The sequence below is a fragment of the uncultured Fluviicola sp. genome (genome assembly GCF_902168135.1).
Lineage (GTDB): Bacteria > Bacteroidota > Bacteroidia > Flavobacteriales_D > Crocinitomicaceae > Fluviicola.
The window spans coordinates 1-111531 of record NZ_CABHOL010000049.1; the positions used below are offsets into that span (position 1 = coordinate 1).

A 111531-nucleotide genomic window follows, 5' to 3' on the forward strand; every position below is an offset into this window, starting at 1 on the left:
CAATTGGTGATAAACCTGGCCGTACTCTTCGTTTAACTGCTTTGTGGCAGCATAAGGTGAAAGCACTTTTCCTTCCTGGCCTTCGTGTTTCGGAGAAGCAATAGAATCTCCGTAAACCGATGAAGAACTTGCATACACAAAACGTTTTACACCTGCCAGCTTTGCTTCGTGCAGAATGGTCAGAAAACCGGTTGCATTTACACGGTGCGTATTCAGAGGAAATTCTATGGATCTCGGCACAGACCCCAAAGCAGCCTGGTTGGAGATTGCATCCACTTCTTTCAGCAAATCGCGGTAATCATCCGGGTTGCAAATATCTCCTTTAACAAAGCGGTAATTTTCGTAGTGGGACAGGCGGTCAATATTGGATTGAAGTCCTGTTTCCAGGTTATCCAAAACAATAACAGAGGCTCCTATTTTCAATAGGGCCTCTGTTAAATTTGAACCGATGAAGCCGGCACCGCCGGTCACCAAAATGGTTTTATGCTTTAATTGATCAGATATCAACTGAATTTGATCCATACTACTTCGCGTAATTCACGGAACGTTTTTCACGGATCACAGTTACTTTAACTTGTCCCGGATAAGTCATTTCAGTTTGAATTTTCTGAGAAATTGCAAACGACAATTCATCTGCGCGTAAATCGGTTACTTTTTCACTTTCAACCAATACACGCAGTTCGCGACCCGCCTGGATAGCATAAGCTGAATTCACTCCGTCATAAGACAACGCCAGATTCTCCAGGTCCTTAATTCGTTTGATGTATGATTCAACAACCTCGCGGCGTGCTCCCGGACGTGCTCCGGAAATGGAGTCACAAATCTGCACGATCGGTGAGATCAAAGAGGTCATTTCAATTTCGTCGTGGTGCGCTCCGATTGCATTCAATACATCCGGTTTTTCACCGAATTTCTCAGCAATCTTCATACCCAGGATGGCATGCGGCAATTCCGGTTCTTCGTCCGGAACCTTACCTATATCGTGTAATAATCCGGCGCGTTTCGCCACTTTCACATTCAATCCGAGCTCAGCAGCCATGATCGCACACAAATTTGCTACTTCACGGCTGTGCTGCAATAAGTTTTGTCCGTAAGAAGAACGGTACTTCATACGTCCCACCATGCGGATCAATTCAGGGTGTAACCCGTGAATTCCAAGGTCGATACAAGTTCTTCGTCCTGTTTCGGCAATTTCTTCTTCCAGGGATTTTTTCGTTTTGGCAACCACTTCTTCAATACGCGCCGGGTGGATACGTCCGTCGGAAACCAATTGGTGTAAAGCCAAACGTGCAATCTCTCTTCGAACCGGGTCGAAGCAGGAAAGGATAATCGCTTCCGGAGTATCATCTACAATGATCTCAACTCCTGTAGCAGCTTCCAGGGCGCGGATATTCCGACCTTCACGACCGATAATACGTCCTTTCACCTCATCCGAATCGATATTGAAAACAGAAACTGCATTCTCAACAGCCTGCTCGGAAGCTACACGCTGAATGGTTTGGATCACGATGCGTTTTGCTTCGCGGTTCGCATTCAATTTTGCTTCTTCGGTAATTTCCTTGATGTGTGCCATTGCAGAAGTACGAGCTTCATCTTTTAATGATTCCATCAATAAGTTCTTCGCCTCATCAATAGACATTCCTGTAATCTTGGTTAGCTCGGCAACACGTTTTTGGTGCATTTTGTCCAATTCCTGGTGTCGGATCTCATTCGCTTCGAGTTTGCTGGCCAATTCTGCCTGGATACGCTCTGTATCTTTCTCTTTACGGGAAACCTCTTCGATTTTCTGAGTAAGCGATTTTTCTTTGCTTTTCACTCTGTCCTCAGTAGACTGCATGCGTCTTTCACGTTCTTTCACGTTTTCTTCATGCTCTTCTTTCAACTTCAGGAAGCGTTCTTTTGCCTGAAGTATCTTTTCTTTTTTCATGGCTTCACCTTCCAGATCAGCCTCCTTCAAGATTTGCTCTTTTCGTTTCTTGAGCATTGTATTCTGGATAATGAAAGTAGCTACACCACCTCCTATCAATCCGATCAATGCTCCAATAATTACATTTACCATAGTTCTTAAATAAAAAAATCCCACTGCTTACGGTGATGTTACGTAAACAAGTGAGAAAAAGACTGCAAATTCCGAACTAGCGGAACGTAATTAATTCAATGCATCCAAATCATCGGAAAGTGCTTTCAATGCAGCAGTTGCTTCAGAGAAATCAGCTTGAGGAGCACTGCCTGCGGCAGCCGGTGCTTTCGATCCTCTTGTAGACAATTGTAAGGCGGTCATCGCCAATAAGTCTTGCATATCGCGCACGGCAAAGTTATCCTGTAGTTGTTTGATCGCTTTATTGATATCATCAGCGGCACGCTGTACCTTTTCCACTTCCGTTTCCTGGACAGTTAAAGGGTACGTGCGACCGGCAACCACTACTTTCAAAGACACCTTACTCATTCGCTATTTTTAATTGTTGAATGCAGAAATCAATCTCTTTCACAAGCACATCAATCTCAACTCCATTGGTTGAAACAGGTTGTGCCTGAACTTGTTCACGCGCTTGGTCCAATTCTGATCTCAAGCTTTGGAGCTCATCCTCCATGGCCTTTTTCTGGTTTTGATACCCTGAAATTTCCGAATTAAGACGATTAATTTCATCTGTCATAGAACGAACGCGCTCTCTTTCAGTCACCAACGATTGGTGTAACTGACGAGATTTCGCGCCAATTTGTTCAATTAAAGATTTCAACTCAGACGTCATCCAATAAGCGTTTGTACAAAAATAGCAGGTAAAACCAATTCTACAACATTTTTAAGATAAGATGTGTACAGAAAATATTATTTACAACTGATTATGTGCTCTTTATAGCTTGTTTTTGTTGCACCAGCAAAATACCGATACAAATACTCAAAATGTAAAAAACAATCCCGCTTTGCTGCTGAAGCATGGATTCAAAAAAACTATTGAAAACAAAATTCAGCCCGATCCAGATGAGCAGTTCGTTTTTGTAACGGATCCCCATTCGAAAAAGCATTACCAGTATTGCTAACAAAGCAAGCAATCCAAAAACCCCGACTTCTACTGCCAGTTGCAGGAACTGGTTGTGTGAATTGTATTCGATTTTGGCAATTTCGTCTAATCCTCTTCCGCGCAGACGCGCCCCCATTACTTCGTCAAAATTCCCTGTTCCTGTTCCCATGGGATGTTCGGAAAACTGCTGAAAAGAGGTGGTCCACATTAAAATGCGGATGTTATTCCCGTGAGGAGCTGCTTTGGCTTGCTCGTAAATATGGTCCGGATTGGATAAATAGATTTTCAAATCTGTCAAAGTATTATTCACTTCATCATTTACACGGGTTACTCCGAAATAAGCTGCAAACGGAAGTGATACAGTGATTCCTAAAACTATCAAAAACACTATTCCCGGCAGCTTTTTCTTTAAATAACTCAGCGTGAGATAGGCCAAAACAGCGAAATGGAACAATACTCCTGCAAATGAAAAAATAATGAATTGGATAACGCAGACAAATGCGATCCAAATAAGCAACATCCAGGTATTGAATCCTTTCCACCCTGCCTTCACCCCTATCCGGAAAAAGAAAATGGACATGGTCAGCAGAACCGCCAGGTAGGTCGGGTGGTGAATGTAGGAAAACACAGAACTGGTGAAACTTCCGTTCAAATACTCGGTTTCCAGGTAAACCTGATAGCTATGTATTAATCCAAGTGTTACGACCACCAATAAACCCGCTGTGAAAGCAAGCACAAAGGGTTTTAGTTGAAAGCTTTCTTTCTTTTGAAGCGCGAATATCAGCGGAAAGACCAGCAAGGACAGTTTTTTGCTCAGGATTCCACCTGCAATTCCCGGATTATGTGTAAAAAATGCTCCGACTGCAAATACGATATAAAGTGCAACTATCGCAGAAAAGATTTTGTTCCACCGGAATTTAACAGCTCTTTGCGACCATAAGACAAGGTTATTGATCAACCATAAAACGATAATAATAGAGGAAGGTTTCGGGGCAAAACTAAAAACAAAGATCAATAATGCCGGAAACCAGCTTTGTGCTTTTTCAAGCGTTGGAATGACAGCTCTCATTCTACAATTGTTGAAAACGATGGAACAATCTGACCAATTCCAATCAGGCAGGATTCCTCAATCGTACTATTGCTTCCTACCTGGCTTCCAATGGATAAATGCACATAACTACCGATTTTTGAATCATGGTCTACCGTTACATTAGCGTTCACTATGACCTGGCGTCCGATAACAGCATTTGCACTGACAACCGCACCGGCTAAAACAACCGACCCTGCGTCTATTTTCGCGCTCGGGCTAACTACCGCGTTAGGATGTACCAGCGAAATCCAGTTTAAGTCCGAATGTTGCCCGCTGATTTTTTTACGGACCGAATTGTTGCCGATCCCGATTACATAAGCATCGATCTCATCTGTAGTTTTTCCAAGATCATTGACAGAACCCAGGACTTTGACCCCATTCCAAAGTTCGGCACCACGTTCCAGTGAATCGTCAAAACATCCAGTCAGGCTCAATTCGGGAGCCTGAGAAATGATCTCCGATAAAACGCGGGCATGCCCGCCTCCGCCTATAATTGCAACTTTAACCATTGGTGAGTTGAAGATACAATTTTTCTGCTTTCTGCATGTTGATCTGCCAGATTCCTTTTTCACGAAGCAGCTGATCATTCAATACAACTGCTTTTTCCATCAGTTGATGGTATTCATTCCTGCTTTTTAAGAGTTTTTCAGCCAAAGTATCCACGTCGTCGATTTTCACGAAAAAGCCATTCTCCCCTTCCCTGATCCATTGATGATTGGCCGGTATATCGGTAACAATATTCCACGTCCCGCAAGCCATTGCTTCATTCAAAGAGATGTTATTCCCGTCCGAAAGCGACAAGCTGACAAATACATGGCTCTTATTTAAATATGCGGCTATTTCCGGCTGGGTAAGTTTTCCAACAAAAGTAACATGGGATTTCAGTCCGAATTCTTCCGTCATGCGGACCAATTCTTCTTTCTGACTCCCCGCTCCGATCAGATTCACATGGATCTCAGGAATTTCACCAACTACTTTTTGCAGTGCTTTCAACAAGTGCGGAATATTATAAATCGGCTCAAAGTTTCTTGTACAGGTAATGACGAATTGGTTTTCGGGTAATTTCCGATTCTCCGAATTAAAGATTTGCTGATCGATCCCAAATGGAAGTGCTACAATCTTATTTGTTGCTGCTCCCAAGCTCTTCGCTGCCGGAATCATGTGGTCTGCCATTACCATTACCAGGTCGGCACGTTTAAATGCAAACCTCAATAATTTCCGGTAAATAGTTGATTTATTCGGACTGATGAGGATATCTGATCCCAATGATGAGATAATGTAAGGATGAAAACGGCAAAGTGAACCGGTAATTCCATAACTGGTTGCATACAAAGCATGAAAAACATCCGGCTTGATCTCTTTAAGCAGTTTGCGCACTTGTCTGAAAGTCAGCAAAACTTTCCAATTTCCGCCCGAAACATCAATTTTACCTGTATTTACAGAATAGGTTTTGATTCCTTCAATGATTTTGGTCTTATAGGTAATCAAATGGATGTCGTGACCCAGCGCCTGGAAATGCCTGCACCAGCGTTCCGTATGAATACTTTCACTATCTGCAAAGTAGCATATTCTCATCAAAGTTTATTTAAATTTTTGTAATACTCTATCGTTTTCCGGATACCCTGTTTTATTCCAAAAGGGTATTGAAAGGATGTTTGAAGGGCCTTATCCGAATAAACAACTTCATTGCTTACGGAATCCAATTTACGCACTTTCAGACGATAAAACGTCCGCACAATCCATTTAGGAACACGGGCAGCATTCAGGGATGTTTTTAACTCATCAGCGATAATCTCCAGGAACTCTTTCAGGTCCATAGAATTACCTACGTTGTAAATTCCTTTTACATCCGATTCCAAACGGTTCAAAATAAATACTGTCAAATCTTCCACATACACGTAATTCACCTTAGCTGTGCGTGTGTACAAGATCTTTTTGCCGCTTTTCACATGCTGCATCAGGTTTAGAAGTGCATCGAACGGATGAGATTCTCCAAATACATTCGTAGGTCTTAATACCGACCATTTTAAATCCGGATTCTCCATGAAGAATTCCAAAAACAACTGTTCGGAAAGCAGTTTGGTTCGTTCGTATTCGTTTTTTGGTTCTGCCGGAAATTGCTCATCAACACTGGTTGAATCCAGGTTATAATTCATTCCAACCACACCAACACTGCTTAAGTGGATTATTTGCTTTACCGTTTTGGCCTCCCGAATCGCCGCAATCAACCGTTTCGTTCCTCCTACATTGGTTTCTTCCAATTTGTCCTGGTTACGTACCTCTGCTGCCAGGTTAATCAGTATTGTTATACCCGAAAGTGCACGATTCAATGATTCCTGGTCGGAAAGATCTCCTTCTACCACACGGAAACGTTCTTCTTTCCCGAATTTTTGAGGATTTCTTGTCAGGATTGCAACATCGTATTTATCAAAGTCGATTTTCTTCAACAGACTTTTCCCGATAAAACCACTTGCTCCTGTAATCAGTATCTTTTCCTTATCCTGCATCCTTTTATTTTTTTCGCTGGAACAAACGTCCGTAAATAATCACTGCCAACAGGATCAAAGCAGGAACAATGATTACCTGTTTGATCATTCCTTCAAAAACCAACAGGTCCGAGCGAATGATTAACGGCATATATGCTACCATTCCAAGCAATACGGTCAGAATAAAAAACGTTTGTTTCTTTTTGCTTTTGAACGAATGCATCAGGTAAACCGGTACAAGGTAACAAATTGCCAGAATGAATGCCCCAAGAATGAACCCGAAATATCCGAAGTTCAAATACCAGGAAGAAATATGATTGATTGTGAATCCCTGGTCATCCGGAAGTTTCAACTGGTTCGCATAATATGTGTAAGTATCCTGTTTCTCGCTTCCAACCAGGTTTCGCAGGGCGATTCCGTAGGATGGACTCACCTGATGTTTGTAAATCCCGTACATAGAAAAATGGCCTGCAAACAGTTCGTTAGAGAACAGGATATTGGTTCCTGCTTTCAATATACGCTGTCCCAACCCCAATTTTTTGTACCCGAAAGACACAAACTGGTTATTAATCTTATATATCTTACCATTGTATAATATTTTATCCGGATGTTCTTTTGTTTGAGCAATGAATTCCTTCAGTTTCATAACGATGGTATCTCCTGCCGCAACGAAAGTGGTATCCCGATACTTCAATGATTCGATAATTCTTTCCGATTTCTCCAAATCCCGGTGCAGGAAAAATGTACGGTCGCTGGAATAAATATCTGCTATTTTCCTATTTTCAGGGGAATCTACCATTGCTGCAATCCCGATTTTCTCCATCAGGTATGATGACATACCGCGCATCGGGTCATTCAATGCAATAACAAAAAAGAAAACGATGAAAAACACTCCGTAAAACAATTTGCTCTTACGCACCGAACGATATGGGTAGGAAACGAACAAAATGAAAAACAATCCGCCAAGAAACAATTCATGACGTGTGCCTATAATCGAAAGGTACGTGACCATCAATAAGAAACAGATCCAGAATAACACGCCAGGTTTTTTCACCGCGATTTCGGGATCCTTACGGAAATAAAGAGCCAAATACCAGGCAAATGAAAAAACCATTATCCAGTTAAAATACTGGTGCAAACGATAAAGTGGAACTCCACCAGCACGCACATTCGAATAAATGGATTCATGCAGCAGCATTGAACTGATCAAAACATCTTTCACCAGAAACAAAGAACAGCAAATGGATACAACTGCAATCAATAAAAATGGCACCTGTGATGCGGTAAAAGTCTTTCCCGAGCCATTTTCCTGAAGAGCTTGTTCGGGAAATTTTTGTTTAAGTCTTTTTATTCCAAAGAAAACAAAACCCTGGAAAAATAAGATAAAAAGACCATAACTGAGAATAACCATGTTATAAGTTCCATCCAGGTCTACTCGGAACATTTTATCCAGCAAATAGTAATATGCAAGGCCGATGTTCTTCCCAAAACCAGTCAGACGATCAAAGATAAAGAGCCAGGCTCCCATCAGGGACCAAAAATAAAGTACGGCCGTTACGATCGGAAAAGTGAGGTTTTTATAAATTCTCCAGGTTTTAACCTGAACAAAGCCAATAACTGAAGTAATAACAATTAATAATAATAAGGCAGTCATAATTTTTTGATTGATAGATAGGTTTCAATGAAAGTAATAATTCCCAATAAGGTCATCACACCGGCAAAAGAAAAAAGATAATAAGTAAAGTCCAGGTCCATGTATTTCCCGATTCCGATCAGGATTCCATATGCTCCCAGGCAAATGAGAAGGTTAATAGCATTGCTCGCTTTTACCTTCAAGGCGTCCAGGAAACTTCTCAGTACGATGTACAAGCAATATCCGAATGCTGACAACAAAACGATTTTGGAAACAGGTATAATTGAGCTCCGGTATTCTTCACCTAATAAAATTCCAAGGATTGTTTCTGAGAATAAATAAAATACGGCTACTCCCAGAAGCGTCAATCCCAGACACAAACCTGTAAAAATAAAAAAGCGTCTGCGAATCAACTGCAGGTTTTTCGTCCGCATGGCACTCACAATTTCAGGGAGCAGGATCAGTCCCAGCGGGCCGAATGCTGCACCGGCAAGGTTCAACAATGTGAGCGAATATGCCACATCTCCACCTACCAATACGTTTTTTTCGATATTCAGAATTAAGAATGTTGGTAAGGTCAATAACCCCAAAAGTGCAAAATCACCCAATACGCGAGGTAATCCATAAACCAAAAGCAACTTGCTGTCGGCAATGAACTGTTCTTTCGTAAATCGGATTTTCATACGGATCATGTGATAAGAGATAAATACAACTAGCGAACCACTCAACAAGATAATATTCCAGAATAAAAGATCATTTACATTATCGGTAAGATAAACGGAGAGTGTTGGTATCAACCCGACATTGATCAATTGAACAAAATTGGCCTGGAATACCTTGAACATTCCTCTCAAAAACCCATAAATAATCGCATGCAGTCCATAAAGCGAGAGCATTACGGCAATTGGCAGAATATAGTGTGTGTAATTTCCCGAACCGAAAAACAGGTGGGAAACATAGGATCTGCTAAGCCATAAGCCTGAACAGATGATCAATATCGACAAGAACATCCAGATTAGTCCGGAAGGCAATAGAGAACTCCTGCCTGGTTCCAGGCTGACATACCGTGGAATAGCAACACCTAAACCGATCATTAGAAGCGGCTGCAGAAAAGAGATAGATCTTCGAATCAGTGTATACTCACTAAATCCGGTATCCTCCAGGTTGGTATTTGCCAGACGGAAAACCATAAAGCTCAGGAACATGATCAAAAATTCAGTTCCGAAAGTGACAATATAGTTCGTATTCCTGGGCATACTTAAAAAACGCAATAGTTCTATTCGTTAATTAAGCCTGATTCGTTGTTCCTCCAAAATTCATCGGCGGGAACGGAGGTGTTTCGGTATCGTTAATTACTCCGTTTATTTGCTCGTATTTTTGCACATTCTCAGCCAATGCACGCATTAAGCGTTTTGCATTCTGGGGAGACATCACTACTCTTGAACGTACTTTTGCTTTGGGCATTCCCGGCATCATTTGAATAAAATCCACCACAAATTCGGATTGAGAATGCGTAATGATCGCCAGGTTCGAATAAACTCCTTCCGCCAACTCTTCGTTTAGCTCAATGTTGATCTGATTGTCATTTTTTTCCATGCTTGCGAAGTTAAAAGCTTTTTGAATAACTTTCCAACTATTACTCCTTTAACTTTGCAGAAAGCATCTTTATGTATCTCAGAAGAAAGTTGCATTCACACTGCCTGAATTCTTGTGATTTTTTAACATTTTACAGAAATAACCACTCTTTAATGAATCGCTGCAAAACTCTTTAAAAGTCCTGACACCAACATTCCCCGGAAGTTCTTAACAAGAATCAGTCGTAGCACTATTTGATCGGAAATTTTGAAAAATCCAGCAAAATCAAGTGTTTGACCTGCTCTTTCATTTTCAAAAAACACATTTTATTAGTAACTTGCTTGGGATAAAAAGTTTCGAATTGCCATTCATGTCTAGTAATCTAAGTAAGATTCCATCCAAAAGACAATAGTCAATTCTTCATTAGATACATCAATTGGTTGTGTCGTCAATCCGGGTTAAGGTCCGGAATAATTAAGCTGAAATAAAGACTGTAAAGTCTGCAAATGAAAGTGTACCGTGGAAAGCTGTCCCTGGAACACTAAATATTTATTATTATGGTAGAACGCATTTATTCCCCCGAACAACTCCCGAAAGAAAACGAGAAGGCTGATCTGGCTGCTTTCCTATACAATCATCTTGATCAATATGGGGACTCAAAAAAAGACATACTAAAAGCCATCAATTATGCATTGTCTTCTGAAGAAAACAAAGGAGGACTTATAATTACTTCCTATTTCGATAGTTTACTGACTGGTGCCGTGGTAGTAAATTTCACCGGCATGGACGGATACATTCCTGAAAACATCCTGGTTTATATTGCTACCCATAAGGATTATCGTGGAATGGGAATCGGAAAGAAACTCATGAAGGCTGTCATTGAAAGAACAACGGGAAGTATTGCCTTGCATGTGGAACCCGACAACCCTGCGCTGCAACTGTATGAGAAAATCGGTTTCGTGAACAAATATCTTGAGATGAGATTAATCAAACACCCCTGATAACATGGCCTATATTTCACTAAACACACAAAAGCTCAAAGCAAATTTTAACTACTTGAGTGATCTTTTCAAAGTACATGGAATCGAATGGTCTGTAGTTGTGAAGATGTTTTGCGGAAACCGAAAATTCCTGACTGCTGTGATTCAGGAATTGAATTTAAGGCAGGTTTGCGATAGTCGGATTACCAATCTGAAAATCATTAAGTTAATTGCCCCAGGTATCGAAACCGTCTTTATAAAACCACCTCCAAAACGCATGGTATCAAGGATCATAGAGTTTGCGGACATCAGTTTTAATACCGAACTGGAAACCATTAAACTCCTTTCAAAGGAAGCTGTTCTTCGTAACAAGATTCATAAGATTGTAATCATGATTGAGATGGGAGAATTGAGGGAAGGGGTCATGCGTGAGCAATTTATTGATTTTTATGCTGCGATTTTTGATTTGCCGAATATTACCATTATTGGAATCGGGACAAACTTAACATGTATGTCGGGAGTTCTTCCCAACCAGGACAAATTGATCCAGCTTTGTTTGTATAAACAACTCATTGAAGCACGCTTTAATAAAGTAATTCCCTTTATCTCGGGCGGGGCTTCAGTTACAATTCCACTCATTGAACAAGGGTTGCTTCCATTAGGGATCAATCATTTCAGAGTTGGGGAAACCTTATTTCTTGGAACAGATGTTTATAAGAACAGTCCTCATAAAAATCTGCATCAGGATATTTTCAAGTTGTACGCTGAGATTATCGAATTAAGTGAAAAACCCCTGGTCCCGAACGGGGAAATGGGCAAGAACTTACAAATGCAGGAACTTGCTATTGATGAAACGCTATTGGGAACTTCATCATTTCGGGCTATTGTTGATATCGGTTTATTGGATATCGATGAAACAAATATCAAACCTGTTGATCCAGATATGCATATTGTTGGTGTGAGTTCGGATATGATTGTACTGGACCTGGGAACTAATCCGCAAGAACTGAAGGTCGGGAATTTAATTGAATTCAGTATGAATTACATGGGGATTCTCCGAATCATGAATTCAGATTATGTCGACAAACGTTTTGAATTCGAAAATTCACATAAAGCAACCATTCAATAGAAACAATTCATGAAAAAACTTTTAGAATATCGATTTTTAGACAACAGTCTTTATTCCTGGCTTGTTGCCCTTGGAATCATTATCGGTTCATTTATTATTATTAAATTATTTAGTTTTCTCATCCTTCGAAGGATCAAAGCCCATTCGTTGAAAACCACAAATATCTGGGACGATTTTATAATTGACAGCGTTGACCGGTTCGTAATTCCCATATTATACTTCGGTGCAATCTTCTTCAGCACCTATTACCTGCAGCTTACTGTTAAATCAAGGTCCGTATTACATGCAGGATATTTGATTATTTGCACTTTCTTTATACTTCGAATCATCAGCAGTGCTTTTAAAAGGTTAGTGAGTGCATTCGTAAAAAGAAAAAGCAATGCAGAAGGTAAAATAGAACAAGCCAACGGACTGATTATTGTTGTAAACATTCTAATATGGTTCGTCGGCTTTCTTTTCTTATTCGATAATCTTGGCTATGATGTGACAACCCTGCTAGCCGGATTAGGAATCGGTGGTATTGCTATTGCCTTAGCTGCTCAAGCCATTCTGGGAGATCTTTTCAACTATTTTGTTATTTTCTTTGACAGACCCTTTGAAATCGGTGACTTTATTATTGTAGATGATAAATCCGGGACAATAGAACAAATCGGGATTAAAACGACAAGGATCCGAACATTAGGTGGAGAACAATTGATTTGTTCCAATACTGATCTGACAAATGCCCGGGTTCACAATTACAAACGCCTGGAACGCAGACGGATTGCTTTTCAGATCGGGGTAACTTACCAAACTTCCTCCTCCCGGTTAAAACAGATTCCCCAAATGGTCAAAGCGATCATTGAATCCCAGTCGGAGATAGATTATGAAAGGGGTAATTTTTCTGGCTTTGGCGATTCAAGCCTGAATTTTGAATTTGTTTACCATGTTTTGTCCACTGATTTTGCATTTTACATGGATAAACAGGAAAAAATCTATTTTGAGATTTACAGTCTTTTCGAACAATGCGGGATTGAATTCGCATATCCTACACGTACCTTATTCATCAAATCTGAGGAGAGTATCCCTGATGAGGTATTAAATTGATAAACTTATGAGCTGGATCGATATTACAATTTTCATTGTTTACTTCCTTTTAATGCTTGCTGTTGGATTCTATTTTTCAGGAAAACACGGAGACGAAAGGGATTATTTTACCGGAGGGGGGAATATGAGCAGTACCCATATAGGTCTGTCCGTTGTGGCAACAGATGTCGGTGGTGGATTCTCCATTGGTTTGGGAGGAATTGGCTTCACCATGGGACTTTCAGGTTCGTGGATGCTTTTTACAGGTCTTATCGGAGCATGGGTCAGTGCCGTATTCCTTATTCCCAAGGTATTTTATTGGCAGCGTGCTCACGGCAGGCATTTTCTTACCTTACCACAGGTATTTAGTTTTCTGTACAATAAAAAAGTAGCATTTGTTGCGGCTATTATTTGCATTATAGGATACAGTGGTTTTACGAGTTCCCAATTATTGGCCGGATCAAAATTATCTGCTGCTATCATTCCATCTGTAAGTGGTGAAACTATGCTTTGGGTGATGGGTATCGTTGTGGTTTTCTATACCATGCTCGGTGGTATGAAGGCGGTTATTTACACTGACACCTTTCAATGGATCATACTCCTAATCGGATTAATGGGAGTCGCAATTCCCCTTGCCTGGTCAGCTTTGGGAGGATATGAAGGCATTATCCCCTACCTGAGTAAAGACATGCTATCCATAACGAATATTACCTGGAGCCAGATAGTTAATTGGAGTGTTACCATTGTTCCTATCTGGTTTGTAGGAATGACTTTATATCAAAGGATTTTCGCCTGCAGAGATGAAAAAGCTGCAAAAAAAGCCTGGTATCTTGCAGGGGCGCTTGAATGGCCTTTTATGGCATTTACCGGAGTAATACTGGGGATGCTTGCAAACGTTGCCGTGCAAAAAGGAATCATTCCGGTATCTGAAGGCGTTACTATCGATAGTGAAATGGGACTGCCTTTATTAATACGCCAGATACTACCGGTTGGATTCGCAGGAATTGTAATTGCAGCATACTTTTCAGCGGTTCTTTCAACTGCAGACAGCTGTTTGATGGCGGCATCAGGAAGTGTGGTAGGGGATCTCATTCCTAAAAGCTGGAAGCTGAACAATTCATCAATAATCAGAATCTCTCAAGTTACTACGCTTTTAATAGGAATAATTGCCATTCTATTGGCATCGATTATGCAAAATGTTATTTCTCTGATGCTTTATGCTTATGCATTTATGGTGTCCGGTTTGTTTGTTCCGGTAGTCGCAGCTTTATTTTTAAGAACGCGGTTTCCACAACCCGCTTTGTTCTCCATGATCATTGGCGGCGGTGTAACCCTGACCCTGATTTTGTCAGGATGGACCTTGCCCTGGAATTTAGATGCCAATATTTTCGGATTAAGTTCAGCCATATTAGCTTATAGTATTGTGCACCGGGTGATGCTCCGAAAAACACGAATTCCGCATCTTTGATTCTGCTTTCTTCAATTAAAGTGCATTTTGGTTTTCAAATTGATTCTCGCAAGTAATCCATTGATTACTTTTGCACTCTAAAAGAAAACAAATTGCCGAAAGTTGATAAAGGTATTAATCTTACCGCTGCACTTATTATAAGTATGATTATATGGGGGATAAGCTGGCCTTCAAACAAGGTTTTAGCGTCTTTCGGAACACCTTTCAATATCGGTTTTTTTCGTTATGGCTTTGTGGTTGTTAGCTTTTTATTTGTTCTGATCTTTTTTAAGACCAAGCTTCTCATTTCTAAAAATGGTATCCCCTTTCTTGTTATCGCAGGTATCCTTATGGCGAGTTACAACTACACCTTCCTTGCCGGATTAAAGAATGGAAGTCCGGGTGCAGGCGGAATCCTGGTTACTACCTTAAACCCGGTAATGGCTTATGGCATAGGAATGCTAATTGACTGGAAGAGACCGGGAAAAAATGAATTCATCGGTTTAATGTTCGGAGTGGTCGCAGGATTAAGTCTTTTAAAAGTATGGGGAAACAAGGCTGTTTTTGCTGAGCCGGGAAATCTTTATTTCCTGATAAGTGCGCTGATTTGGGCAGTTATGAGCAAATTTACATCGAAATCTGCGAAATACGGTTCACCTTTTGCTTTCACCTGGTGGATGTATGTTGTAACACTTATTTGTCTTCTTCCTTTCTGCGAGTTCACAGAAATCGGTGAATTAACCCAAACAACAGATATCCGCTTTTGGGGGAACGTTCTTTACTCAAGTGTTATTACTGTAACGGTGGCTACCACCACATACTTTTTTGCGACTTCCAAAATCGGGGCTGAAAAGGCCAGCAGCTTTATCTTTATCGTACCTTTCAGTGCAGCCGTATTCTCTTTTGCCATTCTGGGTGAAAAACTGGAAATCCATACGATTATAGGCGGGTTACTGGGTATCGTTGCTGTTTACATGATAAACAAGAAGTAACCTTGTTGTTCTGAATTCGTTATCCATACGAAACAAGTATTTTATTTTCTCTATTTTTATCCCTCGAAAACACTAAACATGAAAAAACTAACGCTTCTATTTGTTCTGCTGGCTTCAGTTTCAGTAGGATGTAAGAAAAAAGGCTGTACGGATGCCAATGCTACGAATTACAATGCAAATGCAAATTCCGATGACGCAAGCTGTACGTATCCGGCAGAGACTGAAACAGGTCCTTATTTAATTGTGAAACTTCATTTTGATTCTTTAGCTCCCCGCCTGGATAATTTCGGGAATCCTGCTACAATTCCGTCTAACCACTGGGCGCAATCACCGGTATTTTACGGTATGAGTGCTCACTACATTGAGTTTGCACAAAACATGTATACACAATTGGGAGCGGGAGAAATTCTTTACCATGGAGCGGAAACAACTGCCGGTGGTTCTAATGCAGTCGATTTTAGTAAGGCAATTATCAAAGGTGATAACGAAGTATTTATGAAGATCCCTTTGAAAAATATTTCCCCGGATACTTACAACTGGGTAAGAATGTCTTTAACTTACCAAAATTATTCGCTTGATTACCGCTACAACGGAGTAGATTACAATGGAAGACTGGCTTCTTTTGTCGGATTTAATACTTACATCACCAATTACAAAATCTGGAATCAAACCGTAACATTGAACGCCAATAAATTGCAAGGATATTGGGGATTTGAGAACCTCGGAGTGGTAGTACAGGGGCAAGCTGCAGCAACTACAGTTCCGAATCCGTTATCTGCAACATCACCGGTACCTGCCGGTTCATGCGTTGTGACAGGAAACTTTGACACGCCGTTTACCATTACCGGAAACGAAACCGAAGATATTATCTGTACCATGTCGCTTTCAACAAACAAAAGCTTTGAGTGGTACGACGCAAACGGGGATCACAAATACGAACCGGGAGCGGGCGATTATCCGACTGACATGGGGTTACGAGGGTTAAAACCGATCATTACCCCGTAATTTACAACTGACAGGTTTCAAAGGGAGTTCTTTATTCGAACTCCCTTTTTTATGCTCAAAAATTTCATGATCCGTTAAAACGGCATGTGTTTTGTTTAACCCCGAAACAAAAAACACATCATGAAAAAAATCATCTTAGCTTCTATCCTGCTTTTAAGCGCAAACACTTTCGGGCAAACAAAGGGTTCCTGGTATTTGGGCGGCAGCGCCGGCTTCTCTATGGGAACTACCTCACAAGGTGGTACAACAATCAAAAGAAGTGCCTGGTCGGCTTCACCTGAAATCGGAACTTTCCTTACAGATCACATCCAGCTTGGACTGGGAATTACTTCCAGCGGCTCTCATTCGGATTTTATGACTTCAGGTTCATTAAGAAATCTTCAGTTCGGCGGATCGGTCTATAGCCGTTATTTATTCGGTGACGGAGCTTTCAGACCGTTTCTGGGCATTAGTGCCAGCTACCTTGCCGGACAATCAAGAACTTCTACCGGGAACAGTACCAACGACATTGGTACAATTAATGCAAGCTTTTCAGCAGGTTTTGCTTATTATATTACACCACGGATCGGGATTTTTGGTTCTATCGGAGTTCTGGGCTATACCAATACACGAACTTCAGTAACGGGTGTTCCTGATTTAGTTACCAATGATTTCGGATTTAATGCCAGCACACTCGGAAACCGTTTCACTATCGGGATGTATTATACGATCTGCAAGGGAAAATCTGCCGAATAAAACTTCATTTACAGCAATAAAAAATCCCCCTCAGTTGAACTGAAGGGGATTTCTATTTTAGAAGTATCACATCTTCTGGAATCTCAATACTTTTTGATGCTCATTCACTGAAAGGAAATAAATACCGTTTTTCAATTCTTTTAGGGAAACCCCGGAATAAACATCCGACAAAGGAACTTGTTTGATCATTTTCCCGTTTAGGTCGTAAATGGCCAAATCGGTTATCCTTTCCAAATCTCCTGAAATATTAAGTGATTCGGATGACGGGTTTGGAAACAGATCGATTTTAAGCAACTCTTTCTCATCCACTCCCAAATCGCACATTGGTGTCCATGGTGTTTCCTGTCCGGGAGGAGTCTGTTCACCGTCTTCCCGGTAGCAGATCTGTGAGTAATTGTACTCGAATCCATTAACTTCCAGTAAACCGCTATAGGTGTTAAAAAGCACCGATTCGCCTGTAGCTCCTCCATCCGTCATCCGGTAAGTTACACTATAACTACCTGAAGATTCCAATACACTATCTTTTGTCACAACCATTAATGTATCAATGAAGGAAGGAAAAGGTAAATTCACATCCCGGTACGTTCGAAAAGCATTCAAATAGGCAGTACTGTCTGTTAAAAGTGCTCCTACGGATAAATTGTGATCAATGGTAATGTTGATTTCTACGTCATTCCTGTTTATAAAAAACCGCTGCTGATTCGGAACATCTTCACGAATACCTCCACTGTATACACCGTCTTGGAAAATCCGCACATAATGTTGTCCGTTAATGATAGTATCCCCCGACCAAATCGTCTTGGAAAAACTTTCTACGTTCTCACTTCCATTCCAATGTTGATGGCGATAAACGTATTGCGTATAATTCCCATGGATAGGTTGATAACTAACGGTTTGGGCTTTCAGTGTCAGGAAAGAAAAGACACTGAATGAAAAAAGTAACATGTTCTTCATAAAAAATCGATTTAGTTGTTTCTTTATTAATGCATAAAAGCACCAATGGTTGTAAAAAAAATCCCCGAATTATTAAATAATTCGGGGATCACTATTTTCAGATAATCAAATCTTAAGAGATTGCATCCATTTCTTCCTTGTTTGCCACAAGTACTTTTTGGAAGCGGCGTACACCTGTACCAGCCGGAATCAAGTGACCAACGATTACGTTTTCTTTCAAACCTAATAGGTGATCTTCTTTTCCGGAGATTGCAGCCTCGTTCAATACTTTCGTTGTTTCCTGGAAGGAAGCAGCTGAGATAAACGATTGTGTCTGCAATGAAGCACGTGTAATACCCTGTAACAATGGAGTTGAAGTTGCAGGAACTGCATCACGGGATTCAACCAACTGCTTGTCAGCACGCTTCAATTGAGAGTTCTCATCACGTAATTTACGTGCGGAAACAATTTGACCTGCTTTCAATGTTGTAGAATCACCAGCGTCAACTACTACTTTCATTCCGTAGATAGAGTCATTCTCTTCCATGAAGTCTGCCTTGTGAACAGATTGTCCTTCCAGGAATCGCGTATCTCCTGCGTCTACGATCTCCACTTTCAACATCATCTGACGAACGATTACTTCGAAATGCTTATCGTTGATTTTTACCCCTTGTAGACGGTAAACCTCCTGGATTTCATTTACGATGTACTCCTGTACTTTCGTCGGACCTTGGATATTCAAGATATCGTTCGGTGTAATTGCACCATCGGATAAAGGTTGTCCTGCACGTGTGAAATCGTTCTCCTGTACTAAAATGTGCTTAGAAAGCGGTACCAAGTACTTGCGAACGTCACCTGCTTTGGAAGTCACCTGGATCTCACGGTTACCACGCTTGATCTTACCGAATTCAACGATACCGTCGATTTCAGAAACCACAGCCGGGTTAGAAGGGTTACGTGCTTCGAATAATTCCGTTACACGAGGAAGACCTCCGGTGATATCCCCGGTTTTACCAGCAACACGAGGAATCTTAACAAGGATCACACCTTCTTCGATCTTATCACCTTCGTTTACGGAAATATGGGAATCAACCGGAATGTTGTACTCACGCAATACTTCTTTTGTCTTAGGATCAATAATGTGGATCGCAGGGTTTTTCTTCTTATCACGGGATTCTATGATCACTTTTTCAGTAAATCCTGTTTGCTCATCGACTTCCTCACGGTAAGTAACACCGTCAATAATATTTTCGAATAATACTTTACCAGCTACCTCTGAAATGATTACCGCGTTATACTGGTCCCATTTACAGATCACATCACCTTTTTTCACGTTCGTATTATTGTCAATCAACAACTCGGAACCGTAAGGGATGTTTGAAGTCATCAAAGCAACTCCGGTTTTCGGATCTGTAATTTTCAATTCTGCCGAACGACCTACAACGATCGTCTTCACTGTTCCATCGGTTCCTTTACGTGTAATTGTACGTAATTCGTCGATTTCCAATTTACCTGCAGATTTTGCTTTCAAATCTGATTCATCCGTAATGTTCGATGCAGTACCCCCAACGTGGAATGTACGTAGCGTTAACTGTGTTCCCGGCTCACCAATTGACTGAGCAGCAACTACACCAACAGCATCTCCATCCTGTGCAGGGCGGTGCGTTGCAAGGTTACGTCCGTAACACTTAGAACAAACTCCGCGGCGCATTTCACAAGTCAATACCGAACGTATCTCCACTTCTTCAATACCTGCTTTTTCGATTTCATCAGCAACTGTTTCAGAGATCAACTCACCTGCAGCAACAATCAATTGTTCCGTTTCAGGGTTGTAAATATCGTGAACAGATGTTCTTCCTAAAATACGATCGATCAAAGGCTCAACGATTTCATCATTTTTCTTCAATGAAGTCGCTACCAAACCTCTCAATGTTCCACAATCCACTGCGTTAATTACAACGTCTTGTGCAACGTCCACCAAACGACGAGTCAGGTAACCCGCATCTGCCGTTTTCAATGCCGTATCGGCCAAACCTTTACGCGCACCGTGAGTAGAGATAAAGTACTCCAAAATCGAAAGACCTTCCTTAAAGTTGGAAAGAATCGGGTTCTCGATAATTTCCTGTGCAGAAGCCCCTGATTTCTGAGGTTTCGCCATCAATCCACGCATACCTGACAACTGACGAATCTGCTCTTTCGAACCACGGGCTCCGGAGTCAAACATCATGTAGATTGAGTTGAATCCTTGATCGTCATTCTTCAACTGATCCATCAACGTGTTCGTCAAACGGATGTTAGTATGCGTCCAAATATCAATGATCTGGTTATAACGTTCGTTATTCGTGATAAGACCCATGTTGTAATTGGCCATTACCTCTTTCACGTCAGTCTCTGCTTTCGCAACCAGAATTTCTTTTTCTTTCGGGATAATAATGTGATCCAGGTTGAATGACAATCCACCGCGGAATGCCATACCGTAACCTAATTCTTTGATATCATCCAGGAACTTAGCTGTCTTAGCTGTTCCACAGATCTTCAATACGTGTCCGATAATATCACGAAGCGCTTTCTTCGTCAATACATCGTTCAAGAATCCTACTTCACGTGGAACTACTTCATTGAAAAGTACACGTCCACATGTTGTATCGATCATTTGAAGCGTTGGAATTCCCTCCTCGTTCAAATCGTAAGATTTTACTTTGATCGGAGCATGAAGATCCAATTTACCTTCGTTATTCGCGATAATTACTTCTTCCGGAGAATAGAAAATACTTCCTTCACCTTTTACTTTGTGTTCAGGGGTACTTGTACGCATCTTAGTGATGTAGTAAAGACCCAAGACCATATCCTGGGAAGGTACCGCAATCGGTGCTCCATTCGCAGGGTTCAAAATGTTGTGAGAAGCAAGCATCAACAATTGCGCTTCCAAAATTGCAGCGTTACCTAACGGTAAGTGAACCGCCATCTGGTCACCATCGAAATCGGCGTTGAATGCCGTAGTTACCAATGGGTGAAGACGAATTGCTTTTCCTTCGATCAATTTCGGCTGGAATGCCTGGATACCCAAACGGTGAAGCGTAGGAGCACGGTTTAATAATACCGGGTGTCCTTTCAATACGTTTTCTAAGATATCCCAAACTACAGGCTCTTTGCGGTCAACGATTTTCTTCGCAGATTTAACCGTTTTCACAATTCCACGCTCAATCATCTTACGAATGATAAACGGTTTGTAAAGTTCCGCTGCCATGTCTTTCGGCAAACCACACTCATGCAATTTCAAATCCGGTCCAACAACAATTACCGAACGTGCAGAATAGTCAACACGTTTTCCTAGTAAGTTTTGACGGAAACGTCCCTGCTTACCTTTCAATGAATCGGAAAGGGATTTCAACGGACGGTTTGATTCTGTTTTAACCGCAGAAGCCTTGCGGGAGTTGTCGAACAAAGAGTCAACAGCTTCCTGCAACATACGCTTCTCGTTACGCAAGATAACTTCCGGAGCTTTGATCTCGATCAAACGCTTCAAACGGTTGTTACGGATAATTACACGACGGTAAAGGTCGTTCAAATCCGATGTTGCGAAACGTCCACCATCCAATGGAACCAACGGACGCAATTCCGGTGGAATAACCGGAACAACTTTCACGATCATCCACTCAGGGCGGTTCTCGATACGAGTTTGAGACTCACGCATTGCTTCAACAACCTGAAGTCTTTTCAGAGCTTCGTGCTTACGTTGAACAGACGTTTCTGTATTTGCCTGGTGGCGTAATTTGTAGGAAAGGTCTTCCAAATCCAATTTACGCAACAAGTCATACAATGCCTCAGCCCCCATCTTAGCGATGAATTTGTTTGGGTCAGTATCTTCCAAATACTGGTTTTCTCTTGGAAGAGTATCCAAAATATCCAGGTATTCTTCTTCCGTTAAGAAATCTTTCTCGGAAAGGGAAGTTCCATCCAAATTATTTGCGATACCAGCCTGAATAACTACGTAACGCTCGTAATAGATGATTTGATCCAATTTTTTGGTCGGCAATCCTAACAAATAACCGATTTTGTTCGGCAATGAACGGAAATACCAAATGTGTGCTACCGGAACAACCAAAGAGATATGTCCCATACGCTCACGACGTACTTTTTTCTCGGTAACCTCAACACCACAACGGTCACAAACGATTCCTTTGTATCGGATGCGCTTGTACTTACCACAATGACATTCGTAATCTTTTACCGGTCCGAAGATGCGTTCACAGAACAATCCATCTCTTTCCGGTTTGTATGTACGATAGTTAATTGTCTCAGGCTTGAGTACCTCACCGCTTGACTGATCGCGGATCACCTCAGGAGAAGCCAACGAGATCGTAATCTTGTTGAAGCTACTTTGTTTTTTCGGTGTTTCTTTTCTGTAAGCCATGTTATAACTTTCTTTAATTCAATTTGACAATTTGTTTCCTAACTAGGTCTGATCTTAATCCATTGATACATTCAATCCAAGACCTCTCAATTCATGCAACAATACGTTGAATGATTCTGGAATTCCCGGTTCCGGAATGTTATCACCTTTAACGATTGCTTCGTATGCTTTCGCACGACCCATTACGTCATCGGATTTAACTGTCAAGATTTCCTGTAGGATATTCGCCGCTCCAAATGCTTCAAGAGCCCAAACCTCCATCTCACCAAAACGCTGACCTCCGAATTGAGCTTTACCACCCAATGGCTGTTGTGTAATTAATGAATATGGTCCGATTGAACGCGCGTGCATTTTGTCATCAACCATGTGAGATAATTTCAACATGTAAATTACACCCACAGTTGCCGGTTGATGGAAACGATCTCCGGTACCTCCGTCATACAGGTAAGTTTTACCTGAACGCGGAACTCCCGCTTTATCTGTCCATTCATTGATTTCTTCCGGTTTAGCACCATCGAAAATCGGAGTAGCGAATTTCACACCCAATTTCTCTCCGGCCCAACCAAGTACTGTTTCGTAAATCTGCCCCAAGTTCATACGAGAAGGTACCCCTAGTGGATTCAATACGATATCTACCGGTGTTCCATCTTCTAAGAACGGCATGTCTTCAGCACGAACGATGTTTGCAACGATCCCTTTGTTACCGTGACGACCAGCCATCTTATCACCCACTTTCAACTTACGTTTCTGAGCAACATATACTTTCGCCATTTTCACGATACCTGCAGGTAGTTCATCTCCAACAGAAATATGGAATTTCTTACGTTTGTAGATTCCCAATAAATCATTTGCCTTAATCGTAAAGTTGTGCAACAAACGACTAATCAATGCATTTACGTGAGCATCAGTTGTCCAGTTTGTAGGATTCACGATTGTGTAATCGATCATCAACAAATTCTTATGTGTGAACTTCGTTCCTTTCTTAATGATCTCTTCTTTGAAGTTGTTGAATACACCAGCTGATTTATTTTCACCCAATACGGTCATCAATTTATCAGCTAATTTTTCTTTCAACTCTGCGTAATCTTTGTCGTACTCTGTGTCAAGAACTTCCAATACCGGCTTATCCTGAGCTTTAGATTTACGATCTTTGATCGCGCGGGAGAACAATTTTTTCTCAATAACAACGCCACGAAGAGACGGACCTGCTTTCAAAGAAGCATCTTTCACGTCACCCGCTTTATCACCGAAGATTGCACGTAATAACTTCTCTTCCGGAGAAGGATCTGTTTCACCTTTCGGAGTAATTTTACCGATCAGGATGTCTCCCTCTTTGATCTCAGCACCAATGCGGATCAAACCGTTCTCATCCAAATCTTTTGTTGCTTCTTCAGAAACGTTTGGAATATCAGAAGTTAATTCTTCCATTCCTCGTTTTGTATCACGAACCTCCAAAGAGTATTCGTCAATATGGATTGAAGTAAAGATATCGTCACGAACAACACGCTCAGAAATAACGATCGCATCCTCAAAGTTATACCCTTTCCAAGGCATGAATGCAACTTTCAGGTTTTGTCCCAATGCCAACTCTCCTCCTTGTGTAGCATATCCTTCACATAGAACCTGTCCTTTCTCAATGCGGTCCCCTTTGCGAACAATCGGCTTCAGGTTGATTGTTGTACTTTGGTTTGTTTTCTGGAATTTTGTTAATGAGTAACGAGTCACTTCACTATCAAAGCTTACTAATTTATCATCCTCAGACCAGTCGTAACGGATCACGATTTCATTCGCATCAACGTATTCAACTGTTCCAGGTCCTTCAGCGTTAATCAATACACGAGAATCGCGAGCAACCAACTGCTCGATTCCTGTACCAACTACCGGTGACTGTGGTTTCAATAACGGAACAGCCTGGCGCTGCATGTTTGATCCCATCAAGGCACGGTTCGCATCATCGTGCTCCAGGAACGGAATAGAAGATGCCGCAATGGATGCAATCTGGTTAGCACCAACGTCCATCAGGTTCAAATCTGTTGGCGGAACAACCGGGAAGTCACCTTCGTAACGAGCTTTTACAACCTCAGAAAGGAAATTTCCTTTTTCGTCCACCTTCGCATTTGCCTGAGCGATCATTTTTGCATCTTCCTCTTCAGCAGATAAATAAACCGGCTCGGAAGAAATATCTACTTTACCGTTAACCACAGGGCGGTAAGGTGTTTCGATGAAACCAAGTTTGTTCACCTTCGCGAATACACACAAAGAAGAGATCAAACCAATGTTTGGTCCTTCCGGCGTCTCAATCGTACACAAACGACCGTAGTGCGTATAGTGAACGTCACGAACCTCGAAACCTGCTCTTTCACGAGAAAGTCCACCTGGTCCTAGTGCAGACAAACGGCGCTTGTGAGTTACCTCGGAAAGCGGGTTCGTCTGGTCCATAAACTGAGACAACTGGTTCGTTCCGAAGAATGAATTGATTACAGAAGACAAAGTCTTCGCATTAATCAAGTCAATCGGAGTAAAGACTTCGTTATCACGAACGTTCATACGTTCACGAATAGTACGAGCCATACGAGCCAAACCAACACCAAATTGAGCGTACAATTGTTCACCTACGGTACGAACACGACGATTTGACAAGTGGTCAATATCATCCACATCCGCTTTCGAGTTGATCAATTCGATCAAATACTTGATGATAGAAAGAATATCATTTTTAGTCAAAACACGAGACTCTTCGGAGTTATCGATGTTCAACTTCTTGTTCATTCTGTAACGACCTACTTCACCCAAATCGTAACGTGCATCAGAGAAGAACAATTTCTCGAATACACCTTTTGCTGTTTCATAATCTGGTGGTTCAGCATTACGCAGCTGACGGTAGATGTGTTCTACAGCTTCTTTCTCAGAGTTTGAAGTATCTTTCTGAAGCGTGTTGTAGATGATCGTATAATCAGCCGTGTTAGCATCCTCTTTGTGGAAAATAACTGTTTTCACACCAGCATCGATGATCTCATCAATGTGCTGATCTTCCAGTACAGTTTCACGGTCAAGGATAACCTCATTACGTTCGATAGATACTACCTCTCCTGTATCTTCGTCTCCAAAGTCCTCAATCCAAGACTTCAATACACGAGCAGCCAGTCTTCTACCAACGCATTTTTTCAAATTAGCTTTGTTAGCTTTCACTTCATCAGCTAATCCGAATATTTCTAAAATATCTTTATCTGTTTCATATCCGATCGCACGGAAAAGAGTTGTAACAGGCAATTTCTTCTTACGGTCGATGTAAGCATACATTACGCTGTTGATATCCGTTGCGAATTCGATCCAAGATCCTTTGAAAGGAATAACACGCGCAGAGTACAATTTAGTACCGTTAGCGTGGCGGCTTTGACCGAAGAATACCCCTGGTGAACGGTGCAACTGGGAAACAATTACACGCTCGGCACCATTGATCACGAAAGATCCTTTTGGAGTCATGTATGGAATTGTACCTAAGTATACATCCTGCACGATTGTTTCGAAATCTTCGTGCTCAGGGTCTGTACAATATAATTTTAGTTTAGCTTTTAGCGGAACGCTATAAGTTAAACCTCTTTCGATACACTCATCAATAGTGTAACGGGGTGGGTCGATGAAATAATCAAGGAACTCCAACACGAATTGATTTCGTGTATCAGTAATTGGGAAATTTTCCGCAAATACCTTGAACAATCCTTCACTTTCACGATTCTCAGGCGTTGTTTCCAATTGGAAGAACTCCTGGAAGGATTTAAGCTGAATATCCAAAAAGTCTGGATAAGCGAACTGATTTTTGCTGGAAGCAAAATTAATTCTCGTTGATGTATTGCTTGTTGTTGCCAAGGCGAAATAATTTAATTGAGAAAAGGACTTTAAAATTGGCTAAAACGCCGAAAAACAGGAATAGGCATCCCGACATTTCGTCGGGACACCTTTCCTGCAAAATTTTGTAACTAATTACTTGATCTCTACTTCAGCACCAGCTTCTTCAAGTGCTTTCTTAAGACCTTCAGCCTCGTCTTTAGAAACTGCCTCTTTCAAAGTAGCAGGAGCTCCGTCAACGATGTCTTTAGACTCTTTCAATCCGTTACCAGTAAGTTCCTTAACCAACTTAACTACAGCAAGTTTGTTAGCACCACCTGATTTCAAGATTACGTCGAATTCAGTTTTTTCAGCAGCAGCTTCACCACCACCAGCAGCACCACCAGCTACCATTACAGGAGCAGCAGCAGCAGGCTCAATACCGTATTCGTCTTTCAAGATTGTAGCTAGTTCGTTTACTTCTTTAACTGTCAAGTTTACTAGCGTTTCTGCGATTTGTTTTAAATCAGCCATTTTTATTAATTTTTAAAAAAGGTTCTTAAATAATTTGTTTAAATGTACCTACGTTTTAAGCGTAAGTATTATGCTCTTTCTTCGAGCGTTTTAAGGATTCCAGCAATTTTGGAACCACCACCTGTAAGACCGGAAATAACATTTTTCGCCGGGCTTTGTAGTAATCCGATGATATCACCGATCAATTCTTCACGAGACTTGATTGCTTCAAGCGCATCCAATTGGTTATCACCAATAAAGATTGCTTCCTCAATATAAGCCCCTTTAAGAAGTGGTTTATCATTCTTCTTGCGGAAATCTTTAATCAATTTTGCAGGAGCGTTTCCTACTTCAGCAAACATGATAGAAGTTGGTCCACTTAGCACGGATGCCAAGTTGTCGTAATTTCTACCTTCAACCTTAGCCATTGCTTTAGCCAACAAAGTATTCTTAACTACACGTAGTTCGATACCTTGTTGAAAACAACGACGGCGTAACTGGTTAATTGTTTCTACTGTAAGAGCCGCTGTGTCTGCAAGATAGAAGACATTTGCTTTCGATAAATCTTGAGCAAGATCTTCAATGTACTGTGCTTTTTGATCTTTATTCATACTTCAAGATTTTAAGCTACAACAGATTTAGCATCAATTTGGATACTTGGAGACATTGTAGAGCTGATATAGATACTTTTAATGTAAGTACCTTTTGCAGCAGATGGTTTCAATTTGATCAATTGTTGGATCAATTCAAATGCATTGTCGCGAATCTTACCTCCTTCGAAGCTTGCTTTCCCAACAGATGAGTGAATGTTACCGAATTTGTCAACTTTGAAATCAATTTTACCTGCTTTCACTTCTTCAACAGCTTTACCAACTTCCATTGTTACAGTACCTGTTTTTGGGTTCGGCATTAAACCGCGAGGTCCTAAGATACGTCCTAGTGCACCTACTTTACCCATCACTGAAGGCATTGTAATAATTACGTCGATGTCTGTCCAACCACCTTTGATTTTGTCAATGAATTCATCCAATCCAACGAATTCAGCACCAGCTGCTTTTGCTTCAGCTTCCTTGTCCGGTGTACAAAGTACTAATACTCGTACGTCCTTACCAGTTCCGTGAGGCAATGCAACAGTACCACGAACCATTTGGTTCGCTTTACGTGGATCTACTCCCAAACGCACAGAAATGTCTACTGATGCATCGAACTTAGTAGTTGTAATGTTCTTTACCAAATCACACGCTTCTACCAAGGTGTAAGTTTTAGTCAAATCATACTTTGCTAAAACTTCTTTTCTTTTTTTAGAAATTCTTCCCATGATATTCGCGATTATTTAGTTGCAGGAGCTTCACCTCCTTTAACAGTTACACCCATACTACGTGCTGTACCAGCGATCATTGACATTGCGGAATCAACTGTAAAACAGTTCATGTCCGGCATTTTGTCTTCAGCGATGACACGGATTTGATCCCATGACATAGATCCGACTTTGCTTTTGTTAGGTTCGGAAGAACCTTTCTTCAGCTTAACGCTGTCAATAATCTGCACTGCTGCTGGAGGAGTTTTGATGACGAAATCAAATGATTTGTCACTGTAAACAGTAATCACACATGGCAAAACCTTTCCTGGCTTATCCTGCGTACGAGCATTATACTGCTTGCAGAATTCCATAATGTTGACCCCTTTAGCACCAAGTGCTGGACCAACTGGAGGAGCTGGATTGGCTTGACCACCTTTGATCTGTAATTTGATCAATGCTGCTACTTCTTTAGCCATTGTTTATTTAAATTATGCAGTCGTAACGTGGGCGTTAAAGGGAAGCTTTAATCAATAATCCCACTGCTGCGGTTAATACATGTTTATCCTTCTTTTTCTACTTGCATGTAGCTAAGCTCAAGAAGGTTCTTGCGACCGAAGATCTTAACCATTACTTTCAACTTCTTCTTCTCTTCATTGATCTCGTCAATTACTCCGGAGAAATTGTTGAATGGTCCGTCGATCACCTTAACCGATTCTCCGATAACGAATGGGATTTTCACTTCCTCTTCTGTTTCGGATAATTCGTCAACTTTACCTAAAATCCGATTTACTTCGGATAAACGCATTGGCTGTGGGTCTCCCCCTTTTTCAGCACCCAAGAACCCGATTACATTCGGAATTCCTTTGATTACGTGAGGAACCTCACCTATCAATGCTGCTTCGATCAATACATATCCTGGCAAATACGCTTTTTCCTTTGAGATTTTCTTTCCGTTGCGGATTTGAAAAACCTTCTCAGTCGGAATCAATACTTGAGATACATAATCGTCCAGTTTCAATCGGGAAATTTCAAGATCCAGGTACTCTTTCACCTTTTTCTCTTTTCCACTCACCGCACGCACTACGTACCAACGTTTCTTAATATCTCCCATTTTTCTAATTAAAAGAAAGAATAGATAAAGCCAACAACCCCCTTCCAAGTAGAAGCAGGACTTCCGGTAATTCCAAAGACATTGTCCATTGCGAATACCAACAACGCAAAAATCACAGACGCAACTACCACTATCAGTGCGTTGCTCTGCAATTCTTTCCACGTCGGCCACGTAACATTCTGAGTCATCTCAGTAATTGTTTCGCTAAAATAATTTCTAAACTTTGACATGGTCAATTTATTTTGTTTTGCACGGGCGGTAGGATTCGAACCCACGACCAATGGTTTTGGAGACCACTACTCTACCAGCTGAGCTACGCCCGTGTAAAAAGGGGAGTTGACCTCCCCTTTCAATTCATATGTTATCGCGAATTAAGCGATGATTTCAGTAACCTGACCAGCACCTACTGTACGACCACCCTCACGGATAGCGAAACGTAGACCTTTGTCCATTGCTACAGGTACGATCAACTTAACATTGATTGTTACGTTATCACCTGGCATAACCATCTCACGTCCGTCTGTCAAGAAAATCTCTCCAGTTACGTCAGTTGTACGGAAGTAGAACTGAGGACGGTATTTGTTATGGAATGGAGTGTGACGACCACCTTCTTCTTTCTTCAATACATAGATTTCAGCTTTGAAGTCAGCATGAGGCTTAACAGATCCTGGCTTACAAATAACCATACCACGCTTGATTTGAGACTTCTCAATACCACGTAATAAAAGACCTACGTTATCACCAGCTTCTCCACGATCCAAGATCTTACGGAACATCTCAACCCCAGTTACAGTAGAAGTCAATTTCTCTTCACCCATACCCAAGATTTCAACCGGATCTCCGGAGTTAATAACTCCAGTTTCGATACGTCCTGTTGCTACTGTACCACGACCTGTAATCGTAAATACGTCTTCAACCGGCATCAAGAATGGCTTATCAACATCACGAGGAGGTAGTTCGATGTAGCTATCAACTGCATCCATCAACTCATCAACTTTAGCAACCCACTCTGGCTCACCGTTCAATGCACCTAGTGCAGAACCCTGAATAACCGGCGCATTGTCACCATCGTAATCGTAGAAAGACAACAATTCACGAACTTCCATTTCAACTAGCTCTAACAACTCAGCGTCATCTACCATATCCACTTTATTCATGAATACAACTAGACGAGGAACACCAACTTGTTTTCCTAATAGGATGTGCTCGCGAGTTTGTGGCATCGGTCCGTCAGTAGCAGCAACTACAAGGATCGCTCCGTCCATCTGCGCAGCTCCAGTAACCATGTTCTTTACGTAATCCGCGTGACCTGGACAGTCAACGTGTGCGTAGTGACGGTTAGCTGTTTCGTACTCGATGTGTGACGTGTTAATAGTAATACCACGCTCTTTTTCTTCCGGTGCGTTGTCAATTGAAGAGAAATCACGAACGGCAGCTAATCCTTTAGCAGCCAATACGCTTGAAATAGCCGCAGTCAAAGTGGTCTTACCGTGGTCAACGTGACCAATAGTACCAATGTTTACGTGCGGTTTGGAACGATTAAAACTTTCCTTAGCCATTTGTTTTTATTTGTTACGTAGTTAATAAACCTTTTTCTTACAATACAAAATTTCACCCATAAACCAAATGAGTGAATCCCTGCAGAGCCAATGACGAGATTTGAACTCGTGGCCTCTTCCTTACCAAGGAAGCGCTCTACCCCTGAGCTACACCGGCCTATTCTTTTGAATCGTAATTTGAGCGGGAGACGAGATTCGAACTCGCGACCCTCAGCTTGGAAGGCTGACGCTCTACCAACTGAGCTACTCCCGCTTATAATAATTCTTAACTTGTCGTGGGAGTGGCTGGACTCGAACCAGCGATACCGTGAGGTGACAGATTTACAGTCTGCTGCAATAGCCACTATGCGACACTCCCATCCTTTAATGCGAGCCGGTGGAGGGACTCGAACCCCCGACCTGCTGATTACAAATCAGCTGCTCTAGCCAGCTGAGCTACACCGGCATTAAAGTTTGGTTTTTATATTACGATTTTAAAGAACGATTCTTAAAGTGTTTTCCCGTTTGGGTTTGCAAATGTAGTAAAGAAATAAACAACTGCAAGCGTTTGAATGAAAAAAAATTAAAAAAAAATAAGCGGCCTTTTGGACCGCTTATGTAAATTATTCATTTTCAATTACTAATTCGCTAACTTGCCTTTATATTTTTTTACCTGTGTTCGCAAGGCATCGACACACAAATCAGCCGCTTCTTCAAAAGATTTGCATTGTTTCTTGGCAAACAATTCTTTTCCGGGCATTAATATTTTCACTTCTGCTATCTTGTTTTCCTTGTCCGAATTCTTATCCAATCGTAAAAAAACTTCCCCAACAATGATGTGATCAAAAAAAACCTGTAGTTTTTCCACTTTGTCATTAATGAAATTAATCAATTTTTGATCCGCTTTAAAATGGATAGAATGCACTTTAACGTCCATGACTTTTACTTTTTGCGCCCACGAGGGTGAGCATGTGAATATATCGAGTTTATTTGCGCGAACGAATTATGCGTGTAAACCTGAGTTGCAGACAAATTTGCATGCCCCAAAAGTTCTTTCAAAGTCTCAAGCCCTGCACCATTGTTTAACATGTGTGTAGCAAATGTATGACGCAGGATGTGTGGGCTTTTTTTTTCCGCGTTCGTTACACTTCCAAGATATGTATTAATTTTTCGATAAACAAACTTTGACGATAATTTTCTACCATCTTTTTTTACAAATAACATTATTTGGCTATCAGGCCCCGGAGGCTTGAGTTTTTCGTAAGACAGGATGATTTCATGAAGATCTTTTCCTATCGGAATGATGCGCTCTTTATTCCTTTTTCCCAACACTTTGATTTGTGTCCTCGTAACATCTTTATTCTTCAACTCAATCAATTCACTTAGGCGGATTCCGGTCTGGTAGAACAATTCAAACATGAGGCGGTCACGGATCCCCTCAAAATCGGAAGAAAACAATTGTTCTATGCGACCATTTTCAATTTCAGACTGTTTTACGAATTGCGGCAGGCGTTTTTCTACTTTTGGACCACGAATACGAAGCATGGGATTCTGTTCAACCTTCCCTTCTGCAATGAGCCATTTAAAAAAAGAACGCAGACAAGACAATTTACGGGATACCGTTCGGCTGCTCTGCCCGCCTTCCAGCAATTGAACGATCCATCCGCGGATCAGCTGGTGATTCACCTCATTCCATTCTGAGGACCTGGAAATTTCTGCAAATACAATAAACTGGTCCAGGTCTTCTTCGTAAGCCAGGATCGTATGCTTCGAATAGCGCTTTTCTACCTGCAGATAATGTATGAAGGAATCTTTGTAAGACATAACAGAAAACAAGGTACAAAAAAACCCTGATCCCGTATGTACGGGATCAGGGTTTTCAATGTTCTAATGCGAATACCTCCGGATTAAATCTCTTGAGATTTCATTTTTTGAGCATAAGCCGCACGAATGTTCGCTTGACGATCAACAACAGACGGTTTCACGAATTCTTTACGACGACGCAATTCTTTCATTACGTTCGTTTTGTCGTACTTTTTCTTGTACTTCTTAAGCGCTCTCTCGATGTTCTCGCCTTCTTTAACTGGAATGATTAACATATTCTATTTAAATTCTATTGTTAGCTATTTATTGCCTATCCTATAATAGGGAGCGCAAAGATACATTATTTTTCTTTTCAACAATACGTATTTCAAAAAAATAATTTGATACTGCGAAAAATAAATGGTTCAAAGGGTTAAAACAGTTCTAAATCCCGATAGCTATCGGGATCCAAAGGTTAAGGTTCAATTTGAACATTTGAACATTTGAACATTTGAACATTTGAACATTTGAACATTTGAACTATTTCAAAATCTCTCTTGAGATAACTAATTTCTGGATCTCAGAAGTTCCCTCACCGATGGTCATCAGCTTCGCATCACGTAAGAATTTCTCTGCAGGATACTCTTTTGTAAACCCGTAACCACCCATGATCTGAACGGCCTCATTTCCGCATTTTACGGAAACTTCAGAAGCGAAGTATTTTGCAAATGCTCCCTGGGTCGTCATTTTTTGGTTTCTGTTCTTGTAATCTGCCGCCTGGAAAGTCAACAATTCCGCTGCCTCAACTTCTGTTGCCATATCTGCCAGTTTGAAACCGATTGCCTGGAATTTACCGATAGGTTGTCCGAACTGCTCACGCTCTTTCGCATATTTCACAGATGCTTCGTAAGCTCCGCGTGCAATTCCACAAGAAAGTGCTGCGATAGAAATACGACCTCCGTCCAAAATGTGCATTGCCTGCTTGAATCCTTGTCCAACTTCTCCAATAACCTGGGATTCGTGTATACGAACATTGTCAAAAATCAATTCTGCGGTTTCAGAAGCGCGAACTCCCAATTTATCCTTGATCTTTACGGCTGAGAATCCCGGAGTACCTTTTTCAATGATGAATGCAGTAATTCCGTTTGAATCCAATAATTCACCTGTACGAACCAATACTACAGCCAAATCACCGGATAATCCATGTGTAATCCAGTTCTTAGCACCGTTGATTACCCAATGATCTCCGTCTTTAACCGCCGTACATTTCATACGCATTGCGTCCGAACCTGTATTTGGCTCTGTCAAACCCCAAGCGCCGATAAATTCTCCGGAAGTTAACTTCGGAAGGTATTTTTTCTTTTGTTCTTCGTTTCCGTGGTAATAGATATGACCTGTACACAATGAGTTATGTGCAGCAACGCTCAAACCGATTCCTCCGCATACTTTTCCTAATTCCATCAATGCTGTTGCATATTCCAGGTAAGAAAAGCCGCTTCCGCCATATTGTTCCGGGATATAGATCCCAAGCAGTCCAAGTTCACCCATTTTCTTCATGGTTTCCACCGGGAAATACTCATCAGCATCCCATTGGTTCATGTTCGGGCGAATTTCTCTTTCTGCAAAATCACGCACCATTTGCGTGATCATTTTTTGATTTTCGTTTAGTTCAAAGTTCATGATTAACAGTATTTTGGGGTCTCCGTTAATTTTTATTTCGATTAATAAATTTTAATAGGCCACTAAATTAGTAATATTATTAGAGTAGTTTTTCAATTTCTCATTACCATTTAGAAAATTTAACCCTACCAGGAAGTTAAAGCCTGCCACTTCACCCCCGCATTTCTGAATTAATTCTGCTGCAGCCGAAGCTGATCCGCCTGTAGCCAGCAAATCGTCGTGGATCAATACGCGCTCTCCTTTTTGAACGGCATCTACGTGCATTTCAATGGTTGCAGAACCATATTCCAAATCATACGAATGACTGATTTTGTGGTACGGTAATTTCCCCGTTTTACGAATTAAAACAAAAGGAAGGCCCAATTCCATTGCCAGCGGATAACCAAATAAAAATCCACGGCTTTCAATTCCTGCAATTTTATCCAGTTTCTGGTCTTTATAAATAGATACCAAATGAGCTACGATTTCCCTGGATAAAGCAGCGTCCAGCATAATTGGAGTAATGTCTTTAAATACAATTCCTTCTTTTGGAAAATCCAATACATCCCTGATTACACCTTTAATTTTTTCTTCGATCATGATTCCGCTATCCATTAATGCTTTGTTTTGAGACCGCAATTTTACGGGAGAATTTGACAAATTCCAAGAGATCGCTCAAACTTGCCCGATTTATTATAGCAACAACGCTATTTACCATGATTTAGTGTTCGGGAAATGATCTACTTTGCAGTTAACCAAAAAGGACTACCTTTTCATCTATGAAAAAAGGTCGGGGTATTACCAGACACAATTCAAGGTCGGTGATGCCTCGTTGAAAATTGATATAGAAAAGCGTGATCCAAAACACTATGAATTCTTCATTGGCTGGATGCCGATTTATAAACAAGGAAGGCAGCCGCACTCCGCAAAAAATTAAACCTGTGGAAATAAATTATTCTACCACCAGGTAATGCTTCAATTTTTCGTACAATTCATCTGTCATTAGTACTGATTTTTTAACCTCCCGGAGTTCTTTGTAAAATCCGTTCTGAGAACGCATTTTCACGAGAGAATTTGCCAAATTCCAGGAAATGTATGGATGGAAGGATAATTCCTTTGTACTCGCTGTATTGATATTGATCTTCCGGATGTTCTCCGGATCGATCCGGATGTGTTTTTCCCAGACAGCAATTTTCTCAGGAGTTGCCTGCCAAACCTCGCTCAGCTGGCTCAATGAATAGAACCCTCCAAAATTATCTCGTGTCTTAATAATCTGTTTGGCATCAAAAGTCGAAATATCCTGCGCCTGCAGTAAATCATCCAAATCCGCACGGTTAATTTCTACCTGTACGAGTTTCTGCTCCAGCTTATACTCTGTCTGTTTATCCAGGTTTTTGGCTCTCTCCGGATAGTAGGTTGAATCTTTGATCAGGTTATAAAGTTCTTCGGGAATGACAAAGATCCGTTTCAATTCTTCGTTTGAATAGATTTTCCCGGAAGTAAATTTTAACACGACTGCACTTTGTTTTTCCGAAAGACCTAGTGCCATCCATTCCTCCAGGGTGTAATCATTCGGATTAAAACGGGATAAAGGTCTGGAATAAAGCTTTTTATTCCGGTTTTTCCGGTAACTAAAACCGGATTCCCTGTTAAGCTTTTCCGTAATTTGTTTCTCGGCATCAGTCCATTGTTCAATACTGATTTCGGGTTTAGGTCTGAAATACTGGATCAAATCCGGAGCCACAAAAATAGCGAGCAGCAAAAGCGTGAAGATGATAATTCCTCGTTTAGTAGATTTTGAATAGTGGGTCATTTATTAGTCTTTAGCGGTAGTAAATCAAATCATGTTGCAGAATCGGTATTGTTTCCCGAATATCTTTCGGACGGTAATTTAATAATTTTTCAGCTTTCGAAAGATCAAAACCTGTCCTTGGAGGTCTTTTTGCAGCCTGGTTTAAAGTATCTGAAGAAATGGTTTCAATAGGAAGGTCTTTCAACCCCAAAGCCTTACCTACTTCTTCTACGATTTCGTTTACAGCTCTCGTTTTAGGTCCTGAAAGATGAAAAATCCCACGTTGATTTCTCAAAACAATTTCCACGCATCCGTATGCCAGGTCATCCGCCCAGGTCGGTGCACGGAACTGATCATCTACCAGTTTCATCATTTCACCTTTCGGAAGTGCTTCCAAAGCCCACAGGATCATATTGGATCGCGACAAACCAAAACCTGTCCCATAAACAATGATCGTTCTGGCAATAGACCAATTGCTGTAATTATCCGAATCTTGCAGTAATAAGTTTTCTGCATCTACTTTAGACTGTGCGTAAACACTCAGGGGATTTACAGAATCTTCTTCTTTATAAGGGCCATTCTCTCCGTCGAAAACAAAATCAGTTGATAACAATTCGAAATGCGCATTAATGCTTTTCGCAGCATCAAAAAGTACTTTCGTGGAAACAACATTTACCTGATGGCATTCCTCCGGATGCAGTTCGCAATAATCCACGTTGGTCAAGGCTGCCGTATGAATAATGGCTGTTGGCTTTTGATCCTTTACCAATTGGTTCACAGCATCTGTTTGAAGCAGATCCAGACTGAAATAATTGCTTTCCGGGCATTCCGGGTTCCTGTTCGGACCTTTTGAGGTTGCTATAAATGGAAGCTGGTGCTTCATACAGCGCTTGACAATTTTTTGTCCTAACAATCCATTAGAGCCGGTGATAAGTATTTTCATGAAAGTCCAGGCTTATAATTCCCAAATGGAAGCACGTTTAGATCTTTTAAATCCAAAATAATGTTTATGTTCTAAAATCCAGGCCATAATGAGGTAAGGAATCAAGGGAGAACCCAAACCAATGCAGGTTGCATAGATAAAACCCAGACGCACTTTATTGGTCTGAATCCCTAATTTGGCTGCCCACCAGGAGCACACTCCGAAAGAGCGCATCTCAAAGAAAAAAGCTATTTTTTGAAGGGTTCTTTTCATTTGTTATTCCTCTTTCAAAAGTACGACTTTAATTTAAAAGTGAAAAGTCAGAAGTGAAAAGTTCCGAAATCTGCTCCCTGCTCGTTCCCCAAAAATCATCTTAACTTTTACCTCAAAATGTTATTTCCGATCACACATTCCAAACATTTCTTTTTCGCACAAAACTCATTGGTAAGTTCAATTAATCCCTGGGATTCTAATGCGTTGACAGGTTTGATGCCCGCCTTTTTCCAGGAGCTTATTTTTTCATTTTTTTCGGCAGGAAGCAGTTGCAGCATTTCAAATGCCTTGTTTCGGTAAGCAGCATCACTGAGACGATGTGACAACCACCAAAGAAAAGGAACAACACTGTTGGTGATAATCGTACTGGCTGTTGCCAGACTAATGCCTGACGGGGCTTTCTTCTCTTTCCCAAAATCAAAATGAGTTGTCCAATAATCGTCTGCAGGTTTCATCAATTGCGTTTGAAGCATCATAAGCAGTTCTCGCGCAGGCAGGTACCAGGTATCAGAATCCCAATTCATTTCATGGACGAAGCTTGCAAACTGCGCCAGGCGTTGCGTGGGGAAACCACCGGGCCGGCATCCTTTGAATTTCCAGCTTTGTGTATTCAACGTTTTTAATTTGAGCCTGTAACGTTGAAAATCCCATTCTTTTTTTAATTCCTTGTGATACGTGACCGATTTTTCTTCGTTCAAAAAACCTCCCACCCCAAAAGCAATTGCCATTTTTTGCCTGTGGGTTGCTTTCAGAAATCTATCAAAAGGAATTCCAACAGCCAGTTGCTGGAAAGGAAGCTGGTTCACCTTCATTCCGAATGCCCTGGAAATGCTATGGAACAACACTTCTTTGAAAGACATTTTACCACTTTGGTACAAATGCTCCAATTCCATCATTTTGCGATCCATACGTTGAAAAAATGCTCGTTCCAATTGATTTACGATCATTACCTCAGGAACTTCCTTCAAAAAAGGTTCACACAGAATGAATCCCTGTCTTTTGTAATAATTCATGAACCAGTTAAAATGATCCCAATCTATCATAGGCTTCAATTCCACCGTTGGAAGAGGAATTCCTTCCACAAAAATTAATTGATCGTGCTCGTAAACCACATGAAGGATCACATTGGAATAAGCTTTGTCGAACTGATGACCGTGCAGATTCCAATCGGATGACTTCACATGCATTTCAATATTGCCGGAATGCCTGATCTCATCCAACAGGATTTGTCCGTTGAAAAAATCAGGACCTGAATCCAGGTTGTGAATTCCTATATGAAGAATCTCAACTTTTTTGCCGTCTACGGTAAGCAGATTCGTTAGCGGAAGTCGTTTGTTCTTCCATAGAAAATGGAGGTAGTTTTCATTCATTTCGCATCGTTTCTACTTTAATTTAAGAAAAAAGGTGATTCTGTACAAGCGCTTTTCCAAAAATGAACGTTTCATACGAATATTATTAAATTTGCATTAAGTCAACATATCCAAACCGTTAAATGAGCCTGTTCAAGTCAGTAATTAATAGAATATTTCCCTATTTCCTTTCCTTTTTTTTGGTCCTGGTAATCTCAAGAATCTTTCAAATGATTGCGGAACCCGACGAGATTTTTCGAACGAAAATCAGAACGGAATATCACGTAAAAGGAATGTTAATGGACTTCTTACTTGCTCTTTTGGTTTCTGCAGCCGGAAGCATCCTTGCCATCATAAGCTCCCTGTTCCTTAAAAAAATCCGCCTCTTCTTTCTGCACTTGCTGGCTATCATTGCTATTCTATGCAATTATGCACTCACGGTTTATTTTGTAAAAACAAATCAACTGTTGGGAGATGTTTTTTATCAATTGAGTTATTCCGAACTAACAACTTCTGCCAACCTGGATTCCAACCTGACATTTTTTTCCGTAGCATTTCCAATCCTTTTGATCATCGGTTACTTTTCGATCGGACTCCAATTACGCAAGATCCGTTTTGGGAAAAGAAGTACTGTAATTTTTAGTTCATTGATGCTTCTTTCCTTGATTGCTTATCCATGGAAGGTGATTAGCTCACGTGATTATGTTGGAGATATGGTAATCAATAACAAATTGATCGCCTTTATTGGTGTTAGTGAAAACCATTTTTTCGGGGAAAATGAACTGGACCTGGTAAGTACTTCTGTTTTTAAGCAGTTGGATGACTCCTTTTTTCCCGATCCTTCAGTGCGGGACAAAGAGTATTCTTTAATTCATGAACTGAAGCCTCAGAGTGAGCTAGGAACTTATCTGAACAAATCGCCAAAAGGTCCGCCGAATATTGTCATTATAATTGTCGAGTCTTTATCTACTTTTTTGATCGGTAACAACGAAAACAACCCGTGTCATTTTATGCCTTTCCTGGATTCCCTGTCTGAGAAAAGTCTCTATTTTCCGAATTTTATGTCGACCTGCGAACGAACGCATAATGTGCTTCCTGCAGCGCTGGCTTCTGCTCCCAATCCGCCTGAAAAAGAATTTATGCAGAAGGAGGAATATCCACGGCATTGGTCCCTGATTTCACTGTTGGATGCATATTATTCACGTTTTTATTGTGGTGTTGATCTTGGATTTGCCAATATGAACGAATTTATGGAGTATAACCAGGCAGATTACCAGGTTCATTCATGGGAACCTCAATTTTCAACCACCAGAAATGGTAATTTAAGTATTTGGGGATATGCAGACGATCAATTGTTTGAAAAATCATTAATCGATGATCGAAAGTACCCAACCAAACAACCCAAACTGGATATTTTCTTAACGATCAGTACACATGAACCATTTTGCTATCCCAACAAGAAGCAATACATGGAGCAAGTGATCAAAAAATTAAAGCGGTCAAACAGTACATCGAAACAAAAAGAGGAAATTACACGACTTTCTGAAATCTATGGAAGTTACCTTTTTACAGATGAAGCGCTGAAAAATTATTTCCGAAAAGCAGTCCGAAAACCAGATTACAACAATACTATTTTCTTCATTTTCGGTGATCATGGAAATCCTTTATTTCCACGGAATGAGATCCAGAAATACCAAACACCTTTATTTATTTATTCACCCTTATTAAAAAAGCCGGGGAGATTTAATTCGATCTCTTCACATATCGACCTCGCTCCAACAATACTGAATTACCTTCGAATCAACTTTCCTGAATTGGAACTTCCGAAACAAGTCCCATTTTTCGGGAAGGAAATCTCTTTTGAAAAGCGATTCGTTTGCAAGCGGACTCTACCCTTGATTACGCTGGACTGTGAAACCAAACATTTGATCTATGGCGATCATTATCAATACCAGGGACAATTATACCGGATCCGGAAAGGAATGAATCTGACTACGGTAAACAATCCTTCCCTAAATGATAAATTGACAAAGAAGCTGTTTGCCTACCGGAAACTGGCACAATATTACCACGAGAACGACAAAATTCTTCCAAGGGAACAATTCCAGCGATTTGCACGCAAAGGAAAAAAGACCGTTTTGCGTAAAGATTTTGTGAAAACTATTGTCCATAATGAGTCACGGGATCAATTCATAAAGCTGGCCCCGAAAATTCGCATCAAAAAAGGGTGGAAAGCACTGGAGGTAGAACTTACCGGTGAGATCTTCCTAAACAACCGAAAGGAACTGGACGAATTTGTACGATTGTGTTATGCTCTGGAACGGATCAAAAAGAAAAAAATGATTCGGTGGGATGACCATCGTCCGAAACTACAGAATCCGCTTCAGGTAAAAAAGTGGAACAAGATTACTTATTCGTTCTATATCGATGTTCGAAATTACAGCCTGGAAGATCAGAAATACGAATTGGTTTATTACTTGTTCAATCCCCAAAAAAACAATGTTAAACTTCGGAAAGGAATGATCCATGTGGTTGCATGGAAATAATGACCTCTTTCTCTTCTGAAACAGAAGGATAGCGTAATATTCAGTTTAATAAAACTGTTGTATTAGTTGTATTCCGGGAACAATTCCAACAATCCTTCTTCGCTTGCGCTACAAACCCCACGTTCGGTAATCAGTGCTGTAACCAAACGGGCCGGTGTAACATCAAAACCGTAATTGCTTGCCTGGGTAGTTTCCGGACAGATCAATACTTCATCCAGCTGACCTGTGATCTTGCTTTTACCGACCACGTAGCGTACTTCGTTCTGATTCCGTTGTTCGATCGGGATTTCTTTCAGGCCATCACGGATGGTCATATCCAAAGTAGTTGACGGAAGCGCTACATAAAAAGGAATATGATTATCTCGTGCAGCCAATGCTTTCAGATAAGTTCCGATCTTATTGGCAACGTCTCCCTGGCGGGTTGTTCGGTCTGTTCCGACAATACACATATCAACCATACCGTGCTGCATCAAATGTCCGCCCTGGTTATCTACAATCAGTGTATGCGGAACATCGTGTCTTGTCAATTCGTAACAGGTCAGATTTGCACCTTGTAAGCGCGGGCGTGTTTCATCCACCCAAACATGCACTTTAATTCCTTTTTGAATCGCCTGGTAAATCGGAGAAGTAATGGTTCCCCACTCGATACAACCCAGCATTCCTGCATTGCAATGCGTCAGGATGTGAACCGTTTCACCATTTTTCTTTCTGGAAAGTTCTTCGATCAATGGCAATCCGTGAACACCGATCATGCGACAGGTTTCCACATCATCTTCCACGATTCTGGCAGCTTCCTCCCAGGCAGTTTGAACCAAATCCGAAGCATTTGCCAATTTTGCCTTCATACGGTCGAGCGCCCAGAATAGATTCACAGCCGTTGGGCGGGAAAGACGCAGATCTTCGAAAGCTTCTTCCATATTTGCACCTTCACGAGCTGCCAGGTAAATCCCATATGCAGCAGTAGCACCGATTAACGGAGCACCACGAACAACCATATCTTTGATAGCACGTTCCGCATCTTTGTACGTGATCAACTTCTCAACAACCCATTCATGGGGTAATTTACGTTGATCTATTACTTCTACATACTTGTCCTCGGTTGTCCAAATGGTTCTGAATGCGCTCATAAACTTAATTTATGCCGCAAAATTAATCTATTTGAAACAAATCAAATGAATTCCGCGTTATTTTACCCCGCGTTTTTCCGGAAGTTTTTATTCAAAGAAACCCGCTCTATTCAAAAATCAGCTCGTCAAAGGAAGTCACGAATTGCTTCCAGGAAGGGGCCATACCATCTCTTGCCAATTGAACTGTTTGATATCCGGTTGAATCTGCAGCCTGTAATTCTTCTTCAATATCACTCAGGAAAAGGATTTCTGAAGGATCAAGATTCAATTCTTTCGCAATTTTAGCGTAAGTCGCAGCTTCTCGCTTGCCACCTGTATTGGTGTCAAAATAATAGGAAAAATAAGGTGTCAGATCACCTGCGATGCTGTAGCCGAAGATCAGTTTTTGAGCAGGAACAGAGCCTGAAGAAAATACCCCAAGGTTGATTCCCTGTTCTTTCCAGCTTTTCAGGTTCGCCGCTACTTCCGGGTAAACATGCCCCTTCAGTTCTCCGTCGCGGTAACCGGCATCCCACAAAACTCCCTGCAGGGTTTTGAGCGGTGTGGTCTTTCGGTCCTCGACACTCCATTTATAGAGTTTATCAATGATTTGCTCATCTGTAGACAAGATTTCTCCGTCTTCGGATTTTGCCAGCTGCACCGTTTCTTCGAATGCTTCTTTAACTATCAGGCGGTCTTTCAAAGCCAGCAGATCAGAAATATTTTCCCGGAAATACGGAAACAGCTCTTCGGCAACGAAAGTGATAGAAGAAGTTGTTCCTTCGATATCAGTAAGAATGAATTGAGGTCTTTTAATCGTCATATCAATAAGTTTTTATCCGGTAAAAATGTAATTCCGCACTATTATGTCTATGAGGTAATATCGTTTTATCGCGCCACTCGAAAATCGTTGAATCGCTGTTCCAGTTTTGATTCCGTATAATGTGGCACCCATCCGCTCATGTCAATAAAAATACGGATCGCTTTCACGAACGGGTTCGTTTCTCCTGCATCAAACCAGTGCTTTGTGCCTTCCGGAACTGAGATCAGATCTCCCTTCTCGCATAACAAATTAAACACCGGCTCTGTTTCCAGGTTGAACCAAAACAACCCTTCTCCGTCCACAAAAAAACGGATCTCGTCTTCGGAATGCGTGTGTTCTGCTAAAAACTTCGCGCGGATGGCTTCGTAATTTTCAGTCAGTTTATTAATGGTAATGACATCTGCAGTCTGGTAACCACCGGCTTCCATAAAAGGACTCAAGCTCGATTCATAAGCCTTCAGGATCTCTTCCTGGTCTGCACTGTCCTCAAAAACAACATCCGCCTGCCATTGATCAAAAAAGATCCCGCGGGCATTCATAAATTCGCGGATTTTCTGCGGATCACGCTCCGTGATATTCAAATCGGGAATGGATAAAACTGCCATACAACAAAATTAGTGAATTGCGAATTGTGAATCGCAAATTCGTTGAATTTCTATTACAAAAATGGGATTAACACTTTTGGTATTACATTTGTACCTGGTTTAGGCTGTTTATTTTTGTACCGGTGCTTCTTCGCTTCAAATATTCCTTCTTTCTCTTGCTACTTGCAGTTTTTTGCAGCATGGAAAGTATGGCCCAAAAAAAGGAATTCTTTGGCGTTCGGTATTTCAAGCGGATCTTTTTTGATACCATGCCCAAAGAGAGGCCTCAATTCCTGGCTTATCCGACAGTTGCCTATTCTCCGGAAACGAGTTTGGAATTGGGGGTTAGTGCCCTTTATGTACGCTATGCAAAAGGCGATACCAATAACCGTCTGAGTGAAATCAACGGATTTGCCTTCTATACTTTTCAAAATCAGTTTGGCGGCATTATAGAACATGCTATTTATTCGGACAAAAACAAGTGGTTTTTCCTGGGAAAAATGAAATTCCAGAGTTTCCCGCTGACATTTTACGGAATTGGTGCGGAAGCTCCGAATATCAAACTTTCCAAGGTGGAAGCTTTCCAATTCCAGCTTAAGGAAAGATTGCTGCATAAAATTCACGGGAATTTTTACGGCGGATTAGAATTCGACCTGCAGCATCTTGGAAGAGTCCGTTTCAATGATTACGACACTTCCAATTATTACGAAAAGCCTCTGGGGCATGAAGGATCTACTAATCTGGGGACCGGTTTCGGAATTTTGTATGACAACCGGCACAATGTGCTGAACGTGAGGCATGGTTTTTTCTCAGAGCTCGCTTTTTTGTATTACGGGCCTCAATTCGGAAGCAAATACGAGTTTTCTTCCATGTTCACCGACATACGCTGGTTTCACCCAATCCGGAAACGGAATGTACTGGCCGTTCACGCCGTCGGGCAATTCAGCTTTGGAAATCCACCGTTTAATCAATTGGCTTTGCTGGGTGGTGAAAGTATCATGCGCGGTTATTACCTGGGGCGATTCCGCGACCGGAATTTAATTGCCACTCAAGTGGAATACCGCATGCTTCCCTTCTCTTTCGCGAAGCGCTGGGGAGCTTCTGTTTTTGCAGGAACAGGTTTCGTGTATAATACTTTTGCTTCGGTCGAATCCAATCATTTGCTTGTTGCAGGTGGTGCCGGGGTACGTTTTCTTTTATTCCGCAAAAAAGATGTGTGGGTAAGGCTCGATGTGGCGTTCACCAGGGAAGGTCAGGGAGTTTACATTTACATTGGAGAAGCTTTTTGACAGGTTGCATCTTCATTTCCCAATTAAACCCAAACAATCCTAAAAAAACCTAATTATTCGAATCGATTTTTTCGAATTGCCTTTCTTTAATAGACCAATTATAAAAGAAAAATTATGAAAGTATTCAACAAATCCATTCTAATGGGCCTGCTGGCTGTTGGAATGCTGGCGGTATCCTCTTGTAAGCCAATTTATAAATGTGGTGACCCTATTCCGGAGAAAAAGAAAGGCGGTAAAAGACTTCAGGCGGTGGTGTCAGAACGAGATTCTTTATGTACTTCCCTTGCTGACCAAAAAGCGGTCAACGAGCGACTTGTTTCTGACAACAAAAATCTTCAAATGAAACTTTCCGGACAGGAAAACATCAACGAGAACCAGTCTGCAGAGTTGAGCCAAAAGGAAAGAGATCTTCAGAACAAGAACAAGGATCTACAGGAGAAAGAGCGCATGCTTCGTGAAATGCAGGCAATTATTGCACGTCAGGATGAAATGACCAAAAAACTGAATCAGACTTTACGGGATGCATTGGTTGGATTTAACTCGGATGAATTGACCATGGAAATCCGTGACGGAAAAGTCTACGTGTCCATGTCGGATAAACTGTTATTCAAATCGGGTTCCAATGCAGTAGAACCAAAAGGTGTTGAAGCTTTGAAAGTATTGGCTGATGTATTGAACAAAAACCCGGATATACAAATTTTGGTAGAAGGCCATACTGACAATGTTCCGATCAAAACGGCGGTATACAAAGACAACTGGGATTTGAGTGTAGCCCGTGCAACTTCCATTACACGTATGCTGAATGAGAAATATGGGGTTGCAGCAACCCGTATGACAGCTTCAGGTCGTGGTGAGTATTTTCCGAAAGCATCGAATGACACCGCAGAAGGAAAAGCCAAAAACCGACGAACTGAGATCATTCTTTCTCCGAAATTGGATGAGATTATGAATTTGCTGAATAATTCGGGTAAATAATTACAGTAGTGGCGCGATTAATCGCGCCACTACTCTAAACATCCTTTATTTCTTCTCTGCCGTCAGCGTGCAGGGCAAAACGTGTTTTATTCCGGTCGTGCACCTGATCGTACTTTGGCCATGGCCACCCTCCGAATTGCGTTTGATGATAATCATCGAATGCCTGCTTGATTTCCTCCTTGGTATTCATCACAAACGGACCGTACTGCATCACTTGTTCATTGATGGGTTTCCCCTGAAGCAGGAATAAACTTACCGGTGTATCATTCGAACTTAAGTGGGTCTCGACAGTCGGATCCAGGAAAAATCCGGAATAGGATTCAAAGCTCTCTTCATTGATTGACAGCTGATCTCCCTCGTAGAAAAATAAGCTCCGATTCACATCTGCGGGAGCCTTCGGTAATGTTATTTTCGCATGAGGTTCCATTTTGATATTGACGATCAATACTTCATTTTCAGCCGGGAATGCCCAGGAATCAGGTGGCGGACTCATTGCTTTGTCTTCTCCCCAATTTCCGGCGATCAATTCTACCAAAACCTTTCCGTGATCCAATTTCAAATTCGGGATACTTTCGCGCCACAGCATTTTGAAGTGAGGTTCCACCATTTTATTCTTCTTCGGTAAGTTCAGCCACACCTGGAATAATTCCAGCGGATTCTCTTCAGACTGAGACATCAAGGGGAACATCTCCGAATGCTGCACTCCTTTTCCGGCTGTCATCCACTGCACATCACCGTTTCCGTAACGACCGGCAGCTCCCAATGAATCGGCATGATCTACCAATCCGCGGCGTACCACCGTGATGGTCTCAAACCCGCGGTGCGGATGCCCCGGAAAACCAGGAACTTTCTTCCCGTGATACATGCGGAAACCATCTTTGATGATAAAATCATCTCCCATGTGGCGGCCCTTAAAATATTCCGGATCCGGCCCCATCTGTTCATTTCCTTTCGGGAACTGGTCTTCGTGATGCACACAAAACAAGAACGGATCCTGTGTTTCCCATTGAAAGCCCAAAGGGAAAAAGCGTTTAACTGCATTCATATTCTTTTCTATAGTTGGTTCAACTGCTCCTTTTCCACTTGCCAGCCAGGGCAAAGCAAAAAGTCCGGCAGAAGCTGCCGAAAGCCGCTGAACGAAATTTCTACGTGTCACTTCTTTACTCATCGATAAAATTATTTACCCGGGTACTAATTTAAGTGAAACCGTTTTGAAATACAAAATTACTTTTCATAAAAAGGGTTAAGTATTCTTTCTACCTTTAATACTTCGCTAAAAAGAAGACATATGCATATCATCAGACCTAAAATCATCGGAACTTTAAAAATCCACAAAATGTTGGCCGGGAATTGGGCTGTAATGAACGATATCAAAAATCCGCCTAATAAAATTATTGTTCCATGTCGTTCATTATTACACGGTGAGGAAATCATAGAAAAGATTAAAGCTGCAAAACCTGGTGAAACCATTCATTTTTAACTTTTCACATTCCATGAACTACCACAACAAAAAATTCCGTCCGGTCAGCAACACTCCAAACGGGGAAACATCGGAAGAAACAATTTTTCATTATAAGCAGGAAGGGAACATTCTTACCTGCACGTATTCGGGCGGACAAATTAAATCCGGGCAGTTAATAGGGTTAGTAGACGAAGCCGGTAATATTGATATGCGCTACCATCAGGTCAACGGAAAAGGCGAATTGATGACCGGAACTTGTCAATCAACACCTGAAATTTTACCCGACGGCAGAATCCGTCTTCACGAAACCTGGCAGTGGACTTCCGGAGATCAATCGAAAGGGGATTCTGTATTGGAAGAGATTTGATAATATCATATGATACTATCAAAATAGATTAATCATCTTATTATGGCTTCTACTCCTTCACCAATTTTTTTGTGACTACAGAACTCCCTGAACGAATGACAGCCACATAAATTCCTTGCGGGGAAGCTGTCAAATCGATCGAATTTCCATTTTCTATTACAGCAATGCATTGGCCGTTTGCAGAAAGAACTTCGATCGAAAAGTCACCTGTCAATTCAGCAGAAACATAGAACATTCCGGTTCCGGGATTCGGGCTGATTTGGATATCTGCCTCGTCATTTTCAGTCAATTCCAAAGTATTTGAAGCAAAACGCAGGATCGTTCCGTTCAATCCGCAGGTATAGCCGATCCCATTACCCGGGAAGCAGACTGCCAATTGACGGGAAGAACTGGAAACAACCGGCAGCCAGGAAGCTCCCTGACCAGTTGTTTTGTAAATGATACTCGTGTTTCCGGAATAACTTCCGCCAACTGCATACCCCACCGAATTATCCGGATAGAAAGCTACTCCGCTTAAAATGACTCCGGTAATGTCATCTGACGTCCAAACAGAACCTGCATTTGTTGTACGAAGAATAATTGCCTCATTCGAACCCGCAATTCCTCCCACAACAACTCCTGTATTTGCATCCGTAAAGTAAATGTCTGTCAGGGAATGCGTGTTGGTGCCGCTGGCTTGAAAATTCCAGGCTTGTCCGGCATTTACTGTTTTCAGGATCGTACCGCCATCTCCAACTGCGTAGCCAACCAGGTCTGAAACAAAAAAGATCTTGTTTAGTTTAAATGAAATCCCGGTGTTTATTGGTGTCCAGGCATTTCCGGAATTAGTGGAAACCAAAATTGTTCCGTTTGCACCGGTGACATAAATATTTAATCCGTTGACGAAAATCCCGGTCAGATCATTACTGGTTCCCGAATTGACCGTTGTCCAACTAGCTCCCGCATTGGTGGTCTTGAGAATGGTCCCGTTCTCACCAACAGCAACATAAGTCGATCCGTTCAAGTAGGCAATTCCGTTCAGGTCGTATTGTGTCCCTGAATTCGAACTGGTCCAGTGTAAACCCGCATCCATTGTTTTACGGATCACACCTCCGTTTCCTACAACCATTCCAACGGAAGGAGATGAAAAATCAATTCCATTCAACTGCGAAGAAACCCCACTGTTTTGAGGTGAAAATGTTTGTCCGAAGGCAAATAATCCGGAAGATAATGCTGTGATAAGTGTAATAAGCAATTTCATATTTAGCTGTTATTTCGGTCAATTCTTAAATTGATATCCCTGATATCAATTCTCAACGAGTAATTCAATACGATGGTTGGGTGATTTTTACTTAATTGGAAAATTTCCAATCTACTTCGAACAAATATTCCGCTGTTTCCAGGTGTCGTTTTGCTTCAAAGAGGTTTCTGCCCCAGGCGTAGGTCCCATGCTGACGCATGATAAATGCAGGAACAGTCAGTCTGTTTTTCTCTTTTTCCAAAACAGCAGCAAATGCCGGCATATCCTGTGTATTGTCAAAAACAGGGACCTGAACAGTAATTTCATGGGTTTTTATTCCTTCAAAACCTTTCAGTACTTCATAACCGCTCAATTCAACGGACTGTTTATTCTTCATGGACTGCAGAACCGAATACACGGAATGGCTGTGAACAATACACATCATTTCCGGAAACAACTGGTACAATTTACAATGGATCAGTGTTTCTGCCGACGGACGAATTCCTTCATATGCAGGAAGCGCTTTTCCCTGCAGGTCTACCTCCATAAAATCTGCCTCGGAGAAACGGGATTTATCGATTCCCGAACGGGAAACAATAATTACATCCGGTCTTTCAGCCAATCGGAAAGAATAGTTGGTAGAAGTTGCCGGCGACCAGCCCTTTTGATGGTAGGCACGAATCACTTCGGCCAGTTCCTTTTTTTCTTGTTCCATGCTATTCTTTTTCAGCTTGTTTGATATGATTTCGCAATTGTTTCGATGTCATGGTGCTTCCGTCATGACTCCACCCCGGAGGTTTCAGGATGTAAAGCCATTTATTCCTGAATCCTCTTACTTTTCGTACATCCTGGAAGATTGAAACCCATTCGTGGAAAATCACATTTGCAGGGTTTTTGTCTATTTTCTTTCCATACAGACCGAATTCAATCGGAAGATTATCAATTTCAGCCTGGAAAGTACCGAAAAGCTTATCCCAAACAATCAGGATCATACCCATGTTCTTATCCAGGTATTCTACATTGGAAGCATGATGAACCCGGTGGTGTGAAGGTGTTACCAAAAAAGACTCCAGGATTCCCAACTTATTGACCATTTTGGTATGTACCAGGATTCCATAAGTTTGGGTAATCGAATACATGATAAAAATATCAAATGGCTCAAAGCCCAAAAACACCAGTGGGATAAACCAGATGAATCGGTAAACAGGCTGAAAAACCGAAGACCGGAATCCGGTTGTCAAATTGAATTTATCCGAAGAATGGTGTGTTACGTGGATTGCCCAAAAGAAGCGCACAACATGGTCGATACGGTGAATCCAGTAAAAAATAAAATCCTCCGCTAAGAAAAGCAGTCCCCAATAGAGCCAGGAATGTGTTTCCCAGTTGATGAGGCGGTAATCAAAGAAGAAAAGAAGAAAAAACAGGGTTATTCCACGCATCAGTACGTCGACTCCCATATTTGTGATCATCAGGTAAAGGTTCTGGATCGTGTCGCCTACGCTATAAAGTTTTCTATTGTGCCAATTACTAAGAATAATTTCACCAAGGATCAGGAACACGTAAATCGGTGTACTGATAAAAATGATGAGTTTTTCTACGTAATCAACCATGAAAATTCCGTTTTTAGAAATTCTTCGCTGTCAAAATCCGGGCCATCTCCGCCTGTAGTTTCTGAGCTTCTTTGCGTGCTTCAGACGCAAAATCAGGAGTGTTTGATGCATAAATAATCGATCTGGATGCATTGACCAATAAACCACAGTCATCATTCCAGCCATATTTAGCCACATCTTCCAGGCTTCCTCCCTGGGCTCCTACTCCCGGAACCAGGAAAAAGTGATTCGGAACAATTTTACGCACTTCTGCGATTCCTTCTGCACGTGTTGCTCCGACCACATACATCAGGTTATTTTCAGAACCCCATTTGGAACTCTTTTTCAAGACTTTCTTATACAATTCCTCACCGGATGCATCGGTTGTAAACTGAAAATCCAAAGCACCTTTATTGGAAGTCAATGCCAGCAGGATTACCCACTTATTCTCAAATTCCTGGAAAGGAGTTACCGAATCTTCTCCCATATACGGTGCAACGGTTACCGCGTCACAATCCAGGTATTCGAAAAAGGTCTTTGCATAATAGGTAGATGTATTCCCGATATCTCCGCGCTTGGCATCTGCAATGGTCATACAATGATCCGGGATGTAATCAATGGTTTTTTTCAATGATTCCCAGCCTTTCGGTCCCAATGCTTCATAAAACGCAATATTGGGTTTGTAGGCTACACATAAATCCCGGGTAGCATCGATGATTGCTTTATTGAATTCAAAAACCGGATCTTCTGTCTGCAGCAAATGCACAGGGATTTTACCCAGGTCGGTGTCCAAACCGACACATAAAAACGATCTCTTTTCGCGAATTTGCCGAATCAATTCCTGTCTTTTCATCCATTAGTTTTAAGCGTGCAAAGATAAGAAGTATCATTTAATAAATACCTTGTTTTCGATCAGCTTAAAATCAAGAATGTTTTGGCGGTCCGGGCATCTAAAAAGACCGTATTTTTGCACCAGAATATTTGTTTATGAAACTTACCATTTGGACCATCCTGATCATTTCTTCCCTTCATTTTTCAGCTTATTCTCAACTTTTTTTAGGAGCTAAGAGTGGTTACAACCGTTACTTTGATCCCGGAATGAACGGCGGGAATATTGCTTTTTTTACGGAGCTTCCATTCGGAGAATACTACGGGGCATCTGTAAGAGCTGGCTTGTTTTATGATTTTCCGATGAAAATCGAAGAAATGGCAACACTTTATCCCCTCAATAGCGGATACCTGCCAGATGGGTACGTTCCGGTTACATCCTGGTACAAGAATATCGGAATCAACATCGAATACATCCATTACTTTTACAACGATGCATTTGAAACCGGTCTGTACTCGGTGATTAAAAACGGCATTTCTTATTCCAGCATTACCCGAAAAACGAATGGGTTTGATGTGAGCGATTATTACCAGACCGACCACGTGGAAAACAACAAAAAGTTTTCTCTTTATTTTGGAGTTGGTCTGGGGTTCCAGTTTTCATTAGGTCCCAACAGTTTGCTTTTCACCGAAATTCATGGCGGATTCCCTTTCTTTTCTATCAGGAGAAATGATGCATCCTCTTCCATGGTCAGCGGTTATCCACCTGTAACTGTATCGGGAATTGTCGGATTTAAGCGATCTGTTTTCAATTAACTTTTGCTCCTTTTCTTACTGAACAACTGCCGTTCGCGTATCAAAAGTCCTGGCAGAGAAATAACCTACACATCCACCGCTCAGGTTAGAGATCGGGTTTGCAGGTGTTGCACTACTGGATAAATTTACTCCCAATTGGTTGAAATAGGTATGAATCGGTTTATCAATACCGAACATATCCACGCGAACCGTATCACCTACTTTCAATTCCGGAACAAACAAAGGTTCTACCACCAGGTTGCCATCTGTGAACTGATCGTTCTGGATGAAAATCCCTTTTTCCCTTTTTCCGTTCACAAAAACATGGAACTGGTAGTAATTGGCAACTCCCTGCTCATCAAAATGTGCCGGAACAATTGAATAGAGCGTATCTGTTCCAAACGTATAAATTACGGGATACAATTCCTGGAAAGGCTGGAATGCAGGCATGGTACTGCTTCCGGTGTAAGAAGTTCCTTCCACAACGGTTGTTAATGTATATGTTCGGCCTTCAATTCCGGGATAATTGGTCAATTCGTACCATCCGTTCCCAACTGAAGTAAAGGTTCCTGCATTCCCCAAATTATCGATCACTGTTATCGATGCATTGTCAACAGTCGGAGGAGGCATATTCTCATCAAAGTTCTGTGTTTTGGTAACGCGAATGCGCTGAACCGTATCGCCTCTTAAAATGAATCCTTCAATCACCACTTTCTGTTCGGTATCATTCAAATCGATATCAATGACTTTTTCACAACTTGAAAATGCGAGGATAAAAGCAAAAGAAACAAGGGCTGTAATTATCAATTTCATCTTTGTTGTATTAGTTAATTCAATCTACTCATCGTTTGTCTTTAATCGAAAGCAATGCTTTCTCTTACTTAAATTTAAAATTGTAGGTAATTGCCGGAACTATTCGGAACAAAGTTGTCTGTACCGCTTCGGTCTTAGACGGATCATCCTTGTTTTCACGGAATGTGATCGAATAAGCATTTTCACGCGCGTATGCGTTGTAGATTGAGAAATTCCAGCTGCTCTCAAACTTCTTGGTGTTCTTGCGAAGCCAGGTCACTCCAAGGTCCAGGCGGTGATAATTCGGCATGCGGTAACCATTTCGCTGGGTATAGATAAAATAGGTCTGGCCGTCGATCTGGTATTTCCCGGAAGGGAACGTCACTGCATTTCCGGTGTAGAAAACAAACAAAGCTGAAACAGACCATTTCGGAGTAATCTCATAAATACCAACAACAGAGAGATCGTGCAGTCTGTCTTGTTTTGCCAGGTACCATTTTCCGTCATTAATTCCTTCGATCTTCCGCTCCGTGCGTGAAAGTGTATACCCTACCCAACCGGTAAATTTACCCGACTTTTTCTTCAGCATGATCTCCAACCCATAGGCACGTCCGATTCCGGAAAGCAATTCTCCCTCCAGGCGTTCGTTTGCCTGTTCATTTGCGCCGTTTTTGTAATCCAGCTGGTTCTGCATCCATTTGTAATACACCTCTGTGCTTAATTCCAATTTGTTATCCAGGAAATTCTTAAACCAGCCCAAGGCTACCTGGTCGGAAATTTCCGGTTTTATATTCAGGCTTGAAGAAAGCCACACATCTGTAGGGGAACCGGAAGTAGAATTGGAAACCTGGTGGATGTTTTGGGTATTTCGGGCATACGCAGCTTTAATCGATTGTCCTTTCAAATACTGCCAGCTGAAGGAAAGTCTCGGTTCCACAAAGAAATAAGACTTCAATAATTTATTCTTAGTCCATGTGTCGGCGGTAGCAATTGTTCCATCCGGATTATACGTGTACATTTCATCACCGCTTGCAAGTGCCATCAGGTTTGAACCCCGCAGGCCATAGCTCATGGTAAAGTTTTCGGTAATGGTGTAATCGTTTGTGATATAAACTGCATTCTCCACGGAATTAGTCGGTTTTAAACGCTTGGCGTTAATTCCGGATTCTTCATTCGCGTCGATCTGTCCCGGTGTAATTCCATGGTTGATCACATTCAACCCGATCTTTACTTTATTCCGGTTATTCGGAAACCACTGGAACTCCTGCTTTAGATTGAAATCCTGGATCTGGGAAGTGATATCAAACTGCACATCGCCGCCTGAAATGGAAATCTTGTAATCGTATTTACTATAGATAAATGAAGTATTGGAGAACCATTTTTCATTCATTATGTGATTCCAGCGCAGGGTTCCTGTTGCATTCCCCCAATTAATCCCGAAAACATCTCCTAAACCGAGCTTATCCCTCCCGAAATATCCGGACAAGAACAAACGGTCTTTTTTTCCTATACGGTAGTTGACTTTAGCGTTTAAATCATAGAAAAACAACTTATTGTCTTTGAATCGGTCCGACAATTTCAGGAATAAATCGGCATAAGTTCTTCTTCCCGAAATTAAAAACGACGCTTTATCTTTGGCAATCGGTCCTTCTACGATCAATTTGGAAGAGATCAAACCGATCCCGCCGCCAACATTGTAGCGTTTTTGGTTCCCTTCGTTCATTTTGATGTCCAGTACAGACGAAAGTCTTCCCCCGTAATTCGAAGGCTGATTTCCTTTGTAAAGCATCGCATCTTTGATAGCATCCGAATTGAATGTTGAGAAGAATCCTAATAAGTGACTTGCATTATAGACCGGTGCTTCATCCAGCAAAATGAGGTTTTGGTCAGCCCCGCCGCCGCGAACGTAAAATCCGGAACTTCCTTCGCCGGCATTTTTCACTCCGGGAATCAGCTGCATGGTTTTGATCAAATCCTTTTCACCAAAGATCACCGGGATCTTGGAAATTTCCTTCGGGTCGATTTTCTCCACTCCCATTAACGGATCACGAACATTCCCGTCAGGTCTTTCAGAGGAAACCACCACTTCTTCCAATTCTTTTTCGTCTTGCTCTGTCTTTAATTGAAAATCGACCGATTGGGATACAGCGAGGTCGATTTCCTGTTCCATTAAAAGGTATCCGACACCAGAAACCTGGATGGTATATTTCCCGGCAGGCAGGGTCAAGGAGTAAAATCCGTACTCATTTGTTACAGCTCCGAGTTTCTGATCTTTTACGCGTACAATGGCCCCGATAATTTCTTCGCCTTTAGATTGATCTTTAACAGTTCCACTTAAGGTTGCATTTCCCTGTCCGAAAGAGATTGCAGTGATTAGAACAAATAAAAGGAGTATTCCTGATTTCATATTGTTGAGTTGTGGTGTAAAATTCGCATTTATCTTTTCATATAGTTAAAAAAAGGGGCGAATGGTTGTCATTATTCGGTTAAAGGTAATCATCATAAAAAAACGCACTGTTAACAGTACGTTTTTTTATGATTGTTCAATGGTTCAAAATAGTTCAACGGATTCAAATCCATTGAATTATTTGAGCATTTAAACTTTTTATTCCGATAGCTATCGGAATTTTGAACTAGTTCAATTCGCCTTTCATTTTTTCAGCATTCTCTGCCATTTTCAGTGCATCAATCATTTCCTGGATATCTCCGTTCATGAAAGCTCCAAGGTTGTACATCGTTTTATTGATTCGATGATCTGTAATACGACCTTGCGGATAATTGTATGTTCTGATCTTAGCAGAGCGATCCCCGGTCGATACCAGAGTCTTTCGTTGAGCCGCACGTTCCTGGTGGACGCGGTCCAATTCTGCCTGGTATAAACGGGAACGCAATACAGATATTGCTTTCTCTAAGTTTTTATGTTGTGAACGTCCGTCCTGGCATTCTACCACAACTCCCGTTGGAATGTGTGTTAGACGAATTGCGGACTCTGTTTTGTTGATGTGCTGACCTCCCGCTCCCGATGCCCTGAAGGTATCTTTTCTCACATCATTCATGTCCAGCTCGAAATCCACTTCTTCTGCTTCGGGCAAAACCGCCACTGTGATTGCAGAAGTATGGACACGGCCCTGGGATTCTGTTTCCGGGACACGCTGCACCCGGTGCACACCCGATTCAAACTTCAGCATTCCATAGATACCCGCACCTTCAATACTCATTGAAATTTCCTTGTATCCTTTTCCGGAAGCTTCGGAGGAGTTTGCAATCTCGTACTGCCATCCCATTTCCTTGAAATACATGGTATACATTCTGAATATATCTTCCACGAAAATACAAGCTTCGTCACCTCCCGTTCCGGCACGTAATTCAAGAATGGCGTTCTTATCATCTTCAGGATCTTTCGGGATCAGCAATATTTTAAGTTCTTCTTCCAATTCAGGCTTCTTCTGCTCCAGGTCATTGATCTCCATCTTTGCCATTTCCCGCATTTCGGGATCTGTTTCAACCTCCAGCATTTCTTTCGAACTCTTTAAATTGTCCAAAACATTCTTATATGCCTTGTAGGCATTGTCAACTTCTTCCAGGTCACGGTATTCCTTGTTCAGCTTCACATAACGATCCATATCCGAAATAATATCGGGGTCTGTGATCATTTTACCGACTTCTACAAACCGGAAATGAATTGCTTCCAGTTTACTTAATAAATCTTGCATCTAGTTTCTAATCTTTTAATTCTTATTCTCATTCAAACGGAGAATCCTGAGCCTTGCGCTCTCCGCTTCCTGCGGTAAGAATAAAACCAGTTGTTTTAAACCGCAAAGAATCAAAGGACGCGAGGTCTAAAGTTCTCTCTGCAGTTTATGGCTAACCGTTGTAAACAAATTCTCCGACTTCGGATCGGACAGTCACTTGTTTTCCATCCATTTTTTCTACCCGGCCGATAATCTGAGCATCAATTCCAAATGATTTACTGATCGCTATGATTTGCTGTGCTTCGCTTTCCGGCAGATAAACTTCCATACGGTGTCCCATGTTGAAGACTTTGTACATTTCTTTCCAATCTGTGCCGGACTCTTCCCGGATCATTTTGAACAATGGCGGAATCGGGAATAAATTATCTTTAATGACATGAACGTCATCCACGAAATGAAGCACTTTTGTCTGCGCTCCACCCGAGCAATGTACCATTCCATGAATGGATGAACGGCATTTGTCTAAAATAGCTTTGATAACCGGCGCATATGTTCTGGTCGGGGAAAGTACCAATTTCCCTGCATCAACCGGAACTCCGTCAACAGCATCCGTCAGGTTTCTCGAACCGGAATAAACCAAATCTGCAGGAACTGCAGCATCAAAGCTTTCCGGGTATTTCGCTGCTAACGTTTTGTTGAATACATCGTGTCGTGCAGAAGTCAATCCGTTTGATCCCATTCCACCATTGTAAGCAGTTTCATAAGTTGCCTGGCCGTAAGACGCCAGCCCAACGATCACGTCGCCATTTTGAATAGTGTGATTGGAAATTACATCGGAACGTTTCATGCGGCAGACAACCGTTGAATCGACGATGATCGTTCGAACCAAATCTCCCACATCAGCAGTTTCACCGCCCGTAGAGTAAATTCCGATTCCCTGCTCACGCAGTGTTTCTAATAATTCTTCTGTTCCGTTGATAATGGCAGCAATAACTTCACCCGTAATCAGGTTCTTATTTCTTCCGATCGTAGAAGAAAGCAGGATATTCTCGGTTGCTCCGACGCATAACAAATCATCGATATTCATGATTAGTGCATCCTGTGCAATTCCTTTCCAAACGGAAATGTCACCGGTTTCTTTCCAATACATGTATGCAAGTGAGGATTTCGTACCTGCTCCATCAGCATGCATAACGATGCAATACTCCTCATCTCCTGTCAAATAATCAGGTACAATTTTACAAAATGCTTTGGGGAACAAACCTTTATCCACTTTTTTGATCGCATTATGCACTTCTTCTTTTCCGGCTGAAACACCTCTTAAATTGTATCGGATATCTGACATACTAAAAATTGAAAGGGCAAAGTTACAAAATTCAATTGAGAGGACGGAATACAAAAAAGCCTTCATCAAAATGACGAAGGCTTTTAGTAAATATTATTTTCAGCTACGCTCCAATAATCAAAGCGATCCTTTTTGATTGCACTAATTATCTCTTATCAGAAGCAATGCTTCTTCTTACCTCGCTTTCGGAAGTGCTTTAAAGATCAGGTAGTCCGGATTTGCAGGAGCCGCATTGTTTACGTCGAACTCCAGGGTAACTACTTTACCTTCCGTACGTCTGTTGTACTGCTGCAATTGTTCAAACAACTTCTTGTTCGTTTTCTTGAACTGATTCATGTATGCTTCTTTCAATACAATCACCTGAGTTCCTGCAATCATTGCACCGTTTTCATCTTTCGGCTCATTTTCAAGGTATTTCCCAGCTAATAAGTAAACCGTTCTTGGTTCACGCTCTCCTTTTCCTACCGGAATAATTCTGCGTGGGTCCACTCCTTTTTCTTCAACAAGGAATTTGTAACATGCTTTTGCACGGTTTTCAGAAAGAACCTGGTTATATAGGTCGTTACCACGCGGGTCGGTATGTGAACTCAATTCAAGTACCAATCCCGGGTTCTCCACTAACAAGTCGTAAACGAATAACAAGGAATCTTTTGAGTTGATAGAAGAGTCAACTAACAAGTCCCATTTTGCCAAAGGATAACGAACTTCCGGTAGACGAATTGGCTTTTTCACCGGGAATAATCCCATATCCAATACGAAATCCTGGTTGTATTTCAATCCTTTTGTAGAGATGGAAGCACCCGCCTTGTTCTCGTAGTACCCTTCTTTTGAAATCATGATTTTGTAATCGGATTCTTCAGCAATGTAACGATCACCATTTGGTTTTTTATCCCAGTAGACAGATCCGTCTTTTGAAGTCAAACCTTCCCATTTTTCATTTGCATTGGATCCGGTAACAATTACTTTCACACCGTCGATCTTTGTTTGACGTGTTTTATCCGTCAAATCAAATACATTGATCTTCAAGCTGAATACATTCGGAGGCAATTCGTACATCCAAAGATCCGGGCTGAATTGCTCACCAACGTTTCCTTTTCGCTCGGAAGTAAAATAACCTTTACGGTCATCCACTTCAACCATTGCGTAATCGTTAAATTCAGAGTTGATAGGAGAACCGTAGTTTGTTGGTTTTTCCCATTGGTTTTTGTCACCTACTTTCTCAGCACGGAACATATCCAATGCACCCATTCCAGGAAGACCGTCAGAAGCATAGATCAAATCTCCGTTTCTTGCAAAGCTCGGGAACAATTCATTTCCTGCTGTATTGACTTCTGGCCCCATATTCACAGGAAGTGACCATGAATCTGATTTCTTTTCGTAAGTAGTGTACCACAAATCGTGTCCACCTTGTCCTCCAGGCATATCCGAAACAAAGATCAAGAATTTCCCGTCGTCAGACACACAAGGGTGACCTACAGATAATGTGTCATTTGGTTTCAAAGAAAGTCTTTTCGGACGCTCCCATCCTTTACCTCCTAATTCAGACATAAAGATGTCACAACCCAGATTTTTCTTTTTCACACTTGGACAACGTGTGAAGAACATTGTTTTTCCACGTGCATCGATACACAAAGTACCTTCGCTGTCTTCTGTGTTAATACTATCACCGACAATCGGCTTAGGTTCCAACCAGTTTCCTTTTTTATCCAGTTCGGAAACGAAAATGTCCATATACTTTTGACAAGTCAACGGATCTTTCGCTTTACCCTGAAGACCTTCGCGGTCACTTGAAGTACCGAAAGCGATCTTCGTTTCTTTCTTATCTACGAACATTGGTGCCATTTCAAAACCTTCTTTGTTCAGGGCTTTTACGTTAGACACTGTATGACGTGTTCTGTTCTCTTTAAATTCTTCAAACATTTTGCACGATGCAATCCCTACATCTGCTCTCGGATCATCCGGAACCAGTGCTTTATATGCGTTATAATTTTCCTGAGCTTTTTTCAGTTCACTCATCTGACGAAGCATATCCGCATTATACAACAGTACAAGAGGTTCTTTTTGCTGGAACTTTAATAGAATAGCTTTCTCATACCACTCATTAGCTCTCTTGAAGTTATCAGTTAACCTGTAACATTCAGCAGTTTTAAATGCCATGTCACCTTTCTGAGCAAGACCTGATTTAGACTTACGTTTAATTTTAGAATAGGCTAATTCGCATTTTGATGCTGCTTCGCAGTAGTTTCCACTTCTAAACTGAGTATTTGCATCTTTAATTTGTTTCACTTGTCCGAAAGACACGCTGGAAACAACTAAAAGTCCAGATAAAATAAGCGTTTTAACATTCATAGCAAGGTGCAATCTTTTTTATATAAACACAGTGATAAAAGACCAACTACAGGATTAAAGTTATAGTTACTCAGTTATCGTGATTGCCGAAATTAAATTAAAATTTTGAATACGCGCTATTTATCGGGCAAAAAAAAACGTCTAAGATCGTTTTTGTGAGATTTTACTCGGCAACATATCTATCCCATTTGTTCAGCAAAACCTGAAATCCTTCCGGCAAATCGGAATCAAACTGTATCCATTCACCCGTTCCCGGATGTTGGAATCCTAAAGATTTAGCATGCAGTGCCTGTCCGGGGATCAGGTCGAAACAATTAGAAATAAACTGTTTATACTTATCATGTGTTGTACCTCTCACAATGCGGTCACCTCCATATTCCAGGTCATGAAACAAAGGATGTCCTTTCCATTTCAGGTGCGTGCGGATCTGATGGGTCCTTCCTGTTTCCAGTTTACATTCAACGAAAGTCACCAGGCCGTATCTTTTCAAAACTTTTACATGTGTGACTGCATGCTTCCCGTGATCTCCCTCAGGAAAAACAGTCATTACTTTTCGATTTTGTAAAGAGCGTCCCAAATTCCCTTCGATACGCATGTCTTCTTCTACATCTCCCCAAACCAAAGCCTGGTATCTTCTTTCAGTAGTTCTGTCGTAAAACTGCTTAGCCAGGTTCGTCAATGCATCTTCCGTTTTTGCCACTACCATGATCCCGGTCGTGTGTTTATCCAGCCGATGAACCAAACCAGGCCTCCCGAAGTAATCTGATTTTCGTTCAGGCAGATTGTCAAAGTGATAAACCAATGCATTGACCAGTGTTCCCGTATAATTCCCGTACCCGGGATGAACTACCATATTCGCAGGCTTGTTCACAACAATCAATTCGTGGTCTTCGTAAACAATGTCCAATGGGATATCCTGCGGAATAAGTTCTATTTCGCGAACCGGGTAAGGCAAAACAATTGCTACTTCATCCCCGGGTTTTACCTTGTAGTTGGATTTGACCGGTTTCCCGTTAACAACTACGCTGCCGTTCTTGGCCGCCGATTGGATTTTATTCCTGGATGTGTTAGGAAGACGATCTAACAGGTATTTATCTATACGAACGGATTCCTGACCCGGGTCCGCTTTAAAACGGTAGTGTTCAAAAAGTTCTTCTTCTTCCTGCTCAACATCCTGAACATCCTCATTCATATACTATCTGATAATTTTTTTAACTGTCTGCGAGTTGTTCAGCCTTAAGAAGTAAATCCCGCCGGGAGCATCGCTCAAATCAAAGCGAAGATCCGATGTACCTACTGTCAACACAGTGCGGCCTTGTGAATCTACCAAAACAGCTCCCGGAAATTCATTTTCGGATCTCCAGTTGATATTCACAACTCCGGTTGTAGGATTCGGATAAACGTTCCAGTCGATTTCTTCTTTTACCAAATCATCCGTTCCAAGGTTTACATTATCAGAAGTCAAAATAATTGGTCTGATCATGGGAACTCCCGGACTGGATGCCGTACTCCAGGTTGCCCCTGCATTTAATGAGAAAAATAAATTCCCGACATTCGGTGTGTTTCTATCAAACCCGATATTCAAAGGATCTGCGTCGATTTGACGCATCCCAACGTAGAATGCTCCTCCGTTCAAAGGAAGACGTGTATCTTTCAGGAGGTAATCCGTGTAAACACCTCTTTCGTCTTCATAAATTGGTGTTCTCGGATAGAAGAACTGATCTTCATAAAGTACCGATCCCGGAACTCCGTTGTTATCGCCCCAAACGGTCAATAAGAACAATTTACTAGATAGATCTTTTACGGTAGGAACGAAACACATTCTTACTCCCAACAAGGTATCTGCCTGGTAAGGCTGGAACTTAAGGGCCAATCTTGCCTGAACCTGGGAAATTCCATAAGCCGCTTCTGCAGACCCGTCATCGTAAGCATAGACATTCTCAAATACCTGTTTGGCATAGGAAGAATCATTCAGGGGCAAATTAGGGAATTGGGCTCCTGCATTGGCTATAATATCGAATGTTTTGGTTGCTGATGGCGGAGTAGTTGAGAATGTATATCCTGTTGAAAAATCATGCACACTGGACACAGTTGTTCTTGGGGCATAGTTCAATGCACCGGACAAAGTCGCTGCTTGCATCGTAAACGTTCCTTCTGTTGTTCCTGCGAAATCAACTTTCACCGTTCCGTTCATGTTATTTTCAGGAACATTCGATCCGTTTCTAACCGAAACCTTTACGGCAGGATTCATATGTGTAGGGTCGTTTACCCAATGTTCCCAGGGAACTTCCGTGTAATCTTCTATCAATGACCCGATATTGTACACAAATGCGAAATCCTTGAAAAGTGTATCCTGGTAACCGCTTCCGTTTCTCAAATGCACATAATCCAGGTGGAATTCATCCAACATTCCTGAAAGCCCTCCGTAATTTTTGAACCGGAACCTGAATCCATCTGTCAAATATGCTGCGTTAACAATTTTCAAATGACCAACTTTGAAATCCCCAAGCGGACCTCCGTTGATGGACCAAACACGGTTCCATTCGTCTGAATTTTTATCGTAGAATTCCAGAACAAGTGAGTCCTGTACTTCCGGTGCATCACCAAATCCCTGCCGCTGAACTAAAAAACTCAGGTAAATGGAATCATTCGGATTATACCCTGATAAATTAATGGTTTTAGAGGTTAAATAATCTGCGTAACCGGTTTGTGTTGTATTGATTGCATAAGGATACCCCGTTTCGTCCAGTCCGTCAAAAGTAACCACTCCCAATGTCCACGGATTCACGGCATGTGTATAATTGTGGTATGCAGATACATCCATCCAGTATACATCCGGATTCACTTCATGCGCAAAGAAAATAGTTACCGAATCCTGCAGGATATCCGGATTTGTTATAGGAATTGTGTCAGGATCAAGATCGGGATTGTTAGACAAATCCAGCGTATCATAAATATTGTAGGGCGGATAGAAATCAATTGTGGAATAAACTACCGGGTAATTTTGAAAATCGGCTTGGTTAATGGTAATCAGCGGTAAATCTGTTTGTGTAGTCGTCCCTGTTGACAAAGCGGTCGTATAACGTCTGGTTGGAGAAGTCGAGTACTTTTTATCGTTCGTAAGCGGAACATCCGACAAGTCTGTCAGGTGATAGAACTTCTGTTCAGTAACGTTTGCATCTCCGGGTTGCGCATCCAGTACCGGGAATTTGGAATGAGAAAACTCATCCAAAAGCGGCAACGACAAGGTGTCAAATGAATAAACAAAGGTGCTGTCAATATTTGCGGTGCTTTTCAAGTTCAGGGATCTTTTGGGAGAAACCCCTCTTTTCATAGCTCCTATCGGACTCAAAACTTCCTGTCCGAATGAAACAAATCCAACAATAAATACAAAAACGGATACTAAACTAAATTTCATCTAATCAAAAATTACCTACCGTTTTTCAGCTGAAACCATAATTGTTGTGCCGGATGGAACAGTCTCACCTTCGATAAACTCAGGACTTTGAGAATAAATAACAGCATTGGTTGAGTCCGCAGCATTTGTACATCCATCACATGCACCAACTGAAATCTGTAGCGATACCCCACTTAAACGCGCTTTGGCATCAGATATTGTTAAACCGATCAAATCAATTACGGTTACCGGTTTTGCTTCGTTATTCTGACCTACCACCAATGTAATAGTGCTTCCAACCGGGATCTTTGTTCCTTCCTTGATTTCTCTTCCGTTGAAAAGTTGTCTCAATACAGCCCCGTTCGATTCGGAAGTCGGAACATACGTTTTACGGCACTTCAATCCGCGATTCTTCAGGATACTTTCGGAAATCCGCTCGGATTTATCAATGAGGCTAGGCATTTCTACCAGGCGCATTTTTTTGGAAACCTGCACACGGATGATCCTGCCTGACTTCACATAAACCAATGATTTGGAAGTTGGGAGCGGATCCTGTGACACGATGGTTCCAGCAGGAAGTTCGGGTTTATAAACGGAGTCCAATACTTCGATCTTCAGTTCCAATGCTTCCAGTTTGGACTGTGCACCGCTGGTCTTCATCCCAACCACATTCGGAACATCAATCTTCTCACCGTGATTTGTGTACTGATCAAGATAAATAACCACTATTGAAACAACAATGATATAAGTAAGCACAATGTAAAGCGAATGCTTCAAAAAATGCCTGCTCCAAACAAATGCTTTAAGCTTCTGAAAAAACTTCATAAATCGATTGTAAGTTGCACAAATATAAAAAGAATGTTCCTGCAAGTACTCAAAGCACAAATGAAGCTTTTAACAATCTGTTCTGAAAACTTTTTCCATACCCCCGGATGCAGGATTAATTATCCGTTACTTTTGTATTTAAGTGTTCCAAAAACAGAGCAACGCTTACTTAAAAGGTTAAAAGTTCAACCACTCAAAGTTGAACCATTTGAACTGTTTGAACACCTGTACTAAAACAAAAAATATGAAGCTGGTTGGTTTATTTTGCGGTGGATATTCTTCGGAATTTGAGATCTCTTTGAAAAGTGCTCAAACCATCATGGATAATTTCCCGAAAGAATACGAAGTGGTCCCTATCCACGTGCTTGAGAGTGGCTGGTTTGTACCGAACGGAGATGAGAAGTTCCCATTTTCCATAGAAAGCATGAGTTTCACAACCCATTCAGGTGAACGCAAAATCGATATCGGACTGATCTACATCCACGGGAATCCCGGAGAAAACGGAAAAATCCAGGCTCTTTTGGACATGAAAGGAATTCCGTATGTGAACTCCAATGCACTGGCCTCCGAATTGAGTTTCGACAAGTGGTACTGCAACCAGTTTTTGTCCCGTTTCGGAATTCCGGTTGCAAAGTCGCTTTTCTTAAAGTCGCGCAATCAATATACGACCGGGCAGATCCTGGACGAATTGGGACTTCCTTGTTTTGTCAAACCTTCCGATTCCGGGTCAAGCTTCGGAATCAGTAAAGTTTCCAAAGCCGAAGATTTGCAAAATGCCCTGGATAAGGCATTTGAAGAAGGAGATACGGTTGTTATCGAATCTTTCCTGAAAGGAACGGAAGTTACCTGTGGCATTTACCGTTCACCAAACGGATTGGTAGCCTTGCCCCTGACAGAGATTGTTACCGAAAATGATTTCTTTGACTACGAGGCGAAATATTTGGGACAATCCCAGGAAATCACACCTGCACGCATTCCGGATGCAATTAGAGATAAGGTGTGGGAAAACTCAAAAGACATTTACAACCTGCTGCAGTTAAAATCCATAGCACGTATTGATTTCATGGTTGTGAACGATGTTCCGCATGTCATTGAAGTGAATACAACTCCGGGGTTCTCCGCAGCAAGCCTGGTCCCACAGATGCTGGCTGAAGCTGGAATTTCAATCGCGGATTTCTGGAGCCAGATTTTCAAAACAGAACTCCACTAAATTATCTCTCGTAGATTACGCGGGTTTATTGTTTTACGATCTCCACCTGCGGTAGAGCTCTTTTTTGTTTCCCGCAGAGGCACGCAGAAAAGCGCGGATTTTATGTCGCAAGTAAAACTGCAGTACTGCTTTTTCATTAACCGCTGAGAAGCAAAGGCGCAAAGAATTTTACGATCTTTCTTAGATAGAAAAGTTTATAAAATGAAAAAGGGTACAATCCAAAAAGTACCCTTTTCCAAACCTAAAACCCAATTTACCAAACCAATCAGAGAGATTTCTGATATATACTTGACACCCATATGATGCAGGGGTTTTTAAAAGGTTGGAAAAAAATGAAAAAAATATTTTTTTTCTTGAAAATAAAATCTCGGGCAAATTATAACTTGTTTGAATTCATTCGCATTCCATCGGCTTTCCTTTGCGTCAAATGACGAAAAGAGCCTCCGTCTTTCTGCAGCTGATTCTTACTCCACACAATGGCAAGGCGGGTCAAAATACCACTTTACCTGAGGCATACCTTCCTGCCATCTTTTTTGGAACTCCGGTCCCAGCATAATTGCCCTCATATCTACAGCCTGCAAGTTTTGCAATTTCAAAACTTCTTCCGGAAGTGAATTGATCGGATTATCCCAAATGTCCAGTATCTTTAAATCAGTCAAGTAACCGATGCAGGCAGGCAAAGAACTGATATTATTCCGTGCCAAATGAAGTTTTTGAAGTTTCGGCATCTGGCAAATCACAATCGGAGCATTCTCCAGGTCATTCTTTGTCGCATCCAGCGTTTTCAATGATTTAAAAGCACCCATTTCCAATGGAAGTTCTTTCAATTTATTCTTTGAAATATTTAGATACTTGACATTCTTAAAGGCGTATAATTTCTCAGGAATCTCTTCCCACTTCAGCTTAGACGCATCAATTCCATAAATCGTGTCCGGATTTGCTTTTTGGACAGCTTCCCAACGGTAAATCCTTAATGTATCCTGTGAAAAAGAGCACTTAGTTATACAGAGAAAAATAAGTACGGGCAGTAATTTCATCCTGTTGAATTTGATGTTTTAGATCTTCTATGTTCTCAAAACGCTTTTCATCACGTATATGTTGCATTACTTCCACTTTTACGTACCGATCATAGATTTCTTCTGCAAAATCAAACAAATGAACTTCTATCGTAACCTGACCGTTATTTGCAACCGTGGGGCGCGTTCCGATATTCATCACTCCGAAAACCAACCTTTCATCCAGGTAAGCCTTGACAGCATACACCCCGTTTTTAGGATAAATCTTTTCCGTGTTTTCCAGGTCAATATTTGCGGTCGGAAAACCTATTGTGCGTCCGATCTGCTGTCCCTTCACCACTTTTCCCTGCAGGATAAAAGGAGTTCCCATCAATTGTGAGGCGTACTCCACATTTCCTTCCAGGATCGCATTCCGGATTTTAGTAGAACTGATCGTAATTTCACCCGCAGAAATAGCCGGCAACTGGAACACTTTAAAGTTGTACAACTCTCCCAATTCCTGCAATTCCTGAAAAGAACCCTCCCTATTTTTCCCGAAGTGATGATCGTGTCCAATATGCATTTCGCTGACCCCAATCTGGTTCACCAAAACGTCACGCACAAATTCCATGGCAGATAAGCGGGAAAATTCTTTCGTGAACGGGAAAAGGATCACTGTGTCCAATCCCAGTTTTTCAAGCTTGGCCAGTTTTTCGTCTACCGTATCAATCAGCTTCACAGAATAGCTATCCGGATAAAGCACCTTTCTGGGATGCGGCTCAAACGTAAATAAAACCGATTCCTTGTTTTCACGCTTAGCCTTTTGAACCAGTGAACGAATAATTTCCTGGTGCCCTAAATGAACCCCGTCATAGGTACCCAAAGTAAGAATTGGATGATTAAACTTCGTCTCTGAATTCAACTGCCGAACTACACGCATGGTACAAATGTAGTTAAACAAAAAAAGACTGCATCATCGAAAAATGAAATGCAGTCTTTTTAATTAAAAAGTTTTTTGTTACCTCATCAGTTGCAAATCTCCGTGACCGGAAAGAACACTTCCGTTCAATCCTTCAATCACATATTTGAAAAAATAAACCCCGTCTGATGCCTGGTTACCATTAACTGTTCCGTCCCAGTAACCATTTACATCATCGTATTCGTACATTCTTTCTCCCCAGCGGTTTACAATCTGTACTTTAACCGATTTCGCAAAACTGACATCCAGGAAAAAGTGGTCGTTATTCTTATCTCCGTTGGGCGTGAAAATATTAGGGATATTCACCGTCGGATCCGGAATCGGATCAACATTGATTTTTAATGTGTCGGTATCAACACAGTCACCGTTTGCAGCAGTTAAAACAACCGTGTATTCTCCGGGAACAGTATATTCATATTGAGAACCTGTTCCGGTAACAGAATTCATTTCAGCGCCTGTTCCAAATGCCCAGTGATAAGTTGATGCACTACTGGAATTATTCTCAAAATGAACTGTCAGTGTCGGTGTTCCTGAAACCACATCAGCTGAAACGGCCGCTACAGGCATGGGGATCACTGTAATTGTAACCTGATCGGTATTCGTACAGCCATTCGCATCTGTTCCTGTGACCGTATATGTTTGAGTGTTCCCCGGAGTAAATAAAATTCCTTCGTAAACACCATTATCCCAGGTATAATTTTGTGCGCCTGATCCTAAAAGAACAATTCCTTCTCCCATACAAATTGATTGATCCACTCCCGCACTTACGTTTGGTAATGCATTCACAGTTACAACTACCTGATCTGACGCCTGACATCCGTTAGCAGTTACAGTAACGGTATATGTCTGGGTTGCTCCCGGTATAAAGGCAACACCATTGGTAACACCATTATTCCAAACATAATTCGAAGCTCCGGAAGCTGTGAGTACAGCACTCGTTCCAATACAGACAGACTGATCAGGGCCGGCATTCACTGTCGGGATCGGGTTTACCGTCACAACAACCTGGTCTGTATTCTGACAACCATTAGCATCTGTACCGGTACAAATATAAGTGGAAGTTGAGCCGGGTGTGAATGGAACTCCGTCAACTCCCCCGTTATTCCAGGTATAGCTCTGAGCACCCGAACCATTTAGCGTGACCTGGCTTCCCTGGCAGACACTTTGCGGCGCCCCGGCTTCGACAATCGGAAGCGGATTCACGGTTATTGTTACCTGCCCTGTATTTGCACATCCGTTTGCATCGGTTCCTGTGACCGTGTATGTCTGTGTTGCCCCCGGAACAAAAGATAATCCGTTCGTAATACCACTACTCCAAACATAGCTTTGCGCTCCCGACCCTGCAAGTGTGATAGCATCACCCAAACAAATTGATTGAGGGAGACCCGCACCGATAACCGGCAAGGGATTCACCGTTAAAGCAACCTGATCTGAATTCTGACAGCCATTGACGTCTGTTCCTGTAACGGTATAAGTCTGGCTGCCTGCAGGCACAAAAGAAACTCCGTTTGCTACACCATTATTCCAGGAATAAGTTTGAGCACCTGATCCCGACAAGGTGACAGACCCACCGGCACATATTGAAATAGCCGCACCCGCATCAACAACCGGAAGTGCATTTACCGTAACAGTTGTTGTAGACGAACAGGTCGAACCATTATCGGTTACATCAACTGTAAATGTATAAGTTCCCGGTGTAAGTGGTATCGGAACAGAAGTCGGGTTTTGAGCTGAAGAAGTAAATCCGTTTGGACCAGTCCAGGAATAAGTGGCTCCTGCAATAGTTGTAGCAAAAAGATTAATAGTACCCGTCCCTGTGCATACAGGCCCGCTGTTTGTAGCGGTAACCGTACATCCACACGGGTTCACGATAATAGTAGCTGTGGCTGAAGCAGAGGACGGGCACAAAGCATTTCCGGTTGATGAGTTAACCGTATAAGTGTATGTACCGGCAGTTGCGGGCGGAGTTGCAGTTACAACAGATCCGCTCGTACTGTTAAGATTCGGAGATGCGTCCCATGTAAAGGTCCCATTCCCTCCGCTAGCGGTTAATGCTACCGATTCTCCAATACAGATGGTTGAGTTTACAGGGGTAACATCGACCGGAATGGATACTCCCGAAGTTGCCGCAAAAGTATAATCACAAACGTCCCCGGCAAATCCATCGATCATTATATAATACGTGTTTCCAGGTGTAAGTCCCGTGGCACTTACTGTTTGCGATCCTGCAGAAGGTGCCAGCTGACCGCAGTAATAAGATGTTACCGGCCCCGAACCACAAGTGCTGGCTGAGAAGATCATGATTTGAATTCCATCTCCGTAAGTTGAATTATACACCCAGCAGTCAAACGTAATGGATGAAGATGAAGCTACAAAAGACAGATACGAATCATTTTCCACCGATCCGCAAAACTGATCGAGCAGTCCGTCACCGGAAACGCAAAGTCCCAGAAAGTAACTGGTACAGTTTTCCCATGCATCAGGACTATAACTGGATGAAGTATTTCCGCAATAGCCATTCAACTCGCAGATTGGAGTTGCAGTAGCGCAGGTATTTCCTGCGGCCGGATTACTACCACATGGTGGCTGAGAAAAACCTTCGAGTGTCAGTAGTAATAGTAGTGTTAGTAGTAAGTGTTTCATTTTGGTTAGTTTTTCTTGTTTTTGATGTATTCCAAAATGGCGGTGTGCCTGTCCGATGGCTCGAACCTGGATTTATACAAAAAATGTTCATAGACTTTCGGAAATTCAGAGGCTGGGCATTGATCGATCAATCCGTAAACCACTTCAAGTGGTTCGGTTTTCGATTTTTCCGAGATGTACCGATAGGTAATGTTTTGCTTGGATGTTTGTACCGTTCCGCCTTCCTGAGAAAAAATACAAGGCGCAGCAACGAATAGAAACAACTGTAGAATTACAATTTTTTTCATATTAGTAGTAGTAAATAAATTGTCAATGAAAAATCAGATCTTCCATTGACAAGCGTAGTAAGTATTCCTGACGGTAAGTAGATCACCGTCAATTAATTGCAATCCGAATTTATGAAATCTTCTTTTAAGAAAAAAACATAACGCGCAATAAATCAACGATTTTAACAAAAAAAGATGTGCCGGTGTTGAATATCAACAACCGGCACATCTTCACCTATTTTGTGTTTGCTTGCTTCTTACCTCCTTATTAACTGCACATCTCCTTGTCCGGTTTGAACCGTTCCGTCCATACCTGTTGCGCTGTAATTAAAGAAATAGACTCCTTCCTCTGCCAAATTTCCGTTTACTGTTCCATCCCAGTAACCGGCTACTCCGGAATAAGAGGCCATTTTATTACCCCAGCGATTTACAATAGTGACTTCTAATGAAGCCCCGTTTTCAAGCCGAAGGTAGAATGTATCGTTATTTCCGTCTCCGTTCGGCGTGAAGATATTCGGAACGGTTATCGACATTGGAGCATATGCTACAACAATCGTTAGATGAGCTGTATCTTCACAAATTCCGTTGCCAGCAGTAAGAACCACGGTATATACTCCCGGATGGTCATATGTTGTTCCCGGCTCATCGGATATTGTTGTCGTTTGATAAGTTTGTCCGTTTCCAAAAGAAAAATGATAGGTATTCGCATCCTGGCTTGAATTTGTAAAATTCACTTCCAATCCTGGAATCCCTGATGTAACATCCGCATCCATGGAAGCAAGAGGCGCGTCTACAACAGTAACTGTGACCATAGCAGTATCCTGACATCCAGCTGCATTGGTACCTGTAACAGTATATACCTGTGTATTTGTCGGTGCAAATGCAACGTCGTTCGAAATACCGTTGCTCCAACTGTAGTTTTGTGCACCGGACCCAGTCAATGTAACAAACTGACCCGCGCAAATCGTTTGATCTGCCCCTGCTCCAACATTAGGAAGCTGATTCACCACAACAATCACCTGATCTGTATTTTGACACCCATTGGCATCAGTCCCGGTCACTGTATAAGTTTGAGTAGCACCCGGTATAAAAGAAACACCATTTGTCACTCCATTATTCCAGGAATAGCTTTGTCCTCCCGAACCGGTTAATGTTGCGGATCCTCCAATACAAATACTTTGATCTGCTCCTGCATTAATCGTTGGTAATGCATTTACCGTCACTACAACCTGATCCGTATTCTGACAACCGGCAGCTGACGTTCCCGTTACCGTATATGTCTGAGTTGTTCCCGGTGTAAACGCAACACCGTTCGTTACCCCGTTATCCCAGGAGTACGTTTGTCCTCCCGCAGCTGTTAGAGTAACGGATTCTCCGGCACAAACACTTTGGTTCGACCCGGCATTGATCGTCGGCAAAGCATTCACGGTCACCACAACCTGATCCGTATTTTGACAGCCATTTGCATCTGTTCCTGTTACGGTATACGTTGCAGTTGAAACCGGGGTAAATGAAACACCATTCGTCACCCCATTGTTCCAGGTATAGCTCTGTCCGCCGGATCCCGTTAAAATAACAGATCCTCCGGCACAGATATTTTGATCTGTACCTGCATTCACCAGGGGCAATGAATTCACATTGACAACAACCTGGTCAGTGTTTTGACAACCATTGGCATCGGTTCCTGTTACAGTATAAGTCTGAGTAGTCGTTGCAGTAAAAGAAACAGCATTTGTTACCCCATTATTCCAGGTATAGCTCTGTCCGCCCGAACCCGTTAATATAACGGAGGTCCCCGGACAAACTGCCTGGTCAGTTCCTGCATTGATTGTTGGCAAAGAATTTACGGTTACGACTACTTGTGCTGTATTCTGACAACCATTCGCATCCGTTCCTGTTACAGTATAAGTTTGAGTACCAGCCGGAATAAAAGAAACCCCGTTGCTGACACTGTTATCCCAGGTATATGACTGAGCCCCAGAACCAGACAAGGTAACAGAAGCACCCTGGCAGACTGACTGGTTCGTGCCGCCACTAACTGTTGGAAGTGCATTTACCACAACTGTTGTGGTAGCAACACACGTGTTTCCATTTTCCGTCATAGTAACTTCGAATGTATAGGTTCCTGGTGTTGACGGAATCGGAACTCCGGTCGGGTTTTGGTCCGTGGATGTAAATCCGTTTGGCCCCGTCCAGGAGTATGTAGCTCCTGCTATAGTTGTTGCAAACAGATTAACCGTTGCTGTTCCGGCACAAACCGGACCGCTATTTGTAGCAGTCACACCACAACCGCAAGGATTAACAACAATTGTAGCAGTAGCCGAAGTCGATGAAGGACACAAAGGGTTCCCTGTTGAAGAGTTAACTGTATAATTATAAGTTCCTGCCGCCGGCGGTGTTGCGGTAACATTTGCACCGGAAGTTGTATTCAGATCGGCAGAAGCATCCCAGGTGAATGTACCGTTTCCTCCCGCAGCTGTAAGGTTCACAGTTCCACCCTCACAAATAGTAGCGTTTGCAGGAGTAACGCTCACCGGAATAGAAACTCCCGAATTTGCTGCAAATGTATAATTGCAGACATCACCCGAGTTTCCATCGATCATAATATAATAAGTATTCCCCGGTGTTAGTCCGGTGGCAGTAATGTTAACATTTCCGCTTGGAACCGATCCCGGGTTATAACAAGGTCCGTATTGTGTAACCGCTCCGGAACAGTTGGTTGCCGAAAAGATAAAGATCTGGATTCCATAACCCATGGTTGAGCTGTTTACCCAAACATCAAAAGAAATCGTACTGGATGATGCTGTAAAAGACAGGAAAGAATTATTCTCAATACTTCCGCAGAAAGCCGAAGTCAAGTTAGACCAGGAATCTACTCCGTAACTTGAAGAAGTATTTCCGCAGTATCCGTTAATATCACAAATCGGTGTTGCATTTGAACAAGCATCTCCTGCAAGTGGACTTGCTCCGCACGGCGGAGCAGGAACAGGTTCTTTTACGCAAATGCTAAATGTACCTGTTCCGGAAGAATATTTCCAAAACCGGATATAAAGTGTTGCTCCAGGTGTCTGACCTGACAAATTAATTGCAGGCATTGCACCATTCTGACTGTCATCGTCATCACATTCAATCAATGTCAAACTACTACAAGTTCCTGAGTATATAGCCATACCCCCATCGGTTATAGTCCCGGTATTCGAATCAAAGTTTAATGCTCCCGAAGCGGGAACCACCACTGAAAACCAAACATCCGAGCCGCCATAAGAAGCACATCCGGGAGCCGGTACACCAGCAGTTGATGTAGCATTTACAGTAGTTCCTGCTGTATAAGAGCATGACGAACCAACTGTTAAAGAGATTGCATTACACGGATCATCATTAGCAGGTTGAGCAAACGATTGAAAAGCCGCTAAGGCCATAAATGTCAATACGCAATACCTCACGTATCGAAAGGTGAAAATATTTTTCATAGTAGTAGTCGTTGTAACTTAGTAGATTACTTATTCTTAATTATCAATTCTTCCGCGTAAGTGTACATCAGCACCTTGTACTCTCCAATGGTTTCTTTAAAAATTTTCAGAAAATCATTTGTCGGGTGATCAACAAGCAGGTAAGAGACTTCACATTTTTGTTCTCCTTCCCGAACAATAAATTGCTCAATACCCGTACGGTCTCTTAAAAGTTGTTCTATCTCGGAGGCATGTTTTTGGAACAAATTAAAGTCTTCAAAGGTAAATGTGAGGCGATTTAATAACCCTTCATCTCCTTTTCGACCAGATTTGATGTTTTCTATTCGATGTAGTTCAATATCGCGGGATGAATCAGGTAACCCTTGAGTTTGCGAAAAAACAGCAGTATGCGCAACGAGCACAATGCCCGTAATGAACAGTCTTTTTTTCATAGTAGTAATAAGTAACAATTAGTTAATACGTTCTTAAAAACGAAATTTACGAATAAAGGTTGCACTTATCCAAAAAAAGATTGCTTTACAACTAGTAATGAGTTCAAAAATCAAATACCTTATCAAGAAAAAAAGGTGTGCAGACTGAATCCACACACCTTTTGCGCTATTTTATAATTAGCGTACTTTAATGTCTTACCAAATGCATATTTCCCTGTCCTTTTTGGGTTGTTCCATCCAGACCAGTTACGATGTAATTATAAAAGTAAACCCCTTCCTCAGCGAGACTTCCATTCACTTTCCCGTCCCAGGAACCATTCACTCCCGAATAAGATCCCACTTTATTTCCCCATCTGTTTGCAATGGTTACTTCCAGGGAAGTTGCATTTTCCAGGGTAATAAAGAATTCATCATTCACACCATCACCATCCGGAGTAAAAATATTCGGAACGGTTACAATCAAAGGCTTATAAAAAACGGTTATTACTACACTGGATGTATCATAACAAACTCCGTTACCAGCGGTTAATACGACTGTATAAACACCTGCCGACCCATAGCTGACCGTCGGTTGATAAGACACATCAGACGTTTGGAAAGACTGACCATTCCCGTAATCAAATGAATAATCCGTTGCATTGGTGCTGTTATTATAAAACTCTACGGTCAAAACAGGCATTCCGGAGGAAATATCCGAACTCAGTGAAGAAATCGGTGCCGGAACTACCGTTATTGTGATCTCACTGGTATCCTGGCAGCCGTTAACATCCGTACCAACAACCGAGTAAGTCTGAGTACCGGATGGCGTGAACGACACATTGTTTATTACCCCGTTGTTCCAGGTGTAAGTTTGTGCCCCCGATCCGGATAGTGTAACCGGCATTCCAAGACAAATAGTCTGATCAGGTCCCGCATCGACTGTTGGCAGCTGATTCACTGTTACTGTCACCTGATCTGTATCCGTACAACCACTTGCAGACGTACCTGTAACCGTATATGTTGCTGTTGAACCCGGAACGAACGAAATACCATTTGTTACTCCATTATCCCAAGCATACGTTTGTGCGCCGGAGCCTGAAAGTGTTACGGATTCACCCAAACAAACTGTTTGGTCCGGTCCTGCATTTACGGTCGGATAAACAACTTCTACACTTGTTGTAGCAGGCGGAGGTGTACAAGTTGTATTTCCATAGGAAGTGGTTGCTGTTAGTGTAAAAGTAGAAACTCCCGCAGGCAATCCGCTTGAGGTTGTACTACCCGATGTAGGATCGGCAATTGAACCAGCGCCTGTCCACAATAAAGTTGTTGTAGCAGTTATTGTAATCGGTGTAGATAAAATAGTCGGCACCGGAACCTGGAAAATGGAAGCTGTTGCAGCAGAACAGGAGTTGTCATTAATTACCGAACTGATTGCACCTGAGCTATATGAAAAAGTAGTCGGTGAACCACAGGTAGGTGTCAAATTTGAAAACGTAATGTTTGCATTCGTTAATGATCCGACATCTGCCCCAATACAGTCATAAATCTGTACGGCCCATCCTCCACCGGCTGCGTTACAACCGATTAAACTTCCCCAATTGATTGGTGTATTGGCAGGTCCGTATGTACTATAAGTTCCTGTCAGACTGGTCGGTGTGGGGTTGCATACATCGATATTTCCACTGGGAACATTTGTGAAACAAAGATTGTTTACATTATCACCACTGTTACATGTGGGCCCCTGACCAATTACTCCCGGATTCGGAAGCAGTAAAATAGTTGGCGAACCACAGGAAGGCGGACCGACTAAGTAAAACGCCAAATCCGAAACAAATGTGTGGTTTGCGGTAAAGCAAACCTGGATCAGTGTATTCGCATTGATCAATGATTCAGGCGGCGGCGGGTTGTAATAGGAAAATGATCCGGTTGTATTTACCGTAGATGACAGGGATGCATTGTTACATCCAAACACCCCGCTCGAAGCTGTAATTTCCGTATTTAAATTCCAGACCCAGGCAACAAAACAATCCGTAATAGTATTGGAGGCATCTCTTATTTCCACGCGATAACCATCGCTTGCAAGATTTGATATGGTTGAAGTTGCTCCGGCATCGGTAGATAATGACTGCCAGGATGAAGTGGCCTGGTTGTGATAAAACCAGTTAAAGGTGTAAGGCCCTGTTCCGCTGGTTGGTGCAGCCGTCAAACTTCCCTGTTGTGCGCCAAGTGTATTCCCGCACCAGATATAGATCGGATCATTCGGAGAACCATCTGTATAAGAAGTTACGGAAGCACCTGAGTTTCCGTTTGGAGTAAGCTGTGCATGGATATGCAGCGAACTTAAGAATGCAAGAAAAATCAATAACTTTTTCATGACTACCTGGAAGATTTAAGTTCATTAATCCGCTTTACCAAAAGCTCTTTTTCATGCAGGTAACGCTCTCTGTCAGTTGGCAATGCCTCATTTAGCTTGATCTCTAAAAAAGGCAGAGCGTCTATACATTCCGGAAGAGTCCAATCCTGGATAGTCCGGGTTTTAACCAGCTGATTCACAATAGGATCAGCAGCACTCTCTACCCCCTGAGCCTGGTGAACAACAACCCCGTTCGGTAATTGTGTGGTGTTTGATTGTGCTTGACATAACACTGGTAATATTGTTATGCCGAAAAGAAATACTTTTTTCATTTTATATATCGTAAGAAATTAATAGTTGCTTCAGTACTGCCTTTAAAAAACGCCCGCCATTTTTTAAAGTTGCACCGTTTCAACGCATTTTTTCGTTGATATATCAAGCTTGGAAGCCTTGTTTTTAAAGGTCTTTTTTTAACTCCACGTCTAAAATCCATACCTCGCGATACATACACAGTTTAAACAACCGAAACAGCATGTAAATTTTTGATAAGTCAAGAATCCGGAATAATTTTTATTCAAACTTTACAATCCGGAGCATAGGTCATCTGAGTTCCTGCCAAATGATTTAGAATAAAATAACATACATACTTAATAATCTTCTCCTTTTTATTGCACCAATACCATAAATGTGGTATTTTTGTCAACGAAATACAGCTTTATTTAAAATTAATCTAAATAAAGAGCACAAGACACTTGTCATGATTACAGTAACAGAACAAGCAAAAAAGCAGGCAATCCGCCTGATGGAAGACGAAGGCAAATCAGGCTATTTCATTCGTGTTGGTGTTGAAGGAGGAGGTTGCTCCGGATTGATGTACCAACTTACTTTTGATAATCAGGAAAGCGCAGACGATAAGATTTTTGAAGATAACGGAATTAAAGTGGTTGTTGACAAAAAAAGCTTCTTATACCTGATTGGAACAACGTTGGATTTTTCAGGAGGATTGAACGGAAAAGGGTTTGTGTTTTCAAATCCAAATGCAGGAAGAACTTGCGGTTGCGGAGAATCTTTCTCCTTATAATATAGTACAAAATTTAGATGGGTTATACTGAAAACGACTTAGCGAAGGATTTAGAAAATTCGGAATACAAATTTGGTTTTACAACTGATATTGAATCCGACAGAGCTCCGCTTGGATTGAACGAAGATATTATCCGGTTTATTTCTGCTAAGAAAAACGAACCGGAATGGTTATTAGATTACCGATTAAAGTGTTATCGAATCTGGTCTGAAATGACCGAACCTTCCTGGGCGCATATTTCATATCCGAAACCCAATTTCCAGGGGATTTCCTATTATGCAGCTCCAAAGCAAACCAAAAAATACGAAAGCTGGGATGACGTAGATCCGGAAATGAAAGAAACCATGGCAAAATTGGGAATTTCATTGGAGGAACAGCAGCGTTTGACAGGTGTAGCAGTTGATTTCGTGATGGATTCCGTTTCGGTTGCTACCAGCTTTAAGTCCAAACTGAAAGAACTGGGAATCATCTTCTGTTCCTTCTCTGAGGCGGTTCAGGAACACCCTGAGTTGGTAAAACAATACATGGGATCTGTTGTTCCTGCAACGGATAATTTCTATGCAGCTTTAAATTCGGCTGTATTTACAGATGGTTCTTTCTGCTACATTCCAAAAGGTGTAAGATGTCCGATGGAATTATCGACTTACTTCCGCATCAACGAAGCAAATACCGGTCAGTTTGAAAGAACACTGGTTATTGCAGATGAAGGATCGTATGTTTCTTACCTGGAAGGCTGTACAGCTCCACAACGTGATGAAAATCAGCTGCACGCTGCTGTAGTAGAATTGATCGCATTGAAAGACGCTGAGATTAAATATTCAACTGTTCAGAACTGGTATCCCGGAGATAAGAACGGAGACGGAGGGGTTTTCAATTTCGTGACAAAACGCGGAATTTGTGAAACCAACGCAAAAATCTCATGGACACAGGTTGAGACCGGTTCGGCAGTAACATGGAAATACCCGTCATGTATCCTGAAAGGTGATAATTCTATCGGGGAATTCTATTCCGTAGCTGTGACCAACAATTATCAACAGGCAGATACGGGAACAAAAATGATCCACCTTGGAAAAAATACCAAGAGTACGATCATCTCGAAAGGAATTTCTGCAGGTAAATCGCACAATTCTTACCGTGGATTGGTCCAAATTCATAAGAATGCACACAATGCGAGAAACTTCTCCCAGTGCGACTCTCTTTTGATGACGGATGAGTGTGGTGCACATACTTTCCCATATATTGAATGTAAAAACCCAAGTGCAAAAATTGAGCACGAAGCAACTACATCAAAAATCGGAGAAGACCAGATTTTCTACTGCCTCCAAAGAGGAATTTCGGAAGAAAAAGCAATCAGCCTGATTGTAAACGGATATTGTAAAGAAGTATTGAACCAGCTTCCTATGGAATTTGCTGTTGAAGCACAAAAATTGTTGTCGATCAGCTTGGAAGGATCGGTAGGATAAATGAATAATTAGCAATGAATTAATTATCAATTATCAAGTTGGATACCGTGCACTTGATAATTGATAATTCAGCAATTCATAATTGAAGAATAAGATGTTAAAGATAAATAACTTACACGCGTCGATTGACGGGAAAGAGATCCTGAAAGGATTGAACTTAGAAGTAAAAGCAGGTGAAGTTCACGCAATCATGGGGCCAAATGGTGCAGGAAAAAGTACCTTGGCGAGTGTTTTGGCAGGACGTGAAGAATACGAGATCACGGAAGGATCAGTAGATTTCGACGGAGCCGATTTGCTGGAAATGGCAACCGAAGACCGTGCCCGCGAAGGTTTGTTCCTGGCATTCCAATATCCTGTTGAGATCCCGGGCGTTTCAAACGTAAATTTCCTGCGTACGGCTTTGAATGAGATCCGTGAATACCGCGGCGAACCTTCCATTTCAGCAAAAGATTTCATGGCTTTGGTAAAAGAAAAGTCTGCAATCGTTGAATTGGATGCTAAATTGGCTTCCCGATCAGTAAACGAAGGATTCTCCGGAGGTGAGAAAAAAAGAAACGAGATCTTCCAAATGGCCATGCTTGATCCGAAATTATCCATCCTGGATGAAACCGATTCCGGATTGGACATTGATGCACTTCGTATTGTAGCAAATGGAGTAAACACATTGAAATCTGATAAAAACGCAACAGTTGTAATCACGCATTACCAACGTTTGCTTGATTATATCGTTCCGGATTTTGTACACGTACTTTACGACGGAAGAATCGTAAAATCAGGTCCGAAAGAATTGGCCCTTGAATTGGAAGAAAAAGGATACGACTGGATTAAAGCAGAATTTGCTCAATAATTTAAATCATACAGATGCAAACCATTGAAAAAGAATCGGCAGCAAGTGTGAATTGGCAATTAAAAGGAGCTTTTCCATTAAATGAGGAATTGCGTCAAAAAGCGCTCGAAGTGTTAGAAAACACCCCTTTTCCAACTACCAAAACGGAAGCATGGAAATATACCCGTGTAGCCAAAATCAAGAATAGCAATTTATCCATCCAGGAAAAACCGGTTTCGATTACTGGAAATTTTGGCCTGTCAACAAATTCTGTTCAATACGTTTTTGTAAACGGACATTTTTCAAGTGAACTTTCTTCCAAATCATATCCCGAAGGACTTAAAATTCTGCCGCTTTCTCAAATGGATGAAGCGGAAGTGCGCGTTATGGGTGGAAATGTATTGTTGGACGGAGAAGTCTTTTCTTCCATTAATACAGCTTATGCAACCGACGGCTTATACGTTCATGTTTCTGCTAAAATGCAGATCGAGCCGGTTATTGAAATTATTCAGATCAATACGAATGCAAACATCCTTTCCAATCTGAGACACGTATTGGTTGCGGAAGCTTTTTCAGAAGTGCAGTTCATTCAGCGTTCGATCTCGGTAAATGGTTCGGACAACTTTACGAACGTTATTTCTGAAATCCATGTAGGCAAGAATGCGAAATTGACCATTGACAAAATCCAGGAAGAACACGAATCTTGCTTCCAGGTGTCTACTGAATTGGTAAACCAGCACCAGGATTCCAATTTCACTATTAACACCGTTACTTTAAACGGATTGTTGGTCCGCAACAACCTGACTATCGAAGTCGACGGTCAGAATTGTGAAACGCATTTGAATGGTGCTTATATCCTGAACGGGAATCAACACGTGGATAACCACACGATAGTAGACCACAAAGTGGCGAACTGTGAATCCAACGAGTTATACAAAGGTGTCATCGACGGAAAAGCTACAGCTGTTTTCAACGGAAAAGTATTCGTACGCAAAGACGCTCAAAAGATCAACGCATTCCAGTCAAACGGGAATGTATTATTAAGCGATGATGCTACGATCAACAGCAAACCGGAATTGGAAATTTATGCCGATGATGTAAAATGTTCACACGGTTCCACAACCGGTCAATTGGACGAAGAGGCTGTTTTCTATCTGCGTGCCCGCGGTTTAAGCGAAGCAAGCGCCAGACAATTGATGGTAGGAGCTTTCATCGAAGATGTGATCCAAAAGATCGAGAACGAAGCGGTAACTGACCGCATTCATGAAATACTGAAAGAACGATTCAATTGGGTCATTGAGTAACCAATTTATCCTTCTTAAAATTGAAAAATCCATCAGCAAACACTGATGGATTTTTTTTGATCTTTTGCTTTTAAAACCTATTCCGGTTTTCTCTTAGTAGAATTTACCATTGGTATCTGTTGCCTATTCATCTCCGTTCCATTAGAAACAGGAATTTCCTGATTTTCCCGATTTATTGGTCTTTTCATAGTACCAACAGCCGTTGAATCTGAAACCAACCCTTCTGATGTACTGACTTTCTCGGGAACAGGTGCTGCAATCGGTTTTCTGGCATTCGAAACCTGCTGTTGAGAGAAAGCGGCTGTTGAGCATAAACTCAACCCAAAGAATACTAGTAACTTTTTCATCGTTCGATTAGTTTAGTACCATAATTGTCATTTCACCCGGATTTACCTCCAGGGCAGAATTCCCTCCGATAGTCACAACAGATGTTCCGGAGGATCGGTTTGTTCTCAAATCAATCGTATGAGTTCCCGCCGGCAAAGTAACCATGGTATTAATAGCACAATTTCCCATTCCGGTTACAGCCGAAGTATTGGTAATGAACATGCGATTCCATCCGCCATTTACTAAAGGATTTCCGTTTATATGAACAACCATATCGACCAAAGAGTAAGCAGTTCCTCCGGTTGTAGTATTTAATGCCCCGATAGTTGCCCAAATGATTACAGTTGAAGGTGCAGCTAAAGTAATTACCTGACTCATTCCCGGTTGAACAGTTAATGCAGTACTGCTTACTCCCGTTCTTCCGGCTGTTCCATAAACATGATATCTATTGATAACTCCTGACGGACCTTGCGGACCAGTTGCCCCGGTTGCGCCTGCCGGACCTTGTGGGCCTGCAGGTCCCGTAGCACCCATTGGTCCTGCCGGACCTGCTGCTCCCGGTGCACCATCCACTCCATTTGCTCCTGCAGGGCCTTGCGGACCTGCGGGGCCAGTTGCACCCATTGGGCCTGCGGGGCCGGCTGGACCCTGTGGACCTACTCCACCGGCATTGCATAAACTTGTCCAGGATGCTGCACTGCTTTCATAAAAGAAAAAGCAATTCACATCAGTATCGTAAACCAGCAATCCTTCAGAAGGAGCAGCAATCGCGTTTCTTTGAATCGTTGTCATTCTCGGGACCAATACTCCCTGAGTGGTTGATTGCATTTCCAAAATAGCGTTCGCATTTGGAGTTGTTGTCCCAATCCCGACATTATTTTGTGCATAAGCAGCATTTAATCCGAAGACGAACGCAATAGCTGCAATAAAGTTCTGTTTTTGTAGCATAGTAATTTTGATTAATTTCTGACAACCGTTACGTTGCCCTGGTAATTGTATTCTTTTGAAGCGGAAGAGGCTTTTAGCTTGTAGAAGTAAACTCCTTCGGCCACTGGTTGTCCATCACTTTTTCCATCCCAGATTACGGTTGGATCACTTGATTTGAAAACAGTATTTCCCCATCGGTTAACGATAACAAGATCATAGGATTTAATTCCTGCTGTTTTGATTAAGAAAAAGTCGTTTGTACCGTCACCATTTGGAGTGATAATATTCGGAACAGAAATATCCTGGAAAATCTCAATGATTTGGGTCAGGCTTGCCATACAGCCGTTTGCTGCAGTAACCTGCAAAGTAACATTGTAAGCATCTCCGTTGTCTTCATAGATATGCGCCGGGTTTTGAGAAGCAGAACCTTGACCGTCTCCAAAATTCCAGTTCCATGCAGTTATTGAACCGGTACTTTCATCTGTAAACACATAACTTGTTCCTTCTTCCGTGTAGCTGAATTGTGCGGCCGGAGAAGGTTTAATTACCGGAGTGCAGGTTCCCGGTTGCGAGCTGCATCCGTTTGCCCCCATATCCACCACTGCAATTTCACCGGTACCGGTTGTCCAGTCCACAAATACACTGGAAGTTCCTTGTCCGGAAATGATCGTACCATTTGAAGGGAATGTCCATTGGAAATTTCCGGATCCTCCGTTCACAGAAAACTCATTATTAAAGGAATTCTCACAAACTGCCGGGCAATTCAAAGCAGGAGAACCAGGTCTTGCCGTCGACAAAATATATGGATATCCCGGATTCATAAAATTCCAGCCTGTTCTTGTCCGGGTTGTGAAACCACCGTTAACAGCCGAGGTATTTGCAGCCATATCGTTCCAATCGGAACTGGCAGTTCTCCAATGAGCCATTCCTGTCCAGTCGCCGTCATCTGCAATGACATAAAACAAACGGATATCTGTTGGCGCGTTACCGATAAGTCGTTCAATGGAATGGTAATAGGCCGGATTCAAAGCACACATATTACCGTCATTCTCATTTCGATCAAATGCATCCGTATTGGCATCGTAATTATTGAACCGAACCGTATATTCCGATCCGATGTTTGTCTGAGGAGTCAGTTCAACAGGACGAAAACGCAGCGTTCCCGTACTTGATCCCGTTGGAAAGATATACGTAGAAGCAAAATTCGTAATCCGTGAAAGCACTCCGGGCTCCAAACTGCTCACAAATCCTTCGGCTCCGAAAGTCGTGGAATAAGTAATCGCTCCAACCGCAGGGTTCAATACAAAAAAGCTGTTGGTCTGGGTTTCCAATTCCCGGTCATTGAGCTGAAGGCTTCCGGATGCTCCCGTGGACGCGTTTACGCCCTGCAGCGTTTTCTTGCGATTATTTCCAACTCCGGCTCCGGTAAGTACCAGGTTGTTAAAAACCGTTGAAACTCCATTTGTTGACGTAATAAATTGTTGGGTATTCCCAAAAAGAGTTACTGTCGATGTCCCGAAATTAAACATCCCGTCATTTACCCAATCCTGCTCAACCAGGTAAAACCCATTTCCACTTGCGGAAGCATTCGCTCCGATCTTAAATGTTCCCGGATTCGGGAAAGTAGAATTCTTGGTAATGGTGACAGATCCCTGATTGGTCAGGGTTGTTGCTTGTGCCAGTTCGGCACCCCCGTTTACCTGAACGATTGCTCCTGAAGAAATCGAAAGCAAAGCACCATTTGAAAAGAAAATCTGTCCAAAGGAAGGTAACGGCAGAAGTAAACCCAGCAGCGCACCAGTTAGTAGTTTCATGTAGTGTACAATTAATGTAAAACCAAAGATAATTAACGCAGTAACTTATCCAAAAAAACAGACGTGTAAATTCGGAAAATCGTTGCGTATCCGATTGATTTTATTGAAATTAGGTGAAATCAGCTGTTAATTTGTGAAATTAAAATTGGCAGGTTTTCAGATTTTAATTTTAGAGTTAAAAAATCAGGGGGGTTATTTCGGTAACTACTTTAATTCGTAATTCGTAATTCGTAATTAATAAAGTAACTTTGCAGTATGGAAGAACGCTTGGATAAACTATTGGTCGACCGCGGTTTGGTAACCTCCCGGACACGAGGTGAAGAATTGATTAAGAACGGCGACGTACTGGTAAATGGGATTTCTGTGGAAAAACCGGGAAAGAAAATTGCCATTGATGCCAAGATCCTGCTTCTCAATGAAGAGTTGACCTGGGTTTCCCGCGGGGCATTGAAGTTATTGAAAGCACTCGAACACTTCCAAATCGACGTTTCCGATAAGACATTTATTGATCTCGGCGCTTCCACTGGTGGTTTTACGGAAGTATTGCTAAGCAAACAAGCAAAACACGTCTATTGTGTAGATGTTGGCCACGGACAATTGCACGAGCGCATCCGCACCAATCCTTCCATTACCAATATCGAAAAAACACATATCCGAGAGCTGACAACTGCTCATATCCCGGAACCCGTTGACGGAATCGTGATCGACGTTTCATTCATTTCCCTCGAAAAAGTACTTCCGTTCACGGGGTCATTCGTGAAAGAAGGCGGAATACTCGTTGCATTGATCAAACCGCAGTTCGAATTGGAAAAACGGTTCCTGAACAAGCACGGAGTGGTGAAAAGCGCATCCGTGTACCCGGATATCCTGAAACGCATCGAAAAAGCAGCGGTAGATTCACATTTTGAAGTGAAAGGAATCATTGACTCACCGATCATAGGCGGAGACGGAAATAAAGAATTCCTGATGTATGCGGTGAAGAAGTAAGTGTTCCCGCTGATCTCGCGAATTTCGCTGATTTTCATTGTTTTTTGTAGGATAAATCATACACTATAAAAGCAGACGGAAACTTATAGAAAAAATCATCTGCGCTATCAGCGTAATCAGCGTGCAATAAAAAAGTCCCACTTTCGCGGGACCTTTATTCAAGCCAGTTCTACCTTGCCTCGACTATTTCGTTATCGTTTTGAGCTGTAGTAATTTTTCAAACTCCATTGGAGAAGTTGACAACGAAATAAATATCTTTCTACCCCTTAGATGCGGTTCATCGCAAAAGGTTGGAAATTAAAATGAATATTTTATTTGGAGCTTCACGCCCTGGATATCATTAAACACGGTGTTCTCGCTTTTCAGCCTGGAAATGAACTGGTATTGAACGCCCAATCCAAGTGCTGTTTTATTTCTGAACGGTGTAAAATGATAATCCACTCCGGCTGTTGCTCCGACCTGTAATTTCTTAGAATTATACACATTCGTGATAGCTGTACGGCTTTCTTCGTACCCGTTCAACAAGCGGTTCACCGTAATTCCCCCGGAAATCGTTACTCCTCTGAAGGTATATCCTACAGAAGACGACAAGTAAATTGTGTTCAATTTTTGATTCGAACTGGTGTAGCGTCCGTTAACATAGCCTCCGTTCGACTGCGCATACTGGCTGAAACCAACATCCTGTGTGAATCTCCACTTTCTCAAATAAGTGTGGTACTGGAAGTCAGCTGCGATTCCCATGGAAGGAAGCGAACTGGAGAATGCGCTTCTGTTTTTCTCATCAATAAAGGCAAACTGTCCGCCGACCAGCGCACTGAATCTCGGTCTGAAAGGCGCCTGGAACGGCAGGAAGTCAAAATCCCCGATTGTTCCCTGCGGCCCAAATTCCGATACTTCCCTGGCAGCCAACTGGTCCAAAGAAGCGAGATCCGATGCATTTATTCCTTCACTTGCACTCGCATTCGAAGTATTTTCAACAGAACGGTTCTCCACCTGATTTTGATTTGCGGTCAATTCGTTATTCTGAACAAGTTTTTCAGTATTCTGTGCTAAGTTATTCGGTACTCCGTTCACACCATTCACCTCATTATTCGCCATTACGCGTTGCTGCGGATCCGTATTTTGAGGAGTGTTGTTCGCAGTATTGTTTTCAGGAGCATCAGTTGTTCCGTTTACAGCAGCGATCTGACGATCAGTATTTGTCGTATTGGAACCGGAAGTCTTTTCAACAGCACTTAAATAAACCGCACCGGAATTACTACTGTTCGAACCGGTATAACGGTCTGTATAAAATGCCAGGAACACAAACAGGATAGAAGCCGCGGCCATTTTTACCCATGGAATGCGGGTTGTAACCGGGTAATTTAATGTGGTATTCAAACGGTTCCACACGCGTTCTCTTGAAAGCTGTTCTTCGAGGCGTGACCAGCCATCTCCGGAAGTATTCGGCGACCAATTCTCATAAGAATCAACCAGGGCTTTGTCTGCAGAACTTCCGTTTGCTTCCAGTGTTTCGTCCAAACGGTCCCAAACTGCGGAAACTGCCAAATCTGCCTCCAAATTTTCCCAGACATCAGCAGACGGCGAACCTGTCTCCCATTGCTCGAAAGATTTTTGCAGAGATTTGAACTCCCGGTTTGTATGAATATTTCGTTTGTCTAAAGACATCTTTTAAGAAACCAATTTTTGTTTAAGCACCGAACGTGCGTAGTTTAACTGCGATTTGGAAGTTCCCACCGAAATTTCCAACTCTTCTGCAATCTCCGAATGCGACCATCCTTCCAAAGCATACAATTTGAGTACCAATCCGGCCTTCGTAGGCAGCAGGTTGATCTCTTCCAGCACTTTGGCAAATGGAATACCTGTTTCCAAATCCGCTTCTTCCTGGTCCACAGCAGGAACATCTCCCAATTGTGCGAAATTTTTCCGTTTACGCAGTGTCTGAAGGCAGCAATTCACGGTAACTCTTCGCAGCCAGCCTTCGAACGACCCTGTAAATGTATATGAACCAATGTTTTTATAAATGTGCATGTATGCATCGTGCAGCATATCCTCCGCATCCTGTGTATCAGCTCCGTAAAGCTTGCACACCTTGAACAGGTCTTTGGAAAAAAGACGATACAACCGTTCCTGTGCAGATCGTTCCCAATTTGCGCAGCCTTCGATGATATCTTTGTACTCTGCAGACATTATTCAACGGTTAGAACCAATGCATTTGGAAGTTGTTCGGTGATTGCATTGTAAATTTGAGGATTAGTATCTTTATTAATAACTAAAGTAGGACCACTACCAGGTTGGTTTGGCATGTTTACTCCACTCCAAACAGTACTCGGTACCGTAGCAAACAATTTAGCCACATCAAACCCGATATACACTTTGTAATTTTTCTTCTTGCTCAAAAAGAACGGGTTCTGGACCTTAAAATTCAAATCATCCAAATCCGTCCATTCGATCACCATTGGGTGCGGTAAATTTCCCTTATAGTAAGTTCCTTCCAGGCGAACGCTCGGGTTATTGGTATTATCGATCAATGCTTTCAGGTTAAATTCCGTGTAATTACCCATTGGCACATCCAGGGAAATATATAGATCGTCTTGTGTTGAAAACTGGACTTTCTGAACGGGCAGGCTCTTGGTAATTTCTACCGGTGAACCTTTTTCGCGGATACCTGAAACCGAAAATTCTTTCGAATAAAAGAAGCCTTTACTGATAACTACATTCCCCATACTGTTGCTCGTAGATGCAAATCTCCAGTTCAGGTTCAGATAAGCAGGCTGTTTCAAGTTGTATCTTTCACAACCAGAACCTAAAACCACCAATATTAATAATAGGTATAATGCCCTCATTTGTAATCAATTTAAAGCTAAGATACAGCTAAAATAAAAAGGTTGGAAATTAATCTTATTTAGAACAAATACAAATAGCATTTTACTACCTTTGTAGTATGGAAAATCCATCAAAAAGAAAATTCAATGTGCGCGATATCCGCCAGGACTTCCCTGCTTTGCGCCAACAAGTATACGGAAAGAACCTCATCTACTTTGACAACGGTGCAACTTCCCAAAAACCGCAGATGGTATTAGATGCCATCAATCAGTATTACAGCAAGGACAATGCGAACATTCACCGCGGAGTGCACCATTTGAGCCAGAAGGCAACCAATGAGTACGAAGAAGCGCGTGAAATTATCCGCCGCTTTATCAACGCCGAGAAAAAGGAGGAGATCATTTTCACCAAAGGAACAACAGACGGGATTAACCTGGTTGCCCATTCTTTCGGAGAATTGCTGAGTGCAGGAGACGAGATTATGATCTCTGCCATGGAGCACCACTCCAACATTGTACCCTGGCAAATGCTTGCCGAGCGCAAAAAACTGGTACTGAAAGTCATTCCGATCAATAAGCGCGGAGAGCTCATCATGGAGGATTTCCAAAACATGCTTTCTCCCAAAACAAAACTGGTTGCTGTGACCCATATCTCTAACAGTTTGGGAACTATCAATCCGGTGGAAGAAATTATCGAAGCGGCACATGCCGTGGGAGCAAAAGTTTTGATTGACGGAGCCCAGAGCGTACAGCACACAAAAGTAGACGTAACAGCTATGAACTGCGACTTCTTTGTCTTTTCAGGCCATAAAGTTTTCGGTCCTACCGGAATCGGTGTTCTCTACGGAAAAGAAGCCATTTTGGACGAAATGCCTCCTTACCAGGGCGGCGGTGACATGATTGCTAAAGTAACGTTCGAACGCACCACTTACAACGAACTGCCGTTCAAATTTGAAGCGGGAACGCCTCACATTGCCGGCGGAATCTGTCTGGGAACGGCTCTGAATTATTTGGAACAGTTCAACCCCAACGAATTGGAAGAATACGAACGAGAACTGACAGAATATGCACAGGAAATGCTCGAAACATTTGAGAATATCCGTTTGATCGGAACGGCAAAAAACAAAACTTCAGTTGTTGCTTTCACCGTAGACGGCATTCACCCTTTCGACATCGGAACACTTTTAGATAAACAGGGAATTGCCGTAAGAACCGGACATCACTGCACACAGCCTTTGATGGACTTTTACCAAATTCCGGGAACCGTGCGCGCTTCCTTTGCATTTTACAATACACGAGAAGAAATCGATCAATTTATAGCAGCCGTGGAGAAAAGTATTTCCATGCTGGGTTAGTTAGAGTTAGGAGCATATTATGAATATCGAAGAAAAACAGCAAGAAATCATTGACGAATTTGCCATCTACGATGATTGGATGGAAAAATACGAATACATCATTGAGCTTGGAAAAGAACTTCCATTGATCGATCCGGAGAAAAAAACGGAAGACCGATTGATCGAAGGATGCCAGAGCCGTGTTTGGCTAGACGCGACTATCGAAAACGACAAAATACAGCTTACAGCAGATTCTGACGCGATCATTACCAAAGGAATTATTGGTTTACTGATTCGCGTACTAGACAACGAAAAACCGGAAGACATCGTAAAAAGTGATCTTCATTTCATATCAGACATCGGATTACAAGAACACCTTTCACCAACCCGTGCAAACGGATTGCTGAGCATGGTCAAAAAAATCAAATTGCTGGCATTGTCCGCATTAGCAAACTAACAGATGGAACATTTAGAAGACAAAATAGTTGAGATCCTCAAGACCATATTCGACCCGGAAATACCGGTTGATATTTACGAATTGGGTTTGATCTACGAGGTCCGGATCTCGAAGGAAGGAGTCGTTGAGATCGACATGACGCTAACTTCCCCGAACTGTCCGGTTGCGGAATCCCTTCCGAAGGACGTTAAAGAGAAAGTTGAAAGCGTGGAAGGTGTAAGCGAAGCACACGTAAACATTGTATTCGACCCGCCGTGGGACAAGGATATGATGAGCGAAGAAGCGAAACTCGAACTGGGTTTTTTATAAAACCAGTTCAAAGTTGAAATGTTCAAAAGTTCAATTTAAACTTTTTGAACGCTTTGAACGTTCTGAACCCCTTTAGCATTTAAATTTGCAACGCAGGATCGATCATCTTATCGGATTCGCAATTATTAATCGAAACTTTACATTATGACAAGAAGAGTTGTAATTACCGGTTTGGGAGCCCTTACACCAATCGGGAATAACGTTCCGGATTTTTGGAACAACATGAAAGCGGGTAAAAGCGGTGCCGCACCCATTACCAAATTTGATACCTCGAAATTCAAAACAACTTTCGCTTGTGAAGTGAAAGGATACAATCCGGCAGATCATTTTGATGTGAAGGAAATCCGCAAATACGATCCGTTCTCTCAATATGCATTGGTTGCCGTTCGTGAGGCGGTTGCAGATGCGGGAATTAATTTCGAAGAATTGAACCGCGATCGTATCGGAGTAATTTGGGGATCCGGAAACGGGGGAATCCAGACCTTCCAGGACCAGATGAAGGAATATTGTGCAGGTGACGGAACTCCGCGTTTCACACCTTTCTTTATCCCGAGGATCCTTGTGGATATCGCTTCCGGGATTATTTCCATGGAATACGGTCTTCGGGGGATCAACTATTGTGCGGTTTCTGCTTGTGCTACTTCCAATACGGCTATGATCGATGCTTTCAACTACATCAAGTGGGGAAAAGCAAACATGATCATTACAGGCGGATCCGAAGCAGCAGTAAACGAAGCTGCAATCGGCGGGTTTTCCTCCGCTCAGGCTTTGTCCAAGCGAAATGACTCTTATGAAACGGCTTCCCGCCCTTTCGACGTAACGCGCGACGGTTTCGTGATGGGAGAAGGTGCCGGGGCGATCATCCTGGAAGAATACGAACACGCCGTGGCTCGCGGAGCAAAAATTTACGCAGAAGTTGTAGGCGGCGGAATGGCTGCTGATGCTTACCACTTAACAGGAACCCATCCGGAAGGAGACGGTGCCGTACTGGGAATGGAAGAAGCACTGCGCGACGCAGAAATTACTCCGGACCAAATTGACTACGTGAACATGCACGCAACTTCTACTCCGCAGGGAGATAACAGCGAGTTGATTGCTTTGCGACGCGTATTCGGTGAGAATTCGGATTTAAGTGTTTCCGGAACGAAATCCATGACGGGACATTTACTTGGAGCAGCAGGAGCGGTAGAAGCCATTTCCTGTATTTTGGCAATCCGTGATTCGGTAGTTCCGCCAACGATCAATACCACGGAGATCGAACCGGAATTCAAAGATTTGTATGATTTCCCGTTAGGAAAAGCAAAAGCAAAAGAGATCAACTATGCCATGAGCAATACTTTCGGCTTCGGAGGGCACATTGCCACGGTAATCTTCAAGAAAATATAAAACAAATACTCCCTGTGGGCACGCGATTAATCGCGTGCCCACATTGTTTTCATCCAATCCACCACCTGTTCGCAGAAAAATTCCAGTTCTTCCGAATCTCGTTTCATGGGATGTGTTGTATTTAAGGTATGACCTGCATTGGGAATCGGCAGGAAAGCATTTCGCGGATTGTTCTTATACACCCAGGAGAAAATCGTGCGACCATGCTCAAAAGGCACAGCTTCATCATCCACGGCATGAGCCACGAAACACGGAATGGTCAGATTTTCTACTATTGTTTGCATGTTCCAGGTAGAATCGCTTGCCAGGGTTTCTGCTAAAAATTCCGGACCCTGGGGTAATTCCTGTTTGGTACGCATATTCGGACGGAAATAGACCCCGTTTGCTTTCCATTCTTCCATAATTTCCGGAGTTCTTACATCCAGTGTCCGAAGTGAGTTCAAAAGGATGATCCCGTCGATTGTTATTCCGGTTTCCCGGATTGCTTTCGAAGCGAACATAGCGGAAAAACCACCCATGCTGTGTCCGAAAAGGAACAATTGTTTCGGTTGATGGAACAAGTTATTCTCCGACAGCTGTTTTGTCATAAAAACCAGGTCCTCAACTTCCAGTCTCCGGCAGTTATGCTTATACCTTTCCAGGTCATCGAAATAATCACCGTCATCCGAAATCCCGCAATGTGTGTAGTTGAATGCTATGGAAGAAATCCCTTTTTCCGCGAAACGTGCCTGGATGGTCGGGAACATTCCGAAATGGTAAAACCCATTATGCCCGCAAGCCATTAATACAAGCGGTGAATCAGTCCCGCAGGATACAAAATTTCCACGAATCATTCCGTTCGGACTTTCGAACTTAAAAAGTTTAGCTTCCATCCTCATTTTTACCCAAGGTACTTAAAACATTCCGAAATAACAGACTCCATTCCTCCAAAACACCGCAGGAAAAGGTATTTTAATTGCATTCAACGGTTTCAGTACTTTTCTTAACCACGGTCTTTTAATAGGAAGTTGTGACCAGTCCACATCCAGGGAAATGGCGTATTCCTGCCTCGCGAAGTAAGTTTTTCCTGTATTCAAATCTGTGTAGGTATTCAGATCACCGTTCAGTTTTGCATCGATGCTGTAGCCAAAGCCGACCTGTATCCATTTCGGGAATTTCGATTCTTTGAAAAAAGTTCCGGGAGCAACGCAGAGCCAGTAACTTTGGGCGTTGTAATCTTTTAGTAAGCGCTCCGGGAAATTGGAACCCAGTGTATTTGGTCGAATTTCCGCATACGGTGATGGTTTATAGCCGAACTTGAGCTGAAAACGCTGTTCGTCCCAACCCAGCTGCTGACCTATAAACAACCCTGCTCCGGCTGTATTTGCAGTCAGATCTGCCCAGGAGAATCCCCATTGCGCGCTGAATCCATCCAATATTTCTACCGAAAGCTGATAAGTCCATGCAATTCCACCGGATAGAAACACCGCTTTCTTCTTCGGCATTCTGGCCCAGCGCCAGGCAGCATAGTTCAGGGTCGACAATTTATAGGCTGTGTAGGAATGTCCCAATTTATCCATGTACAACCATTCATTGGAATCATCAAACGCATGGAATTTCGATTTCGGGTATTCTTTGTACCAGACTACGGAAAGCAGCGCTACACTTCCCCCGCCCAATACCAGGTTGGTTCCCCCTACCCAGTATGAACGTTTATTCCACGTCGTATCTGCCTGCTGGCCATAACCAGAAATCGACGCAAAAAAAAGACAGAAAAGAAGCGTTTTCACGGCTGAAAAATACAACTTTCTGTCCTTAATCTCTTATGGGTTCATTTTAAAATGATGTAAAAGCATGTTCAAATGTTCAAATGTTCAAATGTTCAAATGTTCAAATGTTCAAATGTTCAAATGCTAAATAAATTTGTTTGATCCTTTTTAAACTCTTTTGAACCTTCGAAGTTCGAAGAACGAAGAAGATTTGAACTTTTCTAACGCGAAACGGCAACTTCAAAGGTAACATCCACCAAATCTCCGATTTTCGAGTCGGAAGTCATGTTGTGTTTGGTTCTGTCTACCATCGATTTTCCGACAAATACCAATACGGCACTTCCGTCTTTATCCACTTTTGATACAAAACGCAGATCGACAACTGTTTCAGCTTTCATACCCACAAATTCCAGTTCTCCGGTAATTTTATAGTCCTCACCCACTTTCTGAATTTTCCTGGATTGGAAGACGATTTTCGGGTATTTCTCACTTTCAATAAACTCATCACTCAATACCGATTCATCGCGAATGTCGTTAAAGGTTGTCAAACTACCGCTTTCCATTTCCACATTTAAGCTTCTCAATACACCCGCTTTATCGAGTTGCAGATCTACCGTGAAATCTTTAATCGCACCGGAAGTTCTACTTGCCGGCGGCCCCACTTCAAATTCCAGCTTCGAATTAGCCGCTACGCTTTTCCAGGCTCCTGCATCACCATCTGTAAGTGCAATTGCAGGCATTGACATCACATCTTTTCTACCAGACGCATTATTCGATCCTTTATCTGAAGAAGCCAAAAGTGTTTCAACTTTTAGTTTTTCTCGCTGTAAACAAGTATCTGCCGAGCTTGTAAATCCGATTAAGATAAGCGGCAAAAGCATGCCGTGAAAAGGTTTCGCATCTTCGGGTTGTTCAATCAATGCCAATGCCAGTGACGACCCGATAATTGCACCCAAATAAGTAGGCATTCCTCCGAAATTTTCGTTGACAAGTCCAAAGCTTACCAAAATACCGATTATTAAAAGCGGCAGGAAGAGACTTAAAAACACCCGTGCTTTCTGGGTTTTAATCGACTTGCAGGCCCAAAGCGATCCCAATCCGGCCAAAATTCCCATCCATAAATTTCCTTTCATCAGAGAATCCGAACCCCCATCCAGTGAATTTAAAGAGAAGAAAATCCAGGCGACTGCGAAAATGAGAATTCCAAGCTGCAGCCCGCTATTTGAGCGCAATCCCAAATTTGCGGCAAAGAATCCCGTAGCCAACAAGATTACTCCGAATGTTGAAACCATGAAGGATGCTGCAAAAACAAAGATTCCGAGGTAAATCAGTGAAATAGCAGTTCCGAATTCGGCCTTATCCGCACCGAACCAACGCTCTGCAAACCAATCTTTTATTTTCGCAAAAAGCGGGATAATAGAGCCGATAATTGCAAATGTGGCAACTTCAAAATTCCAGTTCACCTCAAATCCCTGGTAAGTTGCCTTCGCTCCGATGGGAATCAGGGTCAGCAATCCCACAAAATAAGGTGCAATCTTCCGAACTCTTTCCGGGAGCAGAGAAATTAAATACCCCAAAGCAATTATTCCGATCAGGGTAAAACAGATCATTTCCAGCGAAGGATCTTCTTCAAATCCATTGGTCAAAGCCACGATCAAACAAATGATGGCAATGCTCAACGAGGTTTTAAACAGAAATGCCACACGAACAAAAAAGGCCGTTATGATTGCAATAATTCCAACGCCAATTCCGAGATAATTTTCCATAATGGTCCATTTTACAAGTAGTAATTATTTCTTTTGGCATCACCCGGTTCACCGCTGCGGACCGGGATCAAGTGAAAAATTAGTTTAAAAATTTGAACTTTCCAAAGAAATTTTAACAACTATAGCTGTCCTTCCCACTAGTACTTGCGAACAAGCACTCTTTTCTTTTACCGCAAATGCACAAATTTTTAACGGCGCCTACCGGTCGTCTTTTTCTCAAATTCAACTTGTACCTATTGTAAGAAATGATCTTTTTGATTAACTTAAGTAGAACGGAACACTATTTATTGAAAGAAGAATGCTACGAAATTATTGGATCATGTATGGAAGTTCATTCTGAACTTGGATTCGGATTTTCCGAGATTGTTTATAAGGATGCGTTGGAATATGAATTCAAAAAGAATAGAATTCCGTTTGCACGGGAAGTGAAATATCAGGTAAGATACAAAGACACTGTTCTTCCTCATCAATTTTGTGCTGATTTTGTTGTTTTTGACACCATCATTTTAGAAGTAAAAGCGGTATCTGATTTATGTAATGAACATTTTGAACAAACTATTAACTATCTGGCCGTATCAGGAATGGAGGTTGGGGTTTTGGTAAATTTTCGAAAGCCGAGACTTCAATATAAGAGGGTTATTCTATCAGAACGCTAATCTCCCAACAGCGAGACCGGTAGGTGAGCTTTTTATTTGTGCATTTGCGGGAAACTACCCTGGGGTTGTAACTTGTGGTAGAGTAAATGGGGAGTTTAAAGAAATAGCGGGTTCTTGACTTTGAGTTCAAGCAGCTGGTGGAAAACAGCATCTTTCAGGGAGCTTTCCAATAATTCCAGGTGCTGGATGCGGTGGCAGTCACTTCCCAGTATATCGATCAAACCGGCTTTCAATAAACGGATGGCCTGGTTCTTTACATCGGGTCCGTAATGCCCCGTAAAGGAATTCAGATTTACCTGGATGTAACAGCCGCGTTCACGTAATGATCTGGCAACTTCGATCGAAGGATGATAATACATATATCGTTCAAAATGTGCCAAAACAGGCTGATATCCGGCTGATTTCAAAGCAAAAACAAGTTCTTCTACCTGTGAAGGCTGGTTTCTGAATGAAAACTCAAAAAGAATATGATTTCCATGGAAGGGAAGTAAATCCTTCTTGCGGATCCGCTCAAAAAGCGTTTCATCAAAATAATATTCTGCGGAAGCTTCCAGTTCGAGCTTTAAATCAAGATCTCGGCTTACTTTGCGAACATCTTCCAATTTTTGTAAAATGATCTCCGAATTATTATCGTAAACTCCCGACATGATATGCGGGGTCATAATCAGCTTTTGGTATCCCAATTCTTCAAACTTTCGCAGCATTCCGATGGTATGATCCATGGTTGGTGCCCCGTCATCGATCCCTGGAAGCAGGTGACTGTGAATGTCCACACGCAAAATTCCTCCTATATCGGCAGCTTCTTTTTTCTGCCGGTTAAACATGTCGAATAATCCCATTCTTAACGCTGATTATACATGTTTTTGTAATAATCCTGGTATGCTCCGGAGGTAACTTCCTGCACCCAGTCCTGGTTATTCAAATACCAAACAACTGTATTTTGAAGACCTTCTTCGAAGGTAATACTCGGTTTCCAGCCCAATTCTTCAAACAATTTGGTGGCATCAATTGCGTAGCGCATATCGTGGCCGGCACGGTCTTTCACATAAGTAATCAATTCGGCACTTTCTCCTTCCTTACGCCCTAACTCCCGATCCATAATTTTGCATAGTTCACGGATCAGATCAATGTTGCGCCATTCGTTCCAGCCGCCGATATTGTAATTACAGCCGATTTCGCCTTTGTGGAAAATCACATCAATTGCTCGGGCATGATCTTCGACCCACAACCAATCTCTGACATTAATTCCTTCGCCATAAACAGGCAGCGGTTTTTTGTTCAGGATATTGTTGATCATGAGCGGAATCAGTTTCTCGGGATGATGGTGGCTCCCGTAATTATTGGAACAATTCGACCGTTTTACCGGGAAACCGTAGGTATGATAATAGGCAGAAACGAAATGGTCTGATGCAGCTTTCGATGCAGAATAAGGGCTTCTCGGATCGTATGGAGTAGTTTCCGTAAAAAATCCTTCATCACCTAATGACCCGAACACTTCATCGGTGGAAACGTGGTAAAAAATGTGTCCCTCCAAATCCTTCCAGTAAGCTCTGGCCTGGTTCATCAAATTCACAGTACCAACCACATTGGTGTGCACGAATTCCATCGGTCCTTCAATAGAGCGGTCTACATGTGATTCTGCTGCCAAATGAATGACATCCGTAACCCGGTATTTTTCGAATGCTTCTTTTACGTCTCGTTCGGAAGTAATGTCTCCTTTGAAAAAGAGGTGATTTTTTGCATCCATTACGTCCTTCAAATTGGACAGATTTCCTGCATAAGTCAGTGAGTCAAAAGTGATAATTTGATAGGACGGATACTTGTTTACCAACAAACGCACCAAATGCGACCCGATAAATCCTGCACCACCTGTCACCAATATCTGTTTCTGTGTTGTCATACAAAAAGTAAAAATAACCAATTACCGGGAAACAGAAAGCGAATGAGAGCCAGAATGAGACTATGAATCTCCTTTTTGACTTCCATTTCACGCACCGGTCCTCACATTCTCTTTCTGTTTCACATGTTGCTCCCTTAGGATTTTAAGTTTTCGAGCGCGAATTTGAACTAATTGAAATAAAAAAAGGGCATCCGTCATTGACGGACACCCTTCTAAACTGAGATTATACCTAAAAAATTACCGAACAATTTCTAATTAATTCGATAATTGCCTTTAACTCGTTTATTATTCTACTACTAACTTAATCACGCTTGTCTTATCATCGCTTTGAACATGCAGGAAGTAAACTCCCGGTGTCAAATCGCTAACAGATACCGTTGTTTTAGCTGTAAAGCTATCGATTGTTCTGATCAAAGCTCCGGCCATATTGTATACAGATCCTGCAGCCTGAGTTGCAACCGGTAATTCAACTACTACGTAGTCGTTAGCCGGGTTCGGGTATACATTCAAACCTTCAATCGTGTTTGTTGCAACATCAGCAGTACTTGTAACTACAACCGTTGCAATCACTGTTTCCGTTCCACACTCATTCGTCAAAGTCACAGATACCATTTTAGGACCCGTAGTTGTAAACTCATGAGTTACAGTTCCCGGTGCGTTTGCAAGCGTTGTACCATCACCGAAATCCCATGAATACTGGTCTGCGTTTTGCGGATTCAGGACTGTAAACGTATAAGTCGGCATATTATTTTGCACATAGATTGAAGAAGCTGTAGGAGCGTCCATCACTGAAACGTTAATAGAACCTATACCCACACATCCGTTAGGAGCCGTTACATTTACAACGTAAGGACCTGCCTGAGTTACCACACGTGTTTGAGTTGTCAATTGAGAACCACTCCACACATAAGATGCTCCGGGGTTTCCTGCATCCAAAGTTAATGATTCACCCTCACAGATTGTTGTATCGTTTCCTAAAAGAACCGATGGATTAGTGTTTACTACCTCAACTGTCTCGATTTTCTTCGCGCAAGAAGTAGAACCGTTGCTGCTGATCCAGATATCGTAAGTTCCAGGCTGAACGTTTGTAAACGTACTTGCAGTACCCCATACCGGAGTTGCATTTTCAGCAACAAATGCGTATTCCTGGTACAATGCTTTCATGTGGATATCAGAAACCGCCTGTCTCATTGCATCACCTCCGGTAGCAGCACTGAATGCATGCTTCCATCCGGTTGTTGTTGCATTAATATAAGCAGCTGGCATTTGAATATTGTTAAATATTGATTCCCCGTCAAGTGTCAAACTTGCCTTTCCTGCAGGATTGATCGTTAACACAACCTGTACATCTGTTTTCAATTTCCAGGAATTTACATTTGGAGTGTAGAACAAAGTAGTTCCAGCAGTCGGTGTAACCGATGTCCCACTTACCCCGCCTGTATTTCCGTATACCAGGTAAATTCCAACTTCATTAGGACTATTACCTGCTGCATCAAATACCAGTCTCAATTTAGATCCGCTACCATTTTGGTTCGCATTTGCCGCTAAATCATCTCCAAAAGAGTAAGTGATTCCATCGGCACCACCCGTACCCCATGTATTGATCGGCTGATCGGCAGTCATTTTAAACGAAACAGACATCGCATTATTAATTCCCGTATGGAAGTTCGGATCGTCAATCACAATGGAAGCTGATCCGATGCTTGTTGCTGATGGAGTAATAACACCTCTTCCACCTACGATTGCAGCACCTCCGTTAAACGTAATGTTCATAGCATCCGTTAAAGGATTAGCCAAAGGATTGGTATAAACCACTTCTTCTACCTGCTGTCCGAAAACGTAATCCAAACTTACGGTACCTCCTAAATTATTACAGTCGTAATCCACCACTGTCACATCCGCTCCGAAACCAACAACAATTGAAGTTGAGATAGAATCAACAGCATCCGGGCAAGTGTTTGATCTGAAATCAGTGTATACTTTATAGATACTGTCTGTCGCAGGTGTGAAGTTATAGGTATTGGAAGTACTCCAGTCTTGTAAGATTGCACCGTCAGCACCGATGAATTTGTATTCATAAGCTCCACCTCCGTTGATTACTGCAGGCGCAACGGTTGCTGTAACTGTTACAGGCGTACCCGGAGCACAAAGTTCTGTTGGAGCATAAACAGCAGTTCGCTGGATTTTAGATAGCGGGCTAACCAATGTTGTTACCGTATCTTTACATCCGGCTAAATCGGTTCCGATCAAGGTATAAAGTGTTGAGTTTGTCGGATTCGCTATTACAGTATCGTTATTTGCAACATTCAATCCGGCAGCAGGTGTCCAGGCATAAGTATCAGCACCTTCAGCGATAACGGTTACAGCATCTCCTGCACAGTAAGCAACATCAGTCTCGTTTAAAGAAAGTGTCGGAGCAACATTATAAGTTATTGTAGCTTCTTCTGAAATATCAGACATCCCCGAGTTGTCACAAGTAACCTGTGCACGGATGTTCATTGTTGTTGTCGGTACTGTTGAGTAAACAGAAGTATCCGAGTTTGCATACGGAACCCATCCGGAACCGTCATTGTATTCCCATTGGTAGCTGTAACCACTCAAGAATGGCAATCCACTTAGCGAAAGATTCACGGAAGCCCCTGTATTTGAACAAACAGATGCAGCCGATGTTACCGCATTCGCATGTACAGGTGTTCCTGAACAAGGACCTGTTGTTTCATGAACGAATTGCGTTTGAGCAACATAACCGAATCTGTTGTTTGCTGTCGGCGGTGCCGCAGGATCAGGGTTGTTGCCGTCATTGCGGTACAAAATGGATCGGTTGGCTCCTGTTGAATGGTTTCTCCAGGTAACAGTTGACCAACCAGAAGTATTTTCATCAATAGCAAGAACTACGTTACTTACTCCATCCCATAAGAACGGAGTGGATAATGTAATCTCCATCCAACTGTTTCCTGCAGGTGCTGTCACGTTCCCTGAAAACACCTGAGTCATACTTGCCAAAGGAACCCAGGAGGTATTCGTCGCGAAATCAGTCTGTGCTGTTGACCCCATGAACATAGTCCATGCCGTTGAAGACGATAGGTTTCCAGAGACGTAGAAAAAGCGGACTTTCGTGATCAAACTTGGAGTTCCCTGCATAGCAGGAGCAAAATCAGTTGACAAGTAAATTTGCTGGGTGTAATTGTAACCATAGTTACCATAGATCGGCATCTCAGTCGAGGTGTTTGTTCCTGTTGCCAGCGAGGTTGTAACCGTCTGCGCAAAAGAAAGCAAAGAACCCATCGACATCAGGGCACCCAGTGCAAGGCTCCTTGAAATCGATCGATTCCTCATTTTAAAAGTTGTAAGTTTCTTCATATAGATTATGATAAGTTTAATAATAGGCTAATTTAGAAAGAACGTAGAGTTTTTACTAAATGATTAGTGAGACAAAAAGGGGACAAACAATATTTTGTGAAATGATTAACAGTTCCGGCTTTTTAAGCGGGGAAAATTAAACTAAATGCTTTTGATAAAGCGGGTAAGATCGTCCAACGACTCAATGTTCAGTTTTTTACGAAGCCTCAAATTTGTCTTCCGAACCGAGTCCGGAGAAATAGCGAGTGTACGTGCCATTTCCAAATTCGATAAATTCAGTTTGATTAATGCCGCCAAACGGATTTCAGCTGCCGTAATTTCCGGAAAGCGTTCCTGGAAAAAATCAAAGAACCCAGGATTTAATTTTTCAAAAAGTCTTTTAAACTCGATCCAATCGTTTTCCGTCAGCAGTGAAAAAGACTGCAGGTCATTCAACATGGTCTCTTTTTCAGAATCCGTTACGGAATGCCGGTTCTTTTCAAAAGTTTCAACCTGCTCCTGCAATTCGAAGATTACTTTATTCTTATCGAACATGGTGGAAAGCAATGCACGCATTTCACGTTCGGTTGCATGCAATTCGTCTTCCATCTGCTGTGCCCTCAGGGTCAAAAGCTCTTTGTCCTGTTTCCGTTTACGCTGGATCTGTTTGATGATGATGAAACTGGTTAGCCCCAAAATAAGACAGATAACAAACAATCCCAGAATAATCAGGTCATCCGTTTTTTTCTTCTCTTTGTAAATGTTGTTCTCCCCCTGCTTTCGTTCGAATTCAATTTGGAATTCGGCATTTTGAATATTCAGGAACTGCCTTTTTTCATCGTTGATCTCTTTATAGGAAATGTACTTACGAAAACTTTTTAAAGCCATTTCATATTGACCCAATTTCTCATAGTATGAGATCTTCGTGCGGTAGTAAGTTCCCCAAAGCTGCGGATTTGTCTCATGCTTCATCAAGCTGTCAAACACCTGCATTTTTACGGTTGATTGGGCCAGTTTATTTTCCATCAGATCAAGCTCTATCAATAAAGCCAATGCATTGATCTGGCTGTTTGTCTGACTGCTTTTAGAACTGACTTCATAATCGAATTCGATCAGTTTACGGGCTTTTTTGTTTTCTTTCTTGCTCAACGCAATATATCCCAGGTTACCGGACAAAATTCCCATCCATGCTTCATCTTTTAGCTTTACCGCCTGGTCATATGCTTTTTGAAGGTAGTATTCGGAAGTCTTGTTATCCTGTTTATCCCTGTAAATCAAACTCAAAGTATTGTAGAGCTTAATTTTACTTATCTCTGAAACATGCGAGTGATGCAGTGCAATATTCAGGTGTTTTTCAGAAAGATCAAACCTTCTGAAGAAATAATATACCTGACCTAATGTTTCGTGAAAATATGCGAGATATGGTTTTTGAGAAGTATAAACATCCTTTTCTTCGCGAAGGGTTATGTAAAGAAAATAATAGGCTTCCCGGTGTTTTTGTCCATCACTCAGTCTGTGGCCTATTGCAAAACACAATTCAGGGTATTCTTCCGTTTCGGTAATCTTGTCCTCTTTACATAGCAGCTTCAGGAAATGGTCCCATTCTGTACTTTTTGAAAAATCGGATTGGTGATAATTCTCAAAAAGTTGAACAAAAGAGATTCCCTTATTCTCGTGTTCTGAAACAATCTTCGAAAATCCCTGCTCTGCGTTCAGCAGTGCGTGGGAAGAAAATGAAATCAGCGCACAAGAAAGTAAAAATAAGGTTAAACGGTAGCAAATGTGTTTCAACGTGTATCAACTAGGGGTATCCAACAAAAGTAAACTATTTATTCTTTAGAGAAAAGCCCGGAAATGGCTCTCCCCAGTTCACTAGACGAATAACACGGAATTTAGTTGTTTATTGCCTGAAGCTCTTTATTTCTTATCTCTGAAGGTTTAAATGCCCCGAAAACTCATACTTTTGATCGTTGTCGTCGTCTTTGAAACGGATAACCCAGATATAAATTCCAACTTGTGACATGCCGCCTCCGGCATATGTGCCATCCCAGCCTACTTGTGTATCTCTGGATTCAAACACCAATTCTCCCCAGCGATTATAGACGTAAAACTCGTAGCTTGCGGGCGAAAATCCTGCTGTCATGATCGGAAGGAAAATATTGTTGTGCTCGTCACCGTCCGGGGTAAATGTATTCGGAACATAGAACAGCAGTTGATCCTTAACTATTACAATTCGACTTGTTGTATCCCGGCATCCCTGATCTGAGATCACGATTAGCTCCACGTTGTAATTCCCGACCTGACCTATTGGAAACTGGTGGACAGGACTTACTTCGTCGGAAGTTGTGCCGTCATCAAAATTCCAGAAATTCTCATTGTTTAATGTAGAAGCATTTTCAAAGGTTGTAGTCGGGTCGAATGAGAACACCTGTTGTGGATTCGCACTGAAACTTGCAACCGGCAAAGGATCCACACAAATCATGTTCGAAATGGTTTCGCTTGTCGTACACAAACCATCTGCTGTAATTGTCAAAGTCACGTCGAAACAATCAATTCCGGTATATTGGTGAGCTACCGTTGAATTATTCGAAGACAAAGTTCCGTCTCCCAAATCCCACGTTACAACAGAACCTGGGTTTGCCGTACTTTCATTGATAAACGCAACATCCAAAGGAAAGCATCCTTTGTCAACGTCTGATGAGAAAGCAATAATCGGGTTTTCCGTGATTTGAATATTCACTTTTACGGTATCTTTTACACACATTGTATCAGCAGGCAAAACATATGCGAACTGGTAATTCCCATTCGGGAGCAAAGACAAGTCAAGAACTCCGGCAGCTGCATCGAACTGGTTGGACGGAGACAAGGAAGTTTCTGTCCAATATGGAGCCAATGTCTGGAAAGCACCGGTTGTGTATTGGTCGAGGTCCACTGTTGATCCCGAAGAATTACACAGATGGAGGCTCGTAGGATTCACTCCTATCGGCTGGCTGTTTACCAGGATCTGGAACCTGCTTGTATCGTTCGGACAATAATTCCCGAATACCACGTATTCAGCCAGGTTCGAACCGATTGCTCCATTCACGGTCAATTGTCCGGCCGCAGTTAAACTCGTTCCGAAACCACCGTTTACATCCGACCAGGTACCACCTGATGTACTTCCCGCACTTCGTAAGTTATTCAAATCCACCACGCCGTTCGTTTCACACCAAACAGCCAAACTATCGTTTCCGGCATGTTTCTGTGCTTCAACAGTTAACGTCATCGAATCTGTTTTAGCACATTGGGATGCATTCGTAACAGTTACCTGGTAGGTTCCGGCAGTTGTTACACTCAATGTTTGATCGGTTGACCCATCGTTCCACAAATACGTTTCGCCCGGATTTTGGGCATCCAGAACCAAAGTTGATCCTTCACAGATGGTTGTATCCGGACCTAAATTTACGACCGGAAACGCACTGTATGAGACAACTACCGTATCGTAGGAATAGCAAATCGGTTTGAAGGTAATGTCATCCAAAACAAAGTCATTTCCACCCGGATTGATATTTTGGTTTGCAATACAGATTTGAGCGGAATTATTCAAGCCGGAGTTCCAAACCTGGAAATATTGCTGCCAGGTACATCCGATGGTAGAAGTGGAAAATACCGGCCCTATGGAAGTTCCGTTGATAGTAAACTGCAATTGGGCAACATTTACTTCATTCAAAGCATTGGTTACCCAGGTCCCGAATTGATAGTCCGTATTTGATTGAACGGGTACATTTTGACACCAAACATTGATTCCCGGTGTTCCGGATCCGTTTACAACCATCATTTGAGTTCCCGGAGCAGGTGTGTGATCTGCACATGCTGTAAAGTTGCTGTGCGCGGAAAAAGGAGACGCTACAATGGCATATGTTCCAGGATCAGATACAAGTCCCCAGCTTCCCCCGGTTCCAACGGTATAACCGGTTGTGAAGCCCGTATTCCCTGATTCAAAATCACCGTTGACGATTTGGTTGTTTCCCAGTTTTCCGACTTTGACACTGTATGTCCCCGGACTGGTGATAAACCTGGTCGAAGCTGTAGAATTATTGTTCCACTTATAGGAATCATAAGGGCCTGATGCAGCCGCATTTAAAGTGATGGTCTGTCCGGTACACAAAGTTGTGTCCGGTCCCAGGTTCACAGACGGGATGTTCCCGATAGTGATCGTAAAGTTAGCAGCATCATTGACACACCCACCCGTGCCGGCCACCGTGTAAGTAAACGTGTAGGTTCCCTGACCTAAACCGCTGGTATTAAACACGGAAGTCCCGGAATTGAAATTTCCGGAAGCCGGAGTCGTTGTTTCTGACCAGGTTCCCCCTGCAGAAGATCCGCCAGACAAAAAGGAAGACATCGTAATGGCCGGACCAGGTCCGCAATAGTAAGCACCGTTATCAAAACCTGCTGAAGGCTGCTGTGAAATTGTAATCGTAAAGGACTCTTCATCGGAACAACCGGCTGCTCCGCCAAAGGCATACAGAGTTTGTGAAGTGGTGATTATTTGCCCCGGGTTGTAAGCTGTCCCCGTTCCTCCAGGACCTGTATAATACTTCTCGTTTCCGGCAAGAGTACTTCCTGTTATTGCAGGCAAAGTGTAGGAAGTACAAGCCTGCACATTAGCGATCGGATTGAGGCTGGGAGTTGAAACCAATGAAACCGTTACTTGTGCAACTGAGTCCGCACAACCTGCAGCGCCGTCAATCGTGTAAGTATAAACACCATTCGTGTTCACCCCCGGTGAAAAGGTTCCCTGGTAACCGTTGGTTAATGCGGAAGGGCCTGTCCAGACTCCGCCTTGTGACAAATCGGTGTTTATGGTAGTGTACAAATCTGTCGTACCTGTTCCTGCACAAGCTGAAAGCGTTCTGAGGATCGGGTTCGGAGTACATTGCGATAAACGAAGGTCATCAAAACCGGCATCATTTCCCGGACCTCCGATCAGGTTTGTTACGATCTCGAAAGTAATGGAAGTTGTTGTGGGAGTGAAAGCTGTCATCGTAATATCGTTCCAAAGACTTCCGGTTACAACGGTCTGTGTCACCAGGATAACACCGTTTGCATCTTTCACATTAAAAGTCAGGTTATTACTACTCGACCACGCATCTCTGGTAGAAAAACTGAAGCGGTAAGATTGTCCAGGACATATGTCAGCAAATGGCTGAGAATATAATAGCCCGGTATATCCGTCAGCGATATTCAGGTACATTCCTTTGGAACCGGTGCGAACACAACCGGGATAAGTTTGCGGATCATTCTGATAGGTTGAGCCCGGAATGATATATGGAATCGGTGTGGAGTATTCGAAAGAATCAAAAAAAACGGAAGTCCATGTGCACTGCGAAAAGCCATTGAAATGTATTCCTACAGCAATGAAGAACACCCATTTAATTGATTTGGAGAGATTATTCAATATCATCGTTATGAACATTACTTTAACTAGTAAACTTCAAATGTAGGTTAACGTTGCTTTATATATACGGGACAAAAGCGGGACAAAACAAAAAAAACGGACAAGCCGTTTTTTTCTTAACATTAAAATTATTCATTAGTTCAAAAAGCTTCAAAGCTTCTTCGCTCTGTGTCTTCGCTGAAAGTTCAGCATAAGCGTAATAAGCTTCGAAGGTTCAAAAAGAGTTTAAAGTGTTCATTTGAACATTTGAACCAATCTACAAACTCCAGTATTCGAGGTCTTTAATTTTTCCTTTGTAAATTCCTTTTATATCGACAAAAACCCCGCGGCTATCTTTCATCAGTGATTTGAAATAGTCTTCGTCCAGGTTTTTATAGTCTTTATGGTTTACAGCTACAATGACCGCATCGTAGTTCTTACCGATTTCCACCAAACCTACTCCGTATTCGTGTTCCATCTCTTCGGAAGAAGCATGCGGATCCACCAGGTCAACTTTTACCTGGAAAGATTTCAATTCGTTTACCACGTCGATCACTTTCGAATTGCGGATATCCGAAACATCTTCTTTGAAGGTTGCCCCCATAACCAGTACTTTGGCATCCTGGATATTCCTTCCCTGGGCAATAATTTTCTTCACGGTCTGCTTACCGATGTAGAAGCCCATGGAATCGTTCACGTAACGACCGCTGTTGATGATCTTTGCGTGATAACCGGCTTGTTGTGCTTTATGTGTCAAATAATACGGATCTACACCTATACAGTGTCCGCCCACCAATCCCGGTGAAAATTTCAGGAAATTCCATTTTGTCCCGGCAGCCTCCAACACTTCGTAAGTATTGATTCCCAAACGGTTAAAAATAATCGATAATTCATTGATCAACGCGATGTTTACATCTCGCTGTGTATTCTCAATGATTTTTGCAGCTTCAGCCACTTTAATGGAAGCCGCACGGTGCACTCCGGCAGCAACTACCAATTCATAGGTTTTCGCTATTTCTTCCAGGGATTCTTCGCAGCATCCGGAAACGACTTTTACGACATTTTGAAGCGTGTGTTCTTTGTCTCCCGGGTTGATTCGCTCCGGTGAATACCCCACTTTGAAATCTTCCCGGAACTTCAATCCGGAAATTTCTTCCAATACCGGAATACAGTCTTCTTCCGTACACCCGGGGTATACTGTAGATTCAAAAACGACGTAATCTCCTTTTTTCATAACCTGGGCAACTGTTTTGGATGCTCCCAAAAGCGGTCTCAAATCCGGAAGGTTCGCATCGTCGATAGGCGTAGGAACGGCAACTATATAGAATTGAACGTCTCTCAGGTCTTCTATATCTGCTGTGAAATGAATGTCACAACTATCAAAAGCACTGGATTCCAACTCATTGCTCGGGTCTTTTTTGTTGCGCATCAGGTCGACACGTGCCTGGTTGATATCAAAACCAACCACACTTATTTTCTTCGCAAATTCCAATGCAATCGGAAGTCCTACATATCCAAGGCCGATAACAGCCAGTTTCGCTTCTTTCGCTACTAATTTATTGTAAATTGAGCTGCTCATTTCTTACTTTATAAATACGTTCAATAATCTCTACTACTTTCAATCCTTCCAAAGCATTGGTCGTAGCTGAAGTGCGTCCTTTCAGGGTATCGATAACGTTTGTTATCACGTAGTGGTGGTTTGCCGCCGAACCTTTATATGCCCCGTAATCGTTACCAGGATTTGTAGGCGCCAGTTCCGGCATTTCATACCCCGGAATGTTGCAAACTTCTACTTCGTTCATATACTGACCACCGATTTTCACACTTCCGTTCTTTCCGACGATTGTCATGGAACTTTCCAGGTTGCGGTCTGCCACAGCTGTGGAATAATTGATGCATCCCATTCCGCCGTTGATGAAATCAAAGCTTACAAAGCCCGAATCTTCGAAATCAGTAGAGTCTTTGTGCGTAAAATCCGCAAATTTCCCCTGAATATTGTCGATATCGCCGAATAACCAGTACATAATATCAATGAAGTGTGAGAACTGGGTAAACAAAGTCCCGCCGTCCAGATCTTTGGTTCCCTTCCAGCCGCCGGCTTTGTAATAACGCTCATCGCGGTTCCAGTAGCAGTTTAGCTGTACCATGAATATATCACCCAGTACCTTACTCTCGATCAGGTCTTTGATCCACTCACTTGGCGGTGAATAGCGGTTCTGCATCACACAGAAAACCTGTTTGGACTGCTGCAGTGATTTAAAGATTACTTTTTCGCACTGATCCTTGGTTAAACCCATGGGTTTCTCCACCACGACGTGCTTTTTATTTTCCAGCCCGGCCAAAGCCTGTTCTGCGTGCAATCCGTTCGGAGTACACACATTCAACACATCAAACTCGATCCCTGAAGCAAGCAGTTCTTCCAATGTATGAAAGAAAGGAACATTAAAGTCTGCAGCGGCGCATTCTTCGATCGAACGGATATCGATCATGGCTACCAACTCTGCTTCCGGGTCTCTTCGGACCATTTCAGCATGTCTTTTACCGATATGTCCGGCCCCAAGAACGGCAAACTTTACTTTGTGATTTTCTGGTATCATATTATTCAATGCTCGTTATCGACTGGTATTTGAAAGCCCAAAAGTAATTAAAATTGCTTGGAATAAAGTGGTGTGAAGCAAATTCAGGAATTGCCTTAAAATTATTTCCCGCAGAGGTTCGCAGATTGATGCGGACTTTTATTTGCTTATCGTTCGTGATATTATTTATGAACCGAATACCCGCTTGTTCTGCAGACAGAGAGAACAACAGATTTTTCGATACCCACCTTTCGTAGAGCTGTTTTATTTCCCGCAGACCACAACTATTTCGCAGATATATCTATTAAATTGAATCTGCACACTCCTGTATATTTCTCCACTTGAAAAGATTCTATTTCACGGGAATCATTTCTTAGATCGTAAAATCTTTACGAAGTCGGGGCGTAATTTTGCAGAGCTTTCAAACAGGAAAGATGAATTAACTTAAAATTACGCACTACTTCACATAAACGTGTATTTTTTTAGTATTTTCGGAACGTTGTAACCAAAAGTACCGCACGCATTATGAATTAAACACAAATCCACTGGCCGATAATCAGAGACACGGCCTTCACTGAATCACATTCAGCGATACATGATTTAAGAACCCGGAAACGGATACCTGTAATTATCCTCTTTCCGATTTTCCGGTCAATTACAGGATCACCGGAACACACTTTGCAGGAACAGGAAGCCGAAAATGTTCCCGCAGGGATTTTACCAGAGTAGGCAATACTTTTAATTCACTACCATGAAAAAAATCACTTATTTGCTGTCACTAACAGCTTTACTGACTGCCAACCAATCTTTCTCACAGGAAAATGTCATCCCCGAAAACGGGAATGTGGGAATCGGAACCGGAACTACCGCCCCTACTGCACGCCTGCAGGTCGCAGGTTCAACCCGCATTGACTCCACGCTTACTGTTAATGATTCCGTAGTGATGGCAACCAGTGCCAGAGTCGGAGAGGATCTGAAGGTAGACGGAAACCTTTATTTGCCCAATATTCCTCAAATTGATGGGCTGCACGACGAAACCATCCTTGTCAGCGGAGCTGATGGAATTACCAAAAAACTAACTGCCGCTGCTTTAAAGGACATCGTATACCTGCGCAATTGTGACCTGGTAGGCGGAATTGTTTCCAGTCCTTCCTGGGCAAACGGCCCCAATAAATTATTCAGTGAATGTCCTGAAGTTTTGGTTGCCATTGGCCACAGCACCCCCACCCGCAACCTGGATGTAAAAGGTGACATCAAAGCCAGTGCGCACATCTGGGCCAACAGTTCCATTTCAATAGGTGCAGACATGAACACTTTTTCCAGGCTAAACATTGTCAATACCAACCGCACCGCTGTTATCCAGGGTAATACAGTAGGAAATACCCAACCTTATCAGCGTTTGATGTTCTTTGAGTACAACAACACGGACACTAAAATCATGGAGGTTGTAAACACAACAACAGGAACTACTCCTTTCGCTCTGCACACAAACGGAGCTATGGACATTCATAACGGGACAGACCGTATTTTCCATTTAGGAACGGAAGGCTCATTGGAACTAAAAAGCGGGGGACTACAAACGTTCAAAGTTGAAACAAATGGAATGATCCGCGGGCGCAGAATGAAACTGGACCTGAATACCTGGGCGGATTACGTATTCGAACCAACTTACCGATTAATGCCGTTGACCGAAGTAGAAGCATTTGTTAAGAAGGAAAAACACCTGCCGAATGTTCCGTCTGAAAAAGAATTACAAGTGGAAGGAGCAGATGTCATGGAGATCAACAAAATGCTGATGGAGAAAGTAGAAGAACTGACTCTGTACCTTATCCAGCAGAACAAGGATACAGAAGCGTTAAAAACGCAATTAGAAGCATTGAAAGCACAAGTGGTTGAATTGGAGAAAACGAAGTAAGATGAGTCTAAAAACAATCCAATTTCTGGTATTCATAGTGTTTTTATGGATACCTGATCACTACTATTCGCAACTATTGCAGAACGGTGGTTTCGAAACAAACGGAGGGCCTAATGGAAACCCGATTAACTATAGCTACAACCTTGAATTAGCAGCACCATGGAAAAATCTAAACGGAACATGTGACTGGGTTTACCCGGGTACATATGCAGCCGGCACGCCAAGAACAGGAGATGGCTGCGCTCGCGTAGGTTGGGGTGAGGACGCCGAGGAC

Annotated in this window: 96 protein-coding genes and 5 tRNA genes; 26 read left to right on the forward strand and 75 right to left on the reverse strand. The window is 42.1% G+C overall.

The features are described from left to right. The 11 genes from QZT69_RS16320 to QZT69_RS16370 form a co-directional block, all read right to left on the reverse strand. On the reverse strand, positions 1-522 hold a 522-nt coding region (locus tag QZT69_RS16320), incomplete at its 3' end, for an SDR family NAD(P)-dependent oxidoreductase (RefSeq protein ID WP_294677445.1). A gap of 1 nt (position 523) precedes the next feature. Further along, positions 524-2059 carry a ribonuclease Y gene (gene rny / locus QZT69_RS16325; RefSeq protein ID WP_294677460.1) on the reverse strand — a complete coding sequence of 512 codons (1536 nt, stop codon included), beginning with the start codon at positions 2057-2059 and terminating at the stop codon, positions 524-526. A gap of 90 nt (positions 2060-2149) precedes the next feature. Then, positions 2150-2446, reverse strand: coding sequence for a cell division protein ZapA (locus QZT69_RS16330; RefSeq protein WP_294677467.1), 297 nt, complete (start codon positions 2444-2446; stop codon positions 2150-2152). Further along, complete coding sequence (locus QZT69_RS16335; RefSeq protein WP_294677473.1) at positions 2439-2750, reverse strand: hypothetical protein; 312 nt, start codon at positions 2748-2750, stop codon at positions 2439-2441. The genes QZT69_RS16330 and QZT69_RS16335 overlap by 8 nt, the downstream gene beginning before the upstream one ends. Positions 2751-2841: 91 nt before the next feature. Further along, positions 2842-4089, reverse strand: coding sequence for an O-antigen ligase (locus QZT69_RS16340; protein WP_294677475.1), 1248 nt, complete (start codon positions 4087-4089; stop codon positions 2842-2844). After that, on the reverse strand, positions 4086-4619 hold the full coding sequence (locus QZT69_RS16345; RefSeq protein WP_294677477.1) for a hypothetical protein: 534 nt from the start codon (positions 4617-4619) through the stop codon (positions 4086-4088). Before QZT69_RS16345 ends, QZT69_RS16340 begins: the two co-directional genes overlap by 4 nt. Next, on the reverse strand, positions 4612-5685 hold the full coding sequence (locus QZT69_RS16350; protein ID WP_294677478.1) for a glycosyltransferase: 1074 nt from the start codon (positions 5683-5685) through the stop codon (positions 4612-4614). Before QZT69_RS16350 ends, QZT69_RS16345 begins: the two co-directional genes overlap by 8 nt. Next, positions 5685-6617: an NAD(P)-dependent oxidoreductase gene (locus QZT69_RS16355; RefSeq protein WP_294677486.1), complete on the reverse strand. Its 933-nt coding sequence runs from the start codon at positions 6615-6617 to the stop codon at positions 5685-5687. The genes QZT69_RS16350 and QZT69_RS16355 overlap by 1 nt, the downstream gene beginning before the upstream one ends. Positions 6618-6621: 4 nt before the next feature. After that, positions 6622-8250 carry a hypothetical protein gene (locus QZT69_RS16360; protein ID WP_294677494.1) on the reverse strand — a complete coding sequence of 543 codons (1629 nt, stop codon included), beginning with the start codon at positions 8248-8250 and terminating at the stop codon, positions 6622-6624. Continuing rightward, complete coding sequence (locus QZT69_RS16365; protein WP_294677502.1) at positions 8247-9485, reverse strand: hypothetical protein; 1239 nt, start codon at positions 9483-9485, stop codon at positions 8247-8249. Before QZT69_RS16365 ends, QZT69_RS16360 begins: the two co-directional genes overlap by 4 nt. Before the next feature lie 31 nt (positions 9486-9516). Next, a complete protein-coding gene (locus tag QZT69_RS16370; RefSeq protein WP_294677508.1) occupies positions 9517-9825 on the reverse strand; it encodes a DUF3467 domain-containing protein in 309 nt (102 codons plus the stop codon). A gap of 536 nt (positions 9826-10361) precedes the next feature. Here QZT69_RS16370 and QZT69_RS16375 point away from each other — a divergent pair. The 7 genes from QZT69_RS16375 (at position 10362) to QZT69_RS16405 (ending at position 17157) form a co-directional block, all read left to right on the forward strand. Further along, the gene (locus tag QZT69_RS16375) at positions 10362-10805 is read left to right on the forward strand and encodes a GNAT family N-acetyltransferase (protein WP_294677517.1); all 444 of its coding nucleotides are present in this window, start codon (positions 10362-10364) and stop codon (positions 10803-10805) included. 4 nt (positions 10806-10809) lie between these two features. Beyond that, the gene (locus QZT69_RS16380; RefSeq protein ID WP_294677525.1) at positions 10810-11913 is read left to right on the forward strand and encodes an alanine racemase; all 1104 of its coding nucleotides are present in this window, start codon (positions 10810-10812) and stop codon (positions 11911-11913) included. A 9-nt stretch (positions 11914-11922) separates the two neighbouring features. Then, positions 11923-12999 (forward strand): mechanosensitive ion channel family protein, encoded by a 1077-nt coding sequence (locus QZT69_RS16385; protein WP_294677527.1) that lies wholly within the window; start codon positions 11923-11925, stop codon positions 12997-12999. 7 nt (positions 13000-13006) lie between these two features. Then, complete coding sequence (locus tag QZT69_RS16390; protein ID WP_294677533.1) at positions 13007-14446, forward strand: sodium:solute symporter; 1440 nt, start codon at positions 13007-13009, stop codon at positions 14444-14446. A gap of 92 nt (positions 14447-14538) precedes the next feature. After that, positions 14539-15417 carry a DMT family transporter gene (locus tag QZT69_RS16395; RefSeq protein WP_367242346.1) on the forward strand — a complete coding sequence of 293 codons (879 nt, stop codon included), beginning with the start codon at positions 14539-14541 and terminating at the stop codon, positions 15415-15417. 78 nt (positions 15418-15495) lie between these two features. After that, positions 15496-16422, forward strand: a complete 927-nt coding sequence (locus tag QZT69_RS16400) for a hypothetical protein (RefSeq protein ID WP_294677549.1) — start codon at positions 15496-15498, stop codon at positions 16420-16422. A gap of 120 nt (positions 16423-16542) precedes the next feature. Then, on the forward strand, positions 16543-17157 hold the full coding sequence (locus QZT69_RS16405) for an outer membrane beta-barrel protein (RefSeq protein ID WP_294677553.1): 615 nt from the start codon (positions 16543-16545) through the stop codon (positions 17155-17157). Positions 17158-17223: 66 nt separating this feature from the next. Here QZT69_RS16405 and QZT69_RS16410 read toward each other — a convergent pair whose 3' ends face one another. The 24 genes from QZT69_RS16410 to QZT69_RS16525 form a co-directional block, all read right to left on the reverse strand. After that, the gene (locus QZT69_RS16410; protein ID WP_294677569.1) at positions 17224-18111 is read right to left on the reverse strand and encodes a T9SS type A sorting domain-containing protein; all 888 of its coding nucleotides are present in this window, start codon (positions 18109-18111) and stop codon (positions 17224-17226) included. Between the two features lie 112 nt (positions 18112-18223). Next, entirely contained in the window at positions 18224-22504 is a 4281-nt protein-coding gene (gene rpoC / locus QZT69_RS16415) for a DNA-directed RNA polymerase subunit beta' (protein ID WP_294677577.1), read from the reverse strand. Between the two features lie 54 nt (positions 22505-22558). Beyond that, positions 22559-26371, reverse strand: coding sequence for a DNA-directed RNA polymerase subunit beta (gene rpoB, locus QZT69_RS16420; RefSeq protein WP_294677581.1), 3813 nt, complete (start codon positions 26369-26371; stop codon positions 22559-22561). A gap of 114 nt (positions 26372-26485) precedes the next feature. Then, positions 26486-26863, reverse strand: coding sequence for a 50S ribosomal protein L7/L12 (rplL, locus tag QZT69_RS16425; protein WP_294677585.1), 378 nt, complete (start codon positions 26861-26863; stop codon positions 26486-26488). A gap of 68 nt (positions 26864-26931) precedes the next feature. Continuing rightward, entirely contained in the window at positions 26932-27453 is a 522-nt protein-coding gene (gene rplJ / locus QZT69_RS16430; RefSeq protein ID WP_294677589.1) for a 50S ribosomal protein L10, read from the reverse strand. An 11-nt stretch (positions 27454-27464) separates the two neighbouring features. Continuing rightward, a complete protein-coding gene (gene rplA, locus QZT69_RS16435; RefSeq protein WP_294677596.1) occupies positions 27465-28160 on the reverse strand; it encodes a 50S ribosomal protein L1 in 696 nt (231 codons plus the stop codon). A gap of 11 nt (positions 28161-28171) precedes the next feature. After that, on the reverse strand, positions 28172-28618 hold the full coding sequence (gene rplK, locus QZT69_RS16440; RefSeq protein WP_144332614.1) for a 50S ribosomal protein L11: 447 nt from the start codon (positions 28616-28618) through the stop codon (positions 28172-28174). Between the two features lie 83 nt (positions 28619-28701). Beyond that, positions 28702-29253, reverse strand: coding sequence for a transcription termination/antitermination protein NusG (gene nusG / locus QZT69_RS16445; protein ID WP_124746866.1), 552 nt, complete (start codon positions 29251-29253; stop codon positions 28702-28704). 8 nt (positions 29254-29261) lie between these two features. Then, positions 29262-29483, reverse strand: coding sequence for a preprotein translocase subunit SecE (secE, locus tag QZT69_RS16450; protein ID WP_294677623.1), 222 nt, complete (start codon positions 29481-29483; stop codon positions 29262-29264). A gap of 20 nt (positions 29484-29503) precedes the next feature. After that, positions 29504-29576, reverse strand: a tRNA-Trp gene (locus tag QZT69_RS16455). Between the two features lie 48 nt (positions 29577-29624). Further along, positions 29625-30812: an elongation factor Tu gene (tuf, locus tag QZT69_RS16460; RefSeq protein WP_294677626.1), complete on the reverse strand. Its 1188-nt coding sequence runs from the start codon at positions 30810-30812 to the stop codon at positions 29625-29627. Between the two features lie 85 nt (positions 30813-30897). After that, a tRNA-Thr gene (locus QZT69_RS16465) sits at positions 30898-30969 on the reverse strand. Between the two features lie 23 nt (positions 30970-30992). Then, a tRNA-Gly gene (locus QZT69_RS16470) sits at positions 30993-31065 on the reverse strand. 23 nt (positions 31066-31088) lie between these two features. Continuing rightward, positions 31089-31170, reverse strand: a tRNA-Tyr gene (locus tag QZT69_RS16475). Positions 31171-31183: 13 nt separating this feature from the next. Further along, a tRNA-Thr gene (locus QZT69_RS16480) sits at positions 31184-31257 on the reverse strand. A 174-nt stretch (positions 31258-31431) separates the two neighbouring features. Then, complete coding sequence (locus tag QZT69_RS16485) at positions 31432-31728, reverse strand: HPF/RaiA family ribosome-associated protein (protein ID WP_144332611.1); 297 nt, start codon at positions 31726-31728, stop codon at positions 31432-31434. Positions 31729-31733: 5 nt separating this feature from the next. Then, positions 31734-32615, reverse strand: a complete 882-nt coding sequence (locus QZT69_RS16490) for a tyrosine-type recombinase/integrase (protein WP_294677642.1) — start codon at positions 32613-32615, stop codon at positions 31734-31736. A gap of 83 nt (positions 32616-32698) precedes the next feature. After that, on the reverse strand, positions 32699-32890 hold the full coding sequence (gene rpsU, locus QZT69_RS16495; RefSeq protein ID WP_124746872.1) for a 30S ribosomal protein S21: 192 nt from the start codon (positions 32888-32890) through the stop codon (positions 32699-32701). A 244-nt stretch (positions 32891-33134) separates the two neighbouring features. After that, complete coding sequence (locus QZT69_RS16500) at positions 33135-34274, reverse strand: acyl-CoA dehydrogenase family protein (protein WP_294677669.1); 1140 nt, start codon at positions 34272-34274, stop codon at positions 33135-33137. 51 nt (positions 34275-34325) lie between these two features. Next, a complete protein-coding gene (locus QZT69_RS16505) occupies positions 34326-34868 on the reverse strand; it encodes an adenine phosphoribosyltransferase (protein WP_294677672.1) in 543 nt (180 codons plus the stop codon). Between the two features lie 337 nt (positions 34869-35205). Next, entirely contained in the window at positions 35206-36066 is an 861-nt protein-coding gene (locus QZT69_RS16510) for a helix-hairpin-helix domain-containing protein (RefSeq protein WP_294677681.1), read from the reverse strand. A 10-nt stretch (positions 36067-36076) separates the two neighbouring features. Beyond that, a complete protein-coding gene (locus QZT69_RS16515) occupies positions 36077-36988 on the reverse strand; it encodes an SDR family oxidoreductase (RefSeq protein ID WP_294677687.1) in 912 nt (303 codons plus the stop codon). 12 nt (positions 36989-37000) lie between these two features. Then, positions 37001-37240 carry a PspC domain-containing protein gene (locus QZT69_RS16520; protein WP_294677692.1) on the reverse strand — a complete coding sequence of 80 codons (240 nt, stop codon included), beginning with the start codon at positions 37238-37240 and terminating at the stop codon, positions 37001-37003. Positions 37241-37347: 107 nt separating this feature from the next. Next, on the reverse strand, positions 37348-38610 hold the full coding sequence (locus QZT69_RS16525) for a DUF2851 family protein (RefSeq protein WP_294677697.1): 1263 nt from the start codon (positions 38608-38610) through the stop codon (positions 37348-37350). 278 nt (positions 38611-38888) lie between these two features. Between QZT69_RS16525 and QZT69_RS16530 the strand changes: the two genes are divergently transcribed. Next, positions 38889-41135, forward strand: coding sequence for an LTA synthase family protein (locus QZT69_RS16530; protein WP_294677704.1), 2247 nt, complete (start codon positions 38889-38891; stop codon positions 41133-41135). Between the two features lie 62 nt (positions 41136-41197). Here the strand turns inward: QZT69_RS16530 and mtnA are convergent, their stop codons facing one another. From mtnA to QZT69_RS16545, 3 genes are all read right to left on the reverse strand, one after another. After that, on the reverse strand, positions 41198-42262 hold the full coding sequence (gene mtnA / locus QZT69_RS16535; RefSeq protein WP_294677707.1) for an S-methyl-5-thioribose-1-phosphate isomerase: 1065 nt from the start codon (positions 42260-42262) through the stop codon (positions 41198-41200). A 106-nt stretch (positions 42263-42368) separates the two neighbouring features. Beyond that, positions 42369-43064 carry an acireductone synthase gene (gene mtnC, locus QZT69_RS16540; RefSeq protein ID WP_294677709.1) on the reverse strand — a complete coding sequence of 232 codons (696 nt, stop codon included), beginning with the start codon at positions 43062-43064 and terminating at the stop codon, positions 42369-42371. Positions 43065-43129: 65 nt separating this feature from the next. Then, complete coding sequence (locus QZT69_RS16545; RefSeq protein ID WP_294677713.1) at positions 43130-43669, reverse strand: cupin; 540 nt, start codon at positions 43667-43669, stop codon at positions 43130-43132. 188 nt (positions 43670-43857) lie between these two features. Here QZT69_RS16545 and QZT69_RS16550 point away from each other — a divergent pair, with 188 nt between their 5' ends. Both QZT69_RS16550 and QZT69_RS16555 read left to right on the forward strand, forming a co-directional pair. Further along, positions 43858-44937, forward strand: coding sequence for a BamA/TamA family outer membrane protein (locus tag QZT69_RS16550; protein ID WP_294677717.1), 1080 nt, complete (start codon positions 43858-43860; stop codon positions 44935-44937). 114 nt (positions 44938-45051) lie between these two features. Further along, positions 45052-45912 (forward strand): OmpA family protein, encoded by an 861-nt coding sequence (locus QZT69_RS16555; RefSeq protein ID WP_294677721.1) that lies wholly within the window; start codon positions 45052-45054, stop codon positions 45910-45912. Positions 45913-45946: 34 nt separating this feature from the next. Here QZT69_RS16555 and QZT69_RS16560 read toward each other — a convergent pair whose 3' ends face one another. Beyond that, positions 45947-47080 carry a pirin family protein gene (locus QZT69_RS16560; protein ID WP_294677725.1) on the reverse strand — a complete coding sequence of 378 codons (1134 nt, stop codon included), beginning with the start codon at positions 47078-47080 and terminating at the stop codon, positions 45947-45949. Between the two features lie 120 nt (positions 47081-47200). Between QZT69_RS16560 and QZT69_RS16565 the strand changes: the two genes are divergently transcribed. Then, on the forward strand, positions 47201-47392 hold the full coding sequence (locus QZT69_RS16565) for a hypothetical protein (RefSeq protein ID WP_294677728.1): 192 nt from the start codon (positions 47201-47203) through the stop codon (positions 47390-47392). A gap of 13 nt (positions 47393-47405) precedes the next feature. Then, entirely contained in the window at positions 47406-47741 is a 336-nt protein-coding gene (locus QZT69_RS16570) for a n-acetylglutamate synthase (RefSeq protein ID WP_294677732.1), read from the forward strand. Positions 47742-47790: 49 nt separating this feature from the next. Here the strand turns inward: QZT69_RS16570 and QZT69_RS16575 are convergent, their stop codons facing one another. From QZT69_RS16575 to pyrF, 4 genes are all read right to left on the reverse strand, one after another. Continuing rightward, a complete protein-coding gene (locus tag QZT69_RS16575; RefSeq protein ID WP_294677735.1) occupies positions 47791-48981 on the reverse strand; it encodes a YCF48-related protein in 1191 nt (396 codons plus the stop codon). A gap of 91 nt (positions 48982-49072) precedes the next feature. After that, positions 49073-49675 carry a methylthioribulose 1-phosphate dehydratase gene (gene mtnB / locus QZT69_RS16580; protein ID WP_294677738.1) on the reverse strand — a complete coding sequence of 201 codons (603 nt, stop codon included), beginning with the start codon at positions 49673-49675 and terminating at the stop codon, positions 49073-49075. Position 49676: 1 nt separating this feature from the next. Beyond that, positions 49677-50570, reverse strand: a complete 894-nt coding sequence (locus QZT69_RS16585) for a sterol desaturase family protein (RefSeq protein ID WP_294677741.1) — start codon at positions 50568-50570, stop codon at positions 49677-49679. 13 nt (positions 50571-50583) lie between these two features. Then, positions 50584-51402, reverse strand: a complete 819-nt coding sequence (pyrF, locus tag QZT69_RS16590) for an orotidine-5'-phosphate decarboxylase (RefSeq protein WP_294677745.1) — start codon at positions 51400-51402, stop codon at positions 50584-50586. A 134-nt stretch (positions 51403-51536) separates the two neighbouring features. Here pyrF and QZT69_RS16595 point away from each other — a divergent pair, with 134 nt between their 5' ends. Further along, the gene (locus QZT69_RS16595) at positions 51537-52193 is read left to right on the forward strand and encodes a hypothetical protein (protein ID WP_294677751.1); all 657 of its coding nucleotides are present in this window, start codon (positions 51537-51539) and stop codon (positions 52191-52193) included. A 15-nt stretch (positions 52194-52208) separates the two neighbouring features. On the opposite strand, the gene QZT69_RS16600 is transcribed toward QZT69_RS16595, so the two are convergent. From QZT69_RS16600 to QZT69_RS16635, 8 genes are all read right to left on the reverse strand, one after another. After that, positions 52209-52985, reverse strand: a complete 777-nt coding sequence (locus QZT69_RS16600) for a DUF4249 family protein (protein ID WP_294677755.1) — start codon at positions 52983-52985, stop codon at positions 52209-52211. 64 nt (positions 52986-53049) lie between these two features. Next, positions 53050-55371 carry a TonB-dependent receptor gene (locus QZT69_RS16605; protein ID WP_294677758.1) on the reverse strand — a complete coding sequence of 774 codons (2322 nt, stop codon included), beginning with the start codon at positions 55369-55371 and terminating at the stop codon, positions 53050-53052. Between the two features lie 226 nt (positions 55372-55597). After that, positions 55598-56677, reverse strand: a complete 1080-nt coding sequence (gene prfA / locus QZT69_RS16610; RefSeq protein WP_294677761.1) for a peptide chain release factor 1 — start codon at positions 56675-56677, stop codon at positions 55598-55600. Positions 56678-56828: 151 nt separating this feature from the next. Beyond that, entirely contained in the window at positions 56829-58001 is a 1173-nt protein-coding gene (locus QZT69_RS16615; protein ID WP_294677765.1) for an AIR synthase related protein, read from the reverse strand. A 174-nt stretch (positions 58002-58175) separates the two neighbouring features. After that, positions 58176-60350: an OmpA family protein gene (locus QZT69_RS16620; protein ID WP_294677768.1), complete on the reverse strand. Its 2175-nt coding sequence runs from the start codon at positions 60348-60350 to the stop codon at positions 58176-58178. Positions 60351-60513: 163 nt separating this feature from the next. Beyond that, positions 60514-61542: an RluA family pseudouridine synthase gene (locus QZT69_RS16625; protein ID WP_294677773.1), complete on the reverse strand. Its 1029-nt coding sequence runs from the start codon at positions 61540-61542 to the stop codon at positions 60514-60516. Between the two features lie 3 nt (positions 61543-61545). Continuing rightward, positions 61546-63768 carry a T9SS type A sorting domain-containing protein gene (locus QZT69_RS16630; protein WP_294677777.1) on the reverse strand — a complete coding sequence of 741 codons (2223 nt, stop codon included), beginning with the start codon at positions 63766-63768 and terminating at the stop codon, positions 61546-61548. 15 nt (positions 63769-63783) lie between these two features. After that, positions 63784-64572: a PASTA domain-containing protein gene (locus QZT69_RS16635; protein ID WP_294677780.1), complete on the reverse strand. Its 789-nt coding sequence runs from the start codon at positions 64570-64572 to the stop codon at positions 63784-63786. Between the two features lie 244 nt (positions 64573-64816). On the opposite strand from QZT69_RS16635, the gene QZT69_RS16640 reads away from it, so the two are divergent. Beyond that, positions 64817-65782: a D-alanine--D-alanine ligase gene (locus QZT69_RS16640; protein ID WP_294677783.1), complete on the forward strand. Its 966-nt coding sequence runs from the start codon at positions 64817-64819 to the stop codon at positions 65780-65782. Between the two features lie 464 nt (positions 65783-66246). Here QZT69_RS16640 and QZT69_RS16645 read toward each other — a convergent pair whose 3' ends face one another. From QZT69_RS16645 to QZT69_RS16680, 8 genes are all read right to left on the reverse strand, one after another. Then, the gene (locus tag QZT69_RS16645; protein ID WP_294677789.1) at positions 66247-66819 is read right to left on the reverse strand and encodes a leucine-rich repeat domain-containing protein; all 573 of its coding nucleotides are present in this window, start codon (positions 66817-66819) and stop codon (positions 66247-66249) included. Further along, positions 66779-67717, reverse strand: a complete 939-nt coding sequence (locus QZT69_RS16650; RefSeq protein WP_294677793.1) for a bifunctional riboflavin kinase/FAD synthetase — start codon at positions 67715-67717, stop codon at positions 66779-66781. The genes QZT69_RS16645 and QZT69_RS16650 overlap by 41 nt, the downstream gene beginning before the upstream one ends. Positions 67718-67795: 78 nt before the next feature. Next, positions 67796-70399, reverse strand: a complete 2604-nt coding sequence (locus tag QZT69_RS16655) for a gliding motility-associated C-terminal domain-containing protein (RefSeq protein WP_294677795.1) — start codon at positions 70397-70399, stop codon at positions 67796-67798. A gap of 5 nt (positions 70400-70404) precedes the next feature. Beyond that, complete coding sequence (locus QZT69_RS16660; RefSeq protein ID WP_294677800.1) at positions 70405-70686, reverse strand: hypothetical protein; 282 nt, start codon at positions 70684-70686, stop codon at positions 70405-70407. A 236-nt stretch (positions 70687-70922) separates the two neighbouring features. After that, a complete protein-coding gene (locus tag QZT69_RS16665) occupies positions 70923-74135 on the reverse strand; it encodes a gliding motility-associated C-terminal domain-containing protein (protein WP_294677804.1) in 3213 nt (1070 codons plus the stop codon). Between the two features lie 26 nt (positions 74136-74161). Beyond that, complete coding sequence (locus QZT69_RS16670; protein WP_294677808.1) at positions 74162-74566, reverse strand: hypothetical protein; 405 nt, start codon at positions 74564-74566, stop codon at positions 74162-74164. Between the two features lie 187 nt (positions 74567-74753). Next, positions 74754-76919, reverse strand: coding sequence for a gliding motility-associated C-terminal domain-containing protein (locus QZT69_RS16675; RefSeq protein ID WP_294677811.1), 2166 nt, complete (start codon positions 76917-76919; stop codon positions 74754-74756). 2 nt (positions 76920-76921) lie between these two features. Continuing rightward, positions 76922-77191, reverse strand: coding sequence for a hypothetical protein (locus QZT69_RS16680; protein ID WP_294677814.1), 270 nt, complete (start codon positions 77189-77191; stop codon positions 76922-76924). Positions 77192-77655: 464 nt separating this feature from the next. Here QZT69_RS16680 and QZT69_RS16685 point away from each other — a divergent pair, with 464 nt between their 5' ends. The 4 genes from QZT69_RS16685 (at position 77656) to sufD (ending at position 81572) form a co-directional block, all read left to right on the forward strand. Next, positions 77656-77979 (forward strand): iron-sulfur cluster assembly accessory protein, encoded by a 324-nt coding sequence (locus tag QZT69_RS16685; protein ID WP_294677821.1) that lies wholly within the window; start codon positions 77656-77658, stop codon positions 77977-77979. Between the two features lie 17 nt (positions 77980-77996). Beyond that, positions 77997-79442: a Fe-S cluster assembly protein SufB gene (gene sufB / locus QZT69_RS16690; RefSeq protein WP_294677827.1), complete on the forward strand. Its 1446-nt coding sequence runs from the start codon at positions 77997-77999 to the stop codon at positions 79440-79442. Positions 79443-79536: 94 nt separating this feature from the next. Then, the gene (gene sufC, locus QZT69_RS16695) at positions 79537-80289 is read left to right on the forward strand and encodes a Fe-S cluster assembly ATPase SufC (RefSeq protein WP_294677832.1); all 753 of its coding nucleotides are present in this window, start codon (positions 79537-79539) and stop codon (positions 80287-80289) included. 14 nt (positions 80290-80303) lie between these two features. Continuing rightward, on the forward strand, positions 80304-81572 hold the full coding sequence (gene sufD, locus QZT69_RS16700) for a Fe-S cluster assembly protein SufD (RefSeq protein WP_294677834.1): 1269 nt from the start codon (positions 80304-80306) through the stop codon (positions 81570-81572). A gap of 77 nt (positions 81573-81649) precedes the next feature. Here the strand turns inward: sufD and QZT69_RS16705 are convergent, their stop codons facing one another. From QZT69_RS16705 to QZT69_RS16715, 3 genes are read right to left on the reverse strand one after another with little or no spacing between them, the layout of a single operon-like run. Beyond that, the gene (locus tag QZT69_RS16705) at positions 81650-81919 is read right to left on the reverse strand and encodes a hypothetical protein (protein WP_294677839.1); all 270 of its coding nucleotides are present in this window, start codon (positions 81917-81919) and stop codon (positions 81650-81652) included. Positions 81920-81926: 7 nt separating this feature from the next. Next, a complete protein-coding gene (locus QZT69_RS16710) occupies positions 81927-82847 on the reverse strand; it encodes a hypothetical protein (protein WP_294677844.1) in 921 nt (306 codons plus the stop codon). Between the two features lie 11 nt (positions 82848-82858). Further along, a complete protein-coding gene (locus tag QZT69_RS16715) occupies positions 82859-84640 on the reverse strand; it encodes a gliding motility-associated C-terminal domain-containing protein (RefSeq protein ID WP_294677861.1) in 1782 nt (593 codons plus the stop codon). Positions 84641-84895: 255 nt separating this feature from the next. Here QZT69_RS16715 and QZT69_RS16720 point away from each other — a divergent pair, with 255 nt between their 5' ends. Then, positions 84896-85627, forward strand: coding sequence for a TlyA family RNA methyltransferase (locus QZT69_RS16720; protein WP_294677877.1), 732 nt, complete (start codon positions 84896-84898; stop codon positions 85625-85627). A 297-nt stretch (positions 85628-85924) separates the two neighbouring features. On the opposite strand, the gene QZT69_RS16725 is transcribed toward QZT69_RS16720, so the two are convergent. From QZT69_RS16725 to QZT69_RS16735, 3 genes are read right to left on the reverse strand one after another with little or no spacing between them, the layout of a single operon-like run. Further along, the gene (locus tag QZT69_RS16725; RefSeq protein WP_294677883.1) at positions 85925-87295 is read right to left on the reverse strand and encodes a hypothetical protein; all 1371 of its coding nucleotides are present in this window, start codon (positions 87293-87295) and stop codon (positions 85925-85927) included. 3 nt (positions 87296-87298) lie between these two features. Next, positions 87299-87817 (reverse strand): sigma-70 family RNA polymerase sigma factor, encoded by a 519-nt coding sequence (locus QZT69_RS16730; RefSeq protein ID WP_294677888.1) that lies wholly within the window; start codon positions 87815-87817, stop codon positions 87299-87301. After that, positions 87817-88473 carry a hypothetical protein gene (locus QZT69_RS16735; RefSeq protein ID WP_294677891.1) on the reverse strand — a complete coding sequence of 219 codons (657 nt, stop codon included), beginning with the start codon at positions 88471-88473 and terminating at the stop codon, positions 87817-87819. Before QZT69_RS16735 ends, QZT69_RS16730 begins: the two co-directional genes overlap by 1 nt. Before the next feature lie 98 nt (positions 88474-88571). Between QZT69_RS16735 and QZT69_RS16740 the strand changes: the two genes are divergently transcribed. From QZT69_RS16740 to fabF, 4 genes are all read left to right on the forward strand, one after another. Beyond that, on the forward strand, positions 88572-89807 hold the full coding sequence (locus tag QZT69_RS16740) for an aminotransferase class V-fold PLP-dependent enzyme (protein ID WP_294677899.1): 1236 nt from the start codon (positions 88572-88574) through the stop codon (positions 89805-89807). Positions 89808-89826: 19 nt separating this feature from the next. Then, positions 89827-90243, forward strand: coding sequence for a SufE family protein (locus QZT69_RS16745; protein ID WP_294677905.1), 417 nt, complete (start codon positions 89827-89829; stop codon positions 90241-90243). A gap of 3 nt (positions 90244-90246) precedes the next feature. Next, on the forward strand, positions 90247-90552 hold the full coding sequence (locus QZT69_RS16750) for an SUF system Fe-S cluster assembly protein (RefSeq protein WP_294677913.1): 306 nt from the start codon (positions 90247-90249) through the stop codon (positions 90550-90552). Positions 90553-90696: 144 nt separating this feature from the next. Next, positions 90697-91938 carry a beta-ketoacyl-ACP synthase II gene (fabF, locus tag QZT69_RS16755; RefSeq protein WP_294677932.1) on the forward strand — a complete coding sequence of 414 codons (1242 nt, stop codon included), beginning with the start codon at positions 90697-90699 and terminating at the stop codon, positions 91936-91938. A 26-nt stretch (positions 91939-91964) separates the two neighbouring features. Here fabF and QZT69_RS16760 read toward each other — a convergent pair whose 3' ends face one another. The 3 genes from QZT69_RS16760 to QZT69_RS16770 form a co-directional block, all read right to left on the reverse strand. After that, positions 91965-92810, reverse strand: coding sequence for an alpha/beta fold hydrolase (locus QZT69_RS16760; protein ID WP_294677937.1), 846 nt, complete (start codon positions 92808-92810; stop codon positions 91965-91967). A gap of 21 nt (positions 92811-92831) precedes the next feature. Beyond that, a complete protein-coding gene (locus QZT69_RS16765; RefSeq protein ID WP_294677939.1) occupies positions 92832-93707 on the reverse strand; it encodes a DUF2279 domain-containing protein in 876 nt (291 codons plus the stop codon). Between the two features lie 200 nt (positions 93708-93907). Beyond that, positions 93908-95452: a YceI family protein gene (locus QZT69_RS16770; RefSeq protein ID WP_294677945.1), complete on the reverse strand. Its 1545-nt coding sequence runs from the start codon at positions 95450-95452 to the stop codon at positions 93908-93910. Positions 95453-95697: 245 nt separating this feature from the next. On the opposite strand from QZT69_RS16770, the gene QZT69_RS16775 reads away from it, so the two are divergent. Further along, complete coding sequence (locus QZT69_RS16775) at positions 95698-96108, forward strand: GxxExxY protein (RefSeq protein ID WP_294677952.1); 411 nt, start codon at positions 95698-95700, stop codon at positions 96106-96108. Positions 96109-96203: 95 nt separating this feature from the next. On the opposite strand, the gene QZT69_RS16780 is transcribed toward QZT69_RS16775, so the two are convergent. The 7 genes from QZT69_RS16780 to QZT69_RS16810 form a co-directional block, all read right to left on the reverse strand. Further along, complete coding sequence (locus QZT69_RS16780) at positions 96204-96947, reverse strand: CpsB/CapC family capsule biosynthesis tyrosine phosphatase (protein WP_294677959.1); 744 nt, start codon at positions 96945-96947, stop codon at positions 96204-96206. Positions 96948-96949: 2 nt separating this feature from the next. After that, the gene (gene rfbB / locus QZT69_RS16785) at positions 96950-98008 is read right to left on the reverse strand and encodes a dTDP-glucose 4,6-dehydratase (protein ID WP_294677966.1); all 1059 of its coding nucleotides are present in this window, start codon (positions 98006-98008) and stop codon (positions 96950-96952) included. Between the two features lie 285 nt (positions 98009-98293). After that, positions 98294-101368, reverse strand: coding sequence for a T9SS type A sorting domain-containing protein (locus QZT69_RS16790; protein ID WP_294677985.1), 3075 nt, complete (start codon positions 101366-101368; stop codon positions 98294-98296). A gap of 141 nt (positions 101369-101509) precedes the next feature. Further along, entirely contained in the window at positions 101510-103138 is a 1629-nt protein-coding gene (locus tag QZT69_RS16795; RefSeq protein ID WP_294677994.1) for a hypothetical protein, read from the reverse strand. 133 nt (positions 103139-103271) lie between these two features. Next, positions 103272-106793, reverse strand: coding sequence for a PKD domain-containing protein (locus QZT69_RS16800; protein ID WP_294678000.1), 3522 nt, complete (start codon positions 106791-106793; stop codon positions 103272-103274). A 250-nt stretch (positions 106794-107043) separates the two neighbouring features. Beyond that, on the reverse strand, positions 107044-108345 hold the full coding sequence (locus tag QZT69_RS16805; protein WP_294678016.1) for a nucleotide sugar dehydrogenase: 1302 nt from the start codon (positions 108343-108345) through the stop codon (positions 107044-107046). Continuing rightward, positions 108323-109363: a Gfo/Idh/MocA family oxidoreductase gene (locus QZT69_RS16810; protein ID WP_294678024.1), complete on the reverse strand. Its 1041-nt coding sequence runs from the start codon at positions 109361-109363 to the stop codon at positions 108323-108325. The genes QZT69_RS16805 and QZT69_RS16810 overlap by 23 nt, the downstream gene beginning before the upstream one ends. A 730-nt stretch (positions 109364-110093) precedes the next feature. On the opposite strand from QZT69_RS16810, the gene QZT69_RS16815 reads away from it, so the two are divergent. Continuing rightward, positions 110094-111257 (forward strand): hypothetical protein, encoded by a 1164-nt coding sequence (locus QZT69_RS16815; RefSeq protein WP_294678029.1) that lies wholly within the window; start codon positions 110094-110096, stop codon positions 111255-111257. 1 nt (position 111258) lies between these two features. Further along, positions 111259-111531 (forward strand): hypothetical protein (locus QZT69_RS16820; protein ID WP_294678037.1); only part of this gene is annotated, 273 nt, incomplete at its 3' end.

Bases quoted from the DNA above. Each gene is read 5' to 3' on its own strand.
- rny (WP_294677460.1), bottom strand. From the start codon at position 2,059: ATGGTAAATGTAATTATTGGAGCATTGATCGGATTGATAGGAGGTGGT.
- QZT69_RS16330 (WP_294677467.1), bottom strand. From the start codon at position 2,446: ATGAGTAAGGTGTCTTTGAAAGTAGTGGTTGCCGGTCGCACGTACCCT.
- QZT69_RS16335 (WP_294677473.1), bottom strand. From the start codon at position 2,750: ATGACGTCTGAGTTGAAATCTTTAATTGAACAAATTGGCGCGAAATCT.
- QZT69_RS16340 (WP_294677475.1), bottom strand. From the start codon at position 4,089: ATGAGAGCTGTCATTCCAACGCTTGAAAAAGCACAAAGCTGGTTTCCG.
- QZT69_RS16345 (WP_294677477.1), bottom strand. From the start codon at position 4,619: ATGGTTAAAGTTGCAATTATAGGCGGAGGCGGGCATGCCCGCGTTTTA.
- QZT69_RS16350 (WP_294677478.1), bottom strand. From the start codon at position 5,685: ATGAGAATATGCTACTTTGCAGATAGTGAAAGTATTCATACGGAACGC.
- QZT69_RS16355 (WP_294677486.1), bottom strand. From the start codon at position 6,617: ATGCAGGATAAGGAAAAGATACTGATTACAGGAGCAAGTGGTTTTATC.
- QZT69_RS16360 (WP_294677494.1), bottom strand. From the start codon at position 8,250: ATGACTGCCTTATTATTATTAATTGTTATTACTTCAGTTATTGGCTTT.
- QZT69_RS16365 (WP_294677502.1), bottom strand. From the start codon at position 9,485: ATGCCCAGGAATACGAACTATATTGTCACTTTCGGAACTGAATTTTTG.
- QZT69_RS16370 (WP_294677508.1), bottom strand. From the start codon at position 9,825: ATGGAAAAAAATGACAATCAGATCAACATTGAGCTAAACGAAGAGTTG.
- QZT69_RS16375 (WP_294677517.1), top strand. From the start codon at position 10,362: ATGGTAGAACGCATTTATTCCCCCGAACAACTCCCGAAAGAAAACGAG.
- QZT69_RS16380 (WP_294677525.1), top strand. From the start codon at position 10,810: ATGGCCTATATTTCACTAAACACACAAAAGCTCAAAGCAAATTTTAAC.
- QZT69_RS16385 (WP_294677527.1), top strand. From the start codon at position 11,923: ATGAAAAAACTTTTAGAATATCGATTTTTAGACAACAGTCTTTATTCC.
- QZT69_RS16390 (WP_294677533.1), top strand. From the start codon at position 13,007: ATGAGCTGGATCGATATTACAATTTTCATTGTTTACTTCCTTTTAATG.
- QZT69_RS16400 (WP_294677549.1), top strand. From the start codon at position 15,496: ATGAAAAAACTAACGCTTCTATTTGTTCTGCTGGCTTCAGTTTCAGTA.
- QZT69_RS16405 (WP_294677553.1), top strand. From the start codon at position 16,543: ATGAAAAAAATCATCTTAGCTTCTATCCTGCTTTTAAGCGCAAACACT.
- QZT69_RS16410 (WP_294677569.1), bottom strand. From the start codon at position 18,111: ATGAAGAACATGTTACTTTTTTCATTCAGTGTCTTTTCTTTCCTGACA.
- rpoC (WP_294677577.1), bottom strand. From the start codon at position 22,504: ATGGCTTACAGAAAAGAAACACCGAAAAAACAAAGTAGCTTCAACAAG.
- rplL (WP_294677585.1), bottom strand. From the start codon at position 26,863: ATGGCTGATTTAAAACAAATCGCAGAAACGCTAGTAAACTTGACAGTT.
- rplJ (WP_294677589.1), bottom strand. From the start codon at position 27,453: ATGAATAAAGATCAAAAAGCACAGTACATTGAAGATCTTGCTCAAGAT.
- rplA (WP_294677596.1), bottom strand. From the start codon at position 28,160: ATGGGAAGAATTTCTAAAAAAAGAAAAGAAGTTTTAGCAAAGTATGAT.
- rplK (WP_144332614.1), bottom strand. From the start codon at position 28,618: ATGGCTAAAGAAGTAGCAGCATTGATCAAATTACAGATCAAAGGTGGT.
- nusG (WP_124746866.1), bottom strand. From the start codon at position 29,253: ATGGGAGATATTAAGAAACGTTGGTACGTAGTGCGTGCGGTGAGTGGA.
- secE (WP_294677623.1), bottom strand. From the start codon at position 29,483: ATGTCAAAGTTTAGAAATTATTTTAGCGAAACAATTACTGAGATGACT.
- tuf (WP_294677626.1), bottom strand. From the start codon at position 30,812: ATGGCTAAGGAAAGTTTTAATCGTTCCAAACCGCACGTAAACATTGGT.
- QZT69_RS16485 (WP_144332611.1), bottom strand. From the start codon at position 31,728: ATGGACGTTAAAGTGCATTCTATCCATTTTAAAGCGGATCAAAAATTG.
- QZT69_RS16490 (WP_294677642.1), bottom strand. From the start codon at position 32,615: ATGTCTTACAAAGATTCCTTCATACATTATCTGCAGGTAGAAAAGCGC.
- rpsU (WP_124746872.1), bottom strand. From the start codon at position 32,890: ATGTTAATCATTCCAGTTAAAGAAGGCGAGAACATCGAGAGAGCGCTT.
- QZT69_RS16500 (WP_294677669.1), bottom strand. From the start codon at position 34,274: ATGAACTTTGAACTAAACGAAAATCAAAAAATGATCACGCAAATGGTG.
- QZT69_RS16505 (WP_294677672.1), bottom strand. From the start codon at position 34,868: ATGGATAGCGGAATCATGATCGAAGAAAAAATTAAAGGTGTAATCAGG.
- QZT69_RS16510 (WP_294677681.1), bottom strand. From the start codon at position 36,066: ATGACCCACTATTCAAAATCTACTAAACGAGGAATTATCATCTTCACG.
- QZT69_RS16515 (WP_294677687.1), bottom strand. From the start codon at position 36,988: ATGAAAATACTTATCACCGGCTCTAATGGATTGTTAGGACAAAAAATT.
- QZT69_RS16520 (WP_294677692.1), bottom strand. From the start codon at position 37,240: ATGAAAAGAACCCTTCAAAAAATAGCTTTTTTCTTTGAGATGCGCTCT.
- QZT69_RS16525 (WP_294677697.1), bottom strand. From the start codon at position 38,610: ATGAATGAAAACTACCTCCATTTTCTATGGAAGAACAAACGACTTCCG.
- QZT69_RS16530 (WP_294677704.1), top strand. From the start codon at position 38,889: ATGGACTTCTTACTTGCTCTTTTGGTTTCTGCAGCCGGAAGCATCCTT.
- mtnA (WP_294677707.1), bottom strand. From the start codon at position 42,262: ATGAGCGCATTCAGAACCATTTGGACAACCGAGGACAAGTATGTAGAA.
- mtnC (WP_294677709.1), bottom strand. From the start codon at position 43,064: ATGACGATTAAAAGACCTCAATTCATTCTTACTGATATCGAAGGAACA.
- QZT69_RS16545 (WP_294677713.1), bottom strand. From the start codon at position 43,669: ATGGCAGTTTTATCCATTCCCGATTTGAATATCACGGAGCGTGATCCG.
- QZT69_RS16550 (WP_294677717.1), top strand. From the start codon at position 43,858: ATGGCCCAAAAAAAGGAATTCTTTGGCGTTCGGTATTTCAAGCGGATC.
- QZT69_RS16555 (WP_294677721.1), top strand. From the start codon at position 45,052: ATGAAAGTATTCAACAAATCCATTCTAATGGGCCTGCTGGCTGTTGGA.
- QZT69_RS16560 (WP_294677725.1), bottom strand. From the start codon at position 47,080: ATGAGTAAAGAAGTGACACGTAGAAATTTCGTTCAGCGGCTTTCGGCA.
- QZT69_RS16565 (WP_294677728.1), top strand. From the start codon at position 47,201: ATGCATATCATCAGACCTAAAATCATCGGAACTTTAAAAATCCACAAA.
- QZT69_RS16570 (WP_294677732.1), top strand. From the start codon at position 47,406: ATGAACTACCACAACAAAAAATTCCGTCCGGTCAGCAACACTCCAAAC.
- QZT69_RS16575 (WP_294677735.1), bottom strand. From the start codon at position 48,981: ATGAAATTGCTTATTACACTTATCACAGCATTATCTTCCGGATTATTT.
- mtnB (WP_294677738.1), bottom strand. From the start codon at position 49,675: ATGGAACAAGAAAAAAAGGAACTGGCCGAAGTGATTCGTGCCTACCAT.
- QZT69_RS16585 (WP_294677741.1), bottom strand. From the start codon at position 50,570: ATGGTTGATTACGTAGAAAAACTCATCATTTTTATCAGTACACCGATT.
- pyrF (WP_294677745.1), bottom strand. From the start codon at position 51,402: ATGAAAAGACAGGAATTGATTCGGCAAATTCGCGAAAAGAGATCGTTT.
- QZT69_RS16595 (WP_294677751.1), top strand. From the start codon at position 51,537: ATGAAACTTACCATTTGGACCATCCTGATCATTTCTTCCCTTCATTTT.
- QZT69_RS16600 (WP_294677755.1), bottom strand. From the start codon at position 52,985: ATGAAATTGATAATTACAGCCCTTGTTTCTTTTGCTTTTATCCTCGCA.
- QZT69_RS16605 (WP_294677758.1), bottom strand. From the start codon at position 55,371: ATGAAATCAGGAATACTCCTTTTATTTGTTCTAATCACTGCAATCTCT.
- prfA (WP_294677761.1), bottom strand. From the start codon at position 56,677: ATGCAAGATTTATTAAGTAAACTGGAAGCAATTCATTTCCGGTTTGTA.
- QZT69_RS16615 (WP_294677765.1), bottom strand. From the start codon at position 58,001: ATGTCAGATATCCGATACAATTTAAGAGGTGTTTCAGCCGGAAAAGAA.
- QZT69_RS16620 (WP_294677768.1), bottom strand. From the start codon at position 60,350: ATGAATGTTAAAACGCTTATTTTATCTGGACTTTTAGTTGTTTCCAGC.
- QZT69_RS16625 (WP_294677773.1), bottom strand. From the start codon at position 61,542: ATGAATGAGGATGTTCAGGATGTTGAGCAGGAAGAAGAAGAACTTTTT.
- QZT69_RS16630 (WP_294677777.1), bottom strand. From the start codon at position 63,768: ATGAAATTTAGTTTAGTATCCGTTTTTGTATTTATTGTTGGATTTGTT.
- QZT69_RS16635 (WP_294677780.1), bottom strand. From the start codon at position 64,572: ATGAAGTTTTTTCAGAAGCTTAAAGCATTTGTTTGGAGCAGGCATTTT.
- QZT69_RS16640 (WP_294677783.1), top strand. From the start codon at position 64,817: ATGAAGCTGGTTGGTTTATTTTGCGGTGGATATTCTTCGGAATTTGAG.
- QZT69_RS16645 (WP_294677789.1), bottom strand. From the start codon at position 66,819: ATGAAATTACTGCCCGTACTTATTTTTCTCTGTATAACTAAGTGCTCT.
- QZT69_RS16650 (WP_294677793.1), bottom strand. From the start codon at position 67,717: ATGCGTGTAGTTCGGCAGTTGAATTCAGAGACGAAGTTTAATCATCCA.
- QZT69_RS16655 (WP_294677795.1), bottom strand. From the start codon at position 70,399: ATGAAACACTTACTACTAACACTACTATTACTACTGACACTCGAAGGT.
- QZT69_RS16660 (WP_294677800.1), bottom strand. From the start codon at position 70,686: ATGAAAAAAATTGTAATTCTACAGTTGTTTCTATTCGTTGCTGCGCCT.
- QZT69_RS16665 (WP_294677804.1), bottom strand. From the start codon at position 74,135: ATGAAAAATATTTTCACCTTTCGATACGTGAGGTATTGCGTATTGACA.
- QZT69_RS16670 (WP_294677808.1), bottom strand. From the start codon at position 74,566: ATGAAAAAAAGACTGTTCATTACGGGCATTGTGCTCGTTGCGCATACT.
- QZT69_RS16675 (WP_294677811.1), bottom strand. From the start codon at position 76,919: ATGAAAAAGTTATTGATTTTTCTTGCATTCTTAAGTTCGCTGCATATC.
- QZT69_RS16685 (WP_294677821.1), top strand. From the start codon at position 77,656: ATGATTACAGTAACAGAACAAGCAAAAAAGCAGGCAATCCGCCTGATG.
- sufB (WP_294677827.1), top strand. From the start codon at position 77,997: ATGGGTTATACTGAAAACGACTTAGCGAAGGATTTAGAAAATTCGGAA.
- sufC (WP_294677832.1), top strand. From the start codon at position 79,537: ATGTTAAAGATAAATAACTTACACGCGTCGATTGACGGGAAAGAGATC.
- sufD (WP_294677834.1), top strand. From the start codon at position 80,304: ATGCAAACCATTGAAAAAGAATCGGCAGCAAGTGTGAATTGGCAATTA.
- QZT69_RS16705 (WP_294677839.1), bottom strand. From the start codon at position 81,919: ATGAAAAAGTTACTAGTATTCTTTGGGTTGAGTTTATGCTCAACAGCC.
- QZT69_RS16710 (WP_294677844.1), bottom strand. From the start codon at position 82,847: ATGCTACAAAAACAGAACTTTATTGCAGCTATTGCGTTCGTCTTCGGA.
- QZT69_RS16715 (WP_294677861.1), bottom strand. From the start codon at position 84,640: ATGAAACTACTAACTGGTGCGCTGCTGGGTTTACTTCTGCCGTTACCT.
- QZT69_RS16720 (WP_294677877.1), top strand. From the start codon at position 84,896: ATGGAAGAACGCTTGGATAAACTATTGGTCGACCGCGGTTTGGTAACC.
- QZT69_RS16725 (WP_294677883.1), bottom strand. From the start codon at position 87,295: ATGTCTTTAGACAAACGAAATATTCATACAAACCGGGAGTTCAAATCT.
- QZT69_RS16730 (WP_294677888.1), bottom strand. From the start codon at position 87,817: ATGTCTGCAGAGTACAAAGATATCATCGAAGGCTGCGCAAATTGGGAA.
- QZT69_RS16735 (WP_294677891.1), bottom strand. From the start codon at position 88,473: ATGAGGGCATTATACCTATTATTAATATTGGTGGTTTTAGGTTCTGGT.
- QZT69_RS16740 (WP_294677899.1), top strand. From the start codon at position 88,572: ATGGAAAATCCATCAAAAAGAAAATTCAATGTGCGCGATATCCGCCAG.
- QZT69_RS16745 (WP_294677905.1), top strand. From the start codon at position 89,827: ATGAATATCGAAGAAAAACAGCAAGAAATCATTGACGAATTTGCCATC.
- QZT69_RS16750 (WP_294677913.1), top strand. From the start codon at position 90,247: ATGGAACATTTAGAAGACAAAATAGTTGAGATCCTCAAGACCATATTC.
- fabF (WP_294677932.1), top strand. From the start codon at position 90,697: ATGACAAGAAGAGTTGTAATTACCGGTTTGGGAGCCCTTACACCAATC.
- QZT69_RS16760 (WP_294677937.1), bottom strand. From the start codon at position 92,810: ATGGAAGCTAAACTTTTTAAGTTCGAAAGTCCGAACGGAATGATTCGT.
- QZT69_RS16770 (WP_294677945.1), bottom strand. From the start codon at position 95,452: ATGGAAAATTATCTCGGAATTGGCGTTGGAATTATTGCAATCATAACG.
- QZT69_RS16775 (WP_294677952.1), top strand. From the start codon at position 95,698: ATGATCTTTTTGATTAACTTAAGTAGAACGGAACACTATTTATTGAAA.
- QZT69_RS16780 (WP_294677959.1), bottom strand. From the start codon at position 96,947: ATGGGATTATTCGACATGTTTAACCGGCAGAAAAAAGAAGCTGCCGAT.
- rfbB (WP_294677966.1), bottom strand. From the start codon at position 98,008: ATGACAACACAGAAACAGATATTGGTGACAGGTGGTGCAGGATTTATC.
- QZT69_RS16790 (WP_294677985.1), bottom strand. From the start codon at position 101,368: ATGAAGAAACTTACAACTTTTAAAATGAGGAATCGATCGATTTCAAGG.
- QZT69_RS16800 (WP_294678000.1), bottom strand. From the start codon at position 106,793: ATGATATTGAATAATCTCTCCAAATCAATTAAATGGGTGTTCTTCATT.
- QZT69_RS16805 (WP_294678016.1), bottom strand. From the start codon at position 108,345: ATGAGCAGCTCAATTTACAATAAATTAGTAGCGAAAGAAGCGAAACTG.
- QZT69_RS16810 (WP_294678024.1), bottom strand. From the start codon at position 109,363: ATGATACCAGAAAATCACAAAGTAAAGTTTGCCGTTCTTGGGGCCGGA.
- QZT69_RS16815 (WP_294678029.1), top strand. From the start codon at position 110,094: ATGAAAAAAATCACTTATTTGCTGTCACTAACAGCTTTACTGACTGCC.